89 protein-coding genes and 2 pseudogenes (1 of these 91 only partly in view) are annotated in these 93,808 nt (G+C 63.7%); 47 read left to right on the top strand and 44 right to left on the bottom strand.

Features of this window, described 5'->3' with window-relative positions; all coding sequences use genetic code 11:
* A pseudogene (locus tag AB4037_RS25560) lies at positions 1 to 505 on the top strand (IS5 family transposase); the annotation flags it as partial.
* A 386-nt stretch (positions 506 to 891) separates the two neighbouring features.
* On the opposite strand, the gene AB4037_RS25555 reads toward AB4037_RS25560, so the two are convergent.
* From AB4037_RS25555 to AB4037_RS25515, 9 genes are all read right to left on the bottom strand, one after another.
* A complete protein-coding gene (locus tag AB4037_RS25555; protein ID WP_441773410.1) occupies positions 892 to 1,896 on the bottom strand; it encodes a hypothetical protein in 1,005 nt (334 codons plus the stop codon).
* 74 nt (positions 1,897 to 1,970) lie between these two features.
* Positions 1,971 to 2,633, bottom strand: coding sequence for a transposase (locus AB4037_RS25550; protein ID WP_441773409.1), 663 nt, complete (start codon positions 2,631 to 2,633; stop codon positions 1,971 to 1,973).
* Positions 2,634 to 2,925: 292 nt separating this feature from the next.
* Positions 2,926 to 3,294 (bottom strand): DUF6911 family protein, encoded by a 369-nt coding sequence (locus AB4037_RS25545; protein ID WP_441773414.1) that lies wholly within the window; start codon positions 3,292 to 3,294, stop codon positions 2,926 to 2,928.
* A 48-nt stretch (positions 3,295 to 3,342) separates the two neighbouring features.
* Positions 3,343 to 3,666: a cytidine deaminase-like fold-containing protein gene (locus AB4037_RS25540; RefSeq protein ID WP_441773413.1), complete on the bottom strand. Its 324-nt coding sequence runs from the start codon at positions 3,664 to 3,666 to the stop codon at positions 3,343 to 3,345.
* Between the two features lie 140 nt (positions 3,667 to 3,806).
* Positions 3,807 to 4,220, bottom strand: a complete 414-nt coding sequence (locus AB4037_RS25535; RefSeq protein ID WP_156771791.1) for a DUF6911 family protein — start codon at positions 4,218 to 4,220, stop codon at positions 3,807 to 3,809.
* Positions 4,217 to 8,314 carry a cytidine deaminase-like fold-containing protein gene (locus tag AB4037_RS25530; protein ID WP_441773408.1) on the bottom strand — a complete coding sequence of 1,366 codons (4,098 nt, stop codon included), beginning with the start codon at positions 8,312 to 8,314 and terminating at the stop codon, positions 4,217 to 4,219. Before AB4037_RS25530 ends, AB4037_RS25535 begins: the two co-directional genes overlap by 4 nt.
* A 424-nt stretch (positions 8,315 to 8,738) precedes the next feature.
* On the bottom strand, positions 8,739 to 9,245 hold the full coding sequence (locus AB4037_RS25525) for a hypothetical protein (RefSeq protein WP_434959387.1): 507 nt from the start codon (positions 9,243 to 9,245) through the stop codon (positions 8,739 to 8,741).
* A 128-nt stretch (positions 9,246 to 9,373) separates the two neighbouring features.
* Entirely contained in the window at positions 9,374 to 9,778 is a 405-nt protein-coding gene (locus AB4037_RS25520; protein WP_441773407.1) for a hypothetical protein, read from the bottom strand.
* Between the two features lie 53 nt (positions 9,779 to 9,831).
* Positions 9,832 to 9,999 carry a hypothetical protein gene (locus AB4037_RS25515; RefSeq protein WP_434959389.1) on the bottom strand — a complete coding sequence of 56 codons (168 nt, stop codon included), beginning with the start codon at positions 9,997 to 9,999 and terminating at the stop codon, positions 9,832 to 9,834.
* Between the two features lie 291 nt (positions 10,000 to 10,290).
* On the opposite strand from AB4037_RS25515, the gene AB4037_RS25510 reads away from it, so the two are divergent.
* On the top strand, positions 10,291 to 11,034 hold the full coding sequence (locus AB4037_RS25510) for an XRE family transcriptional regulator (protein ID WP_434959390.1): 744 nt from the start codon (positions 10,291 to 10,293) through the stop codon (positions 11,032 to 11,034).
* Positions 11,035 to 11,126: 92 nt separating this feature from the next.
* Positions 11,127 to 11,459: a hypothetical protein gene (locus tag AB4037_RS25505; protein WP_441773406.1), complete on the top strand. Its 333-nt coding sequence runs from the start codon at positions 11,127 to 11,129 to the stop codon at positions 11,457 to 11,459.
* 33 nt (positions 11,460 to 11,492) lie between these two features.
* Here AB4037_RS25505 and AB4037_RS25500 read toward each other — a convergent pair whose 3' ends face one another.
* Positions 11,493 to 12,134: a YceH family protein gene (locus AB4037_RS25500; RefSeq protein ID WP_434959392.1), complete on the bottom strand. Its 642-nt coding sequence runs from the start codon at positions 12,132 to 12,134 to the stop codon at positions 11,493 to 11,495.
* A gap of 185 nt (positions 12,135 to 12,319) precedes the next feature.
* Here AB4037_RS25500 and gmd point away from each other — a divergent pair, with 185 nt between their 5' ends.
* Positions 12,320 to 13,378 (top strand): GDP-mannose 4,6-dehydratase, encoded by a 1,059-nt coding sequence (gmd, locus tag AB4037_RS25495; RefSeq protein ID WP_441773412.1) that lies wholly within the window; start codon positions 12,320 to 12,322, stop codon positions 13,376 to 13,378.
* A gap of 18 nt (positions 13,379 to 13,396) precedes the next feature.
* Here gmd and AB4037_RS25490 read toward each other — a convergent pair whose 3' ends face one another.
* The gene (locus AB4037_RS25490; protein ID WP_441773405.1) at positions 13,397 to 14,350 is read right to left on the bottom strand and encodes a GDP-L-fucose synthase family protein; all 954 of its coding nucleotides are present in this window, start codon (positions 14,348 to 14,350) and stop codon (positions 13,397 to 13,399) included.
* Between the two features lie 105 nt (positions 14,351 to 14,455).
* Positions 14,456 to 15,181, bottom strand: a complete 726-nt coding sequence (locus tag AB4037_RS25485; protein ID WP_441773404.1) for an outer membrane protein — start codon at positions 15,179 to 15,181, stop codon at positions 14,456 to 14,458.
* A 387-nt stretch (positions 15,182 to 15,568) separates the two neighbouring features.
* Between AB4037_RS25485 and AB4037_RS25480 the strand changes: the two genes are divergently transcribed.
* Genes AB4037_RS25480 through AB4037_RS25470 form a run of 3 tightly spaced genes read left to right on the top strand, consistent with a single transcriptional unit; the run spans position 15,569 to position 17,943 of the window.
* The gene (locus AB4037_RS25480; protein ID WP_441773403.1) at positions 15,569 to 15,757 is read left to right on the top strand and encodes a hypothetical protein; all 189 of its coding nucleotides are present in this window, start codon (positions 15,569 to 15,571) and stop codon (positions 15,755 to 15,757) included.
* Entirely contained in the window at positions 15,738 to 17,000 is a 1,263-nt protein-coding gene (locus tag AB4037_RS25475) for a glycosyltransferase (RefSeq protein ID WP_441773402.1), read from the top strand. The genes AB4037_RS25480 and AB4037_RS25475 overlap by 20 nt, the downstream gene beginning before the upstream one ends.
* A gap of 10 nt (positions 17,001 to 17,010) precedes the next feature.
* On the top strand, positions 17,011 to 17,943 hold the full coding sequence (locus AB4037_RS25470) for a hypothetical protein (protein ID WP_441773401.1): 933 nt from the start codon (positions 17,011 to 17,013) through the stop codon (positions 17,941 to 17,943).
* 33 nt (positions 17,944 to 17,976) lie between these two features.
* On the opposite strand, the gene AB4037_RS25465 is transcribed toward AB4037_RS25470, so the two are convergent.
* From AB4037_RS25465 to AB4037_RS25435, 7 genes are all read right to left on the bottom strand, one after another.
* The gene (locus AB4037_RS25465; RefSeq protein WP_441773400.1) at positions 17,977 to 20,340 is read right to left on the bottom strand and encodes a TRAP transporter permease; all 2,364 of its coding nucleotides are present in this window, start codon (positions 20,338 to 20,340) and stop codon (positions 17,977 to 17,979) included.
* Positions 20,341 to 20,548: 208 nt separating this feature from the next.
* Positions 20,549 to 21,532 (bottom strand): TAXI family TRAP transporter solute-binding subunit, encoded by a 984-nt coding sequence (locus tag AB4037_RS25460; protein WP_434959399.1) that lies wholly within the window; start codon positions 21,530 to 21,532, stop codon positions 20,549 to 20,551.
* Between the two features lie 151 nt (positions 21,533 to 21,683).
* Positions 21,684 to 22,427, bottom strand: a complete 744-nt coding sequence (locus AB4037_RS25455; RefSeq protein WP_441773399.1) for a glycosyltransferase family 2 protein — start codon at positions 22,425 to 22,427, stop codon at positions 21,684 to 21,686.
* 177 nt (positions 22,428 to 22,604) lie between these two features.
* Positions 22,605 to 23,366, bottom strand: coding sequence for a transglycosylase SLT domain-containing protein (locus AB4037_RS25450; RefSeq protein ID WP_434959401.1), 762 nt, complete (start codon positions 23,364 to 23,366; stop codon positions 22,605 to 22,607).
* 20 nt (positions 23,367 to 23,386) lie between these two features.
* On the bottom strand, positions 23,387 to 24,922 hold the full coding sequence (gene amaB / locus AB4037_RS25445; protein ID WP_441773398.1) for an L-piperidine-6-carboxylate dehydrogenase: 1,536 nt from the start codon (positions 24,920 to 24,922) through the stop codon (positions 23,387 to 23,389).
* A gap of 86 nt (positions 24,923 to 25,008) precedes the next feature.
* A complete protein-coding gene (locus AB4037_RS25440) occupies positions 25,009 to 25,860 on the bottom strand; it encodes a DUF1963 domain-containing protein (RefSeq protein WP_441773397.1) in 852 nt (283 codons plus the stop codon).
* A gap of 34 nt (positions 25,861 to 25,894) precedes the next feature.
* Entirely contained in the window at positions 25,895 to 26,794 is a 900-nt protein-coding gene (locus tag AB4037_RS25435; RefSeq protein ID WP_441773396.1) for a helix-turn-helix transcriptional regulator, read from the bottom strand.
* A 92-nt stretch (positions 26,795 to 26,886) separates the two neighbouring features.
* Here AB4037_RS25435 and AB4037_RS25430 point away from each other — a divergent pair, with 92 nt between their 5' ends.
* Positions 26,887 to 27,780, top strand: a complete 894-nt coding sequence (locus AB4037_RS25430) for an SDR family oxidoreductase (protein WP_441773395.1) — start codon at positions 26,887 to 26,889, stop codon at positions 27,778 to 27,780.
* Between the two features lie 36 nt (positions 27,781 to 27,816).
* Here the strand turns inward: AB4037_RS25430 and AB4037_RS25425 are convergent, their stop codons facing one another.
* The gene (locus AB4037_RS25425) at positions 27,817 to 29,991 is read right to left on the bottom strand and encodes a primosomal protein N' (protein ID WP_441773394.1); all 2,175 of its coding nucleotides are present in this window, start codon (positions 29,989 to 29,991) and stop codon (positions 27,817 to 27,819) included.
* A gap of 112 nt (positions 29,992 to 30,103) precedes the next feature.
* On the opposite strand from AB4037_RS25425, the gene AB4037_RS25420 reads away from it, so the two are divergent.
* From AB4037_RS25420 to leuB, 3 genes and pseudogenes are all read left to right on the top strand, one after another.
* Positions 30,104 to 30,241, top strand: a complete 138-nt coding sequence (locus tag AB4037_RS25420) for a hypothetical protein (protein WP_441773393.1) — start codon at positions 30,104 to 30,106, stop codon at positions 30,239 to 30,241.
* Between the two features lie 24 nt (positions 30,242 to 30,265).
* Positions 30,266 to 31,144, top strand: a pseudogene (locus AB4037_RS25415) (suppressor of fused domain protein); the annotation flags it as partial.
* Between the two features lie 126 nt (positions 31,145 to 31,270).
* Positions 31,271 to 32,371 carry a 3-isopropylmalate dehydrogenase gene (gene leuB / locus AB4037_RS25410; protein ID WP_441773392.1) on the top strand — a complete coding sequence of 367 codons (1,101 nt, stop codon included), beginning with the start codon at positions 31,271 to 31,273 and terminating at the stop codon, positions 32,369 to 32,371.
* A 231-nt stretch (positions 32,372 to 32,602) separates the two neighbouring features.
* On the opposite strand, the gene AB4037_RS25405 is transcribed toward leuB, so the two are convergent.
* The gene (locus AB4037_RS25405) at positions 32,603 to 34,027 is read right to left on the bottom strand and encodes an aminotransferase (protein ID WP_434959410.1); all 1,425 of its coding nucleotides are present in this window, start codon (positions 34,025 to 34,027) and stop codon (positions 32,603 to 32,605) included.
* Positions 34,028 to 34,402: 375 nt separating this feature from the next.
* Here AB4037_RS25405 and AB4037_RS25400 point away from each other — a divergent pair, with 375 nt between their 5' ends.
* Together AB4037_RS25400 and AB4037_RS25395 are read left to right on the top strand one after the other, a co-directional pair.
* Positions 34,403 to 35,083 (top strand): TetR family transcriptional regulator C-terminal domain-containing protein, encoded by a 681-nt coding sequence (locus tag AB4037_RS25400; protein WP_441773391.1) that lies wholly within the window; start codon positions 34,403 to 34,405, stop codon positions 35,081 to 35,083.
* A 424-nt stretch (positions 35,084 to 35,507) separates the two neighbouring features.
* Positions 35,508 to 36,587 carry a polyamine ABC transporter substrate-binding protein gene (locus tag AB4037_RS25395; RefSeq protein WP_441773390.1) on the top strand — a complete coding sequence of 360 codons (1,080 nt, stop codon included), beginning with the start codon at positions 35,508 to 35,510 and terminating at the stop codon, positions 36,585 to 36,587.
* 46 nt (positions 36,588 to 36,633) lie between these two features.
* Here AB4037_RS25395 and AB4037_RS25390 read toward each other — a convergent pair whose 3' ends face one another.
* Entirely contained in the window at positions 36,634 to 37,938 is a 1,305-nt protein-coding gene (locus tag AB4037_RS25390; RefSeq protein ID WP_441773389.1) for a glutamate carboxypeptidase, read from the bottom strand.
* Positions 37,939 to 38,146: 208 nt separating this feature from the next.
* On the opposite strand from AB4037_RS25390, the gene AB4037_RS25385 reads away from it, so the two are divergent.
* A complete protein-coding gene (locus AB4037_RS25385; RefSeq protein WP_434959414.1) occupies positions 38,147 to 38,896 on the top strand; it encodes a rhomboid family intramembrane serine protease in 750 nt (249 codons plus the stop codon).
* Positions 38,897 to 39,049: 153 nt separating this feature from the next.
* On the opposite strand, the gene AB4037_RS25380 is transcribed toward AB4037_RS25385, so the two are convergent.
* Positions 39,050 to 40,270, bottom strand: a complete 1,221-nt coding sequence (locus AB4037_RS25380) for a glycosyltransferase (protein ID WP_441773388.1) — start codon at positions 40,268 to 40,270, stop codon at positions 39,050 to 39,052.
* A gap of 162 nt (positions 40,271 to 40,432) precedes the next feature.
* Complete coding sequence (locus AB4037_RS25375; RefSeq protein ID WP_441773387.1) at positions 40,433 to 41,083, bottom strand: hypothetical protein; 651 nt, start codon at positions 41,081 to 41,083, stop codon at positions 40,433 to 40,435.
* 592 nt (positions 41,084 to 41,675) lie between these two features.
* Between AB4037_RS25375 and AB4037_RS25370 the strand changes: the two genes are divergently transcribed.
* The 6 genes from AB4037_RS25370 (at position 41,676) to AB4037_RS25345 (ending at position 47,692) form a co-directional block, all read left to right on the top strand.
* On the top strand, positions 41,676 to 42,425 hold the full coding sequence (locus AB4037_RS25370; protein ID WP_441773386.1) for an electron transfer flavoprotein subunit beta/FixA family protein: 750 nt from the start codon (positions 41,676 to 41,678) through the stop codon (positions 42,423 to 42,425).
* Between the two features lie 19 nt (positions 42,426 to 42,444).
* Positions 42,445 to 43,386 (top strand): electron transfer flavoprotein subunit alpha/FixB family protein, encoded by a 942-nt coding sequence (locus AB4037_RS25365; protein ID WP_434959418.1) that lies wholly within the window; start codon positions 42,445 to 42,447, stop codon positions 43,384 to 43,386.
* Between the two features lie 223 nt (positions 43,387 to 43,609).
* A complete protein-coding gene (locus AB4037_RS25360) occupies positions 43,610 to 44,407 on the top strand; it encodes an alpha/beta hydrolase (RefSeq protein ID WP_441773385.1) in 798 nt (265 codons plus the stop codon).
* Positions 44,408 to 44,558: 151 nt separating this feature from the next.
* On the top strand, positions 44,559 to 45,443 hold the full coding sequence (locus tag AB4037_RS25355) for a LysR family transcriptional regulator (RefSeq protein ID WP_441773384.1): 885 nt from the start codon (positions 44,559 to 44,561) through the stop codon (positions 45,441 to 45,443).
* A gap of 244 nt (positions 45,444 to 45,687) precedes the next feature.
* Complete coding sequence (locus tag AB4037_RS25350) at positions 45,688 to 47,010, top strand: C4-dicarboxylate transporter DctA (RefSeq protein ID WP_441773383.1); 1,323 nt, start codon at positions 45,688 to 45,690, stop codon at positions 47,008 to 47,010.
* A gap of 313 nt (positions 47,011 to 47,323) precedes the next feature.
* Positions 47,324 to 47,692 (top strand): helix-turn-helix domain-containing protein, encoded by a 369-nt coding sequence (locus tag AB4037_RS25345; RefSeq protein ID WP_441773382.1) that lies wholly within the window; start codon positions 47,324 to 47,326, stop codon positions 47,690 to 47,692.
* A gap of 136 nt (positions 47,693 to 47,828) precedes the next feature.
* Here AB4037_RS25345 and AB4037_RS25340 read toward each other — a convergent pair whose 3' ends face one another.
* Positions 47,829 to 48,176 carry a DUF6428 family protein gene (locus AB4037_RS25340; protein ID WP_441773381.1) on the bottom strand — a complete coding sequence of 116 codons (348 nt, stop codon included), beginning with the start codon at positions 48,174 to 48,176 and terminating at the stop codon, positions 47,829 to 47,831.
* Positions 48,177 to 48,400: 224 nt separating this feature from the next.
* Here AB4037_RS25340 and AB4037_RS25335 point away from each other — a divergent pair, with 224 nt between their 5' ends.
* The 4 genes from AB4037_RS25335 (at position 48,401) to arsH (ending at position 51,463) form a co-directional block, all read left to right on the top strand.
* A complete protein-coding gene (locus AB4037_RS25335) occupies positions 48,401 to 48,763 on the top strand; it encodes an ArsR/SmtB family transcription factor (protein WP_434959424.1) in 363 nt (120 codons plus the stop codon).
* 102 nt (positions 48,764 to 48,865) lie between these two features.
* Positions 48,866 to 49,696: an arsenic resistance N-acetyltransferase ArsN2 gene (gene arsN2, locus AB4037_RS25330; protein ID WP_441773380.1), complete on the top strand. Its 831-nt coding sequence runs from the start codon at positions 48,866 to 48,868 to the stop codon at positions 49,694 to 49,696.
* A 1-nt stretch (position 49,697) separates the two neighbouring features.
* Complete coding sequence (arsB, locus tag AB4037_RS25325) at positions 49,698 to 50,750, top strand: ACR3 family arsenite efflux transporter (RefSeq protein ID WP_434959425.1); 1,053 nt, start codon at positions 49,698 to 49,700, stop codon at positions 50,748 to 50,750.
* Positions 50,750 to 51,463 (top strand): arsenical resistance protein ArsH, encoded by a 714-nt coding sequence (gene arsH, locus AB4037_RS25320; RefSeq protein ID WP_441773379.1) that lies wholly within the window; start codon positions 50,750 to 50,752, stop codon positions 51,461 to 51,463. Before arsB ends, arsH begins: the two co-directional genes overlap by 1 nt.
* A 58-nt stretch (positions 51,464 to 51,521) precedes the next feature.
* Here the strand turns inward: arsH and AB4037_RS25315 are convergent, their stop codons facing one another.
* Positions 51,522 to 52,724, bottom strand: coding sequence for an MFS transporter (locus AB4037_RS25315; protein WP_441773378.1), 1,203 nt, complete (start codon positions 52,722 to 52,724; stop codon positions 51,522 to 51,524).
* A gap of 5 nt (positions 52,725 to 52,729) precedes the next feature.
* On the bottom strand, positions 52,730 to 53,083 hold the full coding sequence (locus AB4037_RS25310) for an antibiotic biosynthesis monooxygenase (RefSeq protein WP_441773377.1): 354 nt from the start codon (positions 53,081 to 53,083) through the stop codon (positions 52,730 to 52,732).
* A 122-nt stretch (positions 53,084 to 53,205) separates the two neighbouring features.
* On the opposite strand from AB4037_RS25310, the gene AB4037_RS25305 reads away from it, so the two are divergent.
* Positions 53,206 to 54,093: a LysR family transcriptional regulator gene (locus AB4037_RS25305; RefSeq protein WP_441773376.1), complete on the top strand. Its 888-nt coding sequence runs from the start codon at positions 53,206 to 53,208 to the stop codon at positions 54,091 to 54,093.
* A gap of 132 nt (positions 54,094 to 54,225) precedes the next feature.
* On the opposite strand, the gene AB4037_RS25300 is transcribed toward AB4037_RS25305, so the two are convergent.
* The 3 genes from AB4037_RS25300 to AB4037_RS25290 form a co-directional block, all read right to left on the bottom strand.
* Complete coding sequence (locus AB4037_RS25300) at positions 54,226 to 54,702, bottom strand: hypothetical protein (RefSeq protein ID WP_441773375.1); 477 nt, start codon at positions 54,700 to 54,702, stop codon at positions 54,226 to 54,228.
* A 104-nt stretch (positions 54,703 to 54,806) separates the two neighbouring features.
* Positions 54,807 to 55,493, bottom strand: a complete 687-nt coding sequence (locus AB4037_RS25295) for a hypothetical protein (protein ID WP_441773374.1) — start codon at positions 55,491 to 55,493, stop codon at positions 54,807 to 54,809.
* A gap of 135 nt (positions 55,494 to 55,628) precedes the next feature.
* On the bottom strand, positions 55,629 to 56,030 hold the full coding sequence (locus tag AB4037_RS25290) for a RidA family protein (protein ID WP_434959432.1): 402 nt from the start codon (positions 56,028 to 56,030) through the stop codon (positions 55,629 to 55,631).
* Positions 56,031 to 56,178: 148 nt separating this feature from the next.
* On the opposite strand from AB4037_RS25290, the gene AB4037_RS25285 reads away from it, so the two are divergent.
* The 3 genes from AB4037_RS25285 (at position 56,179) to AB4037_RS25275 (ending at position 58,947) form a co-directional block, all read left to right on the top strand.
* The gene (locus AB4037_RS25285; protein ID WP_434959433.1) at positions 56,179 to 56,769 is read left to right on the top strand and encodes a TetR/AcrR family transcriptional regulator; all 591 of its coding nucleotides are present in this window, start codon (positions 56,179 to 56,181) and stop codon (positions 56,767 to 56,769) included.
* A 426-nt stretch (positions 56,770 to 57,195) separates the two neighbouring features.
* Entirely contained in the window at positions 57,196 to 58,413 is a 1,218-nt protein-coding gene (locus AB4037_RS25280) for an MFS transporter (RefSeq protein WP_434959434.1), read from the top strand.
* Between the two features lie 189 nt (positions 58,414 to 58,602).
* On the top strand, positions 58,603 to 58,947 hold the full coding sequence (locus tag AB4037_RS25275; RefSeq protein ID WP_441773373.1) for a hypothetical protein: 345 nt from the start codon (positions 58,603 to 58,605) through the stop codon (positions 58,945 to 58,947).
* Between the two features lie 36 nt (positions 58,948 to 58,983).
* Here the strand turns inward: AB4037_RS25275 and AB4037_RS25270 are convergent, their stop codons facing one another.
* The 4 genes from AB4037_RS25270 to AB4037_RS25255 all read right to left on the bottom strand — a co-directional run bounded on the left by AB4037_RS25270 (position 58,984) and on the right by AB4037_RS25255 (position 61,948).
* Positions 58,984 to 59,613, bottom strand: coding sequence for a LysE family translocator (locus tag AB4037_RS25270; protein WP_441773372.1), 630 nt, complete (start codon positions 59,611 to 59,613; stop codon positions 58,984 to 58,986).
* Positions 59,614 to 59,677: 64 nt separating this feature from the next.
* Complete coding sequence (locus AB4037_RS25265; RefSeq protein WP_441773371.1) at positions 59,678 to 60,070, bottom strand: ester cyclase; 393 nt, start codon at positions 60,068 to 60,070, stop codon at positions 59,678 to 59,680.
* Positions 60,071 to 60,099: 29 nt separating this feature from the next.
* The gene (gene map, locus AB4037_RS25260; RefSeq protein WP_441773370.1) at positions 60,100 to 60,849 is read right to left on the bottom strand and encodes a type I methionyl aminopeptidase; all 750 of its coding nucleotides are present in this window, start codon (positions 60,847 to 60,849) and stop codon (positions 60,100 to 60,102) included.
* 205 nt (positions 60,850 to 61,054) lie between these two features.
* A complete protein-coding gene (locus AB4037_RS25255) occupies positions 61,055 to 61,948 on the bottom strand; it encodes a transcriptional regulator GcvA (protein ID WP_441773369.1) in 894 nt (297 codons plus the stop codon).
* A gap of 107 nt (positions 61,949 to 62,055) precedes the next feature.
* Between AB4037_RS25255 and AB4037_RS25250 the strand changes: the two genes are divergently transcribed.
* From AB4037_RS25250 to AB4037_RS25235, 4 genes are all read left to right on the top strand, one after another.
* Positions 62,056 to 62,541 (top strand): VOC family protein, encoded by a 486-nt coding sequence (locus AB4037_RS25250; protein WP_441773368.1) that lies wholly within the window; start codon positions 62,056 to 62,058, stop codon positions 62,539 to 62,541.
* Positions 62,542 to 62,577: 36 nt separating this feature from the next.
* Positions 62,578 to 63,309 (top strand): SDR family oxidoreductase, encoded by a 732-nt coding sequence (locus AB4037_RS25245; RefSeq protein ID WP_441773367.1) that lies wholly within the window; start codon positions 62,578 to 62,580, stop codon positions 63,307 to 63,309.
* Positions 63,310 to 63,526: 217 nt separating this feature from the next.
* Positions 63,527 to 64,408 (top strand): 3-hydroxybutyryl-CoA dehydrogenase, encoded by an 882-nt coding sequence (locus tag AB4037_RS25240; RefSeq protein ID WP_149252375.1) that lies wholly within the window; start codon positions 63,527 to 63,529, stop codon positions 64,406 to 64,408.
* Positions 64,409 to 64,771: 363 nt separating this feature from the next.
* Complete coding sequence (locus AB4037_RS25235; RefSeq protein ID WP_441773366.1) at positions 64,772 to 66,274, top strand: L,D-transpeptidase family protein; 1,503 nt, start codon at positions 64,772 to 64,774, stop codon at positions 66,272 to 66,274.
* Between the two features lie 85 nt (positions 66,275 to 66,359).
* On the opposite strand, the gene AB4037_RS25230 is transcribed toward AB4037_RS25235, so the two are convergent.
* Entirely contained in the window at positions 66,360 to 67,091 is a 732-nt protein-coding gene (locus AB4037_RS25230) for a FadR/GntR family transcriptional regulator (RefSeq protein WP_434959443.1), read from the bottom strand.
* Between the two features lie 299 nt (positions 67,092 to 67,390).
* Here AB4037_RS25230 and AB4037_RS25225 point away from each other — a divergent pair, with 299 nt between their 5' ends.
* Positions 67,391 to 68,425, top strand: a complete 1,035-nt coding sequence (locus tag AB4037_RS25225; RefSeq protein WP_441773365.1) for a DUF4424 family protein — start codon at positions 67,391 to 67,393, stop codon at positions 68,423 to 68,425.
* Positions 68,426 to 68,551: 126 nt separating this feature from the next.
* Here the strand turns inward: AB4037_RS25225 and AB4037_RS25220 are convergent, their stop codons facing one another.
* The 3 genes from AB4037_RS25220 to AB4037_RS25210 all read right to left on the bottom strand — a co-directional run bounded on the left by AB4037_RS25220 (position 68,552) and on the right by AB4037_RS25210 (position 71,880).
* Positions 68,552 to 70,015 carry an aldehyde dehydrogenase family protein gene (locus tag AB4037_RS25220; RefSeq protein ID WP_441773364.1) on the bottom strand — a complete coding sequence of 488 codons (1,464 nt, stop codon included), beginning with the start codon at positions 70,013 to 70,015 and terminating at the stop codon, positions 68,552 to 68,554.
* A gap of 87 nt (positions 70,016 to 70,102) precedes the next feature.
* Complete coding sequence (locus AB4037_RS25215; RefSeq protein WP_434959446.1) at positions 70,103 to 71,062, bottom strand: amidohydrolase family protein; 960 nt, start codon at positions 71,060 to 71,062, stop codon at positions 70,103 to 70,105.
* A gap of 113 nt (positions 71,063 to 71,175) precedes the next feature.
* Positions 71,176 to 71,880 carry a cysteine hydrolase family protein gene (locus AB4037_RS25210; RefSeq protein ID WP_441773363.1) on the bottom strand — a complete coding sequence of 235 codons (705 nt, stop codon included), beginning with the start codon at positions 71,878 to 71,880 and terminating at the stop codon, positions 71,176 to 71,178.
* Positions 71,881 to 72,167: 287 nt separating this feature from the next.
* Between AB4037_RS25210 and proB the strand changes: the two genes are divergently transcribed.
* The 6 genes from proB to AB4037_RS25180 all read left to right on the top strand — a co-directional run bounded on the left by proB (position 72,168) and on the right by AB4037_RS25180 (position 76,243).
* Entirely contained in the window at positions 72,168 to 73,316 is a 1,149-nt protein-coding gene (gene proB / locus AB4037_RS25205) for a glutamate 5-kinase (RefSeq protein WP_434959448.1), read from the top strand.
* Positions 73,317 to 73,320: 4 nt separating this feature from the next.
* Positions 73,321 to 73,746 (top strand): VOC family protein, encoded by a 426-nt coding sequence (locus tag AB4037_RS25200; protein ID WP_434959449.1) that lies wholly within the window; start codon positions 73,321 to 73,323, stop codon positions 73,744 to 73,746.
* A 27-nt stretch (positions 73,747 to 73,773) separates the two neighbouring features.
* Positions 73,774 to 74,073 (top strand): hypothetical protein, encoded by a 300-nt coding sequence (locus AB4037_RS25195; protein ID WP_434959450.1) that lies wholly within the window; start codon positions 73,774 to 73,776, stop codon positions 74,071 to 74,073.
* Positions 74,074 to 74,126: 53 nt separating this feature from the next.
* Positions 74,127 to 74,708 carry a class I SAM-dependent DNA methyltransferase gene (locus AB4037_RS25190; RefSeq protein WP_441773362.1) on the top strand — a complete coding sequence of 194 codons (582 nt, stop codon included), beginning with the start codon at positions 74,127 to 74,129 and terminating at the stop codon, positions 74,706 to 74,708.
* Positions 74,709 to 74,775: 67 nt separating this feature from the next.
* Positions 74,776 to 75,669 carry a helix-turn-helix transcriptional regulator gene (locus tag AB4037_RS25185; RefSeq protein WP_434959452.1) on the top strand — a complete coding sequence of 298 codons (894 nt, stop codon included), beginning with the start codon at positions 74,776 to 74,778 and terminating at the stop codon, positions 75,667 to 75,669.
* A 34-nt stretch (positions 75,670 to 75,703) separates the two neighbouring features.
* Positions 75,704 to 76,243, top strand: coding sequence for a YbhB/YbcL family Raf kinase inhibitor-like protein (locus AB4037_RS25180; protein ID WP_434959453.1), 540 nt, complete (start codon positions 75,704 to 75,706; stop codon positions 76,241 to 76,243).
* Positions 76,244 to 76,264: 21 nt separating this feature from the next.
* Here AB4037_RS25180 and AB4037_RS25175 read toward each other — a convergent pair whose 3' ends face one another.
* The 3 genes from AB4037_RS25175 to nhaA all read right to left on the bottom strand — a co-directional run bounded on the left by AB4037_RS25175 (position 76,265) and on the right by nhaA (position 79,534).
* Positions 76,265 to 77,167 (bottom strand): DMT family transporter, encoded by a 903-nt coding sequence (locus AB4037_RS25175; RefSeq protein ID WP_441773361.1) that lies wholly within the window; start codon positions 77,165 to 77,167, stop codon positions 76,265 to 76,267.
* Between the two features lie 67 nt (positions 77,168 to 77,234).
* Positions 77,235 to 78,269, bottom strand: a complete 1,035-nt coding sequence (locus AB4037_RS25170; RefSeq protein ID WP_441773360.1) for an aspartate-semialdehyde dehydrogenase — start codon at positions 78,267 to 78,269, stop codon at positions 77,235 to 77,237.
* Between the two features lie 101 nt (positions 78,270 to 78,370).
* Positions 78,371 to 79,534, bottom strand: coding sequence for a Na+/H+ antiporter NhaA (gene nhaA / locus AB4037_RS25165; protein ID WP_441773359.1), 1,164 nt, complete (start codon positions 79,532 to 79,534; stop codon positions 78,371 to 78,373).
* A gap of 392 nt (positions 79,535 to 79,926) precedes the next feature.
* On the opposite strand from nhaA, the gene AB4037_RS25160 reads away from it, so the two are divergent.
* From AB4037_RS25160 to AB4037_RS25145, 4 genes are all read left to right on the top strand, one after another.
* Entirely contained in the window at positions 79,927 to 81,471 is a 1,545-nt protein-coding gene (locus AB4037_RS25160; RefSeq protein WP_441773358.1) for a glucan biosynthesis protein, read from the top strand.
* Between the two features lie 155 nt (positions 81,472 to 81,626).
* Complete coding sequence (locus tag AB4037_RS25155) at positions 81,627 to 82,085, top strand: hypothetical protein (protein ID WP_441773357.1); 459 nt, start codon at positions 81,627 to 81,629, stop codon at positions 82,083 to 82,085.
* Between the two features lie 537 nt (positions 82,086 to 82,622).
* A complete protein-coding gene (locus AB4037_RS25150) occupies positions 82,623 to 85,406 on the top strand; it encodes a DNA translocase FtsK (protein WP_441773356.1) in 2,784 nt (927 codons plus the stop codon).
* A gap of 311 nt (positions 85,407 to 85,717) precedes the next feature.
* Positions 85,718 to 86,830, top strand: a complete 1,113-nt coding sequence (locus tag AB4037_RS25145) for a DUF4272 domain-containing protein (protein ID WP_441773355.1) — start codon at positions 85,718 to 85,720, stop codon at positions 86,828 to 86,830.
* Between the two features lie 34 nt (positions 86,831 to 86,864).
* On the opposite strand, the gene AB4037_RS25140 is transcribed toward AB4037_RS25145, so the two are convergent.
* Positions 86,865 to 87,302 (bottom strand): Lrp/AsnC family transcriptional regulator, encoded by a 438-nt coding sequence (locus AB4037_RS25140; RefSeq protein ID WP_434959460.1) that lies wholly within the window; start codon positions 87,300 to 87,302, stop codon positions 86,865 to 86,867.
* Between the two features lie 138 nt (positions 87,303 to 87,440).
* On the opposite strand from AB4037_RS25140, the gene AB4037_RS25135 reads away from it, so the two are divergent.
* Together AB4037_RS25135 and AB4037_RS25130 are read left to right on the top strand one after the other, a co-directional pair.
* A complete protein-coding gene (locus tag AB4037_RS25135) occupies positions 87,441 to 90,491 on the top strand; it encodes an aminotransferase class III-fold pyridoxal phosphate-dependent enzyme (protein ID WP_441773354.1) in 3,051 nt (1,016 codons plus the stop codon).
* A gap of 91 nt (positions 90,492 to 90,582) precedes the next feature.
* Positions 90,583 to 91,356: a transporter substrate-binding domain-containing protein gene (locus AB4037_RS25130; RefSeq protein WP_441773353.1), complete on the top strand. Its 774-nt coding sequence runs from the start codon at positions 90,583 to 90,585 to the stop codon at positions 91,354 to 91,356.
* A gap of 87 nt (positions 91,357 to 91,443) precedes the next feature.
* Here AB4037_RS25130 and eda read toward each other — a convergent pair whose 3' ends face one another.
* Both eda and AB4037_RS25120 read right to left on the bottom strand, forming a co-directional pair.
* On the bottom strand, positions 91,444 to 92,085 hold the full coding sequence (gene eda, locus AB4037_RS25125; protein ID WP_441773352.1) for a bifunctional 4-hydroxy-2-oxoglutarate aldolase/2-dehydro-3-deoxy-phosphogluconate aldolase: 642 nt from the start codon (positions 92,083 to 92,085) through the stop codon (positions 91,444 to 91,446).
* Complete coding sequence (locus AB4037_RS25120) at positions 92,082 to 93,029, bottom strand: PfkB family carbohydrate kinase (protein WP_441773351.1); 948 nt, start codon at positions 93,027 to 93,029, stop codon at positions 92,082 to 92,084. The genes eda and AB4037_RS25120 overlap by 4 nt, the downstream gene beginning before the upstream one ends.
* Before the next feature lie 207 nt (positions 93,030 to 93,236).
* On the opposite strand from AB4037_RS25120, the gene AB4037_RS25115 reads away from it, so the two are divergent.
* Both AB4037_RS25115 and AB4037_RS25110 read left to right on the top strand, forming a co-directional pair.
* Positions 93,237 to 93,428 (top strand): twin transmembrane helix small protein, encoded by a 192-nt coding sequence (locus AB4037_RS25115; protein ID WP_434959465.1) that lies wholly within the window; start codon positions 93,237 to 93,239, stop codon positions 93,426 to 93,428.
* 106 nt (positions 93,429 to 93,534) lie between these two features.
* On the top strand, positions 93,535 to 93,808 hold the 5' portion of the coding sequence (locus AB4037_RS25110; RefSeq protein ID WP_434959466.1) for a hypothetical protein. It continues 56 nt past the right edge of the window; 274 of the gene's 330 nt are visible here — the first part of the coding sequence; the start codon lies at positions 93,535 to 93,537; the stop codon falls past the right edge of the window.

Genomic DNA, 93,808 nt, shown 5'->3' with positions numbered 1-93,808 from the left:
GGCCGAAGCCCGAGCGGATCATGATCGACGCGACGCACCTGAAAGCCCATCGCACGGCGGCGAGCCTGCTCAAAAAGGGGCTGTTCCCCGCCGTATCGGGCGCACCAAAGGCGGGTTGAACTCCAAGCTCCACACCGTCTGCGACGGCGAGGGCCGTCCGATCGTCATGCTGCTCTCGGAAGGCCAGATGAGCGATCACAAGGGCGCACGCCTCGTGCTCGGCGCACTCCCGCCCGCCAAAGACCTCATCGCCGATCGCGGCTACGACAGCGCCGCATTCCGCCAGGCGCTGGTCGCCAAAGGCATCGAACCGTGTATCCCATCGAGCCGAAGCCGGAAAATCCCTTACCCTTACGACAAGGCGCTCTATCGCCAGCGACACAAGGTCGAGAACCTCTTCGCTAAACTCAAGGACTGGCGGCGCATCGCAACCCGCTACGACCGATGCGCTCACACCTTCTTCTCGGCCATTTGCATCGCCGCCGCCGTCATCTTCTGGCTCTGATCAACGAGTCCTGAGCCTAGGGCCTGCCGTCTGTTAAGCCCCGCCTTGCGAGCGGCATAGTAGTCGCCGGGATCGAAAGGCTGATTCGGGCCCGAGGCAGGAAGCGGCTCGACGAGAGGCTCGGGGCCGTTTTCGCCGTCCTCTCCGCTGGCGGGTGAGTTCAAGTCCGGAGGCTGCGCGGGGGCGGGGAATATGCCGAAGGTACCGAGAGGGGAAGTTCGCCGTTGCTCCGGTGGGGGCTTTCCAATTCCGGCAAGGTTTGGATCGCCCTCGGGGAGGAACCAGCGCGTTTCCCAGCTGGCCTGTTGTCCTTCCTGTCCTTCCGGAGTCGGCCTGGCCTCGCCCGCTTGTTGGACCACCCGCATGGTGCGGGCAATGGTGTAGGCTTAGGCCGGATTGCCGCTGGACGTGTACAGGCTGTCATAGACTTCCTGGTCATAGGGGGCGGCGGCTGTCTGGGGAGGGTGAGGTATCGGGCCTGGCTGCCCGCCATCGAGGGACGGCCACACATCTGGTTCGCCGGACGTCGGCGTCCGGCGCGCCATGACGATGCGCGCTGGCTCACCTGGTTTGGCGCCCGGCGAGAGGATGAAGTCGAAGCCGCCGGTGGAGACCAGCTCATAGTCCAGGGGATGGCTAGCGGTCCGGCGCAGCGCATCGCTTGCCGCGATGTTGAACAGTTGGAGCCGGTTCGCCTGGATTTCATTGCGTTGGTCGACTGTCCTGTCGGCCCACTTATCCGCTCCGGCAAGCAGGATCTGCGTTGCCTCGGGCGGGACTCTCAAACCGCCAAAGGCCGGTAGCACGTAGGTTTTGGGAATAATCGTGTCAGGATAGGGTTCGGAAACATCCCTGGCCTCGTTCATCGCCAGGAGGAGCGCTCCGGCGATGGCTGCGCTGCTGCCGGCAGCCATCTTTGCAAAAGCGCCGGCCTGCATGCGGAATGCGGAGGCTGCTGCCCCCCGTGGTGAGCGCTCGATGACTGGATGCAATGTAGGCTTGGGTTCTAGCGTTTCCGGTGTGCCGATGATGCGCGGCCTGGTGGGTGCCTCGGGAGCACCAACAATCGCTTTGCCGTCATTGTTGACTGTTGCGCCGGGGGATGCAGGTATTGCTGGGCCGGTATTGATGTTGGCCAGCTTGCCCGGCCCCTGGGGGGGCTCGAAGGGCGGTTTGGCGGGTGTGGTGGTGGCGGGCTTTGGCGTATACCCTCCGCCATTGTCGTTGGCCGAGCCACCGCCCGGAGAAGCATCGGTGAGGGTCTTTGGCAGGATCTGCGCATAGAGCGTGGGGCCAGGCAGGCGGATGTCCTGGTCTGCCAGGGCGCGGGCATTGGCGAGGTCGCCGCCATTGAGCGCCAGATTGCGCCGGACCAGCCGGTCGTAGAGCATGGCGGTGAGGGGATCGAGGCCGCCGAATTACGGTGACAGTGCATTCTATTGCCGATCCAGTCGATCAACACCAACTACCCTTCCTTGGGCTTAGCTCCGCGCTTTCCCGGCCTCACCTCGCGGCCGGTTAATATCGCGATGCGATCGATGAAGGCGTCGTCGCCAAGCGGGCGCCCGACGGTCTCCGCCCGGCGAATGCGATTGAACATCGCCTCGTCCGTTTCATCATCGAGCAGATCTGAAAAATTGACGATAGGCTGGCGGAGCGGCGTGAGGCTGGTAATGCCGTCTTCTAGCCCGAAGAGACGGGCCCGTGTGCTGGCCCAGGGCCAATCCTGAGCCCGCTCCACCAGACCGGCCCGCACCGGATTGAGGCTGACATAGCGCACCGCATACAGCAGATGCGCCTCATCCATCGCAACCGCGCCATAGCGTCCCTGCCAAAAATGCCCCGTGCGTTTCTCACGCGCCTGGACATGGCCGGCATAGCGCCGATGGGTTGGCGCCAAGGCCCGCCGCAGGCCATCCGGATCGGACGGCACGAGAATGATGTGCACGTGATTGGGCATCAAACACCAGGCCCACACCTCGACGCCGGCGGCCTGGCAATGGTCCGCAAGGTAGTCGCGGTAGAAGGCGTAATCCTCTGCGCCAAAGAAAGTGCGCTGCCGCCCATTGCCTCGCTGGGTGACATGATAGGGCAGACCGGGAACCACGATGTGTGCAAGCCGAGCCATCAAGGCACGATGCGACCGCACTTAGGAGTTGTCATAGAGTGCACTGTCACCGTAATTCCGTAGGCGGCGGTGAAACGGGCTTCGTCCGGCAGGGCGTCGTCATAGCGGCCGACGCTGGTCAGCGCCGTCTCGGCGTCACGGAGTATGGAGTCGAGCCTGCCCCGGGCGAGACCTGATCTCGCAGGAGGACGGCGTCGCTGATCAGGTGGCCATAGTCTCCTCTTAAAATATACAAGCGCGCTAACAGCTGTGCTCATAAATATATATTCAAGATAAAGTGTAATTATAAGTATTAATTGTTTTGTTTTTGAACAATACGTGGCGATATGACGTTTCTGGTTTCAAAAAATTGCTTGAATACATCATAAATTAATTCATAGTCAGTGAAGATTGTGCGGGAATCCCAGGCGTAACCCTGCATTTCATATTTGCTATATGCAGTATTTGAATCGAAACACACTCGCCGAACGTCTTCATCGTTTTCTTTGTCGTTAAAAACGATGAAGTAATGGTCATTTTGAGCATGAACGCTTAGAGATTTGTAATCTTCTTCCTCGTCACTCTCGTAAGTAAGATTAACTGAGCCATCCGCATGTCGTAGCGTTTCAAGCCTTGCTAGGATTAGATCCCAATCGCAGTTGGATTGCCCCCCCTCCCTCAGGACGGGGGACGTCGCGAATAAACCAGCTAATAAAAAAGTTGTTTTTGTTCATTGTGCAATCCCTCTCACTCGTCTGATCGCTTTCATACCGCTTCGCCAATATTTGGTATGACCTGTTGCCGTTTCGTAGATCACAATCCCCTCAAGTCCGGCTGCGGTAGCAGCGCGAGCGATATCTTTCTCGCAATATCCGCAGACGTCGCGACCGTTGACCATCATGTAGAGATATTCGCCCTTGGTCCGACCCGCATCCGCGAATTTTTGAATTTTGACGACCTCTGCAAGGGCGTTTGCCATCTTCTCATTTGCTGGAGGCTGTTTATCTGCCTCACGGATGCGTTCAACGTCCTCCCGAATTGCCGCGGCGGCCAGTTGCGCGCTTTCATCGGACTACGCGGAAATTTACATTATGCTATGTTCACGCCGTCTCTGTAGGGCTTGAGCGTGCCGCCAGGTGTGCTCGCAATAGCAACGGCAACGACCAAACATCAGCACCGTAAACACGCCGCGTTTCAATAGGGTGCGATACGCGGTGAGCTTATCTTTTCAGTTTCAAAGAATTGTTTAAATACATCGTATACTAAATCATAATCAGTAAAAATTATGCGAGAATCCCAATCAGAACCTTGCATCTCGTATTTACTATACGGAGAGGCTGGATCAAATGAGGCACGTCGAAAATGTTTTCCGTCTCTTTTGTCATTAAAAACGATAAAATAATGATCGTTCTGAGCGTGTACGCTTAAGGATTTGTCATCGTCTTCGTTGCCGTTGTCAAATTCAAGTGCTACGGATCCATCTTCATGTTGAAGCTCCTGTAATTTTCTTATTATGAAATCCCAATCGCAATTGGACTTGCCACCGCCACCTTCAGGGCGTGGAATGTCGCGAATGAACCAACTTATGTGAAAGTTATTTTTTTTCATGGGTTAACATCTCCGATGCGTTTGATACTACCCATCCCATAATGCCAATATTTAGTGTTGCCTGTCGCGGTTTCATAGATAACCAACCCTTCCAGTTCTGCCGCCGTAGCTGCACGAGCGATATCGACCATACACCAGCCACAAACATCGCGGCCATTGACGACCATATGAAGGAACCGCCCTTTGGTTTGACCAGCATCAGCGAACTTCTGAATGAGGGCGACTTCACCGTGGGCGTCCGCCATCTTCTCATTAGGTGACGTTTCGTTGCCGGCGTCATGTATCCGCTGGGTATCAGTTCGGATTGCATTGGCCGCGAGGGTGTCCTGATTGGGGTCATTATAATCGAATCGAGATTTCTGATTCATACTGAATTTAACGGTATTTCCGACAATGCCGGCTGTAGTAACCTCTGGGTGCGTTGGTTGTTTTCCAGTTGCGATCTGCTGCCGGCGTGTTTCGACAGTCCAATCGGCATAGCCTTGGATGATTGCGCCTCGGAGAAGACGATACCAGGGTGTTTTGTCCGTGACTGGCTTGGGGACCTGCCCTTTTTCTGGCCGGTCGGTGGCGGTCGGCACTGCTCCACCCTGGGTTTCTCTCGCGATCAACTCCTTCAAGTCAGTCTTGGCAGCCTCAAGCGCGGCCGAGGCGCTAAGTCCAGCATTTCGATGGGCAGTATAGTCCGCCATATCGATGTGGTCGTCGGGATTAAGAGGGGGCGGAGGGTAGCTTTGGCCTTTTCGCTCCTTGTTAGCCATGGTCGAAGTGGGCGATCCGTCAGGATTCCTATCACGCGCCGTTGAACGATAGGTATCCTTGGCAACCTTCAGCGCTGCCCTGGGACTTCCCGTAAGCATGTACATGCTGTCGTATTTGGCTTCATCATAGGGATCGTCCGGATCTTGAGGAGGACGAGATGGCGGAGGCGGTGCAGGCGGAAGCGAAGAATCGCCCTTGGTGGTGTTGGCTCCGCTTCCCCTGCTGCGATAGCTGACTATCGCTGCATTCAGCGCCTGTTGCCTGGTCATTCCCGCCTTACGGGCGGCATAGTACTCGCCGGGATCGAAAGGCTGATCGGGGCTCGATGATGGAAGAGGTTCGACGAGAGGTTCAGGGCCGTTTTCGCCGTCATCGCCGCCTGCGGGTGAGTTCAGGTCCGGAGGCTGCGCGGTGGCAGGGAATATGCCGAAGGTACCGAGAGGGGAGGCCCGCCGTTGTTCCGGATGGGGCATTCCAATCCCGGCGAGAGCCGGATCTTCCTCGGGGAGGAACCAGCGCGTTTCCCAGCCGGCCTGTTGTCCTTCCTGTCCTTCCGGAGTCGGCCTGGCCTCGCCCGCTTGTTGGACCACCCGCATGGTGCGGGCAATGGTGTAGGCATAGGCCGGATTGCGGCTGGACGTGTACAGGCTGTCGTAGACTTGCTGATCATAGGGCGTTGCGGCGGTCTGGAGAGGGCGAGGTATCGGGCCTGGCTGCCCGCCGTCGAGGGACGGCCACACATCCGGTTCGCCGGACGTCGGCGTCCAGCGTGCCATGACGATGCGCGCCGGCTCGCCCGGCTTGGCGCCTGGCGAGAGGATGAAGTCGAAGCCGCCGGTGGAGACCAGTTCATAGTCCAGGGGATGGCCGGCGGTCCGGTGCAAGGCATCGCTTGCGGCGTTGTTGAACTGTTGAAGCCGGTTCGCCTGGATTTCTCTGCGCTGGTCCTCTGTCTTGCCGGCCCACTCGTTCGCGCTGGGGAGCAGGATCTGCGTCGCCTCGGGGGAGACCCTCAGGCCGCCGCTGCTCGGCAAGACATAGGTTTTGGGAATGATTGTGCCCGGATGGGGCTCGGAGACGTCCCTGGCCTCGTTCAGGGCCAGCAGGAGCGCTCCTGCGACGGCGGCGCTGCCTCCGGCGGCCATCTTTGCAAAAGCGCCGGCCTGCATGCGGAATGCGGAAGCTGTTGCTCCCTGCGGCGGACGGGCCAGGTCCGCCTGCGATGCTGGTTTGGGTTCAGGCGTTCCAGGCGTGCCGATGATGCCCGGTTTGACCGGCGCTTCGGGGGTATCAACAACCGCCTTGCCGGCATTGCCGACAGTGGCGCCGGGCGATGTGGGTATTGCAGGCGCGGTGTTGACATTGGCTGGCTTGCCCGGTCCCTGGGGGATCTCGAAGGGGGGCTTGGTAGGCGTGGCGGTGGCAGGCCCCTGTATGCGGGCGCCGCCATTGTCGTTGGCCGAACCACCGTCCGGGGAAGCATCGGTGAGGGTCTTTGATAGGATCTGCGCATAGAGCGTGGGGCCGGGCAGGCGGATGTCCTGGCCTGCCAGGGTGCGGGCATTGGCGAGGTCGCCGCCATTGAGCGCCAGATTGCGCCGGACCAGTCGGTCGTAGAGCATGGCGGTGAGGGGATCGATGTCACCGGGGCCGGCCGCCTGCAGCCGGGTGACCTCGCCCGTCATCGCGGGGGCGAGGTCGATGGCGGTATCGGCGTGAGCGGGATGCCAGGCGGGATTGGTGCCGCTGGTATCCGCGCCGCCGCTGCGCAGGGCCGGCGGGCTTGTCGGCGCCGCCGATGCGGCCGGGTCGGTCGGCCAGCCGGGCTTGGTGCCGGAGGACGGCTGAGGGGCCTGGCCATCGAAAGCGGTGGCTGGATCCCCGAAGGCAGCGGCGAGCAGGCGGGTGGCCCTGTCGTCCTCGCCCCTGCCATAGGCGGCGAGCGCCGGCGCGGCGAGGCGCGGCAGGCCAAGCTGCATGGCCTGGGCAAACAAGCCGGCCTGCCGGGCGGGATCGTCGGGTGCGGTGATCAGGGCGCGGAAGGGAGCGATGCGTTCGGAGAGCGGCCTGGCGACGTCGCCGAAGCGCATCAGCGCCTTGTCGATCATCGCCTTGGGCAGCACGGCGCGGCCCTGTGCCGGCAGGCCCAGCCCGTCCATGGCGGCATTGGTGGCTGCCAGGGCCGCCTTCAGCCTGTCGGGCGAACTCTCCGCCTCGGTCCAGAGCTTGTCGAGAGCGGGATAGACGGCCCTGACATAAGCGTTGGGGTTCTTGTTGCGCGCCGCCAGGTTGAGGGCGACAGCCTGTGCCGCGCGGGCATGGCGCTCTCGATCCTGTACGGAATCGGGGCCGTTGCCGGTAAACTCAGACGCCTTGGGGGCGAAACGGGCGAGCCAGGCCGTCTGCTCGGCCGGCGTCATCGTCTTGATGGCGTCGACATCGGCGCCGAGCTTGACGATGCGCTGGAATTCGGCGTGGCGGCGCGGGCCGTCCTCGCGGCCATAGGCGGCGGTGAAACGGGCCTCGTCCGGCAGGGCGCCGTCATGGCGGCCGATGCTGGTCAGCGCCGTCCCGGCATCGCGCAGCGTCGGTTCGAGCGTGCCGCGGGCCAGAGCCTGGTCCTGGTCGCGGCGGAGGAAGGCATCGCCGATCAGCCGGTCGTGCTCCGCCTTGGGGATTGCGGCGAAGGCCGGGTCGCCGGCAGCACCGCCAGCGGCGTCATCCTGGCCGAGAGCGCGGGCACCGCCCTCCGGATCATCCGCGAAGCGAGTGCGCCAGGCCGCGATGGCAAAGCCGCGCTCGGCATCCTGGCGGCGCTGGGCCTTCTGGGCCGGCGTCTGCCCGGAGCTGTCGACCAGGCCGAAATAGGCTTTCCGGGCTGTCGCCAGCAGCGAGGGATCGCGGGCCACGTCCTGCTCATGGGCGGCAAAGGCGTTGTCGAGTTCCCCGGCCTCGTAGCGCGAGCGCCCCTGCCGCTCGATCGCCGCCGCCTGGCCGAGCAGGGCCTCGCGATCAGCAGCCAATCTCGCGGCAAAGGCGGGGCGATTGGCCGGCGAAACCGCCGCCAGCAGCGCGCTGTCGCCCTTCTGCGTGCTCTGCATGATGTTGGCGGCGAAGCCGGTGGCGCCGGGCGGCATGGCGCGCGCGGCCTCGTCGAGCTCGGCCTGGCGTTGCTGGAGGCGCTGGTTGAACCGCTCCTCGTCGTCGAAGGCGTTCTGGCTGGTGACCCTGGCCTGGTAGGCGGCGGCCTCGGCAGGGACCTGGCTGGGGCTAGCGACGGGGAATTGCAGGCCCTGGCCACTCTCGGCGTCATAGTCTGGAAAACGGGGCATGGGGGTCCATAGGGCAAAAAAAATCCCCCGCCGGAGGCGGGGGGAATGTTCAAGGATGAGGGATGGGGGGCTTACAGCTGCGCCCCCCGGAACCATCGCATGCGCCGGAAGCGGAATGGGTCTCGCGACAGGCTCGCATGTCGCCGTGATCGGCGTGCCGGGAGGGGGCCGTCAGCCTCCGGCGGGGCCGCGGGTCAGTCGGTCACAGTGTTGCGGGATTGGGCGCGTCGGCTTCGGCGCAGCGGGATGTCGCGTGGTGTGGCGCTCTGCCGTTGTGCGGAGACAAGCGAGACACCAATTTTTGTCATGCCCGGCAATGACAAAGGCAGCCGCGAAGGCGTGCGCAGGGCACAAAAAAGCGCCCGAACCTTTCGGTCGGGCGCTTTTTCTCAGGGTCTTAATTTGCCATATCGGCTGGGCGGCGTCAACCCCATAGTCGGCAAAGAATATTCAATCCGCAGCGCAGATCGCCGAGGTCGACGTGCTGGTCCTGCAGGATGCAGGTCTTGAGAGCCCTGAGATAGCGTTTGCCGTCGGGGGCGTCGTTGAGAGCGGTGAACATGTCCTCGTAGCGCCGGCGCGCCTTGGCGATCGCTTCGGCATCGCCAGCCTCCTCGCCGTGGCTGCCACTACCCAGCATCAGCATGTCGAGCGAGCGTGGGTTGGGTGAGGCAAAGCCCATGACCTTGGCGTAGCGGATGACGGCGACGCCGAAGCGGCAGCCCGCCTCATATTGCCGGGCATTGATTTCCTGCTGCAGGCTGAGGCGCCCGAACACAGAGCCGGCGAGCTGGCTGCGCGCGTCCCCGGGCCGGACGCCCATGCGAATACGGTTCCTTGTGGCCGTGGCGGTGATTTCGGCGACGCTCTCGCGCTGGAGCCGGCCCGAAGGTTCGCGTTGGCGGATCTTCAAGAAAGGAGAGGGGCGCATTTCGGGCGACCTCCTGGCTAGGGGAGAAAGGAAAAGGGTGCAGATAGCGGTGCAAGCCAGGCGCTCTGGAGTGGAATTACCGAGCCGGCTTATGATTGGGCGGGGCACTTTGAACCCGTTTCCAGTTTTTAGTGTTCGAGCTGACCGGCACACATCTCGGCGGGCGAACCGATGGGAGAGAAGTCGAGGAAGCGCCAGCTATCGAGAGGCAGCGCCGTCTCCGGCCGCAGGGCGTAGCTTTCCCAGCGCTTGTCGAAGCCGTGTTCGCGCCGGATATCGTTGAGATGCTGCAGCGTGGCCCGGCGAAGCGCTTGCGCCTGGCGATCCTGCTCGCCCGTTTCCTCGCTTTCGTCGCCTTCGACCTGGTTTGGGGATGGGCCGAGCTGGGCCAGGAGAGCTGTTACGGCGCGATGGCTGCGGCCGAGGGCCCGGGCGATCTGGCGCAGATTGGCACCCTTGGCGCGCAGGGCGCGCGCGGTTTCGAGCTGGTCCGCCGCACGATAGTGCCGGGGCTTGCTGTTCGGCATCGCCATGTCGGTCTCCGATGAAAGGGGCTGCGAGGAAAAGGGGCTGAAAAGGGGAGCGCTCATCGCAGCCAGGCGGTGACGAGGCTGACGATTGCTGCGAGGAAGGCGCCGGAGAGGGCACACAAAGCGAGGCCGAGGAGGCGGGTGCCGCCGTCGTGGCTGGGGCCGGGCAATCCGTCCCCTGCGACGTCGTGGCGGGCGAAGCCCGGGTCGTCCGGCTGCTGCATGAGGCTGCCTCCTTCTTCCTGTCGTCAGGCCGTCGGGCGTCACGGTGCCGCGCACTGCCTCCGGACTTCCGGAGGTGGCGCGGCGCGCGCAAAATGCTTGCCTGGTTTGTTTTTCCGCACGGCCTGGCGGGAGACATCGGCTCCCGATGCGAAGGGCTCGGGGGCGATTGGTCCGGGAGGGAACGTGCAATGGCTATAACCCTAATGTACCCATTATGGGTTCATTAAGCAAGGGGAATGTTCCCAAAAATAATTCTAGCCAAGGTTTGGTTTCTAAGGCATTGTACCCGTATGGGGAACAATCTCAAAACCTTGCGCAACGCCAAGGGCCTGTCGCAGCAAGCGCTGGCCCAGGCAATGGGTACAACCAGGTCCCAGCTCGTGAAGCTGGAGCGGGGCGAGCGGCGCCTGTCGGACATATGGATCGTGCGGGCCGCCGCGGCGCTGAAGGTCGATCCCGGCGACCTGATGTCGAACCGCCTGCATCTCGCCTCCTTCGATCCCGACGAGCACCAGCCCGACGGCTTCTTCGAACCGGAGGCGCCCGAAGCACTGGACCCCGATGCGCCGCCGCGCATTCCCAGCAATGGCATCGTCGAGGTGGACGCCCGCGCCGGCATGGGCGGAGGCGGGCAGGTGGCGCATGCCTATTACCGCGACGGCGACAAGTTCGAGACGCGCGATGCCGTCAAGCCCGATGCCTGGGTGTTCCCGCCCTGGTTCCTACGCGGCATCGGTGCCAAGCCCGGGGAACTTCTGATCATCGAGGCCAAGGGCGATTCCATGCGCCCAACCATCGCGCCGGGAACGCCGCTGATCATCGATACCCGCCATCGCATTCCCTCGCCCGATGGAATCTATGCCATCCGCGATCGCTGGGGCGACATCCAGGCCAAGCGTATCGAAACTTCCAAGATCCTCGGCGACAACGCCATTCGGGTGATCAGCGACAATGGCGGCCACGTCCAGATCGCCCGCAGCGAGGACGAGCTGCAGATCGTCGGCAAGGTCGTCGCCGGCTGGCATTTTTTCTGATTTGGTCCCATTATGGGTTGACAAAATGTACCCGTATTGGGAACATTTCTCCTATGCACTGCGGGTCTTGCCCGTGATGGGAGTTGTCAGCCATGTCCGACTATACCCTGGCCTTCGAGGAGCTTCATCTCGTCCGGATCGGCGGCCTGCTGGCCGGACCTCTCGATGGCGCCGCTCACATCGGCTTCGGCCTTTCCCGCACCGCGATGCGTTTCGACAGCCTGAAGCTCAATGTCTGGAACCGCCAGGAGCGCAAGGCCTCTTTCGTCACACTGAGAGAGGACGATCCCTGGTTTGACGAAATCTGCAACGCCCTCATCGTCGATGCCGTTTATGGCGCATTGATCGCCGAGTCCGTGGAAGGGTACTGGCGGCAAAAGCCCAGCGCCTATGATCGCGCCCGTGATCGCCGGGAGGCGGCGTGATGCGCGCCTTCCCCTTGATCCATCCCCTCCCGTTCAGGCGCCCACCGCGTCGAGCCTGGCCTTGAGGTCGGCAACCTGCTCTTCCAGCATGCGCACGCGCTCTTCGAGTTCGGTCAGGGCCGAAGAGGATGGCGCGGCGGCGCGAGGGGCTGGGCTGGCGATCATGGAGACCTCGACATCGCCCGAAAGCAGATGGGCGAAGCGGTCTTCGCGCTGGCCGGGCGCACGACCGATCTCCTTGACCAGAGGCGGGCGGGCGCTGGCGAGCAGATCGAGCTCCTGTTTGAGGTCGTCGACCGAGCCGAAGCTCGCCATGCGGTCGGTTCGGCTCTGCAACTCGTTCAGGGTCTGCGGCCCGCGCAGCAGCATCACCGCCAGCAGGGCCGATTGCTGCTTGGTCAGGTTGAAGCGCTGGCCGGCGAGATGTTCATAGCGCTCCACGCGTGAGCCGAAGGCGCGGCGCACCAGTCCCTGCTGTTCCAGCGTTGCGAGCGTGTGGCCGATCTCCCCCGCCTCCAGGGCCATGACCGGCTCGCGCGACGTCTTCTGGTTGGCCGCGGCCTGCAGCGCGTTCAGCGTCAGCGGATAGGCATCCGGCGTCAGCAGCTGCTTTTCGATCAGGCAGCCGAAGATGCGGGCTGCCATGGCGTTGAGAAAGGGCGGTTCCTGGGACATGCAAAAAGCAGCCTGTTTGCGCGAAGGTTGTTCAGCTTCGAGTGCTACCCGCTTGCCGGCCATAACTCAACTGGGCGGCAACCATTCCTGCCCTCGCGGCTTGCGGGGGAAAGCGCTCTGATCCATACCGGATGTGTGAAATGGCTGCCTCTGCGACGGGTGCAAGGCCGGCAGGGGAGGGCGGCATGAACGGCAAGACGGCACTCATCACGGGCATGACGGGCCAGGACGGCTATTACCTCGCCAGGCTGCTGCTGACGAAGGGTTATCAGGTGCACGGCATCAAGAGGCCGTCCTCCTCCTTCAACACAGCGCGGCTCGACGCGATCTACCAGGACCCACATGTCGAGGGGCGCCGCCTGCATATCCATTATGCCGACATGCAGGATGGGCAGAGCCTCATCCGTGTCGTCGATGCCGTTGAGCCTGACGAGATCTACAATCTGGCGGCGCAGAGCCATGTGCGCGTCAGCTTCGACATGCCCGAATATACCGCCGACATCGATGCCGTCGGGGCGCTGCGCCTGCTGCAGGCCATCCGCACCCTCAAGCTGGAAAAGCATTGCCGCTTCTACCAGGCTTCCACTTCCGAACTCTATGGCGGCCAGAGCGACCAGCCGCAGGACGAAAGCTCGCCGTTCAATCCGCGCAGCCCCTATGCCATCGCCAAGCTCTATGCCCATTGGACCACGGTGAACCACCGCGAGGCCTATGGCATGCACGCCTCGAATGGCATCCTGTTCAACCATGAAAGCCCGCAGCGCGGCGAGACTTTCGTCAGTCGCAAGATCACCCGGGCGGTGGCGGCGATCGAGGCAGGCCGGCAGGACAGGCTCTATCTCGGCAATCTCGAAGCCCGGCGCGACTGGGGCCATGCCCGCGACTATGTGGAGGGCATGTGGCGCATGCTGCAGCAGGATCAGCCCGATGATTATGTGCTGGCAACGGGCTGCGCCCATTCGGTGCGCGCTTTCGTCGAACTGGCCTTTGCCCATGTCGGCCGTTCGCTCGATTGGGTCGGCGAGGGGGCGGAGAAGAGGGGGCTCGACCGTGCCAGCGGGCGCGAACTCGTCGCCATCGATCCGCGCTATTTCCGGCCCACCGAAGTCGATTGCCTCATCGGCAATGCAGCCAAGGCACAGAGCGTACTTGGGTGGCAACATTATACCACTTTCGAGGGGCTTGTGGCCGAGATGATGGCTGCCGATCTCGAAGCTGCGCGCGGCAATAATGTGGCGGGATGAAGGCGGAGATCGAGAAGGTTAGGGCCCCGCAGGTTTGAGCCTGCCCTCCTGGGCAAGATACCAGGCATAGGTCTCGGCGAGGCCTTCCTCGAGCCCGATGCGTGGGCGCCAGCCGAGTGCGGCGATGCGCGAGGAATCCATCAGCTTGCTCGGCGTGCCGTCCGGCTTGCTGCGGTCATGCGTGGTGGCGCCGGTATAGCCGACGACGCGCTTCACCGCTTTCAGGAGCTCCAGGATGGTGATGTCCCGTCCGGCCCCGATATTGATCGGCTTTTCGTCGGAATAGTTCATGGCGAGGTGTACCAAGACGTCGGCGCAGTCGTCGACATGCAGGAATTCGCGTCGAGGGGTGCCACTGCCCCAGATCTCGATGGAGGGTGTCCCGCGCAGTCTGGCTTCGTGCACCCGCCGGATGAAGGCGGCGAGGACATGGCTCGACGCCAGGTCGAAATTATCGTGCGGGCCGTAGAGATTGCAGGGCATGGCGGCGATGAAGTCGCAGCCATGCTGGCGCCGATAGGCCTGGACCAGCTTGAGGCCGGCGATCTTGGCGATCGCATACCATTCATTGGTCGGTTCGAGCGGGCCCGACAGCAATTGGTCCTCGCCAATCGGCTGGGCAGCCTCCCGCGGGTAGATGCAACTCGAGCCGAGCAGGACGAGCTTGGCCACGCCGGCCCGCGCGGCCGCATGCACGACATTGGTCTCGATGGCGAGATTGTCATAGAGGAAATCGGCCGGAAGACTGGCATTGGCAAGGATGCCGCCGACCTTGGCGGCAGCGAGGAAGATTACCTCAGGGCGCATCCGCTCGATCCAGGCCTCCGTCTCGGCCTGACGCCGGAGGTCGAGCTCGTCCTTGCCCGCCGTCAGCAGGGTGCAGCCCTCGCCCTGCAGCCGCCGCATCAACGCGGCCCCGACCATGCCGCGATGGCCGGCGACCCAGACCCGTTTGCCGTGCAGCGACATCATGGGGATTTCGCCTCGGTTTGGTCTCCACCATCGCCTCTATAGCAGGTCTATCAAAACAAAAACCCGGCGCAGGGCCGGGTTTTCGTCGAATTGTGGTCGATCGGATCAGAATTTGTAGCTGACGCCGAGCGTTGCCGTGGTCTGATTCCAGCCGGCCTTGACCCGGCCATTGGCCGTTTCGTAACCCTTCTTCTGGAAGTCGGAATAGCGCACCTCGGCGCGGCCGATCCAGTTTTGCGTAAAGGCATATTCGGCGCCCAGACCCACGGTCCAGCCGATATGGGTGTTGTCGTCGCTCGACGCATAGGGGGTGCCGAAGGACTGACCCCGGTCGGAGAGCTTACCATTGGCGAAGGCAACACCGCCGGTGGCATAGAGCAGGATATTGTCGATGGCGTAGCCGGCACGAACACGCAGCGAACCCTGCCACTCGCTCTTCATCTGCAGGCGTCCGGTGACGCCCCCGCCCGAATAGCTGTAAAGATGGCTGCCCTTGAGATCGGTGTAGTCGATATCGGCTTCGCCGCCGATCACGAATTGGTCGATCTGGTAGTTGTAGCCGGCATGCGCGCCACCGACGAAGCCGTTCATGTTGAACTTGTCGGCGGGGACCGGCCCGTTCTCTGAGAACAGGTGACTCTGGTTGTCGTCCTCGCGGCCCCACCCATAGCCGGCATGCACGCCGATATAGGGACCCGACCAGTTATAGGGGGTGTAGGCGGGAGCGACGGGCTCGACGGCCTGCGGGGCGAGGTCGGCAGCGCTGGCTGCACCTGCACCCGCAAACAGGGCTACGGCCATCACGGTCGGTACGAAAATTGCCTTGAACATCAACGCCCCTCGCTCTTACCCGGTACCGCGACTTATTCGGTCCCGAAACATTCCTATATGCAAAGCTATGAGAGAGCTGCGATTCCAAGTCAAAGGAATTGCCCGGCATTTCGGTCTCCAGCCATATTTTCGCCATGGGATGTGGCAGATGGGTAACAGTATTTTAGTACCGATACCGAATAATACCTCTCATGCTCCTGCGAAGCCCCGTAAGACATGAAATATGGGTACAAAACGCGGCTTTTTGGTTGTCTCGTGGAGGAAGCGGCAGGTTTGTATCGACGCTGCCCTCTCCTCGATTGACAGCTCCCGATCTTCTACCTACACGTGAATCCATCGGTTTCCAAAATGGCATACCGCCTGCTCCAAGAAACGACGAGGATTAAGATGGCCGCCACTGCCACCGCAATGAAGCTCAATGCCGCGAACTCGGCTCCGAAGCCCTCCGTCCAGAAGGCTGGCGTCCTCGCCGCCCGTGCGCCCTACGAGGCTCCCAAGGTGCTGTCGATGTCCATCAAGGAAATGTCGACCGACAATGCCTTGTCGATGATGGGCAATGTTGGCGGCGTGGAATGATGGCGCTGCGCTGCTGAGAGGTGGCGCGAACGACGCTCTTCCATTTCCATCGTTATTACGCAGAGCCTCCGGCGACGGTTGTTGCATCGGAGGCTTTGTTTTATCTGAAATAACGGGTTTTCCCATGATGCAGAGCCGGGTAAGCACATCCGCGGCGATGATCGTGAAGAACGAAGCGCGTTTTCTGCCGGGCTGCCTGGAAACGCTGGCTGAAAAGGTCGACGAGATCGTCATCGTCGATACCGGCTCAACCGACGGCACGATCGAGATCGCCGAAAGCGCCGGTGTGCGGCTGTTGCACCAGGCCTGGCGAGGGGACTTCGCCGGTCCGCGCAATTTCGGCCTCGATCAGGTCCGCACCGACTGGGTGCTCTATATCGATGCCGATGAGCGCCTGGGCCTGCCGCGGGGCGGCCGCCTCGCTGACTATATCGATCCCGAGGCCGTCGCCGGCTTCGTGCGCTTCCAGCCCAAGACCAATTTCACCCGCTATCGCGAATGGCGCTTGTTCCGGGCCGATCCGCGCATCCGCTTTGCCGGCATGATTCATGAGACCATGGTACCCGCCATCAAGGCGGTGAGCCGGCAGGATGGGTGGCCGGTGGTGCAGACGGATGTCGAGATCGATCATCTGGGCTATGACGGCGACATCTCCCACAAGCATCCGCGCAATCTGGCTTTGCTGGAGCAGGCCTTGCCGCTCGATCCCGACCGGCTGTTCTATTGGCATCATCTGGCGGAGACCTATGCCGGGCTCGGCCGGCTGGAAGAGGCCGAGAATGCCGCCTGGCAAGGCCTCGCGCGGGCCGAAGGGCAGGATGACGACAATCGCAGCGCGACCGCGAGCCTGCTCTATCAATTCCTGGCGCGGACCGAACTGCAGCACGGACGCGATCCGCTTGACCTGATTGCATCCGCGCTGGCGCGCCAACCCGACGACTATGCCCTGCATTTTCTCAAGGGCCGCGCACTCCTGGCGGCCGGTCGGGCCGAGCAGGCGCTTGAGGTCGCTCATTTCCTGCGCGATATCGACCCGGACAGGTTGCCCGATGGCTGGCTCGCCTTCGACCGTGCGCTGTTTACCGACAAGGCCTGTGAGTTGGCGGCGCTCGCCTGCCTTGATCTGCAGCGGCATTCCGAAGCCGGCAAATATTTTGCGGATGCATCGCGCCTTGCTCCCGAGGTGCTGGCCTATCGCGTCAAGGCCGCAGCCTTTGGCGGCGGCTCGCCAGTGAATGTGTGAGAGCCTTCGGATGGAACCGAGCCGCAATCTCGTATTGGTGCATAGCGAAGGCTGGCAGAGCGTGGCTGATTTCGAAGCCATCAAGGGCTTCGTTGAGGAAATAGCGCCCGATATCGAGGTGTTCATCGCTTCCAACGACGCCCCTTCCTCCTATACGCGCAAGAAAGCGGCGTCGCGTCCTGCCCTGATCTTTTCGCCGATTCGACTGCAGCGCTTCAAGCCGGATCGCGGCAGGATTTATCAGGGCCAGCCGATGTCGAAACTGGTCGAAGTGCAGCGGCTGGCTGCGGCCGGCGTGCCGGTGCCGCCCTTCGAGGAGATCGGCCCCGATACCGTGCTCTCGCCCGAGATTTACGGTCCCTTGGCGGTGGTCAAGCCGTCCTACCCCTTCGCCTCCTGGGGCCAGGGCGTCGAGCTCCAGCACAGCGATAAAATTCGCTACAGGCAGCCTGAAGACTATCCCTCTGGCCATCCTGGCCGCCAGGGGCCGATGATCGCGCAGAAATTCGTCGATTGCGGCCATGCCATGACCTGCCGTGTGCTGACTCTGTTCGGCGAGACCATCTTTACCTTCGGGCGCGAATCCACCAGACCGCTGGCGCTCGATCTCACCAAAGAGACCTATGAGGTTGCCGACTTCATGCCGGCGCCGCCCGATGTTTTCGTTTATTCCACCCATGAGCCCGACATCCTGGCCCTGGCTGCCGAGGCCTACCGGGCCATGCCGGAAGTGGCTCTGCAGGCCTGCGACATCCTGCGGGCGCAGACGGGCGAGCTCTATATCATCGAGGTCAATCCGGGCGGTGGCACCTGGATGTTTTCCAGCAAGCTGGCGGATCGCTATCGCGAGCGCCTTGGTGTTGAGAGTCTCACGGCCGAATTCGATGCCTTCCGCACCTGTGCCCGCCTGCTGGTGGAGCGCACGCGGGCCGAGGCGGAGTAGGCGGAGGAATTCTTCGAGGGGTATTTGCCCCGTCTACGCTTCCTTCTCGCCGAGTGTGGGACGCACGCGCAGCCAGTGCAGCAGGAGAGCCACGCCGAGGAAGGCGGTTCCGCCGAGATCGGCCAAGGCGTCGGCGGCGAGCAGCAGAGCACCGCCAATGGTGGCCAAGATGCGTTCGAGTGCCTTGGCATGGCGCAGGGCATAGCCTGTCGCGCCTATGGCGAGGCCGACGAGGGCGAGGCAGGAGGTCGCGGTGGTCAGCAGCACCTGCAGCCATTCGCCAAGATCGGAAGGCCAGCCGCCGCTGGGGGTAAGCATGAGCAGGCGCAGGCCGTCCGGCGTCAGGCAGAACATGAAGGGCACCAGGAAGGCAGGCAGCGTGTATTTCCAAGCCTGGATCATGGTGCGGAAGGGCGTTCCGCCGGTGATCGCGGCGGCGGCAAAGGGCGCCAGCGCCGTAGGCGGCGAGACGTCCGCCAGCACCGCGTAATAGAACAGGAACATGTGGGCGGCCGGTTCCGGGACACCGACGCCGGTCAGTGCCGGCACCAGCATCACCGCTGCGATGATGTAGCTCGCCGTAACCGGCACGGCGGTGCCGAGGATCCACATGGCGATGGCCGCGAGGATGATCACCACCACCCGCTCGCCGCCACCGAGCGTGACGATGATCGAGGAGATGGTGAGGCCCAGGCCCGTGAGGTTGACCACGGAGACGATGATGCCGGCACAGGCGCAGATCGAGGCGATGCCGAGCACCGAGCGCGAACCGTCGATCAAGGCCTCGATCATCCGCGTCGAGGCCGGGGTCGGTGTGCGCCCGGCGCGCAGGGCCAGCCAGGCTTCCAGCGCGGAGGCGAGCACCGCTGCAGCCATGCCCCAGAACACGCAGACCGAGATGCGCCCGTCGAAGAGATTGACCAAGCCGATCTGCGCCGACAGGCCGGATTTGCCGAAGCCATAGGCGGCGAGGACGGCGACCGCACCGATTGCGAAGGCGCGCGGCGTCACCAGGCGGGAATGCGCGCGGATCATTGACAGGCCGAAGGCGATGGCGATCGACCAGAACACCGCCAGGAAGGAGGTGAAGCCGAGAATGAGAAAGATGGCGATCGCACCCAGGGAGAGGAAGTGATAGCCCTCCCTGCGGGTCAATTGCCACAACGAGGCGTCGGATGTCTTCACCGGCGTGACCTTGAGGCGACGGGCATCCGCCTCCGTCATCAGCCAGCAGGAGAGGTAATAGAGCAGGGTCGGAATGGTGGCGTAGATCAGGATGTCGAGATAATCGACATTGAGATATTCGGCGATGATGAAGGCGGCCGCCCCCAGCGTGGGCGGCGACAGGGTGGCGCCGATTCCGGCTGCCGAGAGCATGCCGCCGGCGACGTTGGGCGTATAGCCCGAGCGGCGCAGCATCGGCCAGGCAAGGGAGGCGATGGTCACCGTGGTGGCGACACCCGAGCCCGAGACGGTGCCGAGCAGGAAGCCCGAGGTCACCACGGCGCGGCCGGGCGCTGAGGGCGATGGCTTCTTGCCGAACAGGGCGAAGGCCCAATCGATGAAGAACTTGCCGGCGCCGCCACGCTCCAGCACCGCACCATAGATGGTGAACAGGATGATGAAGGTGGCGGCGACGTCGAGCGGCGTCGAGAACAAGCCTTCCAGCGTCAAGGCGTTCTGACCGATGATGCGCTGCAGGGAGAAGCCGCGATGGTCGAAGGGCTCGGGTATCGATGGCCCGAAATAGCAATAGATCAGGAAGATGATGGCGATCGCCGGCAGGATCCAGCCGACGGTGCGGCGGGTTGCCTCCAGTACCAGGAGGATCAGCGCGCCGCCGAGCACCAGTTCTTCCGGCGTCGGGCGCGTGGGCCGGGCCTTGTAGTCCTCGATGGTCAGGCACAGCACCAGCGCCGTGCCGACGCAGAGAGCGACCAGGATCCAGTCGAGCACGCGGGTGGTGATCAGGAGCCGGCTGCGCGTTGCCAGCGGCATCAGGGCAAAGGTGAGACCCACGACAACGAGCTGCAGCGCTGCCGGCAAGCTGCGGGCGAAGATGCCGCTCTGTAGCGCCAAAGCGATGCAGGCGAGGGCGCCGAGAAGCCCGGCCAGCCATTCCTCGATCGAGGTGGCCCGCGGCGCGCGGTCGCGCACCAAAGGGAAGAGGGCGAAGACCAGCGCCAGCACGATGGCCAGGAAGCTGACCCGGTAGATCGTAGTGTTGACGGCGAACTGCGTCCAATAGAGCACATAGGCAGAAAGGCCGAAGAGCGAAAGGCCGGTCACCCGCCCGAGCCAGCCGGACAGATGCGCCGCCGGGCCGCCCTCATTGTCGGAAGCGAGCCTCTCGAATTCCTCTTCGGTCAGCTCGACCCTGGTTTCGGTTTCACGCATGCTGGTTGCTTTGTGATGGGGCGCAATGCCGGTGAACCCCGCTCCTCGATGGAAGATAGAGGGTGATTAAAGGCTCCAATCTTTGTCATGCCCGAGCTTGACCCGGGCATCCAGCTCTTCCGCCGGCCTCACGTTGAAAGAAAGGCTGGATTGGCGGGTCAAGCCCAGCAATGACAAAGGTCGCGTCTGCTGCTTCAAAGCCAACCCCTCACTTCAAGACGCCCTTGGCCTTGTAATAAGCTTCCGCCGCCGGATGAAAGGGTACCGCCGTCTTGGTCGCTGCCGTGGCAAGGGAGAGCTTGCGCGCTTCCGGGTGGACTTTGTGCACGTCGTCGAGATTGTTGAAGATGCCGTCCAGCATGGTGGTGATCAGGCTGTCCTCGGCCTTGGCCGAGACGATCAGGACATTGGCGATGCCGAGGCCCGGCACGTCGCCGCTCAGGCCGGCATAGGCGTCCTTCTTGAGTAGGAAGGGCCGATAGAGGCCTGGATATTTCTTCTCCACCGCAGCGAGTTCGGCATCGGCAGGGATGAAGCTGATCGGCGGCTGGCCGGTGGTGGCAAGGTCGCGCACCGCCGAGGTCGGCACGCCCCCGATCCAGAAGAAAGCGGAGACCTTGCCATCCTTGAGTGCGCCGACCGATTCGGCGACGCCGAGATTGTCGCGCGTCACGTCCGTCTTGGGATCGAGCCCGGCGGCGAGGAGGACGCGGTCGGCGATCGATTCAGTAGAGGAGCCTGCCGAGCCGATGGAGACGCGCTTGCCCTTGAGATCGGCGATGCTGGTGATGCCGGCATCCTTGCCGGCCACCACGTGTAGAAAGGAATCATAGAGCACGGCGAGCACGCGTATGTCCTGCTTGCCGTCCTGCTCATAGGCGCCGAGGCCCTCGACTGCGTCATAGGTGGAATCGAGGGTGGAAAAGCCGAGTTCCGCCTCGCCAGCATGCAGCAGCTTGGCATTGTCGACCGAACCGCCCGTGACCTGCGCGGTCGCCTGCAGGTTCGGGACCTTCTCCGACAGGATCTTGGCCAGGCCCCCGCCATAGGGATAGAACACGCCGCCGGTGCCGCCGGTGGCGATTACCATGCGAATGCGCTTTTGCGCCATTGCAGGCCCCGCGATGGTGGCGAAGGCAAGTCCGGCGCCGGCGGAAAGCAGGTGACGACGGTTGAGGAGCATGGCGGACATGTGGATCTCCCTGGATGATGTTCGTTATGGTTGCATCAGATCATAGGGAGCAATCGTCGATCCGCAAGCATGCCGAGGCGACCTGCCGAAACGCTACGGCAATCGGGAGACTTTTCATGAGGGCGAGAGTAGAGTTCCAGCGGGAGCTTCCTCACGAAGGCCGGCCGCCCTCCCGGGCAATCGACTCGTGGTTGCGCAGCACCAGTTGGCCGAGTCCGTGCTTGGCCGAGAAGCGAGCAAGATTGACTTGGCGCGTGGCGAGCTTGGCTGCGGCGGAGACACTGTCCTCCCGGGCCGAGATGCGCACGGCCCCGCTCAGGGGACCGGAGAACGGTACGCCGGCCGCGAACAGGCGCAGATACCAGTCCCAGTCCCAATAATAGGGCAATTTCTCGTCGAAGGGGCCGAGATTCTGGTGCAGGCTGCGCGGATAGATCACGCCGGAAACCAGCAGGCGGTTGTCGCGACGGATCGCCTGGCTGTCGGCATGGGCGTCGAAGGTGAGTTCGCTGCCGGCATCGGTACGATCGCCCTCGGTGACGATGCAGCCGGATGCATAAAGGAGGCCTCGGTTATCGGCCTTGGCGAGCATGCGCTCGAGGTGGTCCGGCTCGGCCCACCAGTCGCCATCGTCCAGGAAGGCGATGCGCCGGCCGCGCGCTGCTGCGACGCCGAGATTGCGGGCCGGAACCCAGCCGCTGCCACCGGTGAGCAGGGCCTGGAAGCGATCGAGGCCGAGTTCCTCGGCCAGCCGCGCGCCACTGCCGTCGCCGTCATCCACCACGACGAGCTCGAAATCCCGGAAGGATTGAGTCTGCGCCGAAGCCAGCGCCCGTCGCAGAAGGTCGGGGCGGTCCTTGGTGGGAACGATGATGCTGAGTTCGGGCTGGGACATGTCGAATATGGCGCGGGTCGCTACTGAAGGTTGAAAACCCTTCTCCGTTTCGCGGAGAAGGGTTGTTCCCTCCTTGGAGAGCACGATCCGATCAAACTGATCGGATCGTGCTCTCCAAGTTTTTGTTTCAACGCATGATCTTGGCCGAAAAGTCGTGCAACTTTTCTGGATTATGCTCTAGCGGCTGGGCTTGCCCTTGATCAGATGCGGCAGCATGCCCCTGCGCTTGGCCTCGTAGTAATAGCCGCTGGAATAGAGCCGCACAGCCCTGTCCTGGCTGCCGCCGGAGACACGCCAGGCATTGGCAAGATAGGCGGCGCCATAGGTGAGGTTGGTGTCGGCGTCGAACAACCCGGTGGGGCCACCCTGATAGCCCATGCCGCGGGCGGTATCGAGCCGCATCTGCATCAGGCCGAGATAGGGGCCGTTACGTGCGCCGGGATTGAAGCCGCTTTCACGCTTGACCACGCGGCGCAACAGGCTTTCCGGCACGTTGTAGCGGGCGGCATGCTTGGTGATGAGGGAATCGACATTGCCGAGGGGCTTGAGATTCAAAGGCTCGGCAGCAGTCTTCTGTATGGCTGCCGGTGCCGCCGCGGGGATGCTGGCGGTCTGGATCTCCGCCTCGTGTGCGGCGGGCGCTGCCTGGCCTGTATCGGCGATGTCGCGCGGGCGGGAGGGCGGCAGAGGGATGACGGCGAGCGTGGTTTCGCCGGCCTTCATCGTCTCGGGAGCCTTGGCAACGGAGATAGCCGCAGCGCCGGAACGCTTGGCGCGCTTTTCGAGCTTGGCCTTGGCCTTGAGGACCGGGCCGGGCGCTTCAACCGCCACGGCCTGCGAGGGGGCCTGGTGTGCCTGCGTCTGCGCCTGTGCCAGACCGGGGAGGGTGAGGAAACCGGCTGTCACACAGCCGGCCAGCGCGAATTTAAGGTTTCTCAAGCGTCTCGTCTCCGCCATCCTCAAGGGCTCGTCCCTCCGTCGTCGACATCGAATTTCACGCCCTGCGCCAGCGGCAGGGTCCGGCCGTAATTGATGGCGCTGGTCTGGCGCCTCATATAGGCCTTCCAGGCGTCCGAGCCACTCTCGCGCCCGCCGCCGGTTTCCTTCTCGCCGCCGAAAGCGCCGCCAATCTCGGCACCCGAGGGGCCCATATTGACATTGGCGATGCCGCAATCAGAACCCTGGGCGGAGACGAAGCGCTCGACCTCGCGCATGTCGGTGGCGAAGATCGAGGAGGACAGGCCCTGCGGCACGCCGTTCTGCAGTGCCAGGGCGTCGTCGAACGCCGAGTACTTCAGCACATAGAGAATCGGGGCGAAGGTTTCGTTAACGACGGGGCCTACCTGCTCCGGCATCTCGACCAGGGCCGGACGGGCGTAATAGGCCTCCTGCGGGCCGGCTTCCGCGACGCGGGCGCCGCCATGCACGGTGCCGCCGGCCTTGCGGGCCTCGTCGAGCGACTTCTGCATGCCGTCGAAGGCGGCCTTGTCGATCAGCGGGCCGACCAGCGATTCGGTGGTGAGGGGATTGCCGACGCTGATGCCGGCGTAGACCTTCTTCAATTTGCCGATGAGGGCGTCATAGACGCTGTCATGCACGATCAGGCGGCGCAGCGAGGTACAGCGCTGGCCGGCGGTGCCCATGGCGGCGAAGGCAATGGCGCGCAAGGCCAGATCGAGATCGGCCGAGGGCGTGACGATGGAGGCATTGTTGCCGCCGAGTTCGAGGATCGAGCGGCCGAAGCGGCGGGCGACGCGCTCGCCGACGATGCGGCCCATCGCGGTGGAGCCGGTGGCCGAGACGACGGGGACGCGCGGATCGTCGACCAACACCTCGCCGACCTCGCGGGCACCGAGGATGAGGGTGAGCAGGCCGTCCGGCACGCCGCCGAAGCGCTTGGCGGCACGGTTGAAGATGGCTTCGACGGCGAGCGCCGTGAGCGGGGTCTTCTCGGAGGGCTTCCACACCACGCTGTCGCCGCAGACGAAGGCCAGTGCCGCGTTCCAGCTCCACACCGCGACCGGGAAGTTGAAGGCGGAGATCACGCCGACCACGCCGGCCGGGTGCCACTGCTCCATCATGCGATGGTCGCCGCGTTCGGTGGCGATGGTGAGGCCGTAGAGCTGGCGCGACAGGCCGGTAGCGAAGTCGCAGATGTCGATCATCTCCTGCACTTCGCCCAGGCCCTCGGAGGCGATCTTGCCGACTTCCAGTGAGACCAGGCCCCCCAACTCGGTCTTGGCGGCGCGCAGCTCCTCACCGAGCAAACGAACCAGTTCGCCGCGCTGCGGACCGGGAACCTTGCGCCAGGCTTCGAAAGCGGCCTGCGCCTTGCCGATGGCGGCCTTGGCTTCAGCCGGACTGTCTTCCTGAACGGCGCCGATGGTCTCGCCGGTAAGGGGGGTGCGAACGGTGCGGGAGCCGCCGGTGAAGCGGTTGGCCGGAACCCCGAGAGCCTCGAGAAGCTGGCGGGTTTCGGCGGCAGGACTGGTCATGATGACTCGCTCAATTCAACGCGATATGGCGACGCTCATACCTTTTTTGGCCGTCGTGGGGAACCCCTTGCACGTCGAGCGGATTCTCAGCTGCTCTCCACGGCGGCATAGATCCTGGAAAAGTCCAGTTTTTCGAGGTCGTTCTCGTGCTGGAGAAATTGCAGATAACCGGCGTCCCAGATGCCGAGACCGAGGGGCATGCAGGAATCGATGGTGAGCAGATGACGCCAGCTACGCGCCGGCGCAAGATCGAGCTTGACGCGTTCCCGGGCGTTGTAGAGCCACTTCGGATTGACCTCCCGCATCACATAGGCGTCCTCGCGCGGGTCCGAGCCGATGCCGGCGGCGTGGCCGAACAGCTTGCCGAGGATGGGGCTCGGCGTTTTCGGCTCGAGCGACCACATGAAATCCTCGTTGTAGGTGTCGTGCTCGTCCTCGCTCATGTCGCGGGTCACTGTTGAAAAATCCTGCGTGGCCCAGCGCGGGAAGTCGGAGACGGCCACAAATTCGAGGCGGCGCGGCTCCACATCGGCCAACATGTCGTTGGCGAAGGCAATCTCGGTGGGCAGTGCGGCCGGATGCAGGGGCTCCGTGCCGATGTGAAGCAGGATGCGGTGTTCGACATTGGTCGCCGGTTCGTCGAGGCCGATGAAGACATACAGCATGCCGGTCCGTGGCAATGCGCTGGCGGCGGCGGGGAGCTCGGCGAGGGCTATCTGGAGCGCGAACTCCATGGCCTCGCCCTTGGCCGTGCGTGGCCAGGCCAAGGAGGCCGGCAGGTCCGGCAAGCCGCCAATCCGGCTCTGGCCGGCGTCTCCGGGGCCCGTGCCCAGCAGGATCGCAATGGCGGGCAGCTCATGGGGCAGGATGCGTTCGGCATGGGCGCCGAGGCCAACATTCTCGAGCAATTGGCGGGGAGAGGGGACGGGATCGGGCATGGGAGCTCGCGGGGATCAAGACGGTTGGGGATTCTCATACCGTCTGAGGCTGCCGCGAGAAACCTCCACGTGTCCCCCTCTCCCCACTGGGGAGAGGGGAGATCGTCTCGAGCCCGTCGAGGAAGGCCCTGATCCTGTCGCGATCTTCCGGCGTCGGGTTGTAGACCAGCATGCTCAGATCGGGCCGGCCGTCGACGGTAAAGGCCGAATATTCCAGCGTGATCGGGCCGAGCACGGGGTGGCGCAGGCGCTTGACGCCGTCGCCATGGGCGCGGACGTCGTTGTCGCGCCACATCGCCTCGAATTCGGGGCTGAGCCGGCAGAGTTCTTCGATGAGGGGCTCCACTTCCGCCGCCGCACCGGCGCGCGCCGTGTCGGCTCGGAAGGTCGCAACCACGAAGCGAGCCACGCTCTCCCAGTCATATTGCGCGGCGCGCACGTGCGGATCGAGGAACATGAAGCGCAGGACATTGCGCTGATGGGGCGGCAGCGCGCCGTAGTCGGTCAGGATCGCGGCGGCGGCCCGGTTCCAGGCCACGATGTCCCAGGTCGCCGTCTTGACCAGGGCCAGGCTCGGCTCCAACGCGTCGAGTACGCGCTGCAGCCGTGGCGTGACGTCCTCGCCCTTGCGGTAGCGCACTTCGGGTGGGCGGCCGAGGCCGAGCAGGAAGAGGTGCTCGCGCTCGACTTCGGTCAGCAGGAGGGCGCGGGCTATACGGTCGAGCACGTCGGCCGAGGGCGCCCCGCCGCGCCCTTGTTCGAGCCAGGTGTACCAGGTCGGGCTGATATTGGCCCGCTGGGCGACCTCCTCCCGGCGCAGGCCAGGCGTGCGCCGGCGCGCCGGGCCAAAGCCGAAGGCGGCTGGGTCGAGCTTGGCGCGGCGATCCCTCAGATAGCTGCCGAGTCTGATTTCCTGCGTGAGCTGCCCACTCATCCTGTTAGCCATTATAATACGATAAGATCACTACTTTACCAGGATAGTGTAGGCACCGATGCTTGTCTTCTACCCAGATAGGAGACTTGCTCATGCGCGTATTCGTGACCGGCGCAACCGGATTCATCGGCTCGGCCGTGGTGAAGGAATTGATCGGGGCAGGCCATCAGGTGCTCGGCCTGGCCCGTTCGGAAGACAAGGCCGCTGCCCTGGCCGGGGTGGGCGCCGAAGCCCATCGGGGCTCGCTAGAAGACTTCGACAGCCTCAGGGTCGGCGCTAACAACTCGGATGGCGTCATCCACCTCGCCTTCAACCATGATTTCTCGACTTTCGCCGCCAATTGCGAGGATGATCGCCGCGTGATCGCGGCGCTCGGCTCCGCACTTGCCGGCTCTGACAGGCCCCTGATTGTGACCTCGGGCACCGCCATGGCCAGTACCGTGCCTGGCGAGTTGGCCCGGGAGGACGGCGCCGTAGTCAGTTCGAAAGTAATCCCGCGCGCCGCCTCGGAGGAGGCCGCTGCGGCCGTGGCCGCGGAGGGCGGGAACGTCTCGGTCGTGCGCCTTCCCCAGGTCCACGATACCGTCAGGCAGGGCCTCGTCACTTATGCAATCGCAGTGGCCCGCGAAAAGGGCGTGTCGGCCTATATTGGGGAGGGTCGGAACCGCTGGTCGGCGGCCCATATCCTCGATGTCGCCCGCCTCTACCGCCTCGTGCTGGAGAAGGCCGAGCCCGGTGCGAAATACCATGCGGTGGCGGAGGAAGGTGTGACGCAGCGAGAAATCGCGGAGGTGATCGGCCGGGGCCTGAAGGTGCCGGCGAGGTCGATTCCCCTCAGCGAGGCCGAAGCCCATTTTGGCTGGCTCGGCCTGTTTGCCGGGCACGACATGCCGGCTTCCAGTGAGCAGACCCGCAGGACGCTGGGATGGCAGCCCGCCGGCCCCGGCCTGATCGCCGATCTCGAGGCGATGGATTACGCGGTGTGAGAGGCAATTCCCCTCTCCCAAGTTGGGAGAGGGGGCTCAGGCGAAATTCATCGGGTCGATGTCGATGTCCACGGCCAGTTGTCCGCTCACCTTCGGTCCAGCAGCGAGCCAGGCGCGGATATAGTCCTGGAGGGCGAAGTCGCGCGGGGCCTGCAGGATCAGGCGCATGCGGTGGCGGCCGCGGATCACCGCGATCGGCGCCTCGGCCGGGCCGAGCACGCGCAGGGCCGCATCGAAGGGCGCCGATTTGACGAGCTGGCGGGCAAAACCCTCCGCCTTGCCGCGATCCTCGTCGGAAATGGTGAGCGCGGCCATGCGGCCATAGGGTGGCAAGCCGGCCTTGGCGCGCACTGCGATCTCGCGCGCATAGAAGCTCTCCTTGTCGCCTGAGACCAGCGCCTGCATCACTGGATGGCTGGGGTCGTAGCTCTGCAGCAAAGCGCGCCCCGGGCGCTCGCCGCGCCCGGCCCGGCCGGTGACCTGGCCGAGGAGCTGGAAGGTGCGCTCTGCCGCGCGCGGATCGCCGGTGCCAAGGCCGAGATCGGCATCAACAACGCCGACCAGCGTCAGAAAAGGGAAATTGTGCCCCTTGGCGACGAGCTGCGTGCCGATCACGAGGTTGGCCTCGCCCTTGGCCACGCTGTCGAGTTCCTGGCGCAGGCGCTCGGCGCTGCCATGGATGTCGGAGGACAGGATCACCGTGTGAGCCTCGGGGAAGAGACCCGAGACCTCCTCGGCGATGCGCTCCACGCCCGGCCCGCACGGGGTGAGCGTGTCCTCGCCCTCACAGCTCGGGCACTGGCGCGGCACGGGCGCGGTGTGGCCGCAATGGTGGCAGACCAGGCTCTTGCGGAAACGGTGCTCCACCAGCCAGGCCGTGCAGTTCGGGCATTGGAAGCGATGCCCGCATTTGCGGCAGAGGGTGAGCGGGGCATAGCCGCGCCGGTTGAGGAAGAGCAGGGCCTGCTCCCCTGCCGCCAGGGTTTCCTTCACGGCCGAGACCAGGCGGGGCGCGATGAACTTGCCGCGCTCGGGGCCGCCCTCGCGCATGTCGACCGTGGCGATCGCGGGCAGCGCCCGCCCGCCATAACGCTGGGGCAAAGTGATATGGCCGTAGCGGCCGCGATCGGCATTCACCCTCGATTCGATCGAGGGGGTGGCCGAGGCCAGCACCACCGGCGCGTCGATCAGCCGGGCCCGCACCACGGCCATGTCGCGGGCATTGTAGCGCGGCCCGTCCTCCTGCTTGTAGGCGCTGTCATGCTCCTCGTCGACGATGATGACTCTCAGATCGACGAAGGGAAGGAACAGGGCCGAGCGGGCGCCGGCCACCACCGCGACCTCGCCCTTGGCGATGCCGTGCCAGAGCTTGGCCCGCTTGTTGGCCGATACGCCTGAATGCCATTCGGCCGGGCGCACGCCGAAGCGCTCGGCGAAGCGGTCGAGGAACTGGTTGGTCAGCGCGATCTCGGGCAGCATGATCAGCGCCTGGCCGCCCTGCTTGACGGCTTCGGCCACCGCCTCGAAATAGACCTCGGTCTTGCCCGAACCGGTGACGCCTTCCAGCAGCATCGCCGAGAAGCGCCGCGCTGCCACGGCCTGGCAGAGGCTGGCGGCGGCCAGCGCCTGCGCTTCGTTCAGGCTGGCGCTGCCATAGGCCAGATCCGGGGTGCCGGCCACCGGCTCGGGCGGCAGAGCCAGAGGCTCGACGGCACCGGCATCGACCAGGCCGTCGACCACGCTCGGCGATACGCCGGTCGCCTCGATCAGCGCGCGCTTTTCATGCACGAAACCATCGGACAGGTGGTCGAGCACGCGCCGGCGCGCCGCCGTGAGGCGCTCGGGCTCGTGCTTGCCCAGGCGATAACCGAGCCTCTGCTTTTCAGGCGGCAATTCGGGGGCGCGCAGCGCCATGCGCATGATCATGCCGCGTGGCGTCAGCGTCCAGTTCGCCACCCATTCGATGAAGCGGCGCATTTCGGCGCCGAGCGGAGGTATGTCGAGGCGTTCCTCGACATATTTCAGCCGGTTAGAAGAGGCAGGCAGCACGCCGTCGCCGTCCCAGACCACGCCGACCACCTCGCGCGGCCCGAGTGTGACGCGCACGATATCGCCCGGCATCAGCGTGTTGCCGAAGGGCACGCGGTAGCTGTAGGTGCGCTCCAGCGCCACCGGCAGCAGCACCTCGACGACTTCGCCCGGGTTAGCCATGAGCACGCCTGCGGTGCCATGGCGATGCGCCCGCTGTCATTGGTTCGGCCTCGATCATACCCTGACAGGTCGAGGAGGGGGGTGAGTCTGTCAAGGACCTGCCCTTCAGAACATGCCGACGCTCGCAGGCTGGCATGCCATCGATGCAGCTTGTGAGCGTCTCTATCCCGGGCAGAAGGAAGTCCATGTCGCCGCGGTGCCGCCGCCAGGCTTGGGGGGCTCCAGCGTCCTCAACGGTGTTTCTGTCTAGCAGGGCGCCGGCGACACGCCGCATTGGCACTATGTCACCTATGGCTTGACCGAACTGTTCGGCAAGGAATCCAGCGATCCGGACGAGAGTGGTTTTGGTTTCGAGCTCACCTTTCGCCTCAGGCGCGGTGAGGAGACGGAACCACCGAAATGGCCGTTCGAGATGTTGCAGGGGCTGGGACGCTATGTCTTCAACACCGGCAATGTGTTCGAACCGGGACATTACCGCCAGCGCCTCGCCCCGATCGTGCAGGAAATCGAGACGCAGATTTTCAGCCTGATCTTCATTGCCGATCCTGACTTGCCCGATCTCGACACCCCAAACGGCAAGGTGCGTTTCGTCCAGGCCGTCGGCATCACCAGCGACGAGATGGATGCCGTCTGGAATGTTGGCGTCGACATGATCGAATCCCTGCTGGCCCGCCGCTCGACCAAACGAGTGACGGATATTGCCAGGACCAGTATCCTCGCCGATCCCGTTGTGCTGGGCGCTGTCGAGGATCGAGCCCGGCAAGATGGTTCACCTACCGAAGTCATCTATGGCGATCGTGTCGAGGCCGAAAGGGACGGTTCGACCACCACGCTGATCTTCAGCGCCACCACGATGCGCTCCCTGCTGGCGGTGCTGCCCTATCGCTGGCCGTTTGGTCGGGAGTTGTCGCTCTATCATCCGGAGTGTGTCGTGGTCTGGGGAAAAGGCGATGCGAATGCCGTCCGCAACCACGGTATCCATACGCATGTCACCCTCGACGATCGAGGCTACCGCGAACTTTTGGCGACCCTGCGCCCCGTCGCCGGCAACTACGCAGTGCCATCCCTTCCCGGGCTCAGCCTTCAGGTCGAGGCGACGGAAATTCGGAATGCGGAGGGCAAAGTCGTCCACCGCATCGGCGCAGCAGGCTGAAGGGTTGGCGAGGCTGCCTACGATCCCAGGCAGCCTTCGCTCGCCATGCTTTTCTTGTAGCGCTTTTCTTGCGCCTTCCCCCTTGCTCGTCTAATCAGCCGGCATTCCAATCAAAGGTGACAGGTCATGGCGACGCAAAAGCTCCTCCTTCTTCCTGGCGACGGCATCGGTGTCGAGGTGATGGCGGAGGTCAAACACCTGATCGCCTTCCTCAACAAGACCGGTCTCGCCTCCTTCGAGACGGAAGAGGATCTGGTCGGCGGCGCTGCCTATGACGCCCATGGCAAGGCGATCTCCGAGGACGCCATGAAGCTCGCCGATCAGGCCGATGCGGTTATGTTCGGCGCGGTCGGCGGCCCGAAATGGGCCGATGTTCCCTATGAGGCGCGCCCGGAAGCCGGCCTGCTGCGCCTGCGCAAGGATCTCGGCCTCTTCGCCAATCTGCGGCCCGCCGTGTGCTATCCGGCGCTGGCCGAGGCCTCCTCGCTCAAGCGCGAGCTGGTCGAGGGCCTCGACATCATGATCGTGCGCGAGCTTACCGGCGGCGTCTATTTCGGCGAGCCCAAGGAGATCGTCACGCTGGAGAACGGCGAAAAGCGCGCCGTCGACACCCAGGTCTACACCACCCATGAAATCGAGCGCATCGCCCGCGTCGCCTTCGACCTCGCCAAGGTACGCGGCAACAAGGTGCATTCGTCTGAAAAGCACAATGTCATGAAGTCGGGCGTGTTGTGGAGGCAGGTCGTCACCGAGGTCCATAAGGCCGAATATGCCGACGTGAAGCTCGAGCACATCCTAGCCGACAATTGCGGCATGCAGCTGGTGCGCACGCCCAAGCAGTTCGACGTGATCGTCTGTGACAACCTGTTCGGTGACATGCTCTCCGACGTCGCGGCCATGCTGACCGGCTCGCTCGGCATGCTGCCCTCGGCCGCGCTCGGCGCCGAGGATGCCAAGACCGGCAAGCGCAAGGCGATGTATGAGCCGGTGCACGGCTCAGCGCCCGACATCGCCGGCAAGGGCCTGGCCAATCCGATCGCCACGCTTGCCTCCTTCGGCATGGCGCTGCGCTATTCCTTCGGGCTCAGCGAAGCGGCCGATCGCCTCGACGCCGCCATCTCGGCGGTGCTGAGCGAGGGCCTGCGCACCAAGGACATCGCCAGTGCCGGCCAAAACGCCGTCTCCACCAGCGAGATGGGCGCGGCCGTGATCAAGGCGATGGGGTAAGGCCGCCTGGGCGAAAAATAGCTGTCCCATCTGTGCCAGCGGACGTCTCATCCGTCTCGATCAAGTCAACGAGGCGCGGTAATCCCTCTCCGGTTTCGGGGAGGGTGGCCCGGCGGGCCGGGTGGGGGCGGATGGCTCAGCCTTAGGTCTGTTAGCCCGCTGGCGCCACGCTCCCCCTTCCGCCGCTTCGCGGCACCTTCCCCGAAACCGGGGAAGGATATCCGCGCCCTATTATGAAAAGGCTTGCGAGTTCGTCGGTCGCCGCCACAGGCCTTCGCGTTCGAGATCGTCCATCGTGCGCGAAATGCCCTCGCGCAGGATGGCCGCCATGTCGTCGATCTGGGTGCGCGTGATGGTGAGCGGCGGAGACATCACGCACATATTGACAATCGGCCGCACCAGCAGGCCGAGCTCCTGGCAGTGGCCGTCGATGCGCTTGCCGATGGTCTCGTCGAGCTCGCCGGCAGGCCCAGCGACGCATTCGATACAGGCCATCATGCCGACGCCGCGCACCTCGCCGACCAAGGGCAGGTCCATGAGGCTCCTGAGCCGGGCCTGGAAATAGGGCGCGACCTCGCGCACATGGTCGAGGACGCCGCCTTCCAGGATATCGAGATTCTTCAGGGCGACAGCGCAGCCGATGGGATGGCTGGTGTTGGTCAGGCCATGGGCGAACATCGCCTCGGGATGGTTGGAGCGCCGGAGGTCCTCGAGCAACCGGTCCGAGATCACCACGCCACCCAGCGGGAAATAGCCCGAGGTGACGCCCTTGGCGAAAGTGATCATGTCGGGATCGAGCTCGAACACCTCTCGTGAAGCAAAGACATGCCCGAGGCGGCCGAAAGCCGTCACTACCTCGTCGCAGATGTAGAGGATGTCGTTGGCCCGGCAGATCTCGCGGATGCGTGGGAGATAGCCTTCCGGTGGCACGATGACGCCGCCCGAGGCCTGGATCGGCTCGGCGACGAAGGCCCCGATCCGCTCGGCCCCGATCCGGGCGACGGTGTCGCGGAACTCGTCGACCAGGACATCGGCGAATTCGGCCACCGTCTTGCCGTCGGGGCGGCGGAACGGGTTCGGCGCCGAGAGCTTGACGACGAGGTCGCCGGCGCTGTCCATCCAGTCATTGTCGCGCGGGCGGGCATTGAGCGAGGCGGAAAGATAGGTCGAGCCGTGATAGGCGCTGCCGCGGCTGAGGATGAGCTTCTTGTCCGGGCGCCCGCGCACGTTGTTGTAGAACTGCATGAAGCGCAGCGCCGTCTCCACGGCCGAGGACCCGCCGGTGGTGAAGAAGACATGGTTGAGATCGCCGGGTGCGTGGGCGGCGATCCGCTCGGCCAACGCCACAGAGGGCGAACTCGTGGTGTACCAGGGTGAACTGTAGGACAGCGCCATCGCCTGTTCGTGCATAACGTCGGCGAGTTCGCGCCGGCGATGGCCGATATTGGTGCACCACATGCCGGCGGGCCCATCGATCAGGCGCTTGCCGGCGGCATCGGTGATGTAGATGCCGTCGCCCTCGCCGATCAGCGGGCGAGCCTCGTCGCCCACGGTTTCCGCTACGGGCCAGGGCTGGATGAGATGGCGCCTGGCGCGCTCGGTCAGGTCCTCCTCCGCTGCCGCCATCGCCACTGCCGTCGAGCCAATCGTCGCCATCGTCGTCACCTCGTCTTCACCAGCCGGGACATGTCCTTTGGTCGTGCCGGGGAGGGACGGAAATTCCCTCGTCGGCACCATCAAAACGCAGGTCCGTCAGCACTCCCGTCACGGATATCCGATCAGATAATTGCTATACGTTCGTTCGGTTATAATCGTTATACTGAACGAACGTATAGCAAAAAATTGCATTGACAATCCCACCATTCTCGCCAAGCATGCTCGAAAGACGCCGGCTGGGATCGCGCGGCGAGGCTTGAGTAAATTTGCGATTTTCATGAATCGCAATTTCTCCCTAACTATTTGTTTTGACGCATTTTTAATCGAAAAGCCGATCAGCTTTTCTGTAAAATGCTATAGGGTGGTCGCACCAGAATGAGCACTTCCACGAGCACGGGCCGTACACGGATCAACCGGGCCGAACGCCGGAGCGAATTGATCGACGCGACGATCGAGTGCCTGGCCCGCTACGGCTATGAAGGCACTACGATCGGCGTCGTCGCCGAGGCGGTCGGCATGTCCCGCGGGATCGTGAACTTTCACTTCGAGACCAAGGAACAATTGCTGCTGGAGACGCTGCGTTTCCTGTCCGACGAATATCGCGATCATTGGCGCGCCGCCCTTGCCCAGGCCGGGCCGTCGACCGCTGAACGACTCTGGGCGATGGTCCTGGCCGATTTCGACCGCAGGATCTGCACGCCGCGCAAGCTGGCGGCCTGGTGCGCCTTTCGCGGCGAGGCGAAGGCCCGTCCGACCTATCGCAGCATGTGCAACGAGACCGACTTGGAGAATCTCGGTGTCGTTGCCGATCTCTGTGCCGAACTCGTGCCGCCGGGCATCGATGCGCACAAGCTGGCGCGGGCAATCGTGTGCATGCTCGAAGGCCTGTGGCTGCATCTGATGATCGCACCCAAGAACCTGTCGCGGGAGGAGGCGCGCGAGGTCGCGGCATCGCATCTTGCCATCGTACTGCCTGCCCATTTCACGTCATCGGGACCTATCCCGGCCGTGCGTTCATCCCTGGGCCGACCTATGCCGGAAGCCCAGCCGTCCTGAGCGAGCAAGAAGGAGGAAGCGCCACCGCGAGCACGGATGCGAAGACGCTTTCGGGCGGGCCTGCTCGTAGCGCGACAACCGCGATGCAATTTTTTACCCGGACAGCCGGGGCGGATGCGCCGAAGAGCGCTGGTTCCCGCTTGTCCGGATCCTGAGTGACGCCGAGCGGGCCTTTCTCGGTGCGAGCAGCCGCGCTTTTCTGACAGAAGCGAGGCGCCGCGGGATCGCCCAGGCCCCACCACCGCAAGAGCGGCCTTTCGTGCAGGGTCGCAATCCCCATCCGTCGGCGTCTGGCGTCGGCGGCAATGACGACGCACGTCCAGAGGAGATACCCATGCCGTCTCGCCCGACACCGATTTGGAGATCACATTCTCGTCGAAGCCGCTTTCGACCGTCCCAGTTGCTGGCTCTGGCCGGTGCGGCCATGGCCGCTTTCCTGGTCGCGGGGGTCGCGTCGGCGGACGAGAAGGTGGTCAACGTCTATAGCTGGGCCGATTATATCGACCCCGCTACCCTGGAAGGCTTCACCAAGGAGACCGGCATCAAAGTCGTCTATGACACCATGGATTCCAACGAGGTGCTGGAGACCAAGCTCTATGCCGGCCATTCGGGCTATGACGTCGTCGACCCTACCGGCCCCAATCTGAAGAGGGAGATTGCCGCCGGCGTGTTCCAGCCGCTGGACAAGGCCAGGATCCCCAATCTCAAGCATGGCTGGGACAAGGTGTTCCAGCGCCTGGCCTTCTACGATCCCGGCAACCAATACGCCGTGAACTACATGTGGGGTACCACCGGCATCGGCTACAATGTCGACATGGCCAGGAAGCGCCTGGGCGAGGCGCCGATCGACAGCTGGAGTATCGTGTTCAAGCCGGAAAACCTAGCCAAATTCGCCGATTGCGGCGTCAGCATTCTCGATACCCCGGACGAACTGATCCCGCCCGCCCTGAAATATCTCGGGCTCGATCCCGATTCCAAGAACCCGAAGGATATCGCCAAGGCGGGGGAACTGCTCAAGGCGATCAGGCCTCATGTGCGTACCTTCAGCTCCTCGGGCTATCTGAGCGCACTCTCCTCCGGCGATCTTTGCCTGGTGGTCGGCTGGGCCGGAGACGTCATTCAGGCGCGCAACCGAGCCATCGAGGCCCATGCCAAGTCTCCCGATAGCCCTCTGGTCGATATCCGTTATGTCGTCCCGAAGGAAGGCGCCCTGATCTGGGTCGACGGCTGGGCCATCCCCAAGGATGCCCAGCATGTCGAGGAAGCCCACGCCTTCATCGACTATGTGATGCGCCCGGAGGTCGCTGCCAGGAACACGGAGTTCATCTCCTACGCCACCGGCAACCTCGCTGCACAGAAGTTCATCAAGCCCGAGATCCTGAAGGATCCCGCCATCTTCCCGGATGAGGCCACCATGGCGCGTCTGTTTACCACCACGGCGCCGGACGCCAAGATTCAGAAGCTGTGGACGCGGACCTGGACCAACATCAAGACCAACGAGTAGGGGCGGCGAAAGTTCGCCGCGCCTCCTGTCTCCTCTCGATGCAGGCCTATTTCGCCTGGCCGGCCGAGACGTCCATGATCAGCCGCGCCAGCAGATAGAGGCGCGGCACTACCGAATCGAGTTCGACATATTCGGCATCGTTGGAATGGGCGCCGAAACCGCGCAGGCCCAGGCCCTCGATCACCGGTCCCTTGGCCTTCAGCGCCGCGAAGGCGGCGTCCGTGCCGCCACCGGAAGCCTTGTCGATCACGGTCAGTTTCTGGCCGATCTCGCCATAGATGGCGCCGGCCCGCGCCGCCAGGGCGCGGCCGGCATCGGTGGGCTGCAGGGGCGGGCGGCGGCGCTCGAACACGGCCTCGATCTTGGCATCGGGCAGGAGTTTCTTGGTGATGCGCTCCTTCACCGTCTTCTCGATGCGGTCGAAATCGGCCGTGCGCAGCATGCGCACATCGGCCTGGGCAGTCGCCTCGGCCGGGATGACGTTGCGATTGGTGCCGGCCTTGGCCACCGTCCAGTTCAGCTTGAGGCCGAGCTTGGCATCGGAGAGACCGCGCATCTGCAGGATCTGGTGCGCCAGTTCGTAGAGTGCGTTGATGCCGCGCTCGGGCGCGGCACCGGCATGGGAGGCCTTACCCTCCACCTTGAGGGCGACTGCGCCGATGCCGGCGGTGGCGAGGGTGACCTTGTCCGTGCCGGTGCCTCCGCCTTCCAGGGAGAACACGGCATCCTGCTCGGCGCCGATCTCAGTGAGAAGTGCGCGCGAGGCGGGCGAGGAGATTTCCTCGTCGCCGTTGATCATCACCGTCAGCGTGTCGTAGTCCTTGAAATCGAGCGCCTTCAGCAGTGCCACGGTGGTGAGGGCGAGGGCGACGCCATGCTTGTCGTCGGCGATGCCGAGGCCATAGGCCTTGTCGCCGTCGATACGGAAGGGCTGCTGGGCCAGCATGCCCTTCAGATAGACCGTATCCATATGGGCGATCAGGGCGATCTTCTTGGTACCGGTGCCGGTGAAGCGGGCAAGTACGATCTTGCCGAGCTTCTCGGGCGTATCCTGCATGCGGTAGACGTCCTTCGGCTCGATCTGCTGGACCTCGCCGCCCAGGGCCTTGAGGCGATCCGCGATCAGGCTCGCGATCTCAGCCAGGCCATCGGGGTCCTTGCTGCCTGATTCGATCGAGACCAGTGCCTTCATGGTATCGATCAAGGACTGGCGCTGCGCTTCGGCCTGTTTGAGCACGGCCTCCTGTGGGGCGGCCAAGGCGGGACGGGTCTCGGCGGTGATGGCCAGGGCAGGCAGCGCGGCCATGACGATGGCAAGGGCAGCGGCGCGAGATCGCGAGCAACGAAGCATCTGGTTCCTCTCGGACTGCGATCACCCTCCAATGACCTGGGCGGATGATGCATAAATGCCGCGCATTATCAAAATAGTATGCGGGATGACGGTAAATAGCCTGTGCCAACGGTTCTGCCCGCTGTCCGACCTTTATTCCCGCTGCTTCTCGCCTTACATTGGTGTTGCCGTCACGCGACTTGCATCGGCATGCGATACGGGGCGCGAGATGATCATACCGCTTTACGATGACAACCCGCACCGGCGCATCACCCGAGCCTATGTGAATTGGGGCCTGATCGCCACCAACGTGCTGGTGTTCGTGTTCTTTCAGTCCGGCTATGTGCCCGGCACCTTCGTGGCGGATACGGCCGGCTTTACCTATTCCTACGGCATGATTCCGGTGGTGCTGTTCCAGAAGATGCAGCTCCCGCCCGAATATATAAGGGTGCCGGAATGGCTGACGCCGATCACCTCGTCCTTCGTGCACGGCTCATGGATGCATCTGACCGGTAACATGCTGTTCCTGTGGGTGTTCGGCGACAATGTCGAGGACGATCTCGGGCGCTGGCGCTATTTGTTCTTCTATCTCGCCTGCGGCGTGCTGGCCTCCTTCGCCTACGCCCTCACCGCGCAGGACTCCACCAGCCCGCTGATCGGAGCCTCCGGGGCGATATCGGGGGTGGTGGCCGCCTATGTGCTGCTCCATCCCAAGGTGAAGATCTGGGTGCTCCTGTTCTTCCGCATTCCGCTGAAACTGCCGGCCTATTGGGCGATCGGGGCTTGGATCCTCTACCAGGCCTATTTCGCCCTCTATGCCTATTTCATTACCTCGACCGACGATGTCGCTTGGTTCGCCCATCTTGGTGGGTTGGTCGCCGGCGCCATTCTGGTGCTGCCGCTCAAGCGCGCGGACGCGCCCTTGTTCGATAACGCGCCGCCCCAGGCGCAGAACGACTGGCGCGACACGTTTGATTGAGCAGGTCCGCAAGACGAGCCTGCAAATGCGCCTGGAATGATCAAGCTTGCGGGCAGGCTTGAACGGGCGCGGTTCGACGACTTTCCTGCATCCCTCCGCCGCTTTGCTCTAACTCCTTGTTTCGACGCATCTTTGCGATTCAAAGTGATTCATTCAGGTCGCTGAACGCTTCATGTCGAGGAGCAGTCTTGCGGCCACTGCCGCTCCATCGCGGCGAATCGTGGCTGAGAAGGCGGTGGCCCTGGCGCTGGTTTTCGGCGCCAGTGCAATAGCGAGCGCGGCCAAGAGCGAGTCGAGGCTCGGGGCCGGGCCGTCATGGGACGCACCGATGCCGAGCGCCGCCACCCGTCCGGCCCAGAACGGCTGGTCCACCACCTGTGGCACGATCACCTGCGGCACGCCCGCCCGCGCCGCCGCCGTGGTGGTGCCGGCACCACCATGATGCACCACCGCCGCGACCTTGGGGAACAGGGCCTGCTGGTTGACGTCGCCGACCAGGAAGCAATCGTCATCTGCCTCCGCCAGAGCGAGTTCGGCCCAGCCGCGAGCAAGCAGGACGCGGCGGCCCTGGGCGCGGATCGCCGCGATCGCCACGGGGCCGGCCGCCTGGGCCGTCGGCATCGACATGCTGCCAAAGCCTGCATAGACCGGCGGGGGACCGGCAGCCAGGAAGGCCTCGAGATCGGCCGGCAGCGGGCGCTCGTCCGGCAGGATCCAGGCGCCGGTCTGTACCACCGTGCTTGCCGCCGGCGGCCAGGGGCTCAGGATCGGGTCCGAAGCTAGCCAGGGGCTGTCGGTAAAGACGTGGTCGCGCACATTGGTGAGCGTCGGCAGGCCGAGCCGGGTACGTAGGCCATTCACGGCACCACCGAACAGGGCGTTCATGACGCCGATATTGTGGTCCCACAAGGCCCGGTTGTCGGTGACCCCCGGCGGGTGGGGGTGGCCGGGATACGCATAGGGCGGATGATGCGGGGAGGGGATGAAGAGCGGGCAATAGCTGACATGGACATAGGCAAGGCCCCGTTCTTCGGCCACCGCCTGTGCCGCGGCGGTGGAGGGAAACAGGCCGCAGCCTACAACGGCATCGCAGCCCTCGGCCGCCGCGGCCATCACCCAATATTGCCCCTCCAGGACCTCTGCCGCCACCCGGGGCAGGTCGACCGGTCCCTCGAGCACTTCGGCCAGCCAGGGCCGCAATGCCCGGAAGGCCGGCACCAGCCTTACACCGGCGCGAGCCAGGACTGCCTCGAACTCCTCATCCGGCGGCACGCAGGCCAGCACCTCGACGCCGAGATCGCCGAGCCGCGCCCCCAGCGCCGCCACCGGTTCGACATCGCCGCGCGATCCAAAGCTCGTCACCAATACACGCATCCGGCACCCTTTCCCTTGATTGCGGTCGAGGGTTGGGTTGATAGCGCCGGAACGGGGGCTTGCCGCAAGGCCCTTGTGCGCTACATATAAGAAACGGAGGAAGGCAGACTGCCTCCTCCGGATCTCCATGCGATATCGCGGCGCCCCAGGGCGCCGTTTTGTTTAGGCGCCGGGCTGTGCGGCCGCCGGTGCAACGGGTTTGGTCTTGGCGGCAGGAGGCTTTGAGGCCTTGACCTTGGCGGGGCTGGCTGGAGCCGGCGCAGCGGTGGCAGCAGGCGTGGCCGCCGGCGGGTTTTCCGCATAGGTCTTCAAGAGCTTGGAACCATAGAAATTTTCCAGCGCCTTGCGGCTCGACTGCACGACCAGAACGCCTTCGATCAGGCCCGGATCCTGGTTGGCGGCTACGATGGCGCCGACCACGCCATTGACCTGTCCTTGATTGCCGACCGTGAACGGCGCCGTCTTGGCGGGCCCGCCTGCCAGATCCGTGACCGTCAGTGTACCCTTGACGTAATTGGCATCGCCGACCAGCAGGGACAGAGCCGGATTCTTCAAATGATAATCGGTCAGGGTGATCGACAGATGCTTGGCCGCGCCGGTCTGAGGCAGGCGCCGCGTGTCCTGGCGCACGGCATCGGTCAGCCGTGGGGCAAAGCTTGCCGGCACTGGATTGCGCGCAGAGGCAATGGTCGTCACCGTCACGTCCTTGACATAGGCCTCGCCGGGCTTGGGAAACATGCCGGCGGTTGAGCAACTGGCGAGACTGGCTGTGACAAAAAGAGCGCCCGTGACTTTCAAACCTGTATCAAACATTGGGAACGTGCTTTCCTTGGGAGCGTGGCTGGAGATCGTCTTCTTGTTCGTGCTCCATGCCTTTGCCGCCAAAGTCGCGGTGAAGAGACACCGCGCCAGTCATTGCGTAGGTTAGGGAGTAGCGAGCAAACCTGAGTCCGAAAACAGCGATCGACTATGCTTTGTGCAAGCCGTGTTTTGCAGGATGTTTGCTTATCAACAGCTTGTTGTTGTTTTCAATTAGGTATGAGGAATGCGAGAGGCAGGTTGTTCGACAATAAAAACAGAAAATGGTAAAGTATTACTTCATTGGGTGGAAACCGATCGGGTTGGGTGGGATATCCGTGTTCAACTTGTCTCGCCTATCGCGGTCGGTGATGCGACCCACTCGCCGCCGAGAAAGCCCGTGACTGGCGCTCGCCCGGTCGCTTCACACAAATGTCGCGTTGACACAAAAAGCCGCGCCCTTTAGCTGACTTGCGTCATCAAGTTCAGCGGCGGCGGTCTTGCCGCGACGTGACGTGTCGGTTCGCCGACAGCGCGGGAGGGGCAAGGCCATTATGCGGTCGTTTCATATCGCTCATCGTTCCGGTTCCCCGTCTGGAGAAGCTCCATGAAAGTGCTCGTGCCCGTGAAGCGGGTCGTCGATTACAATGTGAAGATCCGCGTCAAGGCCGATGGCACGGGTGTCGATCTCAACAATGTCAAGATGTCGATGAACCCCTTCGACGAGATCGGCGTCGAGGAAGCGCTGCGTCTGAAGGAAGCCGGCAAGGCGACCGAGGTCGTGGTTGTTTCGATCGGTCCGGCCCAGGCGGCCGAGACGCTGCGCTCGGGTCTTGCCATGGGCGCCGACCGCGGCATCCTGGTCAAGACCGACGCCACCGTCGAACCACTCGCCGTGGCCAAGCTGCTCAAGGCGGTGATCGGCAATGAGGCACCGGGCCTGGTCATCCTCGGCAAGCAGGCGATCGACGACGACATGAACGCCACCGGCCAGATGCTGGCGGCGCTGCTGGGCTGGTCGCAGGGCACCTTCGCCTCCAAACTCGATGTCGGCAGCGACAAGGTCGACGTCACGCGCGAGGTCGATGGCGGCCTGCAGACCGTCACGCTCAACCTTCCGGCGATCATCACCACGGATCTGCGCCTCAACGAGCCGCGCTATGCTTCGCTGCCCAACATCATGAAGGCGAAGAAGAAGCCGATCGACGAGACCAGCCCCGAAGCGCTCGGCGTCGACATCGCGCCGCGCCTGACCGTGGTGAAGACGGTGGAGCCGCCGGCACGCCAGGCTGGCAAGAAGGTCGCCTCGGTGGCCGAGCTGGTCGACAAGCTCAAGAACGAAGCCGGCGTCATCTGAGCCGAGAAGGATTGATATTATGACCACTCTTCTCATCGCAGAAATCGACGCCACTGGCCTCAAGGACGTCACCAACCGCGCCCTCACCGCGGCCATCGAGCTCGGCGGCCCGGTACATGTGCTGGTGGCTGGCGCCAACGCCCAGGCTGCCGCCGAGGCTGCTGCCAAGCTCGCCGGGGTCGAAAAGGTCCTGGTCGCCGATGCGGCCTATGAGCATCGCCTGGCCGAGCCGACGGCCGCCCTGATCGTCAGTCTGGCCGGCGGCTATGACGCCATCGTCGCGCCCTCGACTGCGGCCTGGAAGAACGTGCTGCCGCGCGTTGCCGCTTTGCTCGACGTCATGCAGATCTCCGACATCGTCAAGGTCGTCTCGCCCGATACCTTCGAGCGGCCGATCTATGCCGGCAACGCCATCCAGACCGTGACCTCGGCCGACGCCAAGAAGGTGATCACCGTGCGCACCGCCTCCTTCGCCGCGACGGGCGAGGGCGGTTCGGCGGCGGTGGAGCCGGCGGCGGCCGCAGCCGATCCCGGCCTCTCGACCTTCAAGGGCGAGGAACTGGCCAAATCCGACCGTCCGGAACTGGCCTCGGCCAAGATCATCATCTCAGGCGGCCGGGCCATGGCCAACCGCGAGAACTTCGCCACCTATATCGAGCCGGTGGCCGACAAGCTCGGCGCCGCCATGGGTGCCTCGCGCGCCGCGGTCGATGCGGGTTATGCCCCCAACGACTGGCAGGTCGGCCAGACCGGCAAGGTGGTCGCTCCCGACCTCTACATCGCCGTCGGCATCTCCGGCGCCATCCAGCATCTGGCCGGCATGAAGGACTCCAAGGTCATCGTCGCCATCAACAAGGACGAAGAGGCTCCGATCTTCCAGGTTGCCGATTATGGCCTGGTGGCGGATCTCTACACGGCCCTGCCGGAACTCAAGGACGAACTCGCCAAGCTCGGCAAGTAAGGAGAGCGGGCGGCATCCGCCCGTCCTCATCGGATGATTTCGATGTGCCGGTCCTCGCGGGCCGGCACATTATCTTTGGAAGACCAGCCAGGCCCACGCGCTGTTCGATTGCAGCGCCCGCAGTGGGGTTGAAAGGTTTTCCTCCGTTGTTCCCTTCGCCCTTGCGTTCCCTGCCGGCCCATGGCGAATTGCGCTTCCTGTGCCGTCCTGGGAAGTCTGTCTGGTGTCGAAGTTCCTGATTGTCATCGCCGCCCTGGCCGCGGCGCTCTATCTGGCGGCCTTTGCCGCTTTGGCCTTTGCCCAGCGCTCCTTCGTCTTTCAGCCGAGCGGCGAGGTACTCGCGCCCGCCATCGCCGGTGCCGAAGTCGTCAAGCTGCGCACCGAAGACGGCGAGACGTTGATCGCCTGGCATGTCGCGCCCGCGCCGGGTAAGCCCCTCCTGCTTTATTTCCACGGCAATGGCGGCAATCTCACCTTGCAGACCGAGCTGCTGCAGGCGCTGACCACCGGCGGCAACGGTTTGATGGCGGTGGAATATCGTGGCTATCCCGGTTCCACCGGTTCGCCCTCCGAGCAGGGGCTGCTGCTCGACGCCGAGGCTGCCTATGCCAAGGTGCTCGCCCTCGGCATCGCGCCCGAGCGCATCGTGGTGGTCGGCCAATCCCTGGGCTCGGGCGTGGCGGTCGCCCTGGCGGCCCGCCACAAGGTGGGCGCAATGGTGCTCGATTCGCCTTTTACCTCGGCTCTCGCCGTGGCTTCCCGCCTCTACGGCATGTTCCCGGTGCGCTGGGTGATGCTGGATCCCTTTCCCTCCGACCAGCGCATCGGCCAGGTGAAGGTGCCGCTGCTCGTCGTCCACGGCACTGCCGACGGCGTCATTCCTTTCGAGTTCGGCAAGGCTCTCTATGAACTCGCCAACCAGCCCAAGACCTTCGTGCCCGTGGAAGGGGCCAGCCATCTCAGCCTCGGCTATGTCCTGCCCGAGGTGCGGGCATGGATCGGCGGCGTGATGGCGCGCTGATCGATTTCCTCACACAGAACTGGCGAGCCGCCCATCGCGCACTGGGCAGCAATAGGATCGGGTAGTGTTGTGAAATATCAACAAGACTCGAAGATGACGGGCTAACCTCGATTCAACGAGGGGTGGCCAAGCTGCCGGACAGGGGGAGACCATGGAACTGCGTCATCTGCGCTATTTCCTCGCTGTCGCTGAAGAGCTCAATTTCAGGGCAGCCGCCGCTCGGCTCCGCGTTTCCCAACCGCCTCTCAGTACGCAGATTCAAGACCTGGAATACGAACTCAAAACCCAGCTCTTCCTGCGAAACAAGCGGCGTGTCGAATTGACCACCGCAGGCCTGGCCTTTCGCAATTATGCGACCGCGATCATCGCGCAGGTGGATGAGGCCGCCGAACAGACCCTCGCCATTGGCCGGGGGCAGATCGGAACCCTCGACCTCGCCACCACCGGATCGGTGCTGATGGGGCCGCTGGCCGGATTGATCGCCAGGTTTCGCCTGCAAGTGCCGGAGGTCCAGGTGCGCATTCGCGAGATGCCGCCGCTCGAGCAGGAGGCTGCCCTTCACACCCGCAAGATCGACATCAGCTTCTTGCGCGGGCCGGTCGGCGACCCCGATCTGGTCACCGAACTGGCATGGAAGGAAAAAGTCGGCGTGGCCTTACCGCAATCGCATCCGCTGGCGGGCAATAGCCGGATCGAGCTGTCCGAACTGAGAAACGAGCAGTTCGTTTTTCTGAGGATGAAGAATTCGCGGTTTGCCCGCTATCTCAAGGAATGCTGCATCGAGGCGGGATTTGACCCCAATATTACCCAGCAGGTCGTCGAATCCTATTCGCTGCTCAGCCTGGTTGCTGCGGGCCTGGGTGTTGCGCTCGTGCCGGAGGCGGCGAAGGAAATGTTGCGGCCCGGTGTCGTCTACCGGGCCCTGGTGGAGCCGGCGCCGGTTGCTGATGTCATCATGCTGTATCGACCGGATCGCAGCGCTGTCGTGACCCGATTCCTGAGTGAAACGCGCGAATATTTTCAAAGCTCGCCCTAGGCGCAGCGGGGATGCCTTGGCGTAATCTCTCGGCGGCGGTGCTGTGGCATCCGATTCCATGATGCGGAATCGCGCCTTCTGACCTGGAGATTTTATGCTCTAAGCATTGCTGCATACGGCACCATTGAGATCGGGAGTGTGGCGGACGTTTGGGAGAACGTGCCGTCACCGGACCCTTCCCGGGAACCGACAGCTCCTTCGGCAAAATCAGAAACAACAACGGTGCCGACCGTGGAGGAAATATATGCTCAGATTCTTCAGATCCCTGTTCGGGCAGGTGGTCATAGCGCTTGTGTTGGGAATAGTGGTCGGCATCCTCTGGCCTGGCTTTGCCAGCCAGTTGAAGCCGCTTGGCGATGCCTTCATCAAGCTGATCAAGATGGTGATTGCGCCCCTGGTTTTCGGCGTCGTCGTCCATGGTGTCGTCGGGGCGGGGGATCTGAAAAAGGTTGGCCGGGTCGGCGTCAAGGCCATCGTCTATTTCGAGGTGGTGACGACGATCGCCCTGTGCCTGGGCTTGCTGATGGCCCATTTCTTCCAGCCGGGCGTTGGCATGAACATCGATCCCAAGGCACTCGATGGCAGCGCGCTCGCCAATTACACCGATCATGTGCGCGAAGTCACCGGCGGGGTCGACTTTCTGCTGCGCGTCATCCCGACGACTGTCACGGACGCTTTCGCCAAGGGTGACATTCTCCAGGTCCTGCTGATTGCCATCCTGTTCGGCGCCGGGCTGTCCCTGCTCGGCGAACGTGGCCGGCCCGTGGCCGACTTCATCCACATCGCCACCGACGTTCTCTTCAAGATCATCGGCTTCATCGTCCGGCTCGCTCCGCTCGGCGTGTTCGGCGCCATCGCCTTCACGGTCGGCAAATACGGGGTCGGTTCCCTGCAGCAACTGGGCTATCTCGTCCTCCTGTTCTATGTCAGCGTGATCTTCTTCGTGCTGGCGGTGCTTGGCACCATCATGCGGCTTGCCGGCTTCAGCCTGTTCAAGTTCCTGGTCTATCTGCGCGAAGAACTGACGATCGTCCTGGGCACCGCCTCATCCGACGCTGTGCTTCCGCAGGTCATGCGCAAGCTCGAGAAGATGGGGATCAAGGATTCCACTGTCGGCCTGGTCATCCCGACCGGCTATTCCTTCAATCTCGATGCCTTTTCCATCTATCTCACGCTGGCCGCGGTATTCATTGCGCAGGCTACCAACACGCCGCTTTCGGAAACCGATCTTCTGGTCGTGCTGGGCGTCGCACTGCTGACCTCGAAAGGGGCGCATGGCGTGCCGGGATCGGCCATCGTCGTTCTTGCCGCCACCCTGTCCGCACTGCCCGTCATTCCGGTGATCGGCCTGGTCCTGGTGTTGTCGGTCGACTGGTTCATGGGAATGGCGCGGGCGCTCGGCAATCTCATTGGAAACTGCGTCGCCACCGTCGTCATCGCCGTCTGGGAAGGTGATATCGACAGGGCTCAGGCCAACCGCGTCTTGAACGGCGAGCGCTCCGATCCCTACGAAAAAGCGGCGCAGGAGGCCGCCCGGCCCAGCAAAGAGGCTTCATCGACCCGCTAGAACGTTCTTCGTTCCAGCGGGTTCGCAAAGGCGCGCCGAAAACAAGGCGTTGGAAGAAGCGGCACTTCGCTGAACGCACTTTGCCTCAGCGCTTCTCGAGCCTCCCTCTGCGTCCAGCAAAGGGGGGCTTTTTCTTGGGGACATTGCGTGGCTGATAGGGATGATCCGGTCCGTACGACGGCTGCGCGGCGGGTCGATTGTCCTGCCAATAAATATCTTAGGAATATCACCCGATCCAAATGATATATTGGACGTATAAGAGGAACAGCAACATAACCGGGAGGCATCCACAAAACAACGGGAGGGAGAACCGGTGTCTGCTTTGGAAGCAATCGAGCACCATCTTGGCCATGCCGCTGGAGAAACGCCGGGGCTGCCTTTCGGTCATTCTCCGGAATTTCGTGAAGGTCGCGACATTCCTGTCGCTCATGGTTGCGTCCAGGCCGTGTTGCGGGCCCTGTCGATTCTCCGATGCATTGCTCAGGACCAGCGCGGCATGACGCTTGCGGAGGTCGTTCGCGGCACCAGCCTGGCTCCATCGACGGCGCATCGCCTGCTTACCACGCTTCAGAGCGAGGGCTTCGTGCAATTCGAGGCTGCGGCCTTGCGCTGGTTCGTCGGCCCCAGCGCCCATCTGGTCGGTATCGCCTGCCACCCGCAGAGGCGGCGGGTGTTTTCGTAAAAGGCTGAGCGTCGCCCCTCCCTGCCGACTGGCATGTCAGCTCTCCTCCGCGCACCGTCCATCGGCCCGGTCGATATCGATGGAGGTTTTCGGCAGAGATCCGGCCGGGCGTGTCTTCAGCACTGGCTTGTTCCGCCTAACAGCATCCTGACCGTGCCGTCTGCGAGGGCGCACAGCAAGCAGATTGACCAGCTTGCTGCTGCGATCTGTACCTGGGTTTGCAAATCGCCGACCGGGCGCCGAGCGCCAGGACGATGCTATCCTTGTCGACCCGCATGCTGTTTACATCGAACACCTGCATCGCCGCGCCGGGCGAGCCGATCTCGAAAGTGAGGCGCGCATCGGGGTCCAGGGGGAGATGCCGATCGACCTGCCGAAGGATGCTCCGGAACTTCTCGACGGCCAGAAACTCGTGAGTGCCGGCAGGAGCGAGATCTTCGACCTGCAGGATCGTCTCGCGCCAGGAATCGGGGTTGCACCGCAATCCAAGGTGACGAAGGAGCCGCCTTGATCTCGGTCACATGGTAGCCGGGCCATACCATCCTCTCGCCATAGTGCAGCACCCGTGCCTTGCCGGCATGCGGTTCGAGGGCGGCAGGCACATGTCCCAGTGAGGCATCGCCGCCAATTCGATCGTCAGGGGGCTAGCGGTCGCGTTCATGTTGTTGTATTGAATATTTCAATGACTCTTGAGATATTGAGATAAAGATGGATGAAAAGCAAGCCCTCGATGCCTTTGCGGCCCTTTCGCAGGAAACCAGGCTTCGAATCGTCCGGCTGCTGGTGACGGCTGGACCGGACGGCATGGCGGCCGGGGTGATCGGCGAGGCTATGGATGGGGCTTCCTCCTCGCGCATGTCGTTCCACCTCAGTCACCTCGAACAGGCCGGCTTGGTCGAATCGCGCCGGGAAGGGCGCTCGATCCTCTACAGCGCCGCCTATCCCGCCCTCGCCGGCCTGATCGAATTCCTGATGCGCGATTGCTGCCAGGGGCATCCGGAAGTCTGCAATCCCGCCGTCGCTGCGCTTTCCGCCTGCTGCGCCCCTCGAAAGGAAACCACCCATGCCTGATCCGCATGCGCCTTCGCCGGCGCGCAGCGCGTTTTCGCTTGCCGAGATCGGTCAATCCAAAGGGGCAACCTCGCCCCGCAACAGCGCGGCGTGAACGCCGACATGGATATCGTCATCTATCACAACCCCGATTGCGGCACCTCGCGCAATACGTTGGCGCTGATCCGGCAAGGGGGTATCGAGCCCCATGTCATCGAATATCTGAAGACGCCGCCCTCGCGCACTTTGCTGGCCCAGCTCGTCGCGCGCATGGGCATTGGCGTCCGGGACCTCGTCCGGCAAAAGGGCACGCCCTATGCCGAGCTCGGATTGGAGGTTCCGGATCTGACGGACGACCAGCTCCTGGATGCGATGATGGCGCACCCGATCCTGATCAGCCGCCCCATCGTCGTCAGCCCTTTGGGCGTGAAGCTCTGCCGCCCTTCCGATGTCGTGCTCGATCTGCTTCCGCCAGCAGCCATGCCGTCAAGCATGCAAAAGGAAGACGGGGCGCCCTTCCTGAAGGACGTACCGGTCGATCCGAGCGATCCGGTTCTCATCGCTGCCCTGCGGGCGGAAGACCTCCCCGTCGACGATCTTGCCGAGACGGACCGCATTTTCTTTGCTTACCGAACGCTCGATGGTCAAATCGTCGGATTTGGCGGCTATGAGCTTCTGGGCGCCGATGCGCTGGTCCGATCCGTGGTGGTCTCGCCGGAGCTGAGAAGAGCCCGGATCGGCCGCAATATCGTGCCCTTGCTGTTGTTCCGAGCCCATGAGGCCGGCGCAAAGCGTGCCTGGCTTTTGACGACGTCCGCGTCCGATTTCTTCTCGCGCCTCGGCTTCAAGCCGGTGGAGCGGGCCGAAGCACCCACCGCCGTCCTGGCGACGCGCCAGGCCTCATCCCTCTGCCCGGCCAGCGCCATCCTGATGCGCCGCGAGATCAGCTTCTGATATGTCCATATTCGAACGTTATCTGACGCTTTGGGTGGCCCTTTGCATCCTCGCCGGCATCGCGCTCGGCCATACGATGCCGGCAGCCTTCCAGGCGATCGGCGCTGCCGAAATCGCCAAGGTCAATCTGCCGGTCGCCGTGCTGATCTGGCTGATGGTCATCCCGATGCTGCTGAAGATCGACTTTGCCGCCTTGCGCGAAGTCGGCCGGCATTGGCGCGGCATCGGGGTGACCCTCTTCATCAACTGGGCCATCAAGCCCTTCTCCATGGCGCTGCTCGGCTGGCTGTTCGTCGGCTGGCTGTTCCGGTCCTCTCTGCCTGCCACGCAGATCGACAGCTATATCGCCGGGTTGATCATCCTCGCCGCCGCGCCTTGCACCGCCATGGTGTTCGTCTGGTCGAACCTGACCAGAGGCGAGCCGCATTTCACCTTGAGCCAGGTTGCGCTCAACGATGCGATCATGGTTATCGCCTTCGCGCCGATCGTCGGCCTGCTGCTGGGGCTCTCGGCAATCACGGTGCCGTGGGGCACGCTCGTCCTGTCGGTCGGGCTCTACATCGTCATTCCCGTGCTCGTGGCGCAGGGGCTGCGTCGTCGTCTGCTGGCTGCCGGCGGCCAGGCGGCCCTGGACCATCTGCTCGCCCGCCTCGGCCCCGTCTCCCTGCTGGCGCTGCTGGCGACCCTGGTGCTGCTCTTCGGTTTCCAGGGCGAGCAGATCATCGCGCAGCCTCTGGTGATCGCGCTCCTTGCCGTGCCGATCCTCATCCAGGTCTATTTCAATGCGGGGCTTGCCTATCTGCTCAACCGCGTTGCCGGCGAACGGCATTGCGTCGCCGGCCCCTCGGCCCTGATCGGGGCATCCAACTTCTTCGAGCTTGCCGTCGCCGCCGCGATCAGCCTGTTCGGCTTCCACTCGGGAGCAGCCCTGGCCACCGTGGTCGGCGTGCTGATCGAAGTGCCGGTGATGCTGTCCGTCGTCTGGATCGTGAACCGGTCCAAGGATTGGTATGAGCGCGGTTCTGCCGTAGCCGCCGCCGAAGGACGCCGCTGATGATCGAGGATCTCCCGAATATCACGCCCGATTGCCTGCGGATCCCTTCGCTCGATCGCCTGCGGCCGAAGGCCTCGACACACCCGCCGCGCATATTGCTACTCTATGGCTCGCTGCGGGAACGTTCCTACAGCAAGCTGCTGACCCTGGAAGCGGAACGGCTTCTCAAGCATTTTGGGGCGGAAACCCGCATCTTCGATCCTCTCGACCTGCCGCTTCCCGATGCCGCACCGGCAGACCATCCCAAGGTACGCGAATTGCGGGAGCTCTCGGAGTGGTCGGAGGGGCAGGTCTGGTGCAGCCCCGAGCGTCATGGCGCCATGACCGGCATCATGAAGGCACAGATCGACTGGATCCCGCTGGCGATCGGGGCGGTGCGGCCGACCCAGGGCAAGACGCTGGCGCTGATGCAGGTCTCTGGCGGCTCGCAATCCTTCAATGCCCTCAACCAGATGCGCGTGCTCGGCCGCTGGATGCGGATGATCACCATTCCCAACCAGCCCTCGGTGGCCAGGGCCTATGAAGAGTTCACGCCCGGCGGGCGGATGAAAGCCTCATCCTATTACGAGCGTGTCGTCGACGTGATGGAGGAACTGGTCAAGTTCACCCTGCTGACGCGTGATGCCTCGGACTATCTCACAGACCGCTACAGCGAGCGGAGGGAAGAGCACGAAGCTCTCGAGGCCCGTCTGAAGCTGGCGCAAGTGCGATGACCGGAACCCCACGCCGGCCGCTTCCTCCGAAGCTACCGGCTTCATGTCGTGGCGAGCGCTACGACGACGGAAAGCCCTGCCGCCGCGCTGACCAGGTGACCAGCAGGCAGGGAATGAGAAGCGCGAGCAGGGCCGGAGGGAAGCTGCCGGCGCCGGCCTGGTCGAGCAACAGGCCGCCGAGCAATCCTCCACCTGCAATCGCCAGGTTCCAGGCGGTGACGAGCATCGACTGGGCGATGTCGGTGGCGTCACCGGCTGCGTGGGCGAGTGCTGTCTGGAACAAGGTCGCCGCCCCGCCGAACGCCAGGCCCCAGATGGCGACGGCGGCGTAGACGAAGGGGGCGGAAGCCGGCCACAGCCCCAGCATTGCCGCAGCCAGGACAAAGAGAGCGCTGGAGAGCAGAGCCAAGGACCTCGGCTTGCGATCGATGAAGGCACCGACGATCCAGATTCCGACAAGCGAGAACAGGCCGAAGGCGAGCAGGATAATGTCGACCTGGTCCGCCAGGGCTGCCAGGCGGAGGAAGGGTGCGATATAGGTGTAGAGGAGATTGTGGGCGAGCACGAAGGCCAGCGTGACGAACAGGATCGGTCGCACGCCCGCCATGGCCAGCACCGCAGCGAGGGAGGACCGCCTTGCACCGTCCTGTCCCGGGAAGTCGGGCAGCTTCATCGAAATCCAGACGATCAACAGGGCCGCGATGGCGCTGAGCACACCGAAGCAAGTGCCCCAACCGATGGCCTTGCCGAGGAAGGTGGCGGCGGGAACCCCGATCGACAGTGCCACAGGCGTGCCGATCATGGCGATCGCGATCGCCTTTCCCTTCTGGTGGTCGGGCACCAGGCGTGCGGCATAGCCGGCAAGCAGCGCCCAAAGCAGCCCCGCCGAGATGCCTGCCAGGAATCGGGCTACCATGGTCAGTCCGTAGAAAGGCGAGATTGCGGTGACGCTGTTGGCGAGGGCGAAACCGGCGATGGCGAACAGCAGCAAGGGACGACGGCGCAGGCGCTGCGTCGCGCTCGTCAGCGGTATGGCGGCCAGCAACGATCCGAGCGCGTAGATCGTGACCATCTGGCCGGCATAGGATTGTGAAACAGAGAGGCTGCCCGCGATCTCGGGCAGAAGCCCCGCCGGCAGGGCTTCCGTCAGGATGGTGATGAAACCGGCGAGGGCCAGGGCGATCAAGGCCGGTAGCGGGAGACTGCCCCCGCCGGCCAGTGCCCGATCGGGTACGGGCCTGCCCGATGTCGAATGCGTCATGGCGATCAGGCGGCCGTGCGCTTCGGCAAGACAAGGTCGCCGACGGTGTAGGTGTGAAACTCGCTGCTGGAGACCTCGTCGAGCTTACGGAACTTTGCCACGAAGACGGGGTCGGAGAAGAACTCCTCGACATTGCCGGCGCCCTGGATCGCCTCGATGTTGACGACCGTCAGTCCGTCGGCGCTTTTGGCCAGGGTGCTCCACAGGAAGCCTTCCTTGCGTTCGGCCACATAATGCACCACGTCCTGGATGACCGCGAAGGCCTCCTCCTGCTTGCCGGGACTGGCGTGAATGACGTTGACGATGAAGGTCGTCGGCGTGGGGGAGGCCGTGAAGGCGGCGGGTGATTTGATATCCATGATGGTCTCCGATGAGGTGCGGCAAGCCGGCCGCAGCGACATCTGGATATCGGTGGCGAAATAGCGGATAAACGAGCCGGTATTCACATCAAATCGGAAAATTATTCCGCAATCGTCAGGTCATGGATAAGCTCGGCACCCTCGGTATCTTCATCCAGGTCGCGGAGGCCGGCAGTTTCGTGGCAGCGGGACAGCGCCTGGGTCTGTCGGGCTCGGCTATCGGCAAGGCTATCGCGCGGCTCGAGGAAGAGATGGGCGTGCGCCTGTTTCACCGTTCGACCCGCAGCATGGCCTTGACCGAAGAGGGCAGCTTCTTTCTCGACACCTGCCGGCGCATCCAGTCCGATTTCGAGGCGGCGCAGGCGCAATTGTCGCGAGCGCAGGCAACGCCGCGTGGGCAGTTGCGCGTAAGCCTGCCACTCGCCGGCATGCTCTTGATGCCGACGATCGCCGCCTTCATGGCTGAATATCCCGAGATCAATCTCGACCTCGACTTCACCGACCGGCTGGTCGACGTCATCGAGGAAGGCTTCGATGCGGTGATCCGGACGGGTGAGGTCAGGGATACCCGCCTGATGAGCCGCAAGCTCGGAACCTTCAAGCACCGGATCGTCGCGGCGCCCGCCTATCTCGCTGCCCATGGCGTGCCGACAGCGCCGGAAGACCTGCTCGGCCACCGCTGCCTTCATCATCGCTACGCCAATTCGGGCAGGTTCGAACCCTGGCCACTGGTGCGGGACGGGCGAGAACTCAAGCTCGACCTGCCCCAGACCACGGTGGCGAGCACGCTGGAGCCTCTGATCTACCTGGCCGAGCGCGCCTTCGGTATCACCTGCCTGCCGCCCTTCGCCGTCGCCTTGGAACTGGCGCAAGGCAGCCTGGTGTCGCTGCTGGAAGAGCATCTGGCCGAGGCCGGCACCTTCCGCGTGCTGTGGCCGACCAATCGCTATCTCTCCCCGAAAGTGCGGGTTTTCGTCGACTATATGGCCGCGAACCTGTTTGCGGCCTGATCAACGGAGCGGAAAGGCGCGCTTTCAGTCATTGCGAGCGCAGCGAAGCGATCCAAGGCCGCAGGCGACGCACCCTGCCAAGACCGGATTGCTTCGTCGTTCCCCAATCGGATCCGGGATTCCACTTGGCGTTTATTCGACTTTGCCTCGCCAGTTGCGCACGATGTCACCGAACACTGAAAGCTGTTTTGCCAAATCGGGCCTGATTTCGGAGAGTTGCTTGGTGTAGTCGGCCAGGGCGCTATCGAAGCCCTCGGGGTTCTGTCTGCGCAGATTGGCCAGGCGGTTTAGCGTGGATGCCACCGTCAGCTGAACGTCGTCCTGGAATTCACCACTCTTGGCATAGGCGGTACCGAGGGCCGCCAGGGTGATCGGATAGGGCACCACGGTCTTGCGGCTCTTGGTGTTCGGCAGGTTCTCCTCGAGGGCAGGCTGATAGTTGTCGGCGCAGGCGACGACGGTGTAGAGGCGGGTTTGGGAACCGAGCCGGATGTCGAAGTTTCCCTGTTCGGATGTGCGGGCAACGTCCAGGCGCTTGGCGTCCGCACTCGCTTCCTTTTGGCAGGAGCCGTCCGGCACGACCTGGACCCCGGCGGCCCAGGCTCGCACTTCGGCTCGCAGCGGCTGTGTGGTGTCCTGGTCGACGACGCGTCCCCGATGAGGGAGCTGATTTTCGTCGCTCGTGGCGGATGAGACTATCGTCAGTGACGCCACTATCGGAAAAATCGCCAAGAAAGGCAGATGCCGATAAGCCATATGATCCCTCCCACCATCCAGATCGTCCAGCCTAGTCCATCAACGTACGCAGTCCGCAGAACTTGGGCGTCTGCCGGTGTCACCTGCACCCTTTGGTCGGTCAGTGTATTTGCCCCGCAGTCGACGATGATCGCCTGCGGACGAACCAGGCCCTGGATTTGATAGCCGGGAGCAGGTCCGCCGGCGTTGAGCTTCAGGCTGGCGGCCCGATCCCAGCCGGTAACGTCATAGGTGCGGCAGGCCACGTTGGGCGGCACGGAGATGAAAGCCTGCACGATGCTGTTGGAGCCGAAGATCTCCAGGTGATTGCCGACGGCGGAGGGGCTCTCGATGATGCGCACCGACGTCCGGGCGATCACGGCGTGGGCTAGAAAATAACTCGCTGTGCTGGCCAAGATCATGAGAAGGCCTGCGGCGACGACAAAGAAGGCAGTATTTGGAGCAGGGCTGGCTGCTCCAGCTGGTCTTGCCCATCGATAAAGCAGTTGCAGGACCGCTATGATCAGGCAGACATCGATGAAGGCAACCAGGATAAGCCGCCATTCCAAACCGAGGTTGGAAAGCTGCATTGCGCTTTCAACGATTCCCGCCCCCAGGGTTGCCGGAAGCCCCCAAAAGGATTTCAAGAGTTTGGCGATGCTCATGAACGCCCGGCAGCCTGGCTGGTGAGGGGAGGTCGCATCTCAACGCCCTGGGCCCTTGAACCCAAGGCGTCGGAGCCACTTCGAGATCCTGCGAATACTCTTCCTGCCGTGACGCGCGCGTGTATTGCCCCCGAGTCAGTCTGCGCTTTCGGGAATGCGGGCGATGACCTTGATCTCGAAGTCGAAACCCGCCAGCCAGTTCACGCCGATTGCCGTCCAGTTCGGGTAGGGCGGCCGGTCGAAGATCTGGTTCTTGACCGCCATGATGGTTTCGAACTGGTTTTCGGGATCGGTGTGGAAGGTGGTCACGTCGACGATGTCGTCGAAACCGCAGCCCGCCACCTTCAGCGTTGCCTGCAGATTGTCGAAGGCCAATTGCACCTGGCGCTTGAAGTCGGGCTCCGGCGTACCGTCTGCACGGCTGCCGACCTGGCCCGAAACGAACAGAAGGTCGCCCGATCGGATCGCCGCCGAATAGCCATGCGCCTCGTAGAGCGCATGCCGATCCGCGGGGAAAACTGCCTCACGCTGTGCCATTTTTCAGTCCTCTTCTTTTCATGATCCGCTGACAACCGCAGGGGCTTCACATGGCCCTGTCGCATTTGATATACGTTCCGTATTTGGATCTATGGACATACGTGCTGTATGTCAACCCAAATACGTCGCGTATATGAAGGGGACTGAGATGGTTGCCGGAAGCCGGGCCGAGACGATGGAGAAGAATCGCGCCAAGTTGATTACGGCCGCGCGCAGGGCTTTCGCGAAAACCGGCTATGCCGCGGCCTCGATGGATGAACTGACGGCCGAGGTCGGACTGACGCGTGGGGCGCTCTACCACAATTTCGGCGATAAGCGTGGGCTTCTGGCGGCCGTGGTCAATCAGATCGACGCCGAGATGGCAGAGCGCGCGCATGAGGCCGCTGCCCTTGCCCAGGACGAATGGGAAGGCCTTCTGATCGAGGGCGTGGCCTATATCGAGATGGCGCTCGATTCCGAGGTACAGCGCATCGTTCTGCGCGACGGGCCGGCTGTCCTCGGCGATCCCTCGCAATGGCCCAGCCAGAACAATTGCCTGCAGGCGACCAAACGAACCGTCGAGCGCCTCATCGGGCAGGGCATCATGAAGCCGGTGGATGCCGAGGCAGCGGCCCGGCTCTTGAGCGCGTCCGCGCTCAATGCGGCCTTGTGGATCGCGGCGAGCGAGGAGCCCGAGAAGGTCTTGCCGAAGGCCGTGGAGACTTTCCGCGCCCTGGCGACGGGCTTGCGCCGTCCCTAGAACTATTCCCCGCTCATCCTGGAATATCGCCGGATTTGTTACTCCCACCTCCTTGATCGCCAATGGCAGGGTCGCGCTCACCGGTCGAGGGCAAGGATCGGTCGAATGGGAGGCTTGCGACGACGAATCCGGTCTGAGGTGGCGGCAGGGGGAGACTGACCAGTTCGCTCTTCATTCGCCATGCCCGGTTTGCGCTTGGCGAATATTCTGATAGCATCTTGCAACCAGAATATTTTTGCAACCGCATGTCGGATTTTCAGTTGTTCGTGCGTCCTTGAGGTATCGCCGCGGTGGCCTGGAGCAGGCCTTGTTCAGATTTGAATGCTCGTTTGCTCCGGCACCTCGTTTCACCACGTCTTTGCGTTTCCTGCCGCCGTGCGGCAGAGCGCGAGACGCGATGGCCCGCGGCACAGGAACGGGTGGACCATGATGGACAAGAATTCCTATCGTTGGGTGATCGTCGCCGCGGGCGGCTTGCTTGGATGCGTTGCGATCGGCGCGATGTTTTCGCTGCCGGTTTTCCTCAAACCCATGTCGGCGGAGACGGGCTGGTCGGTGACCGGCATTTCCACTGCCATGACCTTCGGCTTCCTGGCGATGGCGCTGGCCAGCATGGTCTGGGGCGGCCTGTCCGACCGCTTTGGCCCGCGTCCGGTGGTGCTGGCCGGTTCGATCGGCCTCGTTGCCAGCCTGGCGCTGGCCAGCCAGGCCGGATCGCTGATTGAATTCCAGCTCGTCTTCGGCGTACTGGTAGGGGCGGCGACTGCTGCGATGTTCGCGCCGATGATGGCCTGCGTTACCGGCTGGTTCGACACGCAGCGCAGCCTCGCCGTGTCGCTGGTCTCGGCCGGCATGGGCATGGCGCCGATGACGATGGCGCCGCTCGCCGCATGGCTGGTAACGAAGTATGACTGGCGCACCTCGATGCTGATTCTTGCCGGCATTGCCGCCGCCACCATGATTCCTGCCTCCCTGTTCCTACGGCGGCCGCCTGCGCTCATCGAAGGCAATGAGGCGGCACTGGCCGACGAGCCGCAATCGGATATGACTGTGCGCCAGGCAGTGCGCTCGCCGCAGTTCATCGTGCTGATGCTGGCCAATTTCTTCTGCTGCGCCACGCATTCCGGGCCGATCTTCCACACGGTGAGCTATGCGGTGACCTGCGGCATCCCGATGATCGCCGCCGTCACCATCTACAGTGTCGAGGGCCTGGCAGGCATGTTCGGGCGCATCGGCTTCGGCTTGATGGGCGATCGTTTCGGCGCCCAGCGCATGCTGGTGATCGGACTGTTCGCCCAGGCGTTCGGCGTGCTGTTCTATGCCTTTGCCAACCAGCTTGGCCAGTTCTACGCCGTGGCCATGGTGGTAGGCTTCATCTATGCCGGTGTGATGCCGCTCTATGCCGTGATCGTGCGCGAGAACTTCCCGCTCAAGATGATGGGCACCATCATCGGCGGCACGGCGATGGCCGGCAGCCTGGGCATGTCACTCGGCCCGCTGCTGGGCGGTATGATCTACGACCACTTCAATACCTATATGTGGCTCTATGTCGGCTCCTGGGGCATGGGCATCGCGGCCACGCTGATCGCCCTGACCTTCCGGCCTTTCTCCAAGACAAGGGAGCAATTGGCTCCTGCCGGGTGAGGGATCTTCGATACCGCGCCGGCGTCAGGGGACCCTGCGGCTCCCTGAGCACGCCGGCGCCCGCAAGCTACTTGGCTGCCATCATAGGGGGCGTGGCGGAATTTCATCCATTGAGGAAGTCCTTGATCCAAGGGGTAACAACGTTACGAATCCGATTGACGAGAAAAAGCAAAACCGGAGGTCATCTCCATGCCGTTACTCACGAAGTGGAAGACACCCCTTCTCGTGACGGCAGTCTCGACCGCCTTCCTGGCCTCGTGGGTCATCCTCTCGCCCTATAGATCCGCCTGCACCACTGAGGTCGTGGAGGCGGAACAGGCCATGCATGCTTCGGATCGGGAGTTGAGAGCCGTCAGCGCGAATGACAAAGGGGCTATCTGCCAAGTCTACCGGCGGCGTGTCGAGATGCTGAAAACAGCGGCTCCCGTGATGCGGCGGTGTGGGACGGCTCAGCTGAATGCCGATGCCGACTGGTCGGCACGGGTGACCGAACTCGGCTTCTATCAGGGGCTCGTCGCGCAGCAATGCGGCTGAGCCCGCCCGGTTTGCGCGATCAACGCCGCGGCCTTGCTAGCCCCTCTGCAAGGCGAGATGGACGCCCATCCCGACCAGGATCGCCCCGCCCACGCGGCGCATCAGCCGCTGCACGCCGGAGGAGCGCTTGAGCCGGCCGATGATCACGGCGGCCAGCATGACGACGACGATATCGACGAGCCCGAACAGGATATTGGCGACCGTGCCCAAGATGGCAAATTGCAGCCAGAGCGGGAAAGATGCGGCGCCGTCGACGAATTGCGGCAGGAAGGCCAGGAAAAACAGCGCGGTCTTCGGGTTGAGCACCTCGACGGTGATGCTCTGCGCGAAGGCCTGGCGGGCCGAGCGAGTGCCGCCGATCGTCCCGCCATCCGCACTTTGCCGCGCCCGGAACAAGGTGATGCCGAGCCAGATCAGATAGAGGGCGCCGGCGAGCTTGACGCCAGCATAGACGATCGGCACCGCATGGAACAGCACCGACAGGCCGGCGGCTGCGGCGGCGACATGGGCATAGGCACCCAGATGCAGGCCGAGCGCTGCCATCAGCCCGGCCTGCCGCCCACCCGCCATGGTCCTGGCCGCCGCATAGAGCATGGAGGGACCCGGCAGGACGGAAAACAAGGCCGTCGTGACGATGAAGGCGAGCAACACGTCAAAGGAGGGCATATCGGGGTCTTCCATCGGCTGCGGGATCTGGCGGCGACCATAGCACCCGATATCGGCCCTGTCGTCAGCGCCCCAGCTGGGCCTCGATCGCGGCTTTGTCGATTACAGACCATACCGAGACGATCTTTTCGGCCTTGAAGGCGTAGAATACGTTTTCCGTGAACGCGACCTTGCGTCCATCGAGCTTCAGGCCGAGGAACCCCGGCTTCGGCGTGCAATCGAAGGCGAGCCGGGCCGCCACAAGGGGTGGTTCGCAGACCAGGAACTCGATGTGGAAGGCGAGGTCGGGAATGTCCTCGAAATCCTTGACGAGCATGCCGCGATAGCCTGACAGCCCCAACCGCCGGCCATTGTGCACGACCTCCTCATCGACATGGCGTCCGAGCTCGCTCCAGTCCTGCCGGTTGAGGCAAGCGATATATGCGCGATAGAGGTCGGCGAGAGTTGTAGATTCCATCGTGCTTGCTCGCGCATGGCGCCGGGGTGTCACGCCGGCAGCGTGAGGACGAGCGGCCCGGTGCGGGTCGCCACCACCGTATGTTCATATTGCACGGTTGGGGCGCGGGGTTCGCTGAACAGTGTCCAGGCATCCTCGCCATCCGCCGCCCATTCCGCGCCCAAAGAGAGGAACGGCTCCACCGTGAACACCAGGCCTTCCTGCATCTTCCGGCGCTCGGAGCGGTCGGGCCAGGTTGCGAGTTCCTTGGGTTCCTCATGCAGGGACCGGCCGACGCCGTGGCTGGCAAGATTGCGCACCAGCGTATAGCGGTTCTTGCGGGCGAATTCGCCGATGGCATTGCCGATATTGGCGAGCGGCAGGCCGGCGCCCACCTGGCGGATACCCGTCCACATCGCCCGCCTGCCGTCCCTGAGGAGACGCTGGGCCGCCTTGGAAACGGGCTCCACCGCAAAGGACGCGCCGGTATCGGCGAAGAAGCCGTCCTTCTCGGCGGAGACATCGATATTGACGAGATCGCCCGGCTCGATCCGGCGATGGCCGGGTATGCCGTGGGCGATCTCCTCGTTCACGCTGATGCAGGTCGCGCCGGGAAAGCCGTAGCAGAGCTCGGGTGCGGAGCGGGCGCCTTCCTGCTCGAGGAGCCTGCGGCCGATCACGTCGAGCTCCGCCGTGGTCATGCCCGGTTCGAGTGCCGCTCCCATCGCCGCCAGCGTATTGGCGACGATGCGGCCGATCTCCTTCAGCTTGAGCAATTCGTCTTCGTTCGAAATCGTCATGATATGCCGTGCGTTCTCAAAGAATTTGAACAAGAGGAAGTGCGGTGGACCGGCGTCCCCGCTTCCCTCCGCCGGAAAGCGAGGGCAGGCAGAGGGCCGTTAGCCTTCCCTATTTCGCCGCTCGCTCCGCGCGCATCGCCGTCCCGAGACTTCTCAGCCGTAAATATTGCACGCAAGGCCTCGGCTGCAAGGGGCGAGGCCTTCATCAATCGGGCGGCGGCGCCATCTCCGCAAAGAGCCAGTCGCGAAAGGCCTTCACCTTGCGCTGGCGGATGGCGTCGGGGGGATAGACGACATAGAAACTGGAGAGGGATCTGAGGGCGTGTGTGAACGGGCGTACCAGGCGTCCGGCGGCGAGATCGGCGGCGACCAGCATGGTTCGGCCGAGCACCACGCCTTCGCCCTGCGCGGCAGACTCGACGGCAAAGGAATAGGAATCGAAGGTGAGGCCGCCATGCGGGTCCACGCCCTCAATCCCGGCGCTGGAAAGCCAGCTTGCCCAATCGATCGGAAAACCGTCATGGATCAGCGTGTGGTGCCTGAGGTCCTCGGGGCGGCGTAGCGGATGCTTCCCCTCCAGCAGTCTCGGGCTGCAGACGGGAAAGACTTCCTCGTCGGTGAGGAATTCCGAAGTGAGCCCCGGATAGGTGCCGCTGCCATAGCGGACGGCAATGTCGATGCCGTCGCCCAGGAAATTGGTGAGCCTGCCGGTGGTCGAAACCCGCACGTCGATATCGCCGTTTGCGCGGTGAAAACGATAGAGGCGCGGCACCAGCCATCGCCCCGCAAAGCCGTCGGAGGTGCTGACGTTCAGGGTCGAGCTCGACTGGTGGGCCGTCGCCGCAGCGGTGGCCATCCCCAATTGGTCGAGCATGTCGCGAACCGCCCGTGCATAGGGTTCACCGACAGCGGTCAGGCGCACCGAACGGCTCGTGCGCTCGAACAGGAGGACGCCGAGCTGGTCCTCGAGATGCTTGATCGCCCGGCTGACGGCTCCATGGGTGACATTGAGCTCTTCCGCCGCCCTGGAGAAACTCAGATGCCGGGCTGCGGCCTCGAAACTCGGCAGGGCATGGAGGGGTGGAAGTTTGCGGGGCATGGCATGTGTGAGTTTTGATCACAGATATATGCCAAGTTTTGGTTTGTGTGTCGATAGTATACTGCTCAAAATGGCTATGATTTGTGATGAATCCTCACGAGGACAACATGGCCACGATCCATCCCTTTCTCTGGTTCAACCTGAACGCTCGAGAGGCCCGGGACTTCTATCTGTCGGTCTTCAAGAATGCCAAGGCGCTTGGGGACACCGAGTTCACCGACTGGGTCGCCGGCACGAACAAGACGGTTCCGCACGCCACCTTCGATTTCGAACTCGAAGGGCTGCACCTGACGGCCCTGAATGCCGGGCGGATGCCCGCCTTCAATGAAAGGCTCTCGCTCTATATCGAGACCTCCGACCAGGCCGAGACCGACTATTACTACAGGGCGCTCACGGCTGATGGCGGCTCCGAGAAGCCCTGCGGCTGGCTGACGGACAAATATGGCGTCTACTGGCAGGTCATTCCCGAGGTCACGCTGCGGCTGATGGCCGATCCCGACCGCGAGAAGGCGGATCGGGTCAGGCAGGCCTTATACAAGATGACCAAGATCGTCGTCGCCGATCTCGAAGCGGCCTATGCCGGCCGGGCTTAACTCATTCCCATGACCGTAGAGAACCGGAGGTTTCCCATGGCAGCGCTCACGGGCCAGAAGATCATCGTCGTCGGCGGCAGTTCCGGCATCGGCCTCGGCGTCGCGAAGGCGTCCCTCGAGAGCGGTGCGGAGGTGTTGATCGTCGGCCGCTCGCCCGGCAGGCTGCAGGCCGCGGAGCGAAGCCTCGATGCAGGCCGGCGCGTGCGAAGCTTTGCCGCTGACATGACAGACGAAGCCGGTCTTGCCCGGCTCTTCCAGCAGGCCGGCGCTTTCGATCACCTGGTGTCGACGGCCGGAACGCCGCCACCGGGCGATCCCATCGGGCGCACCGACATGGAGACGGTGCGGTGTTTCGTCGACAACAAGCTGATCGGCGCCGTCATGCTGGCCAAGCACGCCGTGGCCACCCTGAGGCGGGGCGGTTCCATGACCTTCACCTCCGGAATCAACAAGGACCGGCCGCCGGTTCCCGGCGGCGCGGTCGTTTCGGCGATCGCCGGCTCCTTCGGCTTTTTCGCCCGCGCCCTGGCGCTGGAACTGGCGCCGACACGCGTGAATATCGTCTCGCCCGGCTGGGTGGATACGCCGATGTGGGACGAGATCGTCGGGGAGGCCAAATCGGACTTCTTCGCCGGCATGGCCGGCCGCCTGCCGGTGGGCAGGATCGCGAAGCCCGCTGATATTGCCCCCGCTTATCTCTATTTGATGGAGAGCGCTTTCACGACGGGCGAGACCATCCATATTGATGGCGGGCAGGGCCTGATCTAGACAAAATCACGGTTCCATCGAGCTGCCTTTTTCCCGGCCCCTCGTTTTGTGGTATTCTACCGGCAGTTCGGGCCGCATGGGGAGGCGCTCCTGCTCGCAAGGTGCCAACACCCGAATGCGACCATTTCGACCGACAGGCGTGCATGAAAGCTGCGACTGCGGTCTTCCCACGCGCCGATTGCCTCGATAAGATCGGGCAAATGGCAGGGAACTTGAAATGACGGTGGATATCAGGACGGTTGGGATTGTGGGCGCCGGGCAAATGGGCAGCGGCATCGCGCATGTCGCCGCTCTGGCCGGGTTGAACGTGGTGCTCAACGACGTATCGGAAGATCGGGTCAACAATGGCCTGGCCACCGTCAATGGCAATCTCAAGCGTCAGGTTTCCAAGGGTTTCATCACGCAGGCCCAGAACGACGAGGCACTTTCCCGCATCAAGGCCGAACCCAATGTGGAGGGCCTCGGCGTCTGCGATCTGGTGATCGAAGCAGCCACCGAGAACGAGGCGGTCAAGGTCAAGATCTATGGCGGCGTCTGCCCGCATCTGAAGCCGGAAGCGATCCTCGCCACCAACACGTCGTCGATTTCGATCACGCGGCTGGCGGCGGCCACCGACCGGCCGGAGCGCTTTATCGGCATTCATTTCATGAATCCGGTGCCGGTGATGCAACTGGTCGAGATCATCCGCGGCATCGCCACGGATGACGGCACGTTCGAATCCGCCAAGGCCTTCATCACCAAGCTCGATCGCCAGGTGGCGGTGGCCGAGGACTTCCCGGCCTTCATCGTCAACCGCATCCTGCTGCCGATGATCAACGAGGCGATCTACACGCTCTATGAGGGCGTCGGCACGGTCGAATCCATCGACATGGCGATGCGGCTCGGTGCCAATCATCCGATGGGCCCGCTGCAGCTTGCCGATTTCATCGGCCTCGACACCTGCCTGTCGATCATGCAGGTCCTGCATGAGGGGCTGGCCGATTCCAAATACCGGCCTTGCCCGTTGCTGGTGAAATATGTCGAAGCCGGCTGGCTTGGCCGCAAGGTCAAGCGCGGCTTCTACGATTATCGTGGCGAAAAGCCGGTCGCCACCCGCTGACTGCACGCCCGCATTTCCCAATTCAAAAGAAGGCTGCCTTCTCTCCCAAGGGAGGAAGCAGCCTTTTTTGTCATGGCCAAGGGAATCGGCCAGGGGAATATCGCGGGGAGGAGGCCTTCGATCGGCATATCTTCTTGTTAACTCGATCAGGCTATGAAGACGCTCTGCCCTTTTGAGGCCAAAACTTCGGACTATGGTCGGAGCGCATAGTGCTGATGTGGTTAATCGGACACGCCGTCCGACAATCGTGCGGCAAGACTGTGGCGGCCATACCGCGCGGCCCGGCCGCGTGATAGAGGGCTGCCTATGATCCCTTTTTGTGCCGGACCTTACGTTTCGGCAACCAGCGTGGAAGTTCCTGCTATGAAGCAGCCTACCCCCCTTGTTCTGGCCGCCGTTTCCGTTTTGGCCCTGGTTCTGGCCTCGCCAGTACTGGCACAGGACGCCACCCCGCCCACGGCCGACATTCCGGTTACCGCGCCGGCGGCACCTGCTGCTCCCGAAGCTCCAGTTGTCACTCCCGAGGCACCCCAGCCCGCCAGCCCCGCTCCGGCTCCGGCCGCGCACGCTGCTCCCGAACCGGCAGCTCCCGCACCGGCGACGGCTGCGGCCCCCGATGCTGCCGCTCCCGCGGCTCCGACGGCCCCTGCTGCGGCCGACGCCGCACCCGCGGTGCCCGCCGCCACGCCCGCCAAGCCCAAGGTCGCCAAGAAGCCGGTCCCGGCCGGGCCTTCCTACGCCGCCTCGACTCCGATCAAGATTCCGGCCACGCCCTGGTCCTCGATGCCGACCTTCGATGCCGGCTCGCTTGACCGTCTCAACGGCCTGTCGCAATATTATGCCCAGATTGCCCGCAATGGCGGCTTCCCGGCCGCCCCCCCCGTCGGTCTCTCCGCCGGCGCAACGGGCAGTGCCGTGCAGGCGCTGCGCCAGCGCCTGGTGATGGAGAAGGATCTGCCGGAAACCGAGCGCGACAACCCCAAATGGGACGCTGGGCTCACCGCCGCCGTCAACCGCTTCCAGCAGCGCTACGGCCTGCAGGCCACCGGCAAGATCGACGAGCGCACCCGGGCCCAGATGGCGGTTCCCGTGCAGCACCGCCTGGTCCAGATCGGCCACAACATGGAACGCGTCGGCGCGCGCTTCATCGATTTCAACCGCCGCTATGTGGTGGTGAACATCCCGAGCGCCCAGGTCGAGGCCATCGAGAATGGCGAGGTGGCGCGCCGCTACATCGCCGTGGTCGGCCGCCCGCAGAACCCCTCGCCCGAGGTCGACGCCACCATCAGCGCCATCAATTTCAACCCGACCTGGACCGTGCCGCAATCCATCATCAAGAAGGAAATCGGCCCGCATATGGTGCGCGATCCTTCCTATCTCGCGCGCCAGAGGATGTCGGTGATCGATGGCTCAGGCCGCACCGTCGATCCCAAGTCCATCGATTGGTCGAGCGGCAAGGCCGCCAACTACACTGTCCGGCAGGCCTATGGTGCCGGCAATTCGCTCGGCCAGCTGCGCATCCAGATGCCGAATTCGGATTCGGTCTATATGCATGACACGCCCTCCAAGCGCCTGTTCGGCTCGGTCGATCGCTTCTTCTCGCATGGCTGCGTGCGCGTGCAGGGCGTGAACGATCTCGCCGCCTGGCTGCTCGGCTCGGGCTGGGACGCCAAGCGCGTCGGCCAGGAAATCGCCACCGGAGCCCGCAAGGACCAGGCCATTCCGGACCGCGTACCGGTGCATTGGGTCTACATGACCGCCTATGTCACGCCTGACGGTACCGCCCATTTCCGCCCGGACATCTATAATCTCGACTTCGGCTCGGCCTCGCGCATCGCCGATGCACAGGTGGTCAATCCTTACTGATCGGCCAGGTCACCGGATCAATGAAAAGACGCGACCCGCCTTCTCCTGCAGTGGAGGAGGCGGGTCGCGTCTTTTCCAGACCGTCTTACTTCTTGTCATCCACCGCGGCGCTTTCCGCGTCCATCTCGGAGCGGTCGAGTAGGGCGATCATCGCCTTGCGGGCGCCGTCGGCATCGCTGGCGAGAATAGGTTCGGCCACCGCCCGGTGCATCGGCACCGTATAGGGCAGCAGCACGTTGCCGGCGCGCGAGACCTTGAAGGACACCGCGAGCGAGGCCTCGATTGCCGGCTGGAAGGCGGCCAGCAGCATGTTGTTGGTGGCCTGCATGATGGCGCGGTGGAAGGCGAGGTCCGCGTCGATCGAAAGCTGGATGTCGGTAGCGTTGGCCATCGCCTCGAAGCTTTGGGCGATGGCGACCCGCTGCTCCGGCGAGGCACGCAAAGCGGCGAGGGCCGCCGCCTCCGGCTCGATCATGCGGCGCAGCTCGAACAGGTCCTTGACGAAGCTCTTGGTGGCGCCGCCTGAGGTCTGCCAGACCAGCACGTCGACATCGAGCCGGTTCCAATTGGCGTGGGGCTGCACGATGGTGCCACGGCGCGGGGTGGAGGAGAGCAGGCCCTTGCCGGCCAGGAGCTTGATGGCCTCGCGCAGCGAGGCGCGGGAGACGTCGAGTTCGCGCGAGAGGTCGGCCTCCGTCGGCAGCGCCATGCCAACCGCCCATTCTCCGGCAACGATGCGCTGGCCGATCAGCGCGGCCGCCTGGCTGTGGCGGGTTTGTGTTGCACCGGAGCGAGAGCGGCTTGCGCTGCGTGCCATCGACGACCCCTTGTTTTGTTCGAAACAGACTTTGACCGATTTGTCGGTATCATTATCCGCCGAAGCCCGACGTTTCATGTTCCCCGATCTATTTGTTGCATTCCTCCTACCATACAGCCAAGCCCTAAGATTGCTCCGCTGAGCTTAGCCACAAGATAGAGTCGCAAAGATTAGAAAGACTGTGATCACGATTACCGGGCGTAAACAGTCCGTGGCGCGGTGAGGTGACGTTGTGTCCGGTGTAGTGACGCCTATATGCTCGCCGCGCTTGTTTGATATTATTGCCGAAGGAGTCGACCGTGCCCCGTTTCATTCCGGCCATTGCCGTTCTTGCCGCCCTGCTGGCTTCGCCTGCGCGGGCCGACGACACCATGGCCTCCCTCGATGCGGGCGGGCTGGTGCTCACCAAGACCGACAAGATCGCTCTGGTCTCGGAAGATCTCTACCTCTCGATCAAGGCGGTGAAGATCTCCTATCGCTTCCGCAATCTCACCAATGCCGACTACGAAGCCCTGGTGGCCTTTCCGATGCCGGACATTTCCGGGCAAGGACCGGCCGGCATCACCGACATTCCAGATCCCAGCAGCGACAATTTCCTGAAATTCACCACCAAGGTCGACGGCAAGGCGGTCGACTCCCAGGTGGAGCAGCGCGTCTTCCTGCTGGGATCGGAGGGCAAACCCGAGGTCGAAGTCACCGACAGGCTGAAGGCACTCAAGCTTCCGCTGCTGCCGACCGTGGAAGCGACCGAGAAGGCCATCAACGCCCTCAGCGAAGCCGACCGCAAGGCGCTCGTCGATGCCGGTATCGTCTATCAGGACAGCTACAATGACGACAAGGGCGAACGTCAGGTCTATTATCCGTCCTGGACCCTGCGCTCGAAATTCTGGCGCAAGCAGGTGTTCCCGGCCGGCAAGGACGTGATCGTCCAGCAGGACTACGTGCCCAGCCATGGCGGCGTGTCGTCCCTGGTATTCGGCTCGCCCGATCTCGATGCCGAGCAGCGAAAGTCCTACCAGAAGGATTTCTGCACCGATGCGGCTTTCACCAAGGCGGCGGCAGCGTTGCGCAAGCGCGCCTTGGCCGACGAGGGCAAGACCTTCGCCAGCTATGAGCAATATCTGGCCTATGTCATCACCTCGGGCGGCAACTGGGCCGGCCCGATCGGCGATTTTCGCTTGGTGGTCGACAAGGGCGATCCCAAGACGCTGGTGTCCTTCTGCGGCGAAGGCGTGAAGAAGATCGGCCCGACCACGTTCGAGATGATGGTGAAGAATTACGTGCCCAAGACCGACATCAAGGTGCTGCTCCTGGTGAGCGAAGAGCACAAATGAGGTGATATCGCCAAGCGAGGCGCCGGCTACGATCACCTTACCAAGCTTGACCCTTTCCTCTCTATATGCGGGGAGAGGGTAAAGACAGGGTGTCGCAACCATCGGACCGGGCTCGGGCAGGCCGTTTCAGGCGGTCGTGGCGTAGTTGTAGGCGATTTGCTTGATTTCGGTGAAATCGTCGATAGCGCCGATTCCACCCAGCCGTCCAAGGCCGCTGGCCTTGAAGCCACCTTCCTCGAATTCGACGACATGATTGGCCCAGTTGTTGATCGATACGAGCCCGGCATCGAGCTTGCGCGAAACACGGAACAACCTGTCCGCATTGCTGCTCCAGACGCAGGCGCTCAGGCCGAATTCGGTGTCGTTGGCAAGCTCGATGGCCTCTTCTTCGCTATCGAAAAGCTGGAGCGTCTGCACCGGCCCGAATACTTCCATCTGCACGATCTCGAGCCTGGAATTGGGAACCTCGAGAAGGCAGGGGCGATAGAACGCGCCCTTGGCGAGCGGCCCATCGGCGACGGGGCCGCCTCTCAGGATGACCTTTGCGCCCGCGGCGATCGCCTCCTTGACGATCCTGTCAACGCGTGAAACCGAGGCCTTGTCGATCAACGGGCCCATGTCGCTCGAGGCGCTGGCGGCGGGGCCCAGCCTTACCGCCTCGAGGCTGCGGGCCAGCCTGTCGCGTAGCTGGTCGGCAATGTTGCGCTGGACCAGAATCCGGCTGCCGGTCATGCAGAACTGTCCGGCGAACACCGTCGACGACTTGGTGAGGATGGGCAGGAGCCTGTCGAGATCGACATCGTCGAAGATGAGGTGCGGCGTCTTGCCCCCAAGCTCCAGATTGATCCGCTTCAAGCTCGCCGAAGCCGTCTGGGCGATGGCTCGGCCCGTATGGGTGCTCCCGGTATAGCTGATGGCGCGGACCTTGGCGGATTCCACCAGAAGCTTCGCGCCCGCCGCTCCCGACTCGATGAAGATATTGACGCTGCCTTGGGGAAGGTCCGGTATCGACGCCAGGATGTCAGCCATGAGGGCGGCGGTCTGTGCCGCCTTGTGGGGCATCTTCACGACCGCTGTGCACCCGGCCGCCAAAGCTGGCCCCAGGGCGCGGATGGCGAGATAGGCGGGTGAATTCCACGGGATGATCAGCCCTGCCACGCCGATCGGCTGACGCAGGCTGACGACGCTTCTGCCCGGGCTCGGGTCCAGCGCCCTGCCGAAGCTCTGGGTCGCCAGGCCGGCCACGAAGCGCAGGGCCCGCACGATCAGTTCCGCCTCGAATGTTGCCTCGGCCCTGACCTTGCCGTTTTCCAGGCAGAGGGTGTCGATCACCTCGTCGAGCCGCGCGGCATAGGCATCGGCCAAGTGAGACAAGGCCGCGGCGCGCCGGTTGGGATCGCCTGTCCAGGTCTGGTCGCCAAGTGCTTTTTCCGCAGCCCGGATGGCCGCCTCCGCCTCCTCCAGCCCACCGTCCAGATAGGTGCCGATGACATCGCCCGTTGCCGGGTCGATGCTCTCGGCCTCCGAGCCAGTCGCAACCCACTCGCCGTCAATCCAATGTCGCGCCGGGGTGCGGAAATGTCCGTTCATAATGATTGCTCCAAATGAGGTTCAATATATTTCGAGTGGAAGTGCGGGCGTCGGCGTATCGCCGCACGCCCCGACGAGGGCGCCGCGTCACGATGCCTTTTCGGGGGGCCCGAACTTTGGAAACAGCAGGCGCGCCGAGCCATGCAGGACGGCCTCCCGTTCGGACGGCCCCAGCAGCGGCGAACCAGAGACGCCGGCAAGGCACAGTTCGGCTGCGGCCATGCCCGCCCATGGGAGGTCGGAACCGAACAGCAGTTGCGTAGGCTCCACCAGGGCAAGCAAGGCCGCGAGGGGTTCGGGTGCCGCCGTGAAGGCCGTTTCGTAATAGAAATGGCTGAGATAATGCCGAACCGGATGGGCAAGCTCGATACGGGAATTGCGCTGCCCGATGTCGAGGCGGGAGGAGAGGAAGGGTATCGCCCCGCCGCCATGGGCCAGGATGATGGGAATACCGGGATATCGGTCGAGCGTGCCGCTGTAGATGAGATGCATGACGGCCCGGGTCGTGTTCACCGCAAATTCGAGAATCCAGGGCTGATAGGACAGGGGCGCGTCATAGTCCGGCTTGGTCGGGTGGATGAAGAGCGGAAGCCGCCGGCGTGAAAGTTCGGCAAGGAGCGGCTCGAAGTGCCGGTCGCCTAGATAGAGGTCATCGTAATTGGTCAGGATCGCTACGCCGTCGAGACGGAGTTCGTCGATGGCATAGCGAAGCTCGGCAAGGGCATCGCCGATGGCTGGCAGCGGCAGTACCGCCAAGCCCCGCACGCGCCCGTTCATTTCGGCGACGAGCGAGGCGAGATATTCGTTGGACTGCCGGATGTGTTCTCGCCGGAAGCCTTCATCCCCTATTGCAACGCCGGGCCCGGCAAAGGAGAGCATGCTTGCGGCAATGGCGTGCTCGTCCATTTGCGCCAGCATTATTTCGGGCGTCCACCGCAGGGCCGGGTCGGCGAGCGATTGTCCGCCGAGCTGGGCAACGCCAATCCGCGCCAGATTGGCAAGATACCATTCCGGCAGCGGATGCCGGTGGATGTCGATTATCCGCATCCCTCCGTCGACGGGCAATGGTGCCTGACTCAAAATCCGGGAGCTCGCCATATCGGATGATCCACTCATGTTGCAAAGCAAGGCCGGGAAACCGACCGGGTCTTCAGGCTCGCTCAGCGTGCGCCGCTGAGCTGCCGAAGCAGGTCGGACGACTGCGAAACCCAGCCGAACCGGGTCGCGATCACCTTCTGGGACGCAGCATGAAATTCTTCGCCGAGGGCTTCACCCATGCAATCGGCCAGCAATACGGAGGTATAATCCCTGAAACTTGCATCCCGGAGCGTGGATTCCACGCAGACGCTCGTGGTCGTTCCTGTAAGGAAGAGCGTGTCGACGCCGAGCGCTCTCAATTGTTCGTCGAGGTCAGTGGCATAGAATCCGCTGAAACGGTTCTTGTAGACAATGAGGTCGGTAGGCTCGGGCTTCAATTCGTCCACGACCTTGGTATTCCAGGTGTTGCGGATGTGAATCCTTCCCTTCGATCCGTCCGGGGCAATGATCTCCTTGCCGATATTGAGATCCTTGTTCAGCAGCCAGTTCCTGCTGCGCGGGCCGCCGGCATCGGACAGGTCGGGTAGAAAACCATGGACGAGATAGACGACATGCATTCCGGCGCGCCTGGCTCCGGCCAGCAGCCTTGAGATGGGGGGAATGGTGTCGCGTGCCAGGCCGATGTCATGGCCGGCCAGATCGAACATGCCACCCTTGCTGCAGAAGTCATTCTGCATGTCGACGACGATGACGGCGCTTTTCGTCGGGTCGAAGGAAATCGGCGCCGGTGTTGCGTCGAGATGAACCGTGGAACCGGTAGCGGACATTTGCAGGGTACCTTTTGATGTTTGCCCGCCGCGAGGCGGGTTATCCTGCGGGATATCTAGCTACGGCCCGCGGGAGCGCGGAAGGTCGGCCGGTCGAACACGGTGTTCGCGCAGATAAGACAGTGGTCTGGCTATGCTGCGCACGGGAGAGGGCGTTCCCACGCCTGCCTGTTCGTCCGCTGCATCGTGTTTGCGCTTGTCGAACGGCGATTGCCGCATTAGGCCGTGTTATCAGGCATGGTGGCGTTGCCACCGCGCCTCCCGCCACGCTTCAGCTCCGTCCCGCCATGCCCGAACTCAGTTCCTTCCGTCGCATCGTCGTCAAGATCGGTTCCTCCCTGCTGGTCGATCAGGCCAAGGGGAAGCTGCGCCGCGAATGGCTGGCGTCCCTGGTGGCCGATCTCGCCCGCCACACCGAACGCGGCGCTCAGGTGATCGTGGTCTCCTCGGGCGCCATCGCGCTGGGGCGCACGCTGCTGCAACTGCCGAAAGGGCCGCTCGCGCTGGAATCGAGCCAGGCAGCGGCAGCGGTGGGCCAGGTCGGTCTGGCGCAGGCCTGGGCCGAGACCCTGGGGGCGCAAGGCCTGACAGCAGCCCAGATCCTGGTCACGCTCGGCGATACCGAGGAGCGCAAGCGCTATCTCAACGCTCGCCGCACCATCGACAAGCTCCTGGAGATGCATTGCGTGCCTGTGGTGAACGAGAACGACACCGTCGCCACCACCGAGATCCGCTATGGAGACAATGACAGGCTGGCCGCTCGGGTGGCCACCATGGCGGGGGCAGACTGCCTGGTGCTGCTCTCCGACATCGATGGCCTCTATACCGCGCCGCCACATCTGGACCCCGCCGCCACCCTGATCCCGGTGGTGCAGCGCATCACTGCTGCGATCGAGGGCGTGGCTGGGGATGCCGGCTCCGAGCTCTCGCGCGGGGGCATGCGCACCAAGGTGGAAGCGGCCAAGATCGCCGTGGGCGGCGGCACCACCATGGTGATCGCTTCGGGCAAGGTTGATTCGCCCCTGCTGCGCATCGAGGAAGGCGGGCCCTGCACCTGGTTCCTGACACCCTCCAATCCCGTTACCGCTCGCAAGAAATGGATCGCCGGCCATCTCGAACCGCGCGGCACGCTGCATGTGGATGCCGGCGCCGCCAAGGCGCTGCGGGGCGGCGCAAGCCTGCTGCCGGCCGGGGTGAAGCGGGTGGAAGGCACCTTCTCGCAGGGCGATGCCGTGATCATTCGCGATCCCTCCGGCGCCGAAGTCGGCCGCGGCCTGGTGGCCTACGATATCGGCGAAGCCGCCCAGATCGCCGGCAAGAAGAGCCGCAGCATCGAGGACATCCTCGGCTGGGCCGGCCCGAGCGAGATGATCCATCGCGACGATATGGCGCTGTTCAGCCGCTTTGAGGACCTCAGCACCGTGACGGTGGAGTAGGGCGGTGATCTCGCACACCTTCCTCGGCGTCCGTGATTTCGACACGGCCTTCCGCTTCTACGAGGCGGTGCTCGGGGAACTCGGACTGGTGCTGCGCTTTCGCGAGGACGAACCTCCCAATCAACGCTCCAATCAACGCTCTTGGGCAGGCTGGATCAGGCCGGGCGCCTCGCGCCCGATCTTCCTGATCGGGCGGCCCTTCGATGGGCAGGCGCCGGCGCCTGGTAACGGTCCGATGATCGCGCTGCTGGCTCCCGATCGGCCGGCGGTTGAGCGGGCCTGGCAAGCAGCCCTTAACCATGGCGGCACGAGCGAGGGTGCACCCGGGCTGCGGCCCGAGTATCATGTCCATTATTACGGTGCCTATTTCCGCGATCTCGACGGCAACAAGCTCTGCGTATGCTGCCACGACGCCGTTGTGGAAGAATAGGCCTCTCACCTCGTTCAAGGACAGTTCATGCTCCGTCTCTGCACGCTTTTCGCCCCCCTGGCCATGCTGGGCGCCTGTTCCACGACGCCGCCAAAGGTGGAGACGGTCACGCGCGGGCTGGAGCGGCCTCTCGTGGCCTGCCGCACCCAGCAGCATGTCGGCACGCTGCATGCCTCCGGGGAGAAGTTCCAGCGCGAGTTCGACAACCACATGGCCGATGGCCGTTGCCGCCGCTTCACGGCTGGGCAGAAGGTGCGCGACCGCACCAAGACCAGCTTCGTCGACCCGGGCAACGGCGTGCGCTACTATATCTACCAGGGCGGCTGAGGCTGCCGTCTGCGCCATCAGGCAAAACAATGGGCGGCCCCGCAGACCAGGTCGTGAGCCTTTATGAAGCCCATGCCGGCGCCTGGGACGAATTGCGGCGCCGCAATTTTCCCGAAATCGCCTGGCTCGATCGCTTTCTGGCGCTTCTGCCTGCCGAGAGAGCTTCGGTCCTCGATATCGGCTGTGGAGCCGGTGAACCGATCGCCCGCCATTGTATCGAACGGGGGCATCGGGTCACCGGCCTGGATGCCGCTCCGTCCCTGGTCGAACTCTGCAAGGCGCGCTTCCCGGCCCATGATTGGCTGGTTGGGGACATGCGAACATTGGCGCTCGGGCGGACTTTCGACGGCATCATCGCCTGGAACAGCTTTTTCCATCTGCCTCCGGAAGACCAGCGGGGCATGTTCCCGATCTTCCGCCGCCATGCGAATCCGAAGGCGGCGCTGATCTTCACCAGCGGCACCGGGCATGGCGAGGCAATCGGTGCCTTCCAGGGCGCACCGCTCTATCACGGCAGCCTGGACCCGGGAGACTATCGCGGGCTGCTGGAGACCAATGGCTTTGATATCGTCTCACATATGGTGGAGGATCCCGATTGCGGCGGGTCGACAATCTGGTTCGCCCGGCTCGCCTGAACCGGTATTTAGCTTTTGAAGCCATATTCCCGGATGGCCGCCGCTGCTTTGATACGGGGCGAGAAGCGTGAGCAACATCGACACCTCCCAGGACGATCTGGCGCTGGGTCGGACGATCCGTTCGCGGTCCGGCATCGGCAGCGTGGCGGAGGTCGTGCAGCATGCCTCTCTCTTATGCCGCAGGCTCGCCTCCGACGGTCCCGGTCTGGTGCTGGTCGAGAGCGGCCGCAAGATCATCCGCAGCGGTGATGTGGAGCTGACGGCATCCGTCGGCCAGGTGGTGCTCGTGCCGGATGGCTGCGACTTCGACGTGATCAACGAGCCGGCCGCCGATGGCCCCTATCGCGCCCTTGCCCTGAATTTCGCTCCCGGTCTCGCTCGTGAATTCCAGGCCGGCGGCGCACCGCCCCTCCGCAGGATTGAGGTTCTCACTGATTCGCCGGCCGCGTTCCGGCTGGCCTGTGACGTAGCCATCCGGGCCATCGCGGATCGGGATGCCTTGCCTGAGCCGGTGGCCGCTGCCCGTGTCCGCGAGATACTGCTCTGGCTCGACGGCTTCGGCTATCGCTTCGAGCAGCCTGGCGGCGACGATCTCGTGGTGCGTCTGCGCCGGATGCTGGTGGCCGAGCCTGCCCGTTCATGGCGCGCGGCCCCTGTCGCCGCTTCGATCGGCATGAGCGAGCCGAGCCTGCGCCGCCATCTCGCGGAACGAGGCACCAGCTTCACCGACCTGCTCATCGATGTCCGCATGACGGCGGCGCTCTATCTGCTGCAGTCGACAGACCAGCCGGTCACGCAGATTGCCCTCGATGTCGGCTATGAGTCGGCGTCGCGCTTTTCCGTGCGGTTTCGCAATCGCTTTGGTTTTGCGCCTAGTGAGATCAGGGGGCATCATCGCGACTTTGAGCGAAACAGCACGAAATTTGAGCTGGACGGCGCTGCCGCGATCATAGCGGGATGACAGGATGGCTTCCCTGAACGAAGGAAGCTTGATCATGAAACACATCCTGGCCGGCGCCTTGGCGCTGGGACTGGCCGCGACCCAGCCGGCCTCAGCTTTTGAACTGACCAGCACCGACATTGGCGAGGGCGCTACCCTCACCAAGGCACAGGTGTCCAATGTCTTTGGCTGTTCGGGCGGAAACGTCTCGCCCGCCTTGAGCTGGAAGGATCCGCCTGAAGGCACCAAGAGCTATGCGGTGACGCTCTACGATCCCGACGCGCCGACGGGGTCGGGCTGGTGGCACTGGATCGTGTTCGACATCCCGGCCTCGGCGACATCCCTGCAGTCTGGCGCTGGGGATGGCAAGTCGCTGCCGTCGGGCGCCGTGCAGGGGCGCAATGATGCGGGCATGCCCGCCTTCATGGGGGCCTGCCCGCCGCCGGGCCCGGCACATCGTTATGTCCTGACGATCACCGCGCTCAAAGTGGCCAAGCTCGATCTGCCCGCCACTGCCAGTGGCGCCATGATCGGCTTCATGGTCCACGCCAATGCCCTGGCCTCGGCCACGCTCACGGCGACCTATGGGCAGTAGAGGGAGCGAGGCGCGGCCCTCTTATCCCTTGTTGGCTACCGCCACGCCGAGCGCTGCGATGGCGAGGCCGGCGATCTGGAGGGGCGTGAGCGCCTCTGAGAACATGCCCCAGGCCATCAAGGCGGAGACGCCGGGCACGAGGTAGAGCAGGGCCGCGACCTGGGCGACTGCGCCGCGCTTGATCAGTACCATCAGGAGCAGGATGGCGCCGATCGACATGCCGAAGACGGACCAGATCAGGCCCGTCCAGGCGGCGGCGGAGGTCCAGTCGAAATGACCGCTCTCGGTCAGCAGGCTACCGATGACGATCGGCACCATGGCGCCGGCATATTGCACGGCAGTGTTGGTGGCGAGATCGACCCCGCGCCCGCGGCGTTTCTGCCAGATGGTACCGAGCGTGATCGCCACCATGCCGAGGGTGCAGACGGCGAGCGGCAGGAGCGGAATGCCGCCGTCGCCACCAGCCCCGAGCTTGGGAACCAGGGTCAGTCCCGCGCCGACAGCACCGATGACGATGCCGAGCGCGCGCCTGCCCGAGACTTCTTCCCCAAGCAAGGGCTTGGACAGCAGGCCGGTGAGCAGCGGCTGCAGGCCGGCGATGAGGGCCGATATGCCCGAGGGCAAGCCGTGCGACACCGACCAGAACACGCCGCCGAGATAGAGGCCATGGATCAGGAAACCAGCGACGAGGGCATCCAGCCAGGCCCGGCCGCTCTGGGGCCAAGAGGCACCGCTCCACAACGCATAGAGGCCGAGCAGCAAGCCCGCCGCCACGAAGCGCAGACCGAGAAAGGTCAGGGGCTCGGCGTGTGGCGCTACCAGTCGTGCCGTGACGAAGCCTGTCGACCATAGGGGTACGAACAGGGCCGCCAGCACGGAGGAGGGCAAAGCGGGGCGGTGAGCGGCGGAATCGGCGCTGGACATGATCGCTCTCGAAAAAACAAAAGCCGCCGCACGGTTGCCCGAACGGCGGCTTTCAAACCTCAGACCCTCAGGCCGCCTTCTTCTTGGCCCGGAGCAGCTTGCGGTTGATCAGCACCTCGGCGATCTGGATCGTGTTGAGCGCGGCACCCTTGCGCAGATTGTCGGAGACCACCCACATGTCCAGGCCGTTCTCCACCGTGATGTCCTCGCGGATGCGCGAGATATAGGTGGCATCCTCGCCGGAAGCCTCGTAGGGCGTGATGTATCCGCCAGGCTCTCGCTTGTCGATCACCAGGCAGCCCGGCGCCGAACGCAGGATGTCGCGGGCTTCGTCGGCCGTCACCGGCTTCTCGAACTCGATGTTCACGGCTTCCGAATGGGAGATGAACACTGGCACGCGTACGCAGGTCGCGGTCAGCTTGATCTTGGGGTCGAGGATCTTCTTGGTCTCGGCCACCATCTTCCACTCTTCCTTCGTGTACCCGTCCTCCATGAAGACATCGATATGCGGGATCACGTTGAAGGCGATGCGCTTGGGGAACTTCTTGGTTTCGATCGCACCGTTGACATAAATAGCCTTGGTCTGGGCGAAGAGCTCGTCGAGACCCTCCTTGCCCGCGCCGGAGACCGACTGGTAGGTGGCGACGACGACGCGCTTGATACCGAAGCGATCATGCAGGGGCTTCAGCGCCACCACGAGCTGGGCGGTGGAGCAGTTGGGATTGGCGATGATGTTCTTCTTGGTAAAGCCGACGATGGCGTCGGCATTCACTTCCGGAACGATCAGCGGCACATCGGCGTCGTAGCGCCAGGCTGAGGAGTTGTCGATGACGACGCAGCCCTGCGCGCCGATCTTCGGCGACCATTCCTTGGAGACGTCGCCGCCGGCCGACATCAGGGCGATGTCGGTATCGGAGAAGTCATAGGTCGCAAGGTCCCGCGTTTTCAGCGTTTTGTCGCCATACGAAACTTCCGTGCCCAGGCTGCGGCGCGAAGCCAGTGCAACCACCTCATCGGCGGGGAATGCCCGCTCGGCCAGAATGTTCAGCATTTCGCGGCCCACATTGCCTGTGGCGCCCACGACGGCGACCTTGTAACCCACTGTCTTAAGTCCTTCTCCGTGAATTGTCGGATGTACAACCGATCCCATATGGGGACGGCGCGCTGGAATATCATTGTGCGCCGCCGCATGCAATTGAACGTTTAATGTTCCGGCTTGGTCGTTCGCAGCAAGATTGCGCCAAACACGGCCGAGAGGATCGAGCCCAGCAGCACGCCGATCTTGGTTTCGTCGAGCAGGGTGGGCGCATTGGCGTAGGCGAGGCCACCGATGAACAGGCTCATGGTGAAACCGATGCCGCAGAGCAGTGCCACGCCATAGAGATGGCGCCAATTGGCGTTGGCCGGCAGTTCGGCCCAGTTCATCCGGATGGCGAAGGCTGCGAAGAGGAAGACGCCGATCTGCTTGCCGACGAACAGACCGAGCGTGACACCGAGGGTGACCGGATCGGCGAGACTGCCGAGTGACAGGCCGCCGAGGGCGACACCGGCATTGGCGAAGCCGAAGATCGGTACGATCAGATAGGTCACCCAGGGGTGCAATCCGTGCTCGAGTTTGTGCAGCGGGGTGTGGTCGTGTTCATGCCCACCCTTGCGGCGCAGGGGAATGGTGAAGGCCAGGGCCACGCCGGCCAAGGTGGCGTGCACGCCCGACAGATAGGTCAACACCCACAACACGGCGCCGAGCGCAAGATAGGCGGGCAGGAAGGTGACGCCGCGCCGGTTCATGATGGCAAGCACGACCAAGATTGCGAATGCGCCGTTGAGCATCCAGATGTTGAGCGAGGCGGTATAGAACACCGCGATGATCACCACCGCGCCGAGGTCGTCGATGATGGCCAGCGCGGTCAGGAAGATCTTCAGCGAGGCCGGCACGCGCGGGCCGAGCAAAGCGAGCACGCCGAGGGCGAAGGCGATATCGGTGGCGGAGGGGATGGCCCAGCCCTGCAGCGTGCCTTCGGCCCGCCAGTTGATCGCCACGAAGATCAGGGCCGGCACCACCATGCCGCCGATCGCCGCGATGCCCGGCAGGGCCCGGCGCGGCCAGCTCGACAATTGGCCGTCCAGCACTTCGCGTTTGATCTCCAGCCCGACCAGCAGGAAGAACAGCGCCATCAGCCCGTCATTGATCCAGTGCAGCAGGCTGAGGCCGCCGACATAGCGATGGAGCGTGTGGAAATAGGCTTCGCCCAGCGGCGAATTGGCCACGATCAAGGCAAGCGCCGCCACCGCCATCAGGATGATGCCGCCGGCCGCCTCGGTGGCGAGGAAGCTCCTGAGAAAGGATGGGCGGCGGGTCTGAGGCATGAATCAGGGTCCTTACAGTTCGGGAAACCCGTCTCAGGCTGCGCATTTCCCAGGAATCGTCGGAGTATCCTGAAAGGGTAGAAAAAACCCGCCGCAATTGACAGCGTTTTCGGGAGGGTTCGGTGTGACGGTCTTCAGACCGGCATTTGCAAATCGGATATCCCGCACAGGGCGTCCATTGGTGCGCGCGATGCCGGTCCAAAGACCGGCCCACTGCATTTCTATGCCCTATTCGGCGAAGAATGCCTGCGATCCTTAGGGAATAGCACCCCCGCCGCGTCATTTTTGCAACAAAATCCAGCCATTTTGGCAGGGCCCAATTCCTGCAACGTGAAATTGCAGCCGTGACTGTCTTCATCGATGTTTCGGCCTTGAAATGGGAATGCTTTGAAATGGACCTCACCAGACGTGCCACCCTGCAACTGGCCGGAACGGCCTGTGCGAGCCTGGCGAGCGGATGGGGCAGCGCCCTGGCGGCGACGGATGCCTTTGGCCCGGAGACGGTGATCGCCAAGGCGAGGGAGTTGGCGGGCAAGCCCTATGTCGGCCCGGGCGAAGCCCTGCCGGAGAGCTTGAAGGGGCTGAGCTATGACGATTTCCGCCGCATCAATTTTCGCACTGACCGCACCCTGCTGCGGGATGGCGGCTCGAATTTTGGCCTGCAGCTGTTCCATCGCGGCAGCATCTTCAAGCATCAGGCCCGCGTGAATCTGGTGGCCAATGGCGTGATCACGCCCTTGTTCTATTCGCCCGATCTGTTCGATTTCGGCGACAGGGGGCCACCCCAGGGGCTGCCGACCTCGCTGGGCTTTGCGGGCATCCGCCTGCTTTATCCGCTCAATCACAGCGGCAAGATGGATGAACTCGCCGCCTTCCTGGGCGCCAGCTATTTCCGCTTCCTCGGCAAGGGCCAGCATTACGGTCTGTCTGCACGCGGTCTTTCGCTGGGTTCGGGCGGACCGGGGGAAGAATTTCCCGATTTCGTCGAATTCTGGGTCGAGACTCCGGCAGCGGGCCAGGGCAGCATCGCCGTGCATGCCCTGCTGGACGGCCCCTCCGTCACCGGCGCCTATCGCTTCACCTTCGAACCGGGTACCGGCGACGACGTTGCGGTGCAGGCCACGCTCTTCGCACGCAAGGACCTCAAGGAGATGGGCCTGGCGCCGCTGACCTCAATGTTCCTTTATGGCGAGAATACCCTGAATCGCCCGCGGGATTTCCGCCCCGAAGTGCATGATTCCGATGGCCTGGCCATCCAGTCCGAGGGCGGGGAATGGTTGTGGCGCCCGCTGCGCAATCCCACGCGCAATTCCGTCGCCAATTTCTTTTCCAAGGACATCAAGGGCTTCGGCCTGATCCAGCGTGACCGCGCCTTCGGCAACTATCAGGATCTCGAGGCCCTCTACGACAAGCGCCCCGGCTATTGGGTCGAGATGAAGAACCGGCTCGGGCAGGGGCGCGTGGTGCTGGTGGAACTGCATTCGAACGCCGAGACCGACGACAATGTCGTGGCTTCCTGGGTGCCGGACATCCAGCCCAAGGCCGGCAGCGAGACGCAGATTTCCTATGTCATCCATGCCGTCTCGAGCCCGCTGCACCAGGGCGGCCAAGTCTACGCCACGTTCGAGACCCACAATGCCGCCGCCACCACGGTCGGCAAGCCCAACGTCACCCGCTTCCTGATCGATTTCGTCGGCGACCGGCTTGGAGATGTCGCCCTCGACGTCAGCAAGGTCGAACTGGTGATCTGGGGCTCCAGCGGCACGGTGTCGAACCCGGTGGTGGTGGCCAATCCCGCCATCAACGGCGTACGCGCCAGCTTCGATGCCGAGCCGCCGCCCGGCGAAGATATCGACCTGCGCGCCTTCCTGCGTCTGGGCTCGGAGACGCTGACGGAAACCTGGACCTACCGGCTCGATTCGGCGCAGCCAGCGTGAGGGAAATATAACCTACTTCTGCGCGCCGCGTCCTGAAGTGTTGGCGTGCGGATATGGGGAAACTGGCTCAATAGTAAGCTTGTTTTGAGTCTCAATTGACAGCATAGTTATAATTAGGGGTGGCATATATTTCCCTACTAAATGGGAAGAGAAAAATGAAAAGATTTATCCTCAGAGTTGCTCTTGCCTGTATTGTTGGCGTATTGTTTGGCGGGGGTTTCGCACGAGCCGCTGCGACGGCAAATGTTGATGAAGTGACGTCGGAAATTAACGGTTGCGTTAAGGATGCCGATGCCGATTGCGCAGTCAAGGCGATGGCAAAATGGGCTGTTTATTCGAATTCTGGGCAGGCAAAGTTACAATTTGAGAATACTAGAAATAGCTTAAATTTTCTTCTGTCTTCTGGTAAGCCGAATTTCATAAATCTTGTACAACAAGATAAATATGGCGAAGATATTGTCCTGAAAACTTATTATGTAAGTATGCCTATTTTGTACGGAAGTCCTGCTAGTGAGTTTCTGTTTATTAGATATACATTTATGAGAACTTCTGGTGGATGGAAGCTCACCAATGTAGTTTTTAAACAAAGCGGGATCTATCCGCCAAATTTTTAGAATTCACGGGACGGTCGTGGTTGCCTTAGTGTTGGTCAATTCCAACATCAGTGGCGTACGCGCCAGCTTCGATGCCGAGCCACCGCCCTGCGCGCCTTCCTGTGCATAGTCCCGGAGACGCTGACGGAAACCTGGACCTACCGGCTCGATTCGGCGCAGCCTGTGTGATGGAGTGGAGCGCGGACACGCTGCGCGGGTGAAGAAGAGGCGGACAAGATGTCCGCGCTCCGAGGGGCACCAAATTTACGCCGTATAAACCATCCCCGTAACTTCCGGCTCCATTGGGGGAAGGGGAGGCTCATGTCCCGGGTGTGCGGACGTCTCATCCGCCTCTTGGAAACGCTGCACATGGTAGGAAAACGGCACAAAAAGACCGCCGCCCAACCGCGAATAGGCGCTGCCTTGCCATAAACCGGCCCTTAACCCACCTTGCCTAGCGTGAGCCTGGGCTAGTGGTGTTGCGTTCCCGTCAGATTTCCGTGAGGACATCTCGATCCGATCCGGATTGCCGCACCTTGCAACTTTGAGGTTACGGCAATGCGGACCATGCGACGCGGCTTTGCACAAAGCTACGCTCTTCCCGACGAACTGAAGAGCATGCTGACGCGCAGGCTGAACGAACTGCTCGGCATGGCGCTGATCGGCCTGTCGGGTCTGGCCGCGATCGCGCTGGCGACCTGGTCGGTGCAGGATGCCAGCTACAACCATGTCGGCGGCGCCCTGCCGATCCGCAACTGGCTCGGCYTTTCCGGTGCCGTCACCGCCGATTTCCTCACCCAGATGTTCGGCATTGCCTCGATCGCGCTACTGGCGCCGATCGCCTTTCTTGGCTGGCGCTTGTTGGCGCACAAGGCCTTCGATTCCCAGCGCATGCGTCTGATCTGTCTGGTGGGGGGCGTTCTTTTGGCGGCCGGCTTTTTTTCGGGCCTGCCGGTCACCTCGCGCTGGCCGTTGCCCACGGGCCTGGGTGGCGCCGTCGGCGACTGGGTGTTCTATCTGTTCACGCCGCTGTTCTTCGCCGGCAAGTCGGTGATCGGCCAGGCCGTGCTGACGCTGGCGCTCGGCTTGGGGACCTTCTTCACCCTGGCCATCGCCGCCGGCTTCTTCTTCCAATATCGCGAAGAAGAGCGTCCGGCGCCGGAAATGCCGATGCGCATCCGCGGCCAGCCGCGCCGCATGAGCGAGGAGGAGGACGAGGACGACGAGCGTTCCGCCGTGCTCGGTGCCCTGATGCATTGGGGCCTGATGGCCAAGAGCGCGCTCTTCCGCAAGCGCGTCAAGGTCACGCCCAGCCGGATCGACCGCCAGCGTCTGGATCGCAATGGTCGCGAGCCGCCGATGTACCGCCCCGGCGGCATCTCCGACCTTTTCGCGCGTGTGAAGGCCGCGGCCCATCTGATCGCCCGTCCCGTCTCCGCGCAGGCCGAACCCGAGCCCGCGCGCCGCGAGCCGGCCTTTATGCCTCGCACTGCCCCGCGCGCCGATGCCAGGCGCCCGCATGAGGCTGTTTCGCTTGATGGCGAGGAATTGCCCGAGGCGATCGATCAATATTCCGGCAACCAGCCGAACTATCGGCCCTATGACGACGACGACGATCTGCCGCCGTTGCAGCCGCAGCGCCGGCCCCTGATCAGCGCCGAGGAAGCCGCGCGCCGGATCGAGCCCGCGATCACCACGACGCGGGTAGCGCAGCCGAGCGCGGCGGTGAAGCCGGGCAAGCGCCTGATGCGCGAGAGCGAGCCCGACTTTCCTTTCGAGCATCGCTACGAACTGCCGCCGCTATCCCTGCTGAGCGAGCCGCGCAAGCAGAGCGGCGTCGGCGTCTCCCAGGAAGCGTTGGAGCAGAATGCCCGCCTGCTCGAGGGCGTGCTGGAGGATTTCGGCGTACGCGGCGAAATCATCAATGTGCGCCCCGGGCCGGTGGTGACGCTCTATGAGCTCGAGCCCGCCGCCGGCATCAAGGCTGCGCGCGTGATCGGCCTCGCCGACGACATTGCCCGCTCGATGTCGGCGCTGTCGGCCCGCGTCGCCGTGGTGCCTGGCCGCAACGTCATCGGCATCGAGCTGCCCAATTCGAAGCGCGAAATGGTGTATTTCCGTGAGCTTCTGGCCTCGGAAGACTTCGAGAGGTCGAAGTTCAAGCTGGCGCTGGCGCTGGGCAAGACCATCGGCGGCGAGCCGGTGATGGCTCAGCTCGAGAAGATGCCCCATCTGCTGGTGGCCGGCACCACCGGCTCGGGCAAGTCGGTCGCCATCAACACCATGATCCTGTCGCTGCTCTACCGGTTGAAGCCGGAGGAGTGCCGCATGATCATGGTTGATCCCAAGATGCTCGAACTCTCCATCTATGACGGCATCCCCCATCTGCTGGCGCCCGTCGTCACCGACATGAAGAAGGTGGTGCTCGCGCTCAAATGGGCAGTGCGCGAGATGGAAGAGCGCTACAAGAAGATGGCCAAGCTCGGCGTGCGCAACATCGACGGCTATAATCAGCGTGCCGCCGAGGCCAAGGCCAAGGGAGAGACGGTGCTGCGCACGGTGCAGACCGGCTTCGACAAGGAGACGGGCCAGGCCCTTTACGAACAGGAGGAGATGGACCTCTCGCCGGTGCCCTATATCGTCATCATCGTCGACGAAATGGCCGACCTGATGATCCAGGAGGGCAAGAACGTCGAAGGGTCGATCCAGCGTCTGGCCCAGATGGCGCGCGCCGCCGGCATCCATCTGATCATGGCGACGCAGCGCCCGTCGGTCGACGTCATCACCGGCACGATCAAGGCCAACTTCCCCACCCGCATCTCCTTCCAGCTCGCCAGCAAGATCGACAGCCGCACCATCATAAGCGAGCAGGGCGCCGAGCAGCTCCTCGGCCAGGGCGACATGCTGCACATGGCCGGCGGTGGGCGTATCTCGCGCGTGCACGGCCCCTTCGTCTCCGACGAGGAGGTGGAGAAGGTAGTCACCCATCTCAAGGCCCAGGGCCGGCCTGACTATCTCGACTCCGTCACCGCCGACGAGGACGATTCAGGCGACGACGATGCCGCCGACGGTGCCGTGTTCGACAAGACCGCGATGGGTGCCGAAGAGGGCGGCGATCTCTACGACCAGGCGCTCAAGGTGGTGATGCGCGACAAGAAGTGCTCGACCTCCTACATCCAGCGCCGCCTGCAGATCGGCTACAACCGCGCCGCCTCGCTGGTGGAACGCATGGAGAAGGAAGGCATCGTCGGCCCGGCCAACCACGCCGGCAAGCGCGAGATCCTGGTCTACAGCCGTGACGTGCGGAACGGCGAGGAGGAAGCCGGGGAGGAAGAGGAATAGGAAGCCGGTGCACGGGTATCACGGCGACCGGATTGCATGTGGCGAAGCCCGTTCCTCCGATCCGCACCGCAGCGATTCCAGGAACGGGCACGATGCCCGTACACCGGGAGGGATGGCGCGACCAGCCTTATTCGTTTCGGCTGACAGGCCTGGAATCGCAAGCCCACCCCAGAGGAGGCTAGCCACCAGATCGAACGGCGCCCTGTATCCCGGGGAACCTGAGCATGGCGCAATCGCCAAATCCTGCTTGACCTGAGTCGATTGGCCTGCTGCCGTTGCGATATGAAATTCGACGGCGGGAGGCGCGGCGGTTGGGCATTCTTTCTCGGATTTTCGGGCGCGGCGCGGCAAAACCCGCCATGGAGGTTGAGGCGGAGGCAGATGACGGACCTTGGCTCGTCAATGCCTATGCCACTTTGCGCGAATTGCCGCCGCTCGACTTTCCGCATCAGCTGATCAACCGGCGCGACCTGTCCGATCCCGAGATGGCCGGCCATCTCGAAGGTTTTGCCGGCTATGTCCTCGGCCGCGGCGATGGCAGGATGACGGCGCTGCGCTATCACCTGTGGCGCCATATCCAGCGTGTACGCAACCAGGCGAGCTTCACCGTTGCCGATGACGACTTGCCGGCGATGGGGAACTGGGTGCGTCGGGCCAATGCCGTGCTGTTCCTGCCCGACGGCTCGGTGTGTACACCCGAAATGGATGTTCTGATGGCGGCCGATGGCGACGCCGATGTGGATGCTGCCTTGCCCTATCCGCCCGATGCGTTGGAGCGTCGGGCACGCACGCTTGCGGCGCTGGATGGCTTTACCCCCAAGCCCCCCGGCGGCATGCCGCCCGCTCTCGGCGTTGGGGAATATGCGCAGCGGCCGGCGAGCGAGGTTCTGCAACGCGCCCTTGCCTTGGTCTGCGTGGCGGTACAGGGCGAGTCGGTCGGCGCCGGCCAGGGGAGCTTGCTGGCCCAGTTGCGTGAGCGCAATCCCGCCGGCATCGCGGCACTGACCCCAAAGGAAACAGCCTTCATCAAGGCTGCCGAGCCCGACCGTGAGGCGGCCATGGCCATGAGCTGGCGCTACGAGGCCCTCAACGTGCTGGCCTGGGCCCTGTCGCTCGAGGGCGCGGAACTTGGCCCGGCCGACCGGCCGGCTGATGCCGCTGCCCTGTCGCAAACGATGCTGGAGGCGGCGCATGACGATGCCCTACCTGGACGTGCCAGCCTGCGGCCGGCCGAAGCGATACTCGAGGCACTCGATCTGACCTGGCGCCAGCACTGGATCGTCAGGCAGGCCCAGCAGAGCGGCACCGCCGTGGCGGGCCTCAACGCCGACATCGTGATGGAACGCCATTTCGCCCTCAATTGGCTGACCGGCTTTCATAATCCGCCTGGTACGGCCTGGGACGATACGGATACGCCCACCTGAGGGGAAGGGATGCCCGGGCACCCGGAAAACGCCGTCACCCCGTCCTGTCGATGTCGCGCCGCAGCACGATCGCGGTGGTGAGGTCGTCGACCTCCTCGAGCAAGGCGACGCTGTCGCGGATGGTGTTGAGGCGGCCGATCGAGGGGGCCTCTACCTCGACGACGAGGTCGAGCTGGCCGCCGATCGAGGAGACGCGCCTGACCTCCGGATAGGCGGCGAGCTGGTCGAGCACGCGGGGGGCGGGGGTTCGCACCAGGTTGATCATCAGGAAGGCGCCGACCGTGCCCTCGTCGAGCGAGCCGACATCGGCGCGGTAGCCGCGGATGATGCCGGCCTTTTCCAGCATCAGCACGCGCTCGCTGGTGGCGCTGCGTGACAGCCCGATGCGGCCCGCCAGGGTTTTCAGCGGAATCTTGGCATCGCGCGTCAGGATGCTGAGAATGGCGCGGTCTTTGTCGTCGAGATCCTTCATCGCGGCCTTTCATAGCCGCCGACGGATTGCCGGTCAAAGCCGGCAAACGTCCGGTCGAACCGGCCGATAAACGGATGCCTCGCCGGGCGGTCCGGGTGAAGCTTGGCGCCATCGTAGCCTCGCCGAAAAGCTGTTTCCATGACCGATCTCACTCATCCCGCGCCGTCCCTGTCTCCAGCCGAGGCGCAAGCGATCGCGCGGGACATTTTTGGCGTCGAGGGAGACATCAGCCCTCTCGCCAGCGAGCGCGACCAGAATTTCCGCATCGTCGTGCCGGGCGAGCCGGGCTTCGTGCTCAAGATCGTCAATGCGAGCGAGCCGCAGGAGCAGAGCGACTTCCAGACCGCCCTGCTCGAGCATCTCGCCGAGCATGCGCCGGGTCTCTCCGTGCCTCGGCTCAAGCGCACGCGTGACGGAAAAGCCCTCGCCGAAATTGAGGCTGAAGGTGGTCCGTTCCGGGCGCGCATGGTGCATTGGCAGCTCGGCGAGCCGCTTGCCAAGGCGGAGCGTACGCTCGAGACCCTCGCCGATCTCGGCCGCGTGCTCGGTGAGCTCGACCGCGCCATGCAGGGCTTCATCCATCCTGGCGCGCTCCGGACCTTCGAGTGGGACATCCGTACGGCGGGCCAGTCGCGCCAGCGCCTCGATTTCGTCACCGATCCTGAAAAGCGGGCCTTGCTGACCCGCTTCCTCGACCGTTTCGACGCGAAGGTGGCGCCGAGCCTGCCGGCCCTGCGCGCCGCCGTCATCCACAACGACGCCAATGACTGGAACGTGCTTGTCGATGCAGATGGCTCGGGCCGCGTCGCCGGGTTGATCGATTTCGGTGATGCCCTGCATTCCCTGCTGATCGCGGAAGTCGCCGTCGCCTGCGCCTATTCGATCCTCGATCTTCCCGATCCGATCGGGGCCGCCGCCGCCATCGTCGCCGGCTTCCACGGCGCCTATCCGTTGCAGGAGCAGGAGATCGACGTCCTCTTCGACCTGATCGCCATGCGCCTCGCCACCAGTGTGACGATGTCGGCCCAGCGTCACGACAAGGTCGCGGACAATCCCTATCTCACCGTCAGCGAAGCCCCGGCCTGGGCGCTGCTGCAGCGGCTCGATGCCATCAACCCGGTCTTCGCGACCGCGATCCTGCGCCAGGCCTGCGGCTTTGATGCCGTGCCGGGCTCCAGGGCCACGATCGGCTGGATCCGCGCCGAGGCCAAGCGCTTCCGCTCCGTCCTGTCGCAGCATCCGGCCCGGATGCGTAAGGGGCTGGTGCCTTATGGCGACCCGGCCAATCCCATGACCGTGGCCTCGGCGGCCGAAGAGCCGGGGAAGGCGACAGCCTGGTGGGATGCACATTGCCAGAGCGAGGGCATCGATCTCGGCATCGGTCCCTGGGGCGAAGAACGCACCGTCTACACCAGCCCGATGTTCGAATCCCGCCTGATAGCGGGCACGCGGCGCACGCGCCATCTCGGCCTTGATCTCTTCCTGCCTGCCGGCACCAAGCTGTTCACGCCCCTCGCCGCGACGGTGAAGGAAGTCGTGATCGAGACCGAGGCGCTCGGCTATGGCTGTCTGATCAAGCTCGAACATCGGCCGGAGGGCTGCTCGCCTTTCGTCAGCCTCTGGGGCCATCTGGCCCATGAGGCGGTCGGGCGCCTCGAGCCGGGCGACCGCCTGGAAGCCGGCGACCTCGTCGGTGAAATGGGCGCATCGAGCGAGAATGGCGGCTGGGCGCCGCATCTGCACCTGCAGCTTTCAACCGCGACCGGTCTCACGGCCACCGAGATCCTCGGCGTCGGCGAAGCGCCCTATCTGCCTGTATGGGCCGAGCTTTTCCCCGATCCGGCCGACTTCGCCGGCGTACCGCCCGAGACCTTCCACCAGAGCGGCCGCAGCCGCGAGGCGATCGTAGCCGAGCGCAAGCGCGGGCTGCTGCCCAACCTCTCGATCTCTTATCAGGAGCCGATCAAGTTCGTGCGCGGCGAGGGCGTTTGGCTGATCGATGATCGCGGCCGGGCCTATCTCGACTGCTTCAACAATGTCTGCCATCTCGGCCACGCCCATCCCGAGGTGGTGGAGGCTCTGGCGCGGCAGGCTGGAATCCTCAACACCAATACGCGCTATCTGCACGACAACATCGTTGCTTATGCCGAAAGGCTCACCGCCACCTTGCCCGGCGACCTGACGGTGGCGAGCTTTGCCTGCACCGGCAGCGAGGCCAACAGCCTGATGCTGCGCATGGCCCGCACCCATACCGGCCGGGACGAAGCGATCGTGCTGGACTGGGCCTATCACGGCACCACCCAGGCCCTGATCGACCTCAGCCCCTACAAGTACAAGCGCAAGGGCGGCGAGGGCCGCAAGGCGCATGTCTTCGAGGCGGCCATCCCCGACAGCTATCGTGCCCCGGCGGACTGGCCGGTGGAGGAGATCGCCAGCCGCTATGCGCAGAGCGTGGCCGAGCAGATCGATGAGATGAAGCGGCAGGGCAAGGCGCCCGGCCTGTTCATGGCCGAGTCCATCCCCAGCGTCGCCGGCCAGGTCTTCCTGCCGGAGGGCTATCTGAAGCAGGTCTACGCCATGGTGCGGGCGGCCGGAGGCCTGTGCGTTGCCGACGAGGTGCAGGTCGGCTTCGGGCGTGTCGGCAGCCATTGGTGGGCCTTCGAGCTGCAGGACGTGGTGCCCGACATCGTCACCATGGGTAAGCCGATCGGCAACGGCCACCCAATGGCCGCTGTGGTGACGACCAAGGACGTCGCCGCCTCCTTCAACAACGGCATGGAATATTTCAACACCTTCGGCGGCAATCCGGTTTCCTGTGCCGTCGGTCTTGCCGTGCTCGACGTGATCGAGCGTGAGGATCTGCGCGCCAATGCGCTCGGGATGGGCGACTATCTCCTGGCTCGTTTCCGCAAACTGCAGGAGCGGTACGAGATCATCGGCGACGTGCGCGGGCAGGGGCTCTTCCTCGGCATCGAGCTGGTCACCGGCCGCAAAACCAAGGAGCCGGCGACCGACTTCGCACGGGCTGTCAACAACGGCGCGCGCCGGCGCGGCGTGCTGATGGGCACCGAGGGGCCGCATGACAACGTCCTCAAGCTGCGCCCGCCAATGATCTTCGCCAAGGCCGATGCCGATCTGCTCATGGAGGTCCTGGAAGAGACCTTCGAGGAGGTAGCGGCGCGGAGATAGGGGAGAAGGCTTTTGTCAACCGCTATCCGACACCAAGACGACCCGGATGCCTCGAATGTATTCGGGAAAAACCAGAGAGAGGATACCTGCCATGAAGACCAAGACGCTCGCGACACTGCTCGCCGGCGCGGCTATGATCGCCGTCACCGCCACGGCCCAGGCCGATCCCGTGAAGGTCGGTATCGCTGCCGAACCCTACCCGCCGATCGCCTATAAGAATGCCTCGGGCGAGTGGGAAGGCTTTGCGCTCGACTATGCCAAGGCGGTGTGCAAGACCGCGAAGCTCGACTGCCAGATCACGCCCATGGCCTGGGACGGCATGATGCCGGCTCTGCAGGCCGGCAAGATCGATGTGATCTGGGGCTCGATGTCGATCACCCCGGAGCGTCAGAAGCAGATCGCCTTCACCCTTCCGATCTACAACACACCATCCGTGTTCATCGGCAACAAGGCCGACAAGTTCGACTTCGGCTCCGGCGGCCTCGCCGGCAAGAGCATCGGCGCGCAGGTGAGCACCATCCATGCCGCCTATATCGAGAAAGTCCATCCGGAGGCGACCCTGAAGGTCTACAGCCAGCAGGATACCGCCAATTCGGACCTGGCGGCCGGGCGCATCGACCTGATCATCGGCGATGCCGTGGGCATGCAGGGCTTCCTCACAAGCTCTGACGGTGCCTGCTGCGAGGTCAAGGATTTCCCCAAGGATCCGAGCTTCGATACCGGCATCGGCGGCGGCATGCGCAAGGATGACACCAAGCTGAAGGCGGCCTTCGACGACGCCATCCGCGCCATCTACAAGAATGGCGAATTCGAACCGATGGCCAAGAAATATTTCAAGTTCGAGGTTGGCACGCCGCCGAAGTGAAATAGAGACACCATTATTCCCGGATGCGCGGGTGTCACGGCATGCATGGTGCTGCGATGTCCGCGTATCCGGGAATCTTCCTTCCTCTCATCCCCCGGCGGCAGTGCGCGCCGCCTTGAAGATGGCGGCCTGCTGTCGCAGGCAGGGTGAGCCGGGCGTGTGGCGAGAGGGCAGCATCCAGGAGCCGCCGACGGCGACGATGTTGCGCACCGCGCCATAGGCCGGCAGCAGGGTTGTATCGATGCCGCCGGTGGTGACGAAGCCGGCGGCATCGAAGATGTTGGCGTAGTCAGCCAGCACGGCAGGGCCGTTGGAGGCCTCCGAGGGATAATATTTCATCAGCGTATAGCCATATTCGTAGGCCTGCATCGTCTCCGAGGCCGTCTGCACGCCGGGGATATGCGGGAGGCCACTGCCCGCCACCAGCGCTTGCAGGGCGGGCGTGAGGCCGGGGCTGACCGTGAAATCCGCGCCGGCGTCGAGGGCGAGGCGCACATGGCTCGCCAGCAGCATGGTGCCGGCACCGAACAGGCAATGGGGATGGCGTGCCTTGGCCGCCTTGAGCGCTGCCGGGGCCTCAGGCGTCCGGAAAAGGATCTCGATCACTGGCGCACCCGCCGCCACCAGGCCATCGATGTCGGCGAGGCCCTCGTCCGGATCCTTGATCGCCATCACCGGCAGGATCGGGGTTTCGGCGAGGCAGGCCCGCAATTCGGCAATGGTCGTCATCTTTCCTCCAGACCTGTTTTTTTCAAACTCGACAGCATCGCCTCCACCTCGGTCCGGTCGGGCGTGCCCAGCCGCCCGCCGAAGCTGCGGCATTTCAGGGCGGCGGCGACATTGGCGAAGGCGATGGCGCGTGGGATGTCGGTGCCCTCGGCGATAGCGAGAGTGAAGGCGCCGTGGAAGACGTCGCCAGCCGCTAGCGTGTCAACCGCATCAACCGCAGGTGGGCGCAACTGCTCGATCCGGTCACTTTCGCGATCGAGCCAGAAGCAGCCCTCCGGGCCGGCGGTGACGGCGAGGAATCCGCCAAAACGTCCGGCCAGCGCGCGCAGGGCCTCACTGGGGCTCGAAGCACCACTTAGCGCCAGCGCTGCCGGTTCGGAGAAGACGACATGGCTCGCCAGCGCAGCAAGGTCCACCGTCACGGCGGCGGAGCCGGTATCGGCATCGAGCACGGCGGGGCGGCCTGCGGCGCGTGCGGCCTTCAGCACGGCGGCCGCGCCTTCGGGCCATCGTATGTCGACGAGGGCGGCATCTGCGCGGGCGACCAGTTCGAGCGGTAGCCAGGACGGATCCTGGCCGAGCGCTGGATCATAATAGGGCACCACCAGCCTCTCACCATGACGGTCGACCAGTACAGTCGAGATCGGCGAGCGTGCGCCTTGCGCCCGACGGATGAAGCGGCAGTCGATGCCCGCTGCGCTGAGATCGGCGACGATGCGCTCGCCGATGGCATCATCGCCGACACGCGAGAACAGCGCGCTGTGGCCACCGAGCCTGGCGATCGCGGCGGCGGCGCTGGCGGCCATGCCGTGGGCCACCTCGGTCACCCGGCTGGGCAGAACCTTGCCAGGACCGGTCGGCAGCGTGTCGAGCTGGAAAATCGAATCGAAGGAGGAGGCGCCGCAGCACACGACATGCACGACCTTGCCGGCTGAATCGGGCACCCTTGTCTCCCTGCGCGATGAAGCTGTGTCATCGGACGAAGGGGGCCGCGGCGCGGTGTTCGAGCTGATGATCGCATTTGTCATAGCATTGCACCGGCCCGGGACGAAAGGCCACGCGCGTAATCGGGCACAGTCAGGCCCGCGACTTTTTCGACCGTGCCCCAGATCGGTCTCGACGCGGGCTAAACGAGGGCATAGAACCGCCAGATGGCCAAGTTCTTCTATATTCTCGTGCCCTTCGCCATCCTGGCGGTTGCCATCGTGCTCGGCCTCGGCCTGCACAACATGCTCAAGGGCGGCGATGGCTGGCGTTCCCAGCGCCTGATGCAACTGCGCGTGCTGCTGCAGGCCGTGGCGATCGTCATCATCATGGCGGCGATCTATTTTGCTCACAAATAAGTGACGGAAATTTTCCTCAGGCCTGTGATGTCCTGAATATAGGCTTCATCTTACATTCAGATTTCGTAACGTAACCTCGGCTCGCGTATTAACCGAGGAACGATTCATGAAGAATTTTTTGAAGATTGCGTTGGCTTCATTGGTAATTGCTGCCCCACTGGCAAGCGCCCAGGCGCAAAATTTCTTTCCACGCGAACAACAGCAGCGTGACTGGAGAGATCATCGTTCCGGTACGTGGGGTGGACAACACAGGGGACCTGACCGTTATCCCAGGGGTTGGGGACCAAATCGCAGGCCGGATGGCGCCGGCTATTACCGCGGATATCGCGGCTATCGTGACTACCGGCCCGGTTATCGTCGCAACCGCGACGGCTTGTGGT

It is taken from the genome of Labrys sp. KB_33_2 (assembly GCF_052114505.1).
Lineage (GTDB): Bacteria > Pseudomonadota > Alphaproteobacteria > Rhizobiales > Labraceae > Labrys.
The sequence above is the reverse complement of the archived record's forward strand: the minus strand, read 5'-3'. Positions and strand labels throughout refer to the sequence as shown.

Excerpts from the sequence above, each read along its gene's own strand:
- AB4037_RS25555 (WP_441773410.1), bottom strand. The coding sequence starts at position 1,896 with ATGCTCTACGACCGGCTGGTCCGGCGCAATCTGGCGCTCAATGGCGGC.
- AB4037_RS25550 (WP_441773409.1), bottom strand. The coding sequence starts at position 2,633 with ATGGCTCGGCTTGCACACATCGTGGTTCCCGGTCTGCCCTATCATGTC.
- AB4037_RS25535 (WP_156771791.1), bottom strand. The coding sequence starts at position 4,220 with ATGAAAAAAAATAACTTTCACATAAGTTGGTTCATTCGCGACATTCCA.
- AB4037_RS25530 (WP_441773408.1), bottom strand. The coding sequence starts at position 8,314 with ATGCCCCGTTTTCCAGACTATGACGCCGAGAGTGGCCAGGGCCTGCAA.
- AB4037_RS25525 (WP_434959387.1), bottom strand. The coding sequence starts at position 9,245 with ATGCGCCCCTCTCCTTTCTTGAAGATCCGCCAACGCGAACCTTCGGGC.
- AB4037_RS25520 (WP_441773407.1), bottom strand. The coding sequence starts at position 9,778 with ATGGCGATGCCGAACAGCAAGCCCCGGCACTATCGTGCGGCGGACCAG.
- AB4037_RS25515 (WP_434959389.1), bottom strand. The coding sequence starts at position 9,999 with ATGCAGCAGCCGGACGACCCGGGCTTCGCCCGCCACGACGTCGCAGGG.
- AB4037_RS25510 (WP_434959390.1), top strand. The coding sequence starts at position 10,291 with ATGGGGAACAATCTCAAAACCTTGCGCAACGCCAAGGGCCTGTCGCAG.
- AB4037_RS25505 (WP_441773406.1), top strand. The coding sequence starts at position 11,127 with ATGTCCGACTATACCCTGGCCTTCGAGGAGCTTCATCTCGTCCGGATC.
- AB4037_RS25500 (WP_434959392.1), bottom strand. The coding sequence starts at position 12,134 with ATGTCCCAGGAACCGCCCTTTCTCAACGCCATGGCAGCCCGCATCTTC.
- gmd (WP_441773412.1), top strand. The coding sequence starts at position 12,320 with ATGAACGGCAAGACGGCACTCATCACGGGCATGACGGGCCAGGACGGC.
- AB4037_RS25490 (WP_441773405.1), bottom strand. The coding sequence starts at position 14,350 with ATGATGTCGCTGCACGGCAAACGGGTCTGGGTCGCCGGCCATCGCGGC.
- AB4037_RS25485 (WP_441773404.1), bottom strand. The coding sequence starts at position 15,181 with ATGTTCAAGGCAATTTTCGTACCGACCGTGATGGCCGTAGCCCTGTTT.
- AB4037_RS25480 (WP_441773403.1), top strand. The coding sequence starts at position 15,569 with ATGGCCGCCACTGCCACCGCAATGAAGCTCAATGCCGCGAACTCGGCT.
- AB4037_RS25475 (WP_441773402.1), top strand. The coding sequence starts at position 15,738 with ATGTTGGCGGCGTGGAATGATGGCGCTGCGCTGCTGAGAGGTGGCGCG.
- AB4037_RS25470 (WP_441773401.1), top strand. The coding sequence starts at position 17,011 with ATGGAACCGAGCCGCAATCTCGTATTGGTGCATAGCGAAGGCTGGCAG.
- AB4037_RS25465 (WP_441773400.1), bottom strand. The coding sequence starts at position 20,340 with ATGCGTGAAACCGAAACCAGGGTCGAGCTGACCGAAGAGGAATTCGAG.
- AB4037_RS25460 (WP_434959399.1), bottom strand. The coding sequence starts at position 21,532 with ATGTCCGCCATGCTCCTCAACCGTCGTCACCTGCTTTCCGCCGGCGCC.
- AB4037_RS25455 (WP_441773399.1), bottom strand. The coding sequence starts at position 22,427 with ATGTCCCAGCCCGAACTCAGCATCATCGTTCCCACCAAGGACCGCCCC.
- amaB (WP_441773398.1), bottom strand. The coding sequence starts at position 24,922 with ATGACCAGTCCTGCCGCCGAAACCCGCCAGCTTCTCGAGGCTCTCGGG.
- AB4037_RS25440 (WP_441773397.1), bottom strand. The coding sequence starts at position 25,860 with ATGCCCGATCCCGTCCCCTCTCCCCGCCAATTGCTCGAGAATGTTGGC.
- AB4037_RS25435 (WP_441773396.1), bottom strand. The coding sequence starts at position 26,794 with ATGAGTGGGCAGCTCACGCAGGAAATCAGACTCGGCAGCTATCTGAGG.
- AB4037_RS25430 (WP_441773395.1), top strand. The coding sequence starts at position 26,887 with ATGCGCGTATTCGTGACCGGCGCAACCGGATTCATCGGCTCGGCCGTG.
- AB4037_RS25425 (WP_441773394.1), bottom strand. The coding sequence starts at position 29,991 with ATGGCTAACCCGGGCGAAGTCGTCGAGGTGCTGCTGCCGGTGGCGCTG.
- AB4037_RS25420 (WP_441773393.1), top strand. The coding sequence starts at position 30,104 with ATGCCGACGCTCGCAGGCTGGCATGCCATCGATGCAGCTTGTGAGCGT.
- leuB (WP_441773392.1), top strand. The coding sequence starts at position 31,271 with ATGGCGACGCAAAAGCTCCTCCTTCTTCCTGGCGACGGCATCGGTGTC.
- AB4037_RS25405 (WP_434959410.1), bottom strand. The coding sequence starts at position 34,027 with ATGGCGACGATTGGCTCGACGGCAGTGGCGATGGCGGCAGCGGAGGAG.
- AB4037_RS25400 (WP_441773391.1), top strand. The coding sequence starts at position 34,403 with ATGAGCACTTCCACGAGCACGGGCCGTACACGGATCAACCGGGCCGAA.
- AB4037_RS25395 (WP_441773390.1), top strand. The coding sequence starts at position 35,508 with ATGGCCGCTTTCCTGGTCGCGGGGGTCGCGTCGGCGGACGAGAAGGTG.
- AB4037_RS25390 (WP_441773389.1), bottom strand. The coding sequence starts at position 37,938 with ATGCTTCGTTGCTCGCGATCTCGCGCCGCTGCCCTTGCCATCGTCATG.
- AB4037_RS25385 (WP_434959414.1), top strand. The coding sequence starts at position 38,147 with ATGATCATACCGCTTTACGATGACAACCCGCACCGGCGCATCACCCGA.
- AB4037_RS25380 (WP_441773388.1), bottom strand. The coding sequence starts at position 40,270 with ATGCGTGTATTGGTGACGAGCTTTGGATCGCGCGGCGATGTCGAACCG.
- AB4037_RS25375 (WP_441773387.1), bottom strand. The coding sequence starts at position 41,083 with ATGTTTGATACAGGTTTGAAAGTCACGGGCGCTCTTTTTGTCACAGCC.
- AB4037_RS25370 (WP_441773386.1), top strand. The coding sequence starts at position 41,676 with ATGAAAGTGCTCGTGCCCGTGAAGCGGGTCGTCGATTACAATGTGAAG.
- AB4037_RS25365 (WP_434959418.1), top strand. The coding sequence starts at position 42,445 with ATGACCACTCTTCTCATCGCAGAAATCGACGCCACTGGCCTCAAGGAC.
- AB4037_RS25355 (WP_441773384.1), top strand. The coding sequence starts at position 44,559 with ATGGAACTGCGTCATCTGCGCTATTTCCTCGCTGTCGCTGAAGAGCTC.
- AB4037_RS25350 (WP_441773383.1), top strand. The coding sequence starts at position 45,688 with ATGCTCAGATTCTTCAGATCCCTGTTCGGGCAGGTGGTCATAGCGCTT.
- AB4037_RS25335 (WP_434959424.1), top strand. The coding sequence starts at position 48,401 with ATGGATGAAAAGCAAGCCCTCGATGCCTTTGCGGCCCTTTCGCAGGAA.
- arsN2 (WP_441773380.1), top strand. The coding sequence starts at position 48,866 with ATGGATATCGTCATCTATCACAACCCCGATTGCGGCACCTCGCGCAAT.
- arsB (WP_434959425.1), top strand. The coding sequence starts at position 49,698 with ATGTCCATATTCGAACGTTATCTGACGCTTTGGGTGGCCCTTTGCATC.
- arsH (WP_441773379.1), top strand. The coding sequence starts at position 50,750 with ATGATCGAGGATCTCCCGAATATCACGCCCGATTGCCTGCGGATCCCT.
- AB4037_RS25315 (WP_441773378.1), bottom strand. The coding sequence starts at position 52,724 with ATGACGCATTCGACATCGGGCAGGCCCGTACCCGATCGGGCACTGGCC.
- AB4037_RS25310 (WP_441773377.1), bottom strand. The coding sequence starts at position 53,083 with ATGGATATCAAATCACCCGCCGCCTTCACGGCCTCCCCCACGCCGACG.
- AB4037_RS25305 (WP_441773376.1), top strand. The coding sequence starts at position 53,206 with ATGGATAAGCTCGGCACCCTCGGTATCTTCATCCAGGTCGCGGAGGCC.
- AB4037_RS25295 (WP_441773374.1), bottom strand. The coding sequence starts at position 55,493 with ATGAGCATCGCCAAACTCTTGAAATCCTTTTGGGGGCTTCCGGCAACC.
- AB4037_RS25290 (WP_434959432.1), bottom strand. The coding sequence starts at position 56,030 with ATGGCACAGCGTGAGGCAGTTTTCCCCGCGGATCGGCATGCGCTCTAC.
- AB4037_RS25285 (WP_434959433.1), top strand. The coding sequence starts at position 56,179 with ATGGTTGCCGGAAGCCGGGCCGAGACGATGGAGAAGAATCGCGCCAAG.
- AB4037_RS25280 (WP_434959434.1), top strand. The coding sequence starts at position 57,196 with ATGATGGACAAGAATTCCTATCGTTGGGTGATCGTCGCCGCGGGCGGC.
- AB4037_RS25275 (WP_441773373.1), top strand. The coding sequence starts at position 58,603 with ATGCCGTTACTCACGAAGTGGAAGACACCCCTTCTCGTGACGGCAGTC.
- AB4037_RS25270 (WP_441773372.1), bottom strand. The coding sequence starts at position 59,613 with ATGCCCTCCTTTGACGTGTTGCTCGCCTTCATCGTCACGACGGCCTTG.
- AB4037_RS25265 (WP_441773371.1), bottom strand. The coding sequence starts at position 60,070 with ATGGAATCTACAACTCTCGCCGACCTCTATCGCGCATATATCGCTTGC.
- map (WP_441773370.1), bottom strand. The coding sequence starts at position 60,849 with ATGACGATTTCGAACGAAGACGAATTGCTCAAGCTGAAGGAGATCGGC.
- AB4037_RS25255 (WP_441773369.1), bottom strand. The coding sequence starts at position 61,948 with ATGCCCCGCAAACTTCCACCCCTCCATGCCCTGCCGAGTTTCGAGGCC.
- AB4037_RS25250 (WP_441773368.1), top strand. The coding sequence starts at position 62,056 with ATGGCCACGATCCATCCCTTTCTCTGGTTCAACCTGAACGCTCGAGAG.
- AB4037_RS25245 (WP_441773367.1), top strand. The coding sequence starts at position 62,578 with ATGGCAGCGCTCACGGGCCAGAAGATCATCGTCGTCGGCGGCAGTTCC.
- AB4037_RS25240 (WP_149252375.1), top strand. The coding sequence starts at position 63,527 with ATGACGGTGGATATCAGGACGGTTGGGATTGTGGGCGCCGGGCAAATG.
- AB4037_RS25235 (WP_441773366.1), top strand. The coding sequence starts at position 64,772 with ATGAAGCAGCCTACCCCCCTTGTTCTGGCCGCCGTTTCCGTTTTGGCC.
- AB4037_RS25230 (WP_434959443.1), bottom strand. The coding sequence starts at position 67,091 with ATGGCACGCAGCGCAAGCCGCTCTCGCTCCGGTGCAACACAAACCCGC.
- AB4037_RS25220 (WP_441773364.1), bottom strand. The coding sequence starts at position 70,015 with ATGAACGGACATTTCCGCACCCCGGCGCGACATTGGATTGACGGCGAG.
- AB4037_RS25215 (WP_434959446.1), bottom strand. The coding sequence starts at position 71,062 with ATGCGGATAATCGACATCCACCGGCATCCGCTGCCGGAATGGTATCTT.
- AB4037_RS25210 (WP_441773363.1), bottom strand. The coding sequence starts at position 71,880 with ATGTCCGCTACCGGTTCCACGGTTCATCTCGACGCAACACCGGCGCCG.
- proB (WP_434959448.1), top strand. The coding sequence starts at position 72,168 with ATGCCCGAACTCAGTTCCTTCCGTCGCATCGTCGTCAAGATCGGTTCC.
- AB4037_RS25195 (WP_434959450.1), top strand. The coding sequence starts at position 73,774 with ATGCTCCGTCTCTGCACGCTTTTCGCCCCCCTGGCCATGCTGGGCGCC.
- AB4037_RS25180 (WP_434959453.1), top strand. The coding sequence starts at position 75,704 with ATGAAACACATCCTGGCCGGCGCCTTGGCGCTGGGACTGGCCGCGACC.
- AB4037_RS25175 (WP_441773361.1), bottom strand. The coding sequence starts at position 77,167 with ATGTCCAGCGCCGATTCCGCCGCTCACCGCCCCGCTTTGCCCTCCTCC.
- nhaA (WP_441773359.1), bottom strand. The coding sequence starts at position 79,534 with ATGCCTCAGACCCGCCGCCCATCCTTTCTCAGGAGCTTCCTCGCCACC.
- AB4037_RS25160 (WP_441773358.1), top strand. The coding sequence starts at position 79,927 with ATGGACCTCACCAGACGTGCCACCCTGCAACTGGCCGGAACGGCCTGT.
- AB4037_RS25155 (WP_441773357.1), top strand. The coding sequence starts at position 81,627 with ATGAAAAGATTTATCCTCAGAGTTGCTCTTGCCTGTATTGTTGGCGTA.
- AB4037_RS25140 (WP_434959460.1), bottom strand. The coding sequence starts at position 87,302 with ATGAAGGATCTCGACGACAAAGACCGCGCCATTCTCAGCATCCTGACG.
- AB4037_RS25135 (WP_441773354.1), top strand. The coding sequence starts at position 87,441 with ATGACCGATCTCACTCATCCCGCGCCGTCCCTGTCTCCAGCCGAGGCG.
- AB4037_RS25130 (WP_441773353.1), top strand. The coding sequence starts at position 90,583 with ATGAAGACCAAGACGCTCGCGACACTGCTCGCCGGCGCGGCTATGATC.
- eda (WP_441773352.1), bottom strand. The coding sequence starts at position 92,085 with ATGACGACCATTGCCGAATTGCGGGCCTGCCTCGCCGAAACCCCGATC.
- AB4037_RS25115 (WP_434959465.1), top strand. The coding sequence starts at position 93,237 with ATGGCCAAGTTCTTCTATATTCTCGTGCCCTTCGCCATCCTGGCGGTT.